This window comes from Streptomyces sp. CG 926 (genome assembly GCF_003148825.1).
Classification (GTDB): Bacteria; Actinomycetota; Actinomycetes; order Streptomycetales; family Streptomycetaceae; genus Streptomyces.
On sequence record NZ_QGGZ01000005.1, the window covers coordinates 389,542 to 502,486 of the forward strand.

The 112,945-nt window shown below is 72.2% G+C and carries 103 protein-coding genes and 1 tRNA gene (2 of these 104 running past the window's edge); 65 read left to right on the forward strand and 39 right to left on the reverse strand.

The window, feature by feature from the left end:
• Positions 1-309 carry the 5' end (the start) of a M6 family metalloprotease domain-containing protein gene (locus BCL76_RS16505; protein ID WP_109780336.1) on the reverse strand. Its footprint begins 969 nt before the window's first position, so 309 of the gene's 1,278 nt are visible here — the first part of the coding sequence; the start codon lies at positions 307-309; its stop codon lies beyond the left edge, outside the window.
• Between the two features lie 269 nt (positions 310-578).
• Here BCL76_RS16505 and BCL76_RS16510 point away from each other — a divergent pair, with 269 nt between their 5' ends.
• The 3 genes from BCL76_RS16510 (at position 579) to BCL76_RS16520 (ending at position 3,851) form a co-directional block, all read left to right on the forward strand.
• Positions 579-1,373, forward strand: a complete 795-nt coding sequence (locus BCL76_RS16510; RefSeq protein WP_109780227.1) for a TetR/AcrR family transcriptional regulator — start codon at positions 579-581, stop codon at positions 1,371-1,373.
• Between the two features lie 62 nt (positions 1,374-1,435).
• The gene (locus tag BCL76_RS16515) at positions 1,436-2,968 is read left to right on the forward strand and encodes an MFS transporter (RefSeq protein ID WP_109780228.1); all 1,533 of its coding nucleotides are present in this window, start codon (positions 1,436-1,438) and stop codon (positions 2,966-2,968) included.
• Positions 2,969-3,089: 121 nt separating this feature from the next.
• On the forward strand, positions 3,090-3,851 hold the full coding sequence (locus BCL76_RS16520; protein WP_109780337.1) for a dioxygenase family protein: 762 nt from the start codon (positions 3,090-3,092) through the stop codon (positions 3,849-3,851).
• Here the strand turns inward: BCL76_RS16520 and BCL76_RS16525 are convergent.
• Positions 3,848-4,384, reverse strand: coding sequence for a GNAT family N-acetyltransferase (locus tag BCL76_RS16525; RefSeq protein ID WP_109780229.1), 537 nt, complete (start codon positions 4,382-4,384; stop codon positions 3,848-3,850). The genes BCL76_RS16520 and BCL76_RS16525 overlap by 4 nt on opposite strands.
• A gap of 204 nt (positions 4,385-4,588) precedes the next feature.
• Between BCL76_RS16525 and BCL76_RS16530 the strand changes: the two genes are divergently transcribed.
• A complete protein-coding gene (locus BCL76_RS16530) occupies positions 4,589-5,566 on the forward strand; it encodes a sigma-70 family RNA polymerase sigma factor (RefSeq protein WP_030761703.1) in 978 nt (325 codons plus the stop codon).
• Positions 5,567-5,665: 99 nt separating this feature from the next.
• Here BCL76_RS16530 and BCL76_RS16535 read toward each other — a convergent pair whose 3' ends face one another.
• Positions 5,666-6,631, reverse strand: coding sequence for a helix-turn-helix transcriptional regulator (locus BCL76_RS16535; protein ID WP_109780230.1), 966 nt, complete (start codon positions 6,629-6,631; stop codon positions 5,666-5,668).
• Positions 6,632-6,693: 62 nt separating this feature from the next.
• Between BCL76_RS16535 and BCL76_RS16540 the strand changes: the two genes are divergently transcribed.
• Complete coding sequence (locus tag BCL76_RS16540; protein ID WP_109780231.1) at positions 6,694-8,256, forward strand: MFS transporter; 1,563 nt, start codon at positions 6,694-6,696, stop codon at positions 8,254-8,256.
• A gap of 491 nt (positions 8,257-8,747) precedes the next feature.
• Positions 8,748-9,698, forward strand: coding sequence for a 1-phosphofructokinase (gene pfkB, locus BCL76_RS16545; protein ID WP_109780232.1), 951 nt, complete (start codon positions 8,748-8,750; stop codon positions 9,696-9,698).
• Between the two features lie 24 nt (positions 9,699-9,722).
• On the opposite strand, the gene BCL76_RS16550 is transcribed toward pfkB, so the two are convergent.
• A complete protein-coding gene (locus tag BCL76_RS16550) occupies positions 9,723-10,493 on the reverse strand; it encodes a DUF6227 family protein (protein ID WP_109780233.1) in 771 nt (256 codons plus the stop codon).
• Positions 10,494-10,685: 192 nt separating this feature from the next.
• On the opposite strand from BCL76_RS16550, the gene BCL76_RS16555 reads away from it, so the two are divergent.
• Positions 10,686-11,327 (forward strand): vitamin K epoxide reductase family protein, encoded by a 642-nt coding sequence (locus tag BCL76_RS16555; RefSeq protein WP_109780234.1) that lies wholly within the window; start codon positions 10,686-10,688, stop codon positions 11,325-11,327.
• Between the two features lie 115 nt (positions 11,328-11,442).
• Here the strand turns inward: BCL76_RS16555 and BCL76_RS16560 are convergent, their stop codons facing one another.
• On the reverse strand, positions 11,443-11,853 hold the full coding sequence (locus BCL76_RS16560; RefSeq protein ID WP_030717249.1) for a rodlin: 411 nt from the start codon (positions 11,851-11,853) through the stop codon (positions 11,443-11,445).
• 271 nt (positions 11,854-12,124) lie between these two features.
• Here BCL76_RS16560 and BCL76_RS16565 point away from each other — a divergent pair, with 271 nt between their 5' ends.
• Together BCL76_RS16565 and BCL76_RS16570 are read left to right on the forward strand one after the other, a co-directional pair.
• On the forward strand, positions 12,125-12,592 hold the full coding sequence (locus BCL76_RS16565) for a hypothetical protein (protein WP_109780235.1): 468 nt from the start codon (positions 12,125-12,127) through the stop codon (positions 12,590-12,592).
• Positions 12,593-12,746: 154 nt separating this feature from the next.
• Complete coding sequence (locus tag BCL76_RS16570; protein ID WP_109780236.1) at positions 12,747-12,986, forward strand: chaplin; 240 nt, start codon at positions 12,747-12,749, stop codon at positions 12,984-12,986.
• Between the two features lie 84 nt (positions 12,987-13,070).
• On the opposite strand, the gene BCL76_RS16575 is transcribed toward BCL76_RS16570, so the two are convergent.
• The 5 genes from BCL76_RS16575 to BCL76_RS16595 form a co-directional block, all read right to left on the reverse strand.
• Entirely contained in the window at positions 13,071-13,415 is a 345-nt protein-coding gene (locus tag BCL76_RS16575; protein WP_109780237.1) for a hypothetical protein, read from the reverse strand.
• Between the two features lie 190 nt (positions 13,416-13,605).
• The gene (locus BCL76_RS40340; protein ID WP_181382581.1) at positions 13,606-14,739 is read right to left on the reverse strand and encodes a chaplin; all 1,134 of its coding nucleotides are present in this window, start codon (positions 14,737-14,739) and stop codon (positions 13,606-13,608) included.
• A 121-nt stretch (positions 14,740-14,860) separates the two neighbouring features.
• Positions 14,861-15,094: a chaplin gene (locus BCL76_RS16585; RefSeq protein WP_109780239.1), complete on the reverse strand. Its 234-nt coding sequence runs from the start codon at positions 15,092-15,094 to the stop codon at positions 14,861-14,863.
• 262 nt (positions 15,095-15,356) lie between these two features.
• Positions 15,357-15,767 carry a rodlin gene (locus BCL76_RS16590; protein ID WP_030761735.1) on the reverse strand — a complete coding sequence of 137 codons (411 nt, stop codon included), beginning with the start codon at positions 15,765-15,767 and terminating at the stop codon, positions 15,357-15,359.
• Positions 15,768-15,885: 118 nt separating this feature from the next.
• Positions 15,886-16,140 (reverse strand): chaplin, encoded by a 255-nt coding sequence (locus tag BCL76_RS16595; RefSeq protein ID WP_030761738.1) that lies wholly within the window; start codon positions 16,138-16,140, stop codon positions 15,886-15,888.
• 174 nt (positions 16,141-16,314) lie between these two features.
• Between BCL76_RS16595 and BCL76_RS16600 the strand changes: the two genes are divergently transcribed.
• From BCL76_RS16600 to BCL76_RS16640, 9 genes are all read left to right on the forward strand, one after another.
• Complete coding sequence (locus BCL76_RS16600) at positions 16,315-17,403, forward strand: DUF3344 domain-containing protein (protein WP_375137927.1); 1,089 nt, start codon at positions 16,315-16,317, stop codon at positions 17,401-17,403.
• A gap of 19 nt (positions 17,404-17,422) precedes the next feature.
• The gene (locus BCL76_RS16605) at positions 17,423-18,619 is read left to right on the forward strand and encodes a glycosyltransferase (RefSeq protein WP_109780241.1); all 1,197 of its coding nucleotides are present in this window, start codon (positions 17,423-17,425) and stop codon (positions 18,617-18,619) included.
• Positions 18,616-20,136, forward strand: a complete 1,521-nt coding sequence (locus BCL76_RS16610) for an exopolysaccharide biosynthesis polyprenyl glycosylphosphotransferase (RefSeq protein ID WP_375137928.1) — start codon at positions 18,616-18,618, stop codon at positions 20,134-20,136. The genes BCL76_RS16605 and BCL76_RS16610 overlap by 4 nt, the downstream gene beginning before the upstream one ends.
• Complete coding sequence (locus BCL76_RS16615; RefSeq protein ID WP_109780242.1) at positions 20,136-21,539, forward strand: O-antigen ligase family protein; 1,404 nt, start codon at positions 20,136-20,138, stop codon at positions 21,537-21,539. The genes BCL76_RS16610 and BCL76_RS16615 overlap by 1 nt, the downstream gene beginning before the upstream one ends.
• A 506-nt stretch (positions 21,540-22,045) precedes the next feature.
• Entirely contained in the window at positions 22,046-23,794 is a 1,749-nt protein-coding gene (gene murJ / locus BCL76_RS16620; RefSeq protein ID WP_375137932.1) for a murein biosynthesis integral membrane protein MurJ, read from the forward strand.
• Entirely contained in the window at positions 23,784-24,560 is a 777-nt protein-coding gene (locus BCL76_RS16625; RefSeq protein ID WP_109780243.1) for a polysaccharide deacetylase family protein, read from the forward strand. The genes murJ and BCL76_RS16625 overlap by 11 nt, the downstream gene beginning before the upstream one ends.
• The gene (locus tag BCL76_RS16630; protein WP_258309739.1) at positions 24,557-25,822 is read left to right on the forward strand and encodes a glycosyltransferase; all 1,266 of its coding nucleotides are present in this window, start codon (positions 24,557-24,559) and stop codon (positions 25,820-25,822) included. The genes BCL76_RS16625 and BCL76_RS16630 overlap by 4 nt, the downstream gene beginning before the upstream one ends.
• A 72-nt stretch (positions 25,823-25,894) precedes the next feature.
• Positions 25,895-26,698 (forward strand): lipopolysaccharide biosynthesis protein, encoded by an 804-nt coding sequence (locus tag BCL76_RS16635; RefSeq protein WP_109780244.1) that lies wholly within the window; start codon positions 25,895-25,897, stop codon positions 26,696-26,698.
• Positions 26,695-27,837: a GNAT family N-acetyltransferase gene (locus BCL76_RS16640; protein WP_109780245.1), complete on the forward strand. Its 1,143-nt coding sequence runs from the start codon at positions 26,695-26,697 to the stop codon at positions 27,835-27,837. Before BCL76_RS16635 ends, BCL76_RS16640 begins: the two co-directional genes overlap by 4 nt.
• Positions 27,838-27,842: 5 nt before the next feature.
• On the opposite strand, the gene BCL76_RS40345 is transcribed toward BCL76_RS16640, so the two are convergent.
• Entirely contained in the window at positions 27,843-29,513 is a 1,671-nt protein-coding gene (locus BCL76_RS40345) for a glycoside hydrolase family 26 protein (protein WP_109780246.1), read from the reverse strand.
• 293 nt (positions 29,514-29,806) lie between these two features.
• Between BCL76_RS40345 and BCL76_RS16650 the strand changes: the two genes are divergently transcribed.
• The 5 genes from BCL76_RS16650 to BCL76_RS38990 all read left to right on the forward strand — a co-directional run bounded on the left by BCL76_RS16650 (position 29,807) and on the right by BCL76_RS38990 (position 35,136).
• Complete coding sequence (locus BCL76_RS16650) at positions 29,807-31,132, forward strand: carboxylate--amine ligase (RefSeq protein ID WP_309136839.1); 1,326 nt, start codon at positions 29,807-29,809, stop codon at positions 31,130-31,132.
• Between the two features lie 66 nt (positions 31,133-31,198).
• Complete coding sequence (locus BCL76_RS16655; RefSeq protein ID WP_109780341.1) at positions 31,199-32,500, forward strand: NAD(P)-binding domain-containing protein; 1,302 nt, start codon at positions 31,199-31,201, stop codon at positions 32,498-32,500.
• Between the two features lie 24 nt (positions 32,501-32,524).
• Positions 32,525-32,797 carry a hypothetical protein gene (locus tag BCL76_RS16660; protein WP_181382583.1) on the forward strand — a complete coding sequence of 91 codons (273 nt, stop codon included), beginning with the start codon at positions 32,525-32,527 and terminating at the stop codon, positions 32,795-32,797.
• Between the two features lie 12 nt (positions 32,798-32,809).
• A complete protein-coding gene (locus BCL76_RS16665; protein WP_258309740.1) occupies positions 32,810-34,897 on the forward strand; it encodes a SpoIIE family protein phosphatase in 2,088 nt (695 codons plus the stop codon).
• A gap of 71 nt (positions 34,898-34,968) precedes the next feature.
• Entirely contained in the window at positions 34,969-35,136 is a 168-nt protein-coding gene (locus BCL76_RS38990) for a hypothetical protein (RefSeq protein WP_158820822.1), read from the forward strand.
• Between the two features lie 64 nt (positions 35,137-35,200).
• On the opposite strand, the gene BCL76_RS16670 is transcribed toward BCL76_RS38990, so the two are convergent.
• A complete protein-coding gene (locus tag BCL76_RS16670) occupies positions 35,201-35,638 on the reverse strand; it encodes a DUF6299 family protein (RefSeq protein WP_109780249.1) in 438 nt (145 codons plus the stop codon).
• Positions 35,639-35,793: 155 nt separating this feature from the next.
• Here BCL76_RS16670 and BCL76_RS16675 point away from each other — a divergent pair, with 155 nt between their 5' ends.
• A complete protein-coding gene (locus BCL76_RS16675) occupies positions 35,794-36,384 on the forward strand; it encodes a hypothetical protein (RefSeq protein WP_109780250.1) in 591 nt (196 codons plus the stop codon).
• A gap of 56 nt (positions 36,385-36,440) precedes the next feature.
• Positions 36,441-36,935, forward strand: a complete 495-nt coding sequence (locus tag BCL76_RS16680; protein ID WP_030761784.1) for a DUF5949 family protein — start codon at positions 36,441-36,443, stop codon at positions 36,933-36,935.
• Between the two features lie 87 nt (positions 36,936-37,022).
• On the opposite strand, the gene BCL76_RS16685 is transcribed toward BCL76_RS16680, so the two are convergent.
• Positions 37,023-38,276: a cytochrome P450 gene (locus BCL76_RS16685; RefSeq protein WP_109780251.1), complete on the reverse strand. Its 1,254-nt coding sequence runs from the start codon at positions 38,274-38,276 to the stop codon at positions 37,023-37,025.
• A 144-nt stretch (positions 38,277-38,420) separates the two neighbouring features.
• A complete protein-coding gene (locus BCL76_RS16690; RefSeq protein ID WP_309136840.1) occupies positions 38,421-39,572 on the reverse strand; it encodes a low temperature requirement protein A in 1,152 nt (383 codons plus the stop codon).
• Between the two features lie 299 nt (positions 39,573-39,871).
• On the opposite strand from BCL76_RS16690, the gene BCL76_RS16695 reads away from it, so the two are divergent.
• A complete protein-coding gene (locus tag BCL76_RS16695) occupies positions 39,872-40,084 on the forward strand; it encodes a hypothetical protein (RefSeq protein ID WP_109780253.1) in 213 nt (70 codons plus the stop codon).
• A 22-nt stretch (positions 40,085-40,106) separates the two neighbouring features.
• On the opposite strand, the gene mscL is transcribed toward BCL76_RS16695, so the two are convergent.
• The 9 genes from mscL to BCL76_RS16735 form a co-directional block, all read right to left on the reverse strand.
• Positions 40,107-40,592 (reverse strand): large conductance mechanosensitive channel protein MscL, encoded by a 486-nt coding sequence (gene mscL, locus BCL76_RS16700; RefSeq protein ID WP_181382584.1) that lies wholly within the window; start codon positions 40,590-40,592, stop codon positions 40,107-40,109.
• Positions 40,593-40,715: 123 nt separating this feature from the next.
• Positions 40,716-41,159 carry a hypothetical protein gene (locus BCL76_RS38995; protein ID WP_309136841.1) on the reverse strand — a complete coding sequence of 148 codons (444 nt, stop codon included), beginning with the start codon at positions 41,157-41,159 and terminating at the stop codon, positions 40,716-40,718.
• 386 nt (positions 41,160-41,545) lie between these two features.
• Positions 41,546-42,103, reverse strand: coding sequence for a carboxymuconolactone decarboxylase family protein (locus BCL76_RS16710; protein ID WP_109780343.1), 558 nt, complete (start codon positions 42,101-42,103; stop codon positions 41,546-41,548).
• A gap of 106 nt (positions 42,104-42,209) precedes the next feature.
• A complete protein-coding gene (locus tag BCL76_RS16715; protein WP_146228390.1) occupies positions 42,210-42,497 on the reverse strand; it encodes a hypothetical protein in 288 nt (95 codons plus the stop codon).
• Positions 42,478-42,696: a hypothetical protein gene (locus tag BCL76_RS38565; protein WP_146228391.1), complete on the reverse strand. Its 219-nt coding sequence runs from the start codon at positions 42,694-42,696 to the stop codon at positions 42,478-42,480. The genes BCL76_RS16715 and BCL76_RS38565 overlap by 20 nt, the downstream gene beginning before the upstream one ends.
• Before the next feature lie 65 nt (positions 42,697-42,761).
• A complete protein-coding gene (locus BCL76_RS16720; RefSeq protein WP_109780257.1) occupies positions 42,762-43,595 on the reverse strand; it encodes an S-methyl-5'-thioadenosine phosphorylase in 834 nt (277 codons plus the stop codon).
• A gap of 81 nt (positions 43,596-43,676) precedes the next feature.
• The gene (locus BCL76_RS16725; protein ID WP_030761807.1) at positions 43,677-44,000 is read right to left on the reverse strand and encodes an FmdB family zinc ribbon protein; all 324 of its coding nucleotides are present in this window, start codon (positions 43,998-44,000) and stop codon (positions 43,677-43,679) included.
• Between the two features lie 67 nt (positions 44,001-44,067).
• The gene (locus BCL76_RS16730) at positions 44,068-45,492 is read right to left on the reverse strand and encodes an MFS transporter (RefSeq protein ID WP_109780258.1); all 1,425 of its coding nucleotides are present in this window, start codon (positions 45,490-45,492) and stop codon (positions 44,068-44,070) included.
• A gap of 409 nt (positions 45,493-45,901) precedes the next feature.
• Positions 45,902-47,425 carry a potassium/proton antiporter gene (locus tag BCL76_RS16735; RefSeq protein WP_375137933.1) on the reverse strand — a complete coding sequence of 508 codons (1,524 nt, stop codon included), beginning with the start codon at positions 47,423-47,425 and terminating at the stop codon, positions 45,902-45,904.
• Between the two features lie 215 nt (positions 47,426-47,640).
• On the opposite strand from BCL76_RS16735, the gene BCL76_RS16740 reads away from it, so the two are divergent.
• A complete protein-coding gene (locus BCL76_RS16740; protein WP_109780260.1) occupies positions 47,641-50,520 on the forward strand; it encodes a penicillin acylase family protein in 2,880 nt (959 codons plus the stop codon).
• Here BCL76_RS16740 and BCL76_RS16745 read toward each other — a convergent pair.
• Positions 50,517-51,134 carry a 5-formyltetrahydrofolate cyclo-ligase gene (locus BCL76_RS16745; protein ID WP_258309741.1) on the reverse strand — a complete coding sequence of 206 codons (618 nt, stop codon included), beginning with the start codon at positions 51,132-51,134 and terminating at the stop codon, positions 50,517-50,519. The genes BCL76_RS16740 and BCL76_RS16745 overlap by 4 nt on opposite strands.
• A 95-nt stretch (positions 51,135-51,229) precedes the next feature.
• Here BCL76_RS16745 and galU point away from each other — a divergent pair, with 95 nt between their 5' ends.
• The 7 genes from galU (at position 51,230) to BCL76_RS16780 (ending at position 56,727) form a co-directional block, all read left to right on the forward strand.
• Entirely contained in the window at positions 51,230-52,132 is a 903-nt protein-coding gene (galU, locus tag BCL76_RS16750) for a UTP--glucose-1-phosphate uridylyltransferase GalU (protein WP_109780262.1), read from the forward strand.
• Positions 52,133-52,136: 4 nt separating this feature from the next.
• Positions 52,137-53,510 (forward strand): molybdotransferase-like divisome protein Glp, encoded by a 1,374-nt coding sequence (gene glp / locus BCL76_RS16755; RefSeq protein ID WP_181382585.1) that lies wholly within the window; start codon positions 52,137-52,139, stop codon positions 53,508-53,510.
• Between the two features lie 73 nt (positions 53,511-53,583).
• A complete protein-coding gene (gene moaC, locus BCL76_RS16760; protein ID WP_030012065.1) occupies positions 53,584-54,063 on the forward strand; it encodes a cyclic pyranopterin monophosphate synthase MoaC in 480 nt (159 codons plus the stop codon).
• A gap of 104 nt (positions 54,064-54,167) precedes the next feature.
• Positions 54,168-54,689, forward strand: coding sequence for a MogA/MoaB family molybdenum cofactor biosynthesis protein (locus BCL76_RS16765; protein ID WP_309136846.1), 522 nt, complete (start codon positions 54,168-54,170; stop codon positions 54,687-54,689).
• Positions 54,690-54,706: 17 nt separating this feature from the next.
• Positions 54,707-55,351, forward strand: a complete 645-nt coding sequence (locus BCL76_RS16770; protein ID WP_109780263.1) for a GNAT family N-acetyltransferase — start codon at positions 54,707-54,709, stop codon at positions 55,349-55,351.
• Between the two features lie 180 nt (positions 55,352-55,531).
• A complete protein-coding gene (gene sepX / locus BCL76_RS16775) occupies positions 55,532-56,575 on the forward strand; it encodes a divisome protein SepX/GlpR (protein WP_109780264.1) in 1,044 nt (347 codons plus the stop codon).
• A 78-nt stretch (positions 56,576-56,653) separates the two neighbouring features.
• A tRNA-Ala gene (locus BCL76_RS16780) sits at positions 56,654-56,727 on the forward strand.
• 667 nt (positions 56,728-57,394) lie between these two features.
• Here BCL76_RS16780 and BCL76_RS16790 read toward each other — a convergent pair.
• The gene (locus BCL76_RS16790; protein WP_109780265.1) at positions 57,395-58,381 is read right to left on the reverse strand and encodes an aldo/keto reductase; all 987 of its coding nucleotides are present in this window, start codon (positions 58,379-58,381) and stop codon (positions 57,395-57,397) included.
• Positions 58,382-58,510: 129 nt separating this feature from the next.
• Between BCL76_RS16790 and BCL76_RS16795 the strand changes: the two genes are divergently transcribed.
• Positions 58,511-59,860, forward strand: coding sequence for a CoA transferase (locus tag BCL76_RS16795; protein WP_109780266.1), 1,350 nt, complete (start codon positions 58,511-58,513; stop codon positions 59,858-59,860).
• A gap of 150 nt (positions 59,861-60,010) precedes the next feature.
• Here BCL76_RS16795 and BCL76_RS16800 read toward each other — a convergent pair whose 3' ends face one another.
• Entirely contained in the window at positions 60,011-60,508 is a 498-nt protein-coding gene (locus tag BCL76_RS16800) for a GNAT family N-acetyltransferase (protein ID WP_181382586.1), read from the reverse strand.
• Positions 60,509-60,546: 38 nt separating this feature from the next.
• Here BCL76_RS16800 and BCL76_RS16805 point away from each other — a divergent pair, with 38 nt between their 5' ends.
• Positions 60,547-61,350, forward strand: coding sequence for an exodeoxyribonuclease III (locus BCL76_RS16805; protein ID WP_109780267.1), 804 nt, complete (start codon positions 60,547-60,549; stop codon positions 61,348-61,350).
• On the opposite strand, the gene BCL76_RS16810 is transcribed toward BCL76_RS16805, so the two are convergent.
• Positions 61,332-62,033: a MerR family transcriptional regulator gene (locus BCL76_RS16810; protein WP_109780268.1), complete on the reverse strand. Its 702-nt coding sequence runs from the start codon at positions 62,031-62,033 to the stop codon at positions 61,332-61,334. The two genes, BCL76_RS16805 and BCL76_RS16810, sit on opposite strands and share 19 nt — an antisense overlap.
• Before the next feature lie 176 nt (positions 62,034-62,209).
• Between BCL76_RS16810 and BCL76_RS16815 the strand changes: the two genes are divergently transcribed.
• Genes BCL76_RS16815 through BCL76_RS16825 form a run of 3 tightly spaced genes read left to right on the forward strand, consistent with a single transcriptional unit; the run spans position 62,210 to position 65,867 of the window.
• Positions 62,210-64,018 carry a flavin-containing monooxygenase gene (locus BCL76_RS16815; protein WP_258309744.1) on the forward strand — a complete coding sequence of 603 codons (1,809 nt, stop codon included), beginning with the start codon at positions 62,210-62,212 and terminating at the stop codon, positions 64,016-64,018.
• Positions 64,015-64,986: an alpha/beta fold hydrolase gene (locus BCL76_RS16820; protein ID WP_109780269.1), complete on the forward strand. Its 972-nt coding sequence runs from the start codon at positions 64,015-64,017 to the stop codon at positions 64,984-64,986. The genes BCL76_RS16815 and BCL76_RS16820 overlap by 4 nt, the downstream gene beginning before the upstream one ends.
• Positions 64,983-65,867, forward strand: coding sequence for an SDR family oxidoreductase (locus BCL76_RS16825; RefSeq protein WP_109780270.1), 885 nt, complete (start codon positions 64,983-64,985; stop codon positions 65,865-65,867). The genes BCL76_RS16820 and BCL76_RS16825 overlap by 4 nt, the downstream gene beginning before the upstream one ends.
• Positions 65,868-66,070: 203 nt before the next feature.
• Here the strand turns inward: BCL76_RS16825 and BCL76_RS16830 are convergent, their stop codons facing one another.
• Complete coding sequence (locus BCL76_RS16830; protein ID WP_109780271.1) at positions 66,071-69,352, reverse strand: S41 family peptidase; 3,282 nt, start codon at positions 69,350-69,352, stop codon at positions 66,071-66,073.
• Positions 69,353-69,504: 152 nt separating this feature from the next.
• Here BCL76_RS16830 and BCL76_RS16835 point away from each other — a divergent pair, with 152 nt between their 5' ends.
• Both BCL76_RS16835 and BCL76_RS16840 read left to right on the forward strand, forming a co-directional pair.
• Positions 69,505-70,095, forward strand: coding sequence for a TetR/AcrR family transcriptional regulator (locus BCL76_RS16835; protein ID WP_258309745.1), 591 nt, complete (start codon positions 69,505-69,507; stop codon positions 70,093-70,095).
• A gap of 130 nt (positions 70,096-70,225) precedes the next feature.
• Complete coding sequence (locus BCL76_RS16840; protein ID WP_109780272.1) at positions 70,226-72,427, forward strand: MMPL family transporter; 2,202 nt, start codon at positions 70,226-70,228, stop codon at positions 72,425-72,427.
• An 85-nt stretch (positions 72,428-72,512) separates the two neighbouring features.
• Here the strand turns inward: BCL76_RS16840 and BCL76_RS16845 are convergent, their stop codons facing one another.
• On the reverse strand, positions 72,513-72,923 hold the full coding sequence (locus BCL76_RS16845; protein ID WP_109780273.1) for an SsgA family sporulation/cell division regulator: 411 nt from the start codon (positions 72,921-72,923) through the stop codon (positions 72,513-72,515).
• 170 nt (positions 72,924-73,093) lie between these two features.
• On the opposite strand from BCL76_RS16845, the gene BCL76_RS16850 reads away from it, so the two are divergent.
• Genes BCL76_RS16850 through BCL76_RS16865 form a run of 4 tightly spaced genes read left to right on the forward strand, consistent with a single transcriptional unit; the run spans position 73,094 to position 76,883 of the window.
• A complete protein-coding gene (locus BCL76_RS16850; RefSeq protein WP_109780274.1) occupies positions 73,094-74,170 on the forward strand; it encodes an energy-coupling factor ABC transporter permease in 1,077 nt (358 codons plus the stop codon).
• A 1-nt stretch (position 74,171) separates the two neighbouring features.
• A complete protein-coding gene (gene cbiQ, locus BCL76_RS16855) occupies positions 74,172-74,933 on the forward strand; it encodes a cobalt ECF transporter T component CbiQ (protein WP_109780275.1) in 762 nt (253 codons plus the stop codon).
• Positions 74,921-75,682, forward strand: a complete 762-nt coding sequence (locus tag BCL76_RS16860) for an energy-coupling factor ABC transporter ATP-binding protein (RefSeq protein ID WP_181382587.1) — start codon at positions 74,921-74,923, stop codon at positions 75,680-75,682. Before cbiQ ends, BCL76_RS16860 begins: the two co-directional genes overlap by 13 nt.
• Positions 75,683-75,716: 34 nt before the next feature.
• Positions 75,717-76,883, forward strand: a complete 1,167-nt coding sequence (locus BCL76_RS16865; RefSeq protein ID WP_109780277.1) for a serine hydrolase domain-containing protein — start codon at positions 75,717-75,719, stop codon at positions 76,881-76,883.
• A 76-nt stretch (positions 76,884-76,959) separates the two neighbouring features.
• Here the strand turns inward: BCL76_RS16865 and BCL76_RS16870 are convergent, their stop codons facing one another.
• Positions 76,960-78,600: a penicillin-binding transpeptidase domain-containing protein gene (locus tag BCL76_RS16870; protein ID WP_109780278.1), complete on the reverse strand. Its 1,641-nt coding sequence runs from the start codon at positions 78,598-78,600 to the stop codon at positions 76,960-76,962.
• A gap of 151 nt (positions 78,601-78,751) precedes the next feature.
• Between BCL76_RS16870 and BCL76_RS16875 the strand changes: the two genes are divergently transcribed.
• From BCL76_RS16875 to BCL76_RS16885, 3 genes are all read left to right on the forward strand, one after another.
• Complete coding sequence (locus tag BCL76_RS16875) at positions 78,752-79,504, forward strand: DUF6193 family natural product biosynthesis protein (RefSeq protein WP_109780279.1); 753 nt, start codon at positions 78,752-78,754, stop codon at positions 79,502-79,504.
• Positions 79,505-79,681: 177 nt separating this feature from the next.
• Positions 79,682-79,945: a hypothetical protein gene (locus BCL76_RS16880; protein WP_109780280.1), complete on the forward strand. Its 264-nt coding sequence runs from the start codon at positions 79,682-79,684 to the stop codon at positions 79,943-79,945.
• A gap of 69 nt (positions 79,946-80,014) precedes the next feature.
• Positions 80,015-80,518 (forward strand): hypothetical protein, encoded by a 504-nt coding sequence (locus tag BCL76_RS16885; RefSeq protein WP_109780281.1) that lies wholly within the window; start codon positions 80,015-80,017, stop codon positions 80,516-80,518.
• Positions 80,519-80,565: 47 nt separating this feature from the next.
• Here BCL76_RS16885 and BCL76_RS16890 read toward each other — a convergent pair whose 3' ends face one another.
• Positions 80,566-82,335: a dolichyl-phosphate-mannose--protein mannosyltransferase gene (locus BCL76_RS16890; protein WP_109780348.1), complete on the reverse strand. Its 1,770-nt coding sequence runs from the start codon at positions 82,333-82,335 to the stop codon at positions 80,566-80,568.
• Positions 82,336-82,474: 139 nt separating this feature from the next.
• Here BCL76_RS16890 and rsmI point away from each other — a divergent pair, with 139 nt between their 5' ends.
• The 14 genes from rsmI to BCL76_RS16965 all read left to right on the forward strand — a co-directional run bounded on the left by rsmI (position 82,475) and on the right by BCL76_RS16965 (position 100,493).
• Positions 82,475-83,332 (forward strand): 16S rRNA (cytidine(1402)-2'-O)-methyltransferase, encoded by an 858-nt coding sequence (rsmI, locus tag BCL76_RS16895; protein ID WP_109780349.1) that lies wholly within the window; start codon positions 82,475-82,477, stop codon positions 83,330-83,332.
• A 160-nt stretch (positions 83,333-83,492) separates the two neighbouring features.
• Entirely contained in the window at positions 83,493-83,987 is a 495-nt protein-coding gene (locus tag BCL76_RS16900) for a hypothetical protein (RefSeq protein ID WP_181382588.1), read from the forward strand.
• A 10-nt stretch (positions 83,988-83,997) separates the two neighbouring features.
• Entirely contained in the window at positions 83,998-84,888 is an 891-nt protein-coding gene (locus tag BCL76_RS16905; RefSeq protein ID WP_109780282.1) for a TatD family hydrolase, read from the forward strand.
• 343 nt (positions 84,889-85,231) lie between these two features.
• Positions 85,232-86,560, forward strand: coding sequence for a ubiquitin-like domain-containing protein (locus tag BCL76_RS16910; RefSeq protein WP_109780351.1), 1,329 nt, complete (start codon positions 85,232-85,234; stop codon positions 86,558-86,560).
• Positions 86,561-86,589: 29 nt separating this feature from the next.
• Entirely contained in the window at positions 86,590-87,519 is a 930-nt protein-coding gene (rsmA, locus tag BCL76_RS16915; protein ID WP_109780283.1) for a 16S rRNA (adenine(1518)-N(6)/adenine(1519)-N(6))-dimethyltransferase RsmA, read from the forward strand.
• Complete coding sequence (locus BCL76_RS16920; protein ID WP_109780284.1) at positions 87,516-88,433, forward strand: 4-(cytidine 5'-diphospho)-2-C-methyl-D-erythritol kinase; 918 nt, start codon at positions 87,516-87,518, stop codon at positions 88,431-88,433. The genes rsmA and BCL76_RS16920 overlap by 4 nt, the downstream gene beginning before the upstream one ends.
• A gap of 195 nt (positions 88,434-88,628) precedes the next feature.
• On the forward strand, positions 88,629-89,990 hold the full coding sequence (locus tag BCL76_RS16925; protein WP_109780285.1) for an acyltransferase family protein: 1,362 nt from the start codon (positions 88,629-88,631) through the stop codon (positions 89,988-89,990).
• A 157-nt stretch (positions 89,991-90,147) separates the two neighbouring features.
• A complete protein-coding gene (locus BCL76_RS16930) occupies positions 90,148-91,950 on the forward strand; it encodes an ABC-F family ATP-binding cassette domain-containing protein (protein WP_109780286.1) in 1,803 nt (600 codons plus the stop codon).
• 116 nt (positions 91,951-92,066) lie between these two features.
• Entirely contained in the window at positions 92,067-93,677 is a 1,611-nt protein-coding gene (locus tag BCL76_RS16940; protein WP_181382589.1) for an outer membrane protein assembly factor BamB family protein, read from the forward strand.
• 252 nt (positions 93,678-93,929) lie between these two features.
• Entirely contained in the window at positions 93,930-95,552 is a 1,623-nt protein-coding gene (locus tag BCL76_RS16945; RefSeq protein WP_109780289.1) for an outer membrane protein assembly factor BamB family protein, read from the forward strand.
• Positions 95,553-95,595: 43 nt separating this feature from the next.
• The gene (locus tag BCL76_RS16950) at positions 95,596-97,317 is read left to right on the forward strand and encodes an outer membrane protein assembly factor BamB family protein (RefSeq protein WP_109780290.1); all 1,722 of its coding nucleotides are present in this window, start codon (positions 95,596-95,598) and stop codon (positions 97,315-97,317) included.
• 142 nt (positions 97,318-97,459) lie between these two features.
• Positions 97,460-98,152 carry a response regulator transcription factor gene (locus BCL76_RS16955; protein WP_109780291.1) on the forward strand — a complete coding sequence of 231 codons (693 nt, stop codon included), beginning with the start codon at positions 97,460-97,462 and terminating at the stop codon, positions 98,150-98,152.
• A 113-nt stretch (positions 98,153-98,265) separates the two neighbouring features.
• A complete protein-coding gene (gene galE, locus BCL76_RS16960; RefSeq protein ID WP_109780292.1) occupies positions 98,266-99,225 on the forward strand; it encodes a UDP-glucose 4-epimerase GalE in 960 nt (319 codons plus the stop codon).
• 500 nt (positions 99,226-99,725) lie between these two features.
• A complete protein-coding gene (locus tag BCL76_RS16965; protein WP_030761923.1) occupies positions 99,726-100,493 on the forward strand; it encodes a response regulator transcription factor in 768 nt (255 codons plus the stop codon).
• Here the strand turns inward: BCL76_RS16965 and BCL76_RS16970 are convergent.
• Positions 100,452-100,949, reverse strand: coding sequence for a MarR family winged helix-turn-helix transcriptional regulator (locus BCL76_RS16970; protein ID WP_073919162.1), 498 nt, complete (start codon positions 100,947-100,949; stop codon positions 100,452-100,454). The genes BCL76_RS16965 and BCL76_RS16970 overlap by 42 nt on opposite strands.
• A 161-nt stretch (positions 100,950-101,110) precedes the next feature.
• Between BCL76_RS16970 and BCL76_RS16975 the strand changes: the two genes are divergently transcribed.
• Both BCL76_RS16975 and BCL76_RS16980 read left to right on the forward strand, forming a co-directional pair.
• Positions 101,111-101,968: a trans-aconitate 2-methyltransferase gene (locus tag BCL76_RS16975; RefSeq protein WP_030761926.1), complete on the forward strand. Its 858-nt coding sequence runs from the start codon at positions 101,111-101,113 to the stop codon at positions 101,966-101,968.
• Positions 101,969-101,970: 2 nt separating this feature from the next.
• Positions 101,971-102,363, forward strand: coding sequence for a VOC family protein (locus BCL76_RS16980; protein ID WP_109780352.1), 393 nt, complete (start codon positions 101,971-101,973; stop codon positions 102,361-102,363).
• Between the two features lie 81 nt (positions 102,364-102,444).
• On the opposite strand, the gene BCL76_RS16985 is transcribed toward BCL76_RS16980, so the two are convergent.
• The 3 genes from BCL76_RS16985 to BCL76_RS17000 form a co-directional block, all read right to left on the reverse strand.
• A complete protein-coding gene (locus tag BCL76_RS16985) occupies positions 102,445-104,232 on the reverse strand; it encodes an FG-GAP repeat domain-containing protein (protein ID WP_181382590.1) in 1,788 nt (595 codons plus the stop codon).
• Positions 104,233-104,426: 194 nt separating this feature from the next.
• On the reverse strand, positions 104,427-105,098 hold the full coding sequence (locus BCL76_RS16995) for a TetR family transcriptional regulator (RefSeq protein WP_375137934.1): 672 nt from the start codon (positions 105,096-105,098) through the stop codon (positions 104,427-104,429).
• Positions 105,098-106,078: an acyl-CoA desaturase gene (locus tag BCL76_RS17000; RefSeq protein ID WP_109780296.1), complete on the reverse strand. Its 981-nt coding sequence runs from the start codon at positions 106,076-106,078 to the stop codon at positions 105,098-105,100. Before BCL76_RS17000 ends, BCL76_RS16995 begins: the two co-directional genes overlap by 1 nt.
• Before the next feature lie 353 nt (positions 106,079-106,431).
• On the opposite strand from BCL76_RS17000, the gene ppc reads away from it, so the two are divergent.
• Positions 106,432-109,194, forward strand: coding sequence for a phosphoenolpyruvate carboxylase (gene ppc, locus BCL76_RS17005; RefSeq protein ID WP_375137929.1), 2,763 nt, complete (start codon positions 106,432-106,434; stop codon positions 109,192-109,194).
• Between the two features lie 86 nt (positions 109,195-109,280).
• Here the strand turns inward: ppc and pth are convergent, their stop codons facing one another.
• From pth to glmU, 4 genes are all read right to left on the reverse strand, one after another.
• Positions 109,281-109,871 carry an aminoacyl-tRNA hydrolase gene (gene pth / locus BCL76_RS17010; protein WP_109780297.1) on the reverse strand — a complete coding sequence of 197 codons (591 nt, stop codon included), beginning with the start codon at positions 109,869-109,871 and terminating at the stop codon, positions 109,281-109,283.
• Positions 109,872-109,969: 98 nt separating this feature from the next.
• On the reverse strand, positions 109,970-110,554 hold the full coding sequence (locus tag BCL76_RS17015) for a 50S ribosomal protein L25/general stress protein Ctc (RefSeq protein ID WP_030761943.1): 585 nt from the start codon (positions 110,552-110,554) through the stop codon (positions 109,970-109,972).
• Positions 110,555-110,747: 193 nt separating this feature from the next.
• Positions 110,748-111,725 carry a ribose-phosphate diphosphokinase gene (locus BCL76_RS17020; protein ID WP_030008898.1) on the reverse strand — a complete coding sequence of 326 codons (978 nt, stop codon included), beginning with the start codon at positions 111,723-111,725 and terminating at the stop codon, positions 110,748-110,750.
• Between the two features lie 132 nt (positions 111,726-111,857).
• A protein-coding gene (gene glmU / locus BCL76_RS17025) for a bifunctional UDP-N-acetylglucosamine diphosphorylase/glucosamine-1-phosphate N-acetyltransferase GlmU (RefSeq protein ID WP_109780298.1) crosses the window boundary here: on the reverse strand, positions 111,858-112,945 show its 3' portion. Its footprint extends 358 nt past the window's final position; only the last 1,088 of its 1,446 coding nucleotides appear in the window; the start codon falls outside the window, past its right edge; its stop codon occupies positions 111,858-111,860.

Below are 112,945 nucleotides of genomic sequence, written 5' to 3' on the forward strand. Positions count from 1 at the left end.
CGCCGCCGTGCCCTCGCCCTTGGCGTCGGGGAAATCGATCATCAGGTTCAGGGCCCGGATCTCGCCGGTGGAGCGCGAGTACCCGGGCGGGGTCGGCATGCCCTCGGACATCTGCACACCCATGGTGCCCGCGATCCGGCAGGGCGCGAGAGCCGATTCGACGGTCGTGGCCACCGCTCCGGCCGCCGAGTTGCCGCGACTGGATATGCCCGTGCTCGCCGTAGCCGTGACGCCGAGGGCCAGCGCGGTCAGGCCGATGTACGCGCTGGTGCGACGTGGTCTGCGTATCCGGTGGCGGGTCTGCGGCATGGAGATCGCCTTCGGGTCCGCGGCAGCCGGCCCTGCCCGGTCTGCGCTCTGTTCGATCACCCTCCGCCGGGCGCGGCGCGCCCGCGCGTCGAGAGAGGCCGAACGTGGACACGCCGGTGACTCAGGTCACACGAGGGAGTGAAATAACCGGGGACCGGATCCCCGTTTGTACGTGAGTCCCGCTAAGCGGGGAGCGGCTCCCCGTTTGGGCGGGGTGGTCGCGCAGTCCGCACCACGAGCCCGCGAGTCCGCGCCAGGGAGGCCCCGGAATGAAGAGCTCCACCACGACCGCTCCGGCACCCCGGCGCACTTCGGATCTGGCGCAGGCGCAGGACGGGTCCCCGGCGCAGGACGGGCCCGAGGCGCAGGGTGGCGCCCCGGCCCCGGCCCCGGCTCAGGCCCCGGCTCAGGCCTCCGTCCAGGTGCAGGAGTCCGCGGCCGGAGTCCCGCGTCCGCGCGCCGACGCCGTACGCAACCGCGAGCGGATCCTGGCGGCGGCCCGCGAGTCCTTCGTCGAATCCGGCTCCGGAGCCCCCTTCGACGAGGTGGCCCGCCGGGCCGGCATCGGCAATGCCACGCTCTACCGGCACTTCCCCGACCGCGCCACCCTCGTCCACCACGTCGTGCTCTTCACGATGGGTCGGGTGACGGCCTCGGCCGAGGCCTCCCTCGCCGAGGAGCCCGACGCCTTCGCCGCCCTGTGCCGGTTCACGCACGCCGCCGCCGACGAGCGGATCGGCGCCCTGTGCCCGATGCTCGCCGACGGGTTCGACGGCGAACACCCCGAACTCCTGGCGGCGCGCAACGCGTTGGAGGAGGCCGTCGTCACCCTGCTGGCGGCGGGCCAGGACTCCGGGCTGGTCCGTACGGACATCGGGGTCGGTGACCTGATGGTCGCGCTGTCCCAGCTCAGCCGCCCGCTGCCGGGTACGGCGTGCCTCGACACCGACCGCTTCGCCCATCGCCATCTCCAGCTCTTCCTCGACGGGTTGCGGGCCCCGGCCCGCTCCGAACTCCCTGGTTCGGCAACGACCTTGGACGATCTGCGGCAGAAAACCATGTGACACGCACAACGCTTACGAACTAGCCTTTTTCAGTCATTCCGCACAGTGAAGTGGGTATCCCCATGTCAAAAACAGCCGCGAGCCTCGCGCCGGCTGCCGATCCCAGCCGCTGGAAGGCACTCGTCTTCATAGCCCTGGCCCAGCTGATGGTCGTCCTCGACGCGACCATCGTGAACATCGCCCTTCCCTCCGCCCAGACCGACCTCGGCATCTCGGACGGCAACCGCCAGTGGGTCATCACCGCGTACGCGCTGGCCTTTGGTGGACTGCTCCTCTTCGGCGGCCGCATCGCCGACAAGTGGGGCCGTAAGAACGCCTTCGTCGTCGGCCTCATCGGCTTCGCCCTGGCCTCCGCGCTCGGCGGCGCCGCGAACGGCGAGGCCATGATGCTCGGCGCCCGAGCGCTCCAGGGTGCCTTCGGCGCGCTGCTCGCACCCGCGGCCCTGTCGCTGCTGGCCGTCATGTTCACCGACGCCAAGGAGCGGGCCAAGGCCTTCGGCATCTACGGAGCCATCGCGGGTGGCGGCGGCGCCGTCGGCCTGATCCTCGGCGGCTTCCTGACCGAGTACCTGAACTGGCGCTGGACCTTCTTCGTCAACATCCCCTTCGCGATCGTCGCGGCCGTGGGTGCCTGGATGGTCATCCGTGAGCCCGCCGGGTCCCGCAACCGCGCGCCCCTCGACATCCCGGGCGTGATCCTTTCCACCACCGGTCTCGTCGCCCTCGTGTACGGCTTCACCCGCGCCGAGTCCGCCGGCTGGTCGGACGCCCTGACGGTCACCATGTTCGTCGCCTCCGCGCTGCTGCTGGCGGCCTTCGTCCTGGTCGAGTCCAAGGTGAAGTCCCCGCTGCTGCCGCTGCGCGTCCTGCTGGAGCGCAACCGCGGCGGGGTCTACCTCTCGCTCGGCCTCGCCGTCATCTCGATGTTCGGCCTTTTCCTCTTCCTCACCTACTACCTGCAGGTCGTGAAGGGCTTCTCGCCCGTCAAGACCGGCTTCGCCTTCCTGCCGATGATCGCGGGCATGATCACGGGCTCCACCCAGATCGGCGCCCGCCTGATGACCCGCGTCCCGCCGCGCCTGCTGATGGGCCCGGGCTTCCTGGTCGCCGGCCTGGGCATGCTGCTGCTGACGCAGCTGGAGGTCGGCTCCTCCTACCCGGCGCTGATCCTGCCGGCGCAGCTGCTGCTGGGCCTCGGCATGGGTACGGCGTTCATGCCGGCGATGTCCCTGGCCACGCACGGGGTGAACCCGGCCGACGCCGGCGTCGCCTCCGCCATGGTCAACACCTCGCAGCAGGTCGGCGGCGCCATCGGCACCGCGCTGCTGAACACCATCGCCGCCTCGGCGACCACCGCCTACCTGACCGACCACGCGGCCGAGGCCGCGGCGGGCGGCCCGGCGGCGCAGCTGATCCAGGCGCAGGCCATGGTCGAGGGCTACTCCTCCGCCATCTGGTGGGCGGTCGGCATCCTGGCCGCCAGCTCGGCCATCGCCCTGACCCTGATCAACACCGGCCGTCCCGGCGCGGGCGGCCCGGTGGCCTCCGGCTCGGCGGCGGACGCCGAGATCAAGGTCCCGGTGATCGCCCACTGATCGGGGCCGAGCGCCCACGGGAATGACTGATGACCCCGTCTCGTTCAAATTTGAACGAGACGGGGTTAGTCTGTTTCGGTACGCATTTCAACTACGCGGAGGAGCGCCCGCTGTGACCCGCATACCGGCCCTGTACCTGAGCCACGGCGCACCCCCGCTGGCCGACGACCCGATCTGGCCCGGCGAGCTCGCCGCCTGGTCCGCCGACCTCCCGCGCCCCCGGGCGATCCTGATGGTCTCCGCCCACTGGGAGGAGGCCCCGCTCGCCCTCGGCGCCACGGAGCGACTCCCGCTCGTGTACGACTTCTGGGGCTTCCCGGAGCACTACTACCAGGTCCGCTACGACGCCCCCGGCGCCCCGGAGCTGGCCGCCTCGGTCCGCAAGCTGCTGCGCGCCCCCGGCACCCCCGTCCAGGACATCCCCGACCGCGGCCTGGATCACGGGGCGTACGTGCCCCTGGTGGAGATGTACCCGGAGGCCGACATCCCGGTCCTGCAGATCTCCCTGCCCACGCTGGACCCGGCCGCCCTGATGGACATCGGTCGCAAGCTCGCCCCGCTCCGTGACGAGGGCGTGCTGATCGTGGGCAGCGGCTTCTTCACCCACAACCTGGCGGCCCTGCGTCACACGGGCCCGGGCGTTCCCGCCTGGTCGGCGGAGTTCGACGCGTGGGGCCGCGAGGCCCTGGCGGCGTCCGACGTGGACGCCCTGCTGGACTTCGAGCACAAGTCCCCGGCCGGCCGCCTGGCCCACCCCCGCACGGAACACTTCGCCCCGCTCTTCGTCACCCTCGGCGCGGCCGAATCCGACCTGAGCTCCGCCCGCACCCCGGTGGACGGCTTCTGGATGGGCCTCTCGAAGCGCTCCCTCCAGTTCGGCTAGCCCGTTCGCCCGGGTCCCGTGTCCAATCGCTTTTCGTACCAGCGGACGTCCCAATAGCGGTCGAACTTCCAGCCGGCCTCCGTGAACTCTCCGATCCGGCGGAAGCCGAGGCGTTCGTGAAGCCGCACCGAGGGGTCGTTCGGCAGGGCGATCCCGGCGAACACGCGGTGCACGGGCTCCTCCGCCAAGGCTGCGAAGAGGGCCTCGTAGAGGAGGGTGCCGATGCCCTGTCCGACCGCGTGCGGGGCGAGGTGGACGCTCGCCTCCACCGATGTGGCGTACGCCGGTTTGGGGCGGAATGGGCTGCTCGTGGCGTATCCGGCCATTCGATCACCTGTCCAGGCAACCAGAAGCCGGTGCGGCCCGTCTTCAGGGTGGGAGTGCAGCCAAGGGCGGCGCTGTTCCGGAGAGAAGACGGCTGTGTCGAATGTGACGGCAGTCTCACGGACGTAGTGGTTGTAGATGTCCGTGAGGAGTGGCAGATCGGCCTCCGTTCCGGGCCTGACCTGCACCTCTCCGCGCTCTTGCGGCATTCGCCCCCCTCTCGTGGCGGGGCAGGATACTGCAAGATCTCGGAAATGAGGGAGCGCCGTGGGAATTCTGTCCCGATTCCAGTCGTTGTTTCCTTCGGAAGCGGGCACTCGGGAGAGTGTCCGTGACGCACCGGACCGGTCGGCAGCCGCTTCGGCGGCGTCCTCCAGCCGCACCGCGACCGAACACTTCGCAAGGGAGCACGCATGGCAACCCGCGCCGTCGCCCGTCGTCAGTCCACGAGCAGCGCCCGCGCTGTGGGCGGGGAGATCGCAGACCGCGACCTGGTCGGCATGTACCTGGACGAGATCGCGCGCACCCCGCTGCTCGACGCCGCCAAAGAGGTGGAGCTCTCCCAGATCATCGAAGCGGGCGTCTACGCCCAGCAGATCCTCGACGGCGCGATAGAACGCGACGGGGACACCCCGGCCCGCGAGGAGCTGGAGACGCTGGCCGCCGAGGGCGAGCGGGCCAAGGAAGTCTTCATCCGCTCGAACCTCCGCCTCGTCGTGGCCGTCGCCCGCCGCTATCCGCGCAGCGGCCTGCCCCTCCTCGACCTGATCCAGGAGGGCAACGCGGGCCTGGTCCGCGCGGTCGAGAAGTTCGACTACGCCAAGGGCTTCAAGTTCTCCACGTACGCCACGTGGTGGATCCGGCAGGCGATCACCCGGTCCATCGCGGACCAGTCCCGCACCATCCGCCTCCCCGTCCACCTCGTCGAGGAGCTCGGGCGGATCCGCCGCGTCCAGCGCGAGTTCAACCGCGAGAACGGCCGCGAGCCGGAGCACGCCGAGATCGCCGCCGAGCTGGACACGACGGAGAAGCGCGTGGGGGACGTACTGGACTGGGCACGCGACCCGGTCAGCCTCAACATGTCGGTCGACGACGACGGCGACACCCAGTTCGGTGACCTCCTTGAGGACACCTCGGCGATCTCGCCCGAGCAGTCCGTGCTCTCCCTGCTGCGCAGCGAGGAGCTGGAGGACCTGCTGGGCAAGCTCGACCAGCGCACGGCGTCGATCATCAAGATGCGGTACGGCATCGACGACGGCCGCGAGCGGACGCTGACGGAGGTCGGCAAGCAGCACGGCCTGACCCGTGAGCGGATCCGCCAGATCGAGAAGCACGCGCTGCTGGAGCTCAAGCGGATGGCGCGCGACACCGGCTTCGACGCGGTGGCCTGACCCGGTGGCCTGACGCGGTGGCCTGATGTGGCCCCGCCCCCGGACGAGCCCCGGTGCCTATCCCCCCAGGCGCCGGGGCTCCCCCCTGCCCGCCCCGGGTCAGCCCGGTTCCCCCACGGCCGCCGCCCCCGTGAGTCGCGCGGCCAGCGCCCCGGCCGCCGCACGTAGCTGCGCCGGCTCCCGGACGGTGAACGCCAGCCCCGTCAGGGCCAGCCGCGCCACCGTCCACTCCGGCGCGTCCGCGCTCTCGAAGCTCACCGAGGTCCGCGTCCCGTCACCCGGCAGGGCCGCGGCCCGCAGCCAGGCCGGCAGCTCCGCCGGACCGGCCGCGAAGTCGATCTCCACCCGGTACGGCTGCTTCTCCCCGCCCCGCAGCCCCCGCCGGACGAACTCCTCCGCCTCCATCGGCAGGTCCCGCCGCGCGAACCGGGCGCCCGTCGCGAAGGCCTCGTCGACCCGGTCCACCCGGAAGGTCCGCCAGTCCTCCCGCTCCAGGTCGTAGGCGACCAGGTACCACCGGCTCCCGGTACTCACCAGGCGGTACGGCTCCACCAGCCGCCGCGACTCGGCCCCGTCCCGCGCCCGGTAGGCGAACCGCAGCCGCTCCGGCCCCGCCACCGCCGACGCCATCGTGGTCAGGGTCCGCGGGTCGACGCTCGCCCCGTCGCCGCGCGACAGCGCGATCGTGGCCGACTGGAGCGCGCTCACCCGGTGGCGCAGCCGCGAGGGCAGGACCTGCTCCAGCTTCGCCAGGGCCCGTACGGAGGCCTCCTCGACCCCCTCGATCGCATGCCCGGCGCCCGCCCGCAGCCCCACCGCGATCGCCACGGCCTCCTCGTCGTCCAGCAGCAGCGGGGGCATCGCCGCCCCCGCCACCAGCCGGTATCCGCCCTCGGCGCCCAAGGTGGCCTCCACCGGGTAGCCGAGGTCCCGCAGCCGCTCGATGTCGCGCCGGATGGTGCGCGGGCTCACGTGCAGCCGCAGTGCCAGCTCGCTGCCGGGCCATTCCCGCGGGGTCTGCAGGAGGGACAGCAGGGACAACAGTCGTCCGGGTGTGTCGGTCATGAATCCAGGCTGCCGGCGAAATAGGACACCGACTGACCTAGACGCCGTCTAAGTTTCTCCTCATGAGCACCGAGACGTCCAAGACAGCGCCCGAAAGAGAGAACGGGCCCGTACAAGAAGAGCGGAACGACGTAGCCCACGACGCACCCAGCTCGCCCGCCGACCGCCGCCGCTGGCTGGCGCTCGCCATCGTGATGACCGCGGCCTTCATGGACCTGGTCGACGTCACGATCGTCAACATAGCCATCCGCACCATGCGTGAGGACTTCGGCGCCTCCACCAGCGCGATCCAGTGGATCACCGCGGGCTATGCCCTCGCCTTCGCCGCAGGTCTGATCACCGGCGGCCGTCTCGGTGACATCTACGGCCGCAAGCGCGTCTTCCTCATCGGCATCGCCGGGTTCACCGCGGCCTCGCTGCTCTGCGGCGTCGCCGCGAATCCGGACATCCTCGTGGTGGCCCGCCTCCTCCAGGGCGCTCTGGCCGCCCTGATGGTGCCGCAGGTCCTGGCGATCATCCACGTCACCTTCCCGCCCCAGGAGCGTGGCAAGGTCTTCGGCATGTTCGGCGCGATCGTGGGCCTCGCCGCCGTCTCGGGTCCGCTGCTCGGCGCGCTGCTCATCGAGTGGGACCTCTTCGGTCTCGGCTGGCGCCCGATCTTCCTGATCAACCTGCCCGTCGGCATCATGGGCGTGATCCTGGGCCGTAAGTTCATCGCCGAGTCCAAGGCACCCAAGGCGCTGCGGCTGGACCTGGTCGGCGTCGTCCTCGCCACCCTCGCCCTGGTCCTGCTGATCTTCCCGCTGACCCATGGCCACGAGAACGACTGGCCGACGTGGGGCTTCGTCTGCATGGGCGCGGCGCCGCTCGTCTTCGCCGCCTTCATCGCGTACGAGAAGTACAAGATCAAGAAGGATGGCTCCCCCCTCGTCGAGCTCTCCCTCTTCAAGGTCAAGAGCTTCGCCGGCGGTATCGCCGTCCAGCTGACCTTCGGCATCGCGACCGGCATCTTCTTCCTGGTCTGGACGATGTACATGCAGATGGGCCTCGGTTGGAGCGTCCTGCGCGCGGGCCTGACCGGCATCCCGTTCTCCATCGCGGTCTCGGTCGCCGCCGGCCTCTCGGTCGAGAAGCTCGTCCCCCGCTTCGGCCGCAAGGTGCTCCAGGCCGGCGCGCTGGTCATGGCCGCCGGTCTGCTCCTCTACATCTGGGAGTCGCAGCACTACGGGATGGAGATCGCCTCCTGGCAGATGGCCGCCCCGCTGATCGTCATGGGCGTCGGCATGGGCCTGATCGTGGCCCCGCTGAACGACACCGTGCTCTCCGAGGTGCCCCGCGAGCACGCCGGTTCGGCCTCGGGTCTGATCAACACCACCGGCCAGATGGGCAACGCGCTGGGTCTCGCGCTCACCTCCGTCGTCTTCTTCGGGCTGATCGGCGACGACATGGTCTTCGGCCCGCAGTACGTGGACGCCTTCCGGGGCGCGCTGTGGTGGGTCGTGGCCGTACTGATCGTGATCTTCGCGGTGATGTTCGTGCTGCCGCGCAGGGCGCTTGCGATGGAGGAGCGCGAGGGCGCGGCCGAGCACGCCGGCCGCACGCCCGAGAAGGTCCCGGCCGTCTGAGACTGCCCCCCCCCGCGTATCACCGAACGGACGTGTCCGCCCTCCGGGGCGGCACGTCCGTTCTTTTTTGTCTCCGCCCACACCCCTGCGTACAGTGGTGCAAATCCATCGATTAGTGAACGAAACGGACGTGTATCCAGATGTGCGCACCGGAGCGACGCCCCGAGATCCCGCGTCCCGCCTTCGAGGCGGGCGGCGTCGCCCCGGACACCGGCACCGCCATCGCCCGACGACCGGCCGGTTCCCGGCCGAAGACGGCCTGACCGCGCCCGACCTCGACGCCGCGGCCCGTCGAACGCGCCGCGCCGCCGCGGCGCCGTAGCCGCGCCCGCCGCCCGCCACGTCGTCCTCCTCGCCGCCCCCGCCACGGCCGGACCGGAGCCCCGCGCGCTTCGGCTCCTTCAGCGGCATCGACCCGCTCGTCACGGACACGGGGCCCGCCCCGCCGACAAGGCCTTGATCCAGGCCGCCGGTACGGAAGTTGTGCTCGCATGATCCTCACCGTCACCCCCGACCCCTCCCTCGACCGGGCCTACGAGGTCCCCCCGCCGGCCCGCGGCCGGGTGCTGCGCGCCGACGGTGAGCGGGTCGACCCCGGGGGCAAGGGCGTCAACGTCTCCCGCGCCGTGGCCGCCGTGGGTGGCCGTACGACGGCGGTCCTCCCGCTCGGCGGCGCCCGTGGCGTCCTGCTCGCCCAACTCCTCGGCGCGCAGGGCGTGGACGTCACCGCCGTCTCGATCGCCGGCCGGACCCGCTCGAACATCGCGCTGACCGAGCCCGACGGCACCCTCACCCGAATCGACTCGCCCGGTCCGACCCTCTCCCCGCGGGAGTCCGCCCTCCTCCTGGACACCGTCCGCTCCGCCGCCACCGAAGCCACCTGGGTCGCCTGCTGCGGCAGCCTCCCGCGCGGAGTCGGACCCGACTGGTACGCCGACCTGGTCGCCCGGGCGCACGCGGCGGGCGCCCGTATCGCCCTGGACCCCTCGGGCCCCGCCCTGCCGGAGGTGACGGCGGCCCGGCCGGAGGTGATCACGCCCGACGCGTCCGAGCTGGCGGCCGCGGTGGGACGCCCGCTGCCCACCCTCGGGGACGTGGTCAAGGCCGCCGAGGAGCTCCGCGATCGGGGCGCGGGGGCCGTCCTGGCCTCTCTCGGCGGGGACGGCGGGCTCCTGGTCTCCGCCGAGGGCACCTACTACGGCACCGCCCCGACCCCGGTCGTGCGCAGCACCGTAGGGGCGGGCGACGCCTCGCTGGCCGGCTTCCTGGTCGCGGGCGGCGCCGGCCCGGGCGCCCTCGCCTCGGCCCTGGCCCACGGCGCGGCCGCCGTCCAACTGCCGGGCAGCGCCATGCCGACCCCGGCGCACCTGCGCCCCGACCGGGTCCGCGTCACCGAGGACCCACCCCTGGACCTCCAGCTCACCGACCCCGGCACGCCCTAGGGTCACCGTGCCGATCGGGCCGGATCACCGTACGCGGGCGCGCAGTTCCATCGCTCCGCGGGCGGCCGACTCGCTCTCGTACACCTCGCACATGTGCCGGCCGTCGGGCGTCGCGGTGTGCTCGACCTCCCACAGGCTGACCTCGGTCCCGTCCAGCAGCACGAAGGCGTGCTCGTACAGGCTGAAACCCGCGCCCCGCCCGTCCGCGAGGCAGTGCCGCGCGCCGAACGCCTGCGTGATCTGGTGCGCGTACGCCGACCGCAGCAGCGTCACCACCGGTTCACCCGGCCGGTCGACGTTCTCCGCGCGGCGCAGCACCCGGCGGGCATGGTCGGCGGAGTCCTCCACCGCGTACTCCCGGTGCCGGCGCACCGGGGTCCGGGCCGCGTACAGCGCACTCAGCAGCGCCACACCGCCCTCCGGCTCGTCCTCGCCCGGCACCGACACCGGATCCGGGGACGCCCCGGCGGACCCCTCGCCGAACAGTCGGGTCACGGCCAGGCAGGTCTCCGCCTTGCTCGCGAAGACCTCGTGCCGGACGGACCGGTCGCCCGCCTGCCGGTAGGTCAGCTCCCACAGCGAGACCGAACCGCCGTCGGTCAACAGATAGGTGTGCCGGTGGGTCTCCCGCCAGATGCCCGCCTCCGGGCTGTGGTGGGTGGTGTGGAGCGAAGAGCTGTGGGCGAGCGCCGTACCGAGGCGCTCGACCAGCCTGTCGGGCAGGTCGAAGGAGTTCAGGGCGCGGCCGAGGAGTCGTTCGAGGTGCGCCTCGGTTGTCTCGTACGGATCGCTCAAGGTGGGTCTCCAGGCCGTCGCAGCTTGTCACTTCACGGAAGCACAACGTAACCCCTGGTTCTGACATCACGTCCGGGGTTCGGTAAAACGTCCGGGAAGCATCGGAGGTTCCCGCCACACCTTCAGGTCAACTTGCGTACGGATGAGCACGGTTGGGCCCGATCTGAGGTGAAGCGCGGGAGTATGGGCCACATGGCAACGAATACAGTGGGCCTCCCGCGTCAGCAGGTACGGCCCCGCAGCGGACACGAGGGCGAACAGAACGCCGTGCCGAAGGGGTTGGCCTGGCTGCTGGCCGTCACCGGGGCGGCCGGGCTGCTGGCCTCGTGGGTGATCACCCTCGACAAGTTCCTCCTGCTGGAGGACCCGGACTTCAAGCCCGCGTGCAGTCTCAACCCGGTCGTCTCCTGCGGCAGCGTGATGACGAGCGAGCAGGCGGCGGCCTTCGGCTTCCCCAATCCGATGCTGGGGCTCGTCGCGTACGCCGTCGTGGTCTGCGTCGGCGTGGGACTGCTGGCGGGCGCCCGCTATCGCGGCTGGTTCTGGCTCGGACTGAACGCCGGCACGGTTTTCGGTGTCGGCTTCTGCAGCTGGCTGATGGTCCAGTCGCTCTACGAGATCAACGCGCTCTGCCTGTGGTGCTGTCTGGCGTGGGTCGCGACCCTGCTGATGTTCTGGGCGGTCACCGCGCACAACGTCCGTACGCGCGTCCTGCCCGCCCCCGCCCCGCTGCGCGGCTTCTTCACCGAATTCGGCTGGGCCCCGCCCGCCCTGCACATCGGAGTGATCGGCATGCTGATCCTCACCCGCTGGTGGGACTTCTGGACCGGCTGACCGCCGGGGGCGGAACGCGAAGAGGGCCCCGGCGGCTGGACGCCGCCGGGGCCCTCGTCATTCACTCCACAGGCTCAGCGGCCCGCGATCACCCGAAGGGCGGAGGGACCGGAGATCAGCTGCCGGCCGAGAGGTTGCCGGAGAGGACCGGGATGTTGTCCAGGATGTGCGAGAGCGGCTCGTCGCCCTTGGCCTGGGTGGAGTTCTCGGTGCACTGCTGGTTCTGCGGGTTGGACAGGACGTTGATGTCCTGGACGCCGATGTTGAGGGCGGCGATCAGCGACTGGGCGTTGACCTTCGCCGGCAGGCCGATGCAGGGCTTGTTGAGGGTGCCCTGGACCAGGCTGAGCTGCGGGCTCATGTCGCCGTGGGTCTTCTGGTTGCCGTAGATCTGCTGGGCACCGTTGCCGTTGACGGTGTTGACCCCGTTGTCGTTACCGATGGCCATGGCCGGGGCCGCGGCGGCAGCGCCCGCGCCGATCGCAACGGCGGAGACCGCGGCGGCGGTCATGAACTTCTTGAACATCTTGATCCTTCTGTCGCACGAGTGCCCGCTGATGGAGCGCCCTGGTCAACTGCCCGACCTGGGGCTTGGTTCCGCTGCTTCACTCAAACGGCCTGCGTGCGTCGAGGTTTTCCCCACCCCGGGTGAGTGGGCTCCGGACGCCTGCGCGAAGCCCGTACGCCGCCGGCATCGATCGGGGTTCCGGTTGCGCTCCGTGAAAGGTGTTCGCACGGTGGGTGAGGAAGCGGATCGCTCGGGTCCGCTCTCGTGTCCCCACCGCGAAGGAACATCCATGCACCGCACGAAGCCGTCCCGCGCCGCCCGCCTCCTCGTCCCGTCGGCCCTCGCCGTCGTCATACTGTCCGGCGCGGCCGCCCCCGCGGGCGCCGCGGAGGGTGACGGCTCCGCGGCCCTCGCCGATCGCGTGGCCTCCGTCAACAAGCAGGTCGAGAAGATCGAGCAGCGTGCGGCGGCCGCCGGTCCCATCGACGACCTGCTGGCGGGCCTCACCAAGACCCTCCAGGGCCTTCTCGCGACGGTCGGAGGTCTGCTGCCCGCCGGGGTGGCGCTGCCGCCGATCGAGCTGCCGAAGCTGCCGGACATCAAGCTCCCCGAGCTTCCCGACCTGTCCGGCCTCATCCCGCAGCTGCCCCCGGTGGAGCTCCCGCCGGTGGACGCCCTGCCCGAGGTGCCGGCCACCCCGACGATCCCGGACATCCCCGTGATTCCCACGGTTCCGGACATTCCGGCCGTTCCGTAAGGTCGGTACGGACCGGTAACCCGTCGGACGGTTACGACGATTGAGCCGAACAGGTCACATCGTGCGCGTGACCGTGTCGTCCGGGAAGCTGGACCGTTTCGCTCGGTGTGAGCCCCGGTTCGGGGCAGAACATCGAACAGAAGGTGCACTTCCCATGAACTCTGCCAAGAAGGCCGCCCTGGTCCTGGCCACCGCTGGTCTCGCTGCGGCCGGTGCCGCCGGCTCCGCCGCCGCCGACTCGTCGGCCGAGGGCGCGGCCGTGGGCTCCCCCGGCGTCCTGTCCGGCAACCTGCTGCAGGTGCCGGTGCACGTTCCGGTCAACGTCTGCGGCAACACCGTGAACGTCGTCGGCCTGCTGAACCCCGCGTTCGGCAACGTCTGCGTCAACAACTGACGCCTGCCGCACAACCGACTGTGGGCGCCCCGGCCTTGCCGGTGGCGCCCACAGTCGTGTCGGCGGGTGATCAGCCGGGACGACTCACCGGCCGCCGTTGAGCTTCACGCCGCCGAGCATCGGGGACGCCTGGGTGGCGCCGTTCGCGAGGCCGAGCACGGTGCCGGGCACGTCGTTGCGGACCTTGTTGACCTTCTGGGCGGTCCCCACGACCTTGTTGACGGTGTCGCCCTGCTCGGCCAGGCCGTTGCCGACGGTCTGCGGAAGGGACTCGGAGACGGGCCCGACGGCGTTCAGCGTCTCGGTCACCCCACCGGTCAGGCTCATGGGGGGCATCGCGGCCGCGGGCTCGGCGGCGAAAGCGGTGGCGGAGGCGCCGAGGGCGGCGACGGAGCCGACGACGACAGCGGCGACCTTCGTGAGCTTCATTATCGAAATCCTCTTCTTTCGTGGACAGAGGCGTCAGTGGCGACCGTCGCGCCACTTTCACCCTGGGTAACGATTCCCCGCTCCTACGGAAACGCGAACGCGCGCGGTCAATGGTGCGGGCATGACAGCGGCCGGAGAATCCGACGGGGATTCTCCGGCCGATATTTATTCCGATTACCGGTATTGCCCGTCAGGAGACGCGCGACCGCCGGTACAGAATGGCGCCGCCCAGGATCAGGGCGGTGGCGAGGGCCGCCGCGGCCGCGGGCTGCCCCGCGCCGGTCTCGGCCAGCATCGGCCCGGTCACGTGCGCCGGAGCGGGGGCCGACGGCCGTACGGGAGCGGGCGCCGGCGCGGGGCCGGGCGCCGGGGCCGGGGCGGGGACCGGCGCCGGGGGGAGGGTGACCGGGGTGTCACCGCCGGGGGCGGCCGGCGGCTGGTCCGCGGGGGGTACGACCTCGGGCGCGGGCACCGGGACCGGAGCCGGCTGCTCCACCGGCATGCTGCCGTGCGGCGGGCCGGGGGCGGGCCCCTCCTCCACCACGGGAGCCGGGCCGGGCGCGGGAGCCGGCAGCGGGTGCGGAGCCTCCTGGACCGGTGCCGGAGCGGGCTCCGGGGCGGGCAGCGTGTGCGGCGGCTCCTCGACCGGCGGCGCGGGCGCCTCCGGGACCGGTTCCGGGACGGGCAGCGGGGCCGGGTGCTCCTCCACCGGTTGCGGCATCGGGTGCGGCCGCTCGGGCGCGGGGGGAGCGTGGTGCGCCGGCGGGGGCGGCGGTGACGACGCGGGGTGGTCGTCGCACTCCTCCTCGCCCTGCTGCCGACCGGGGCCGCCGTAGCCACCCTCGTGGCGCGGCTCCTCCTGGCGCGGCTTCGCGTGCCGCGGCCCGTCCTGCCGGGGCTGCTCGTGCCGGGGCTGCTCGGGCCCGCCCGCGTGGCGCGGCGATCCGTGGCGCTGCTCCGGCACCACGTGCCGGGCCTCACGCTCGTCGAGGTAGCGCTCGAGGGCCTCGGCGTTCTCGGGGCTGAGGTAGCGCCCGTAGTCGTGGCCGCCGTCCGTGTGCGAACCGGTGTCGGTGACGCACGTGTTCCCCATCGCGGGGTTGAGCGCCGCACCGCCGTCCACGCTGTTGCCACACACGTTCGGTGCGAAGGTGATCGGTACCGAGACGCTGTTGCCGGCCAGCACGCCCGGCGAATGCGAGGCCTCGGCGCTCGCTCCGGGGTACGCGTAGGCCGCGCCGGTCGCGATCGACAGCAGACTCGACGCGGCTGCCGCCGTGAGCATCCCCTTGCCCAGTACCTGTCGGCTCAGTACCTGTCGCATGGGTCCTTCCCTGTCTACCGGCGCCATGGCCGGTGTGGAATCGAAGGTGGCCTCGGAGTGCACCGCCGTGCACTCCGAGGCCACCCCGAGGAGGCTTGCCCTCGCGGGCAGAAGCGCTTCGTCAGGCGTTGACGCAGGTGTTGCCGAACGCCGGGTTGAGCAGCGCGATGACGTTCACGGTGTTGCCGCAGACGTTGACCGGGACGTGGACGGGCACCTGGGCCAGGTTGCCGGACAGCACGCCGGGCGAACCGACGGCCTGGCCGGCCGCGTTCGAGTCGGCCATGGCGGGGGAGGCGGCACCGGCGAGCATGAGAGCGCCGGCGGCCAGCACCACTGCCTTCTTGTACGTCATTTTGATTTCTTTCCTTCCCGCAGAGGCGTGTCCACTGCAGAATTAACAACGAGCGGTCCGGGAAAAAGAAACCGCGTATTCTCGGCGGTCCGTCGGTAATTCACTCCGATGCCCGGTCCGATACCTGGTCCCAGGTTCGGACCGAATTTCGAGGGCCGACGGATTTATATCGACAATTCCGGGGCCGGGGAGTTTCCGGCCCTGCATGCGGCGAGGCCGCCGCGACCCGGTGGGTGCGACGGCCTCGCGGGCGGGGCCTCGGTCAGCTGCCGTTCGAGACGTTGCCGGAGAGGACCGGGATGTTGTCCAGGATGTGCGAGAGGGCCTCGTCGCCCTTGGCCTGGGTGGAGTTCTCGGTGCACTGCTGGTTCTGCGGGCTGGACAGGACCGGGATGTCCTGGACGCCGACGTTGACGAGCGCCAGCACGGACTGGACGTTGGCCTTCGCGGGGAGGGCGATGCAGGGCTTGTTGAAGGAGCCCTGGATCAGCGCCATCTGCGGGCTCATGTTGCCGTAGGTGGCCTGGTTGCCGTAGATCTGCGCGGCGCCGTTGCCCTGGACGGTGTTGACGCCGTTGTCGTTGCCGATCGCCATCGCCTGCGGCGCCATGGCGGCACCGATGCCCACGACCGAGGCGGCAACCGCGGCCGAGGCCATCATCTTCTTGATCATTGTCGTCCCTTTTTTGCAGGATTGCCCGGTAGCGGAGCACCTGGATCAACGCCGCCGCCCCGGTTCGGGTTGCGTGGCTTCACCCGGATGCGGGCGTTTCGGGCAGCACGGTTGACGGTCAGGCGTTGATGCAGGTGTTGCCGAACGAGGGGTTCAGCAGGGCGATCACGTTCACCGTGAGGCCGCAGGCGTTCACCGGGACGTCGACGGGCACCTGGAGCAGGTTGCCGCTCAGGACGCCGGGGGACCCCGCGGTGACGCCGTGAGCCGTCGCGCCGTCCCCGCCGTGCGCGGAGGCGAGGCCCGCGCCGCCGATCAGCGCGGCGACGCCCGCGACGGCGATGGTGGTGCCGCGCACCAGCCTCTTCTTCATCTCCGTATTTCCTTTCGGTTCGAACAATGGTGCAACCCATAACGACCCGCCCGTTGTGAGGGTGCGTGCTATCGCCCAAAAGGCCGTACGAGCGAGTCCGACGTGATTTCCGGCCGGAGTTCTGACAAAGTTCACTCCTGTTTTGTCCCCTTGATCGAAAATGGAGACGGGGTCATGGGTTCCTCCCGCAGAATCCTCGGCACGCTCGGTCTGCTGTCCTGCCTCGCCCTTTCCGTGAACTCCCAGGCCGCGGGCGCGGCTCCCGCTCCCAAGGAGCTGCCCCGGGTCCCCTTCACCCAGCGTTACCAGGCCGTGCAGCACGGCGGGCTGGTGCGCGCCTCCAACTCCGGCATCAGCTGCCGTAAGGAGCAGTCCCCGCAGGCCGAGCCGTGCGCCGAGGTCAAGAAGGGCGCGGCCGGCGTCAACAGCGACTTCGAGATGTTCTACAGCGAGGTCGACAAGGATCCGGACACCTACAACTCCACCCGGGCCGAGCTCAAGATCCCGCAGGGCGCGAAGGTCTCGTACGCCCGTCTCTACTGGGGCGGGAACCTGCGGGTGGGCGAGCAGAAGCCGCCGCAGGACGACGGCCGGGTGCTGGTCGCCGAGCCCGGCGGCGCGTACAAGGAGGTCCTCGCCGACACGGTGATGGGCCACCGCACGGACGCGGGCAGCGATGCCTACCAGGCTTCCGCGGACGTGACCCCGCTGGTCCGCAAGGGCGGCGCCGGTCTGTGGACGGTGGCCCAGCTCAACATCGCGATGGGCCACTCCGCGGTGGGGGCCTGGGGTGGCTGGACGCTGGTCGTGGCCTACGAGCACCCGCAGGAGCCGGTACGTCGGATCTCGCTGTGGGACGGCTTCGAGTCGCTCGCCGCCCGCGCCGGTGACGCAGTCGTCGAGATCGAGGGCCTGGACGCACCGGCCGGCTCCGCGGGGCGGGTCGGGGTCGTCGGGTACGACGGGGACCGCGGCATCCTCGGGGACTCACTCACCGTGACGGCAGACAGCGGCCGCCGGGTGAACCTCAGTGATGGAGAAAATCCTTTTAATGATGTTATGAATTCCACGATCACGGAATTCGGAGATCAATCGTTCGTGCGACAGCCCGAACATATGAATAATCTCGGATATGACGCAGACGTGTTCGATTTGAGCCCCGCGCTGTCCGATGGTGCCCGCAGTCTGAACTTCAGGTTCACGGGTGAAAGTCAGGGTCATTTCCTCGGTGTGCTCTTCGTTCAGACAGACGCGCGCCGCTGAACGTAGGAGACCACTCCACGTGCCCAGTCAATCCCGGGCCGCACAGCCCACGACCGTCCTCCACCTCGTACAACCCGTCGACGGCGGTGTGGCCAGGGTCGTCACCGACCTCGTCCGCGCGCAGACCGCCGAAGGGCTGCGCACCGTCGTCGGGTGCCCGCCCGGCGGCACGCTCGGCGACGCCGCCCGCGCCGCCGGCGCCGAAGTGCTCACCTGGCGCGCCGGGCGGGCCCCCGGGCCCGGCCTGCCCGCCGAGATCATCGGCGCCCGGCAGGTGCTCCACCGGGTACGCCCCGACCTCCTGCACGCCCACAGCGCCAAGGCCGGCCTCGCCGGCCGGCTCGCCGCACGCGGGAGCCTGCCCACCGTCTTCCAGCCCCATGCCTGGTCCTTCGACGCGGTCGGCGGGGCCACTGGCGCACTCGCGCTGCGCTGGGAGCGGTACGGGGCCCGCTGGGCCGACCGGGTGCTCTGCGTCAGCGAGGCCGAACGCCGCGCGGGCGAGACCGAGGGGATCACCGCCCGCTGGTCGGTGATCCGCAACGGCGTGGACCTGGACCACTTCCGCCCCGGCGGACCGGACCCCGACCGGGACCGGGAACGGGCCCGCGCCGAACTGCCCCTGCCCGCGGGCTTCGTCGCCGACGGGCCGCTCGCCGTCTGCGTGGGCCGGATCTGCCACCAGAAGGGTCAGGACGTCCTGCTGCGGGCCTGGCCCGAGCTGCTCGCCACCGTCCCCGGAGCCCGCCTCGCCCTCGTCGGGGACGGCCCCGACACCGAACGGCTGCGTCGCGTCGCCGCGCTGTCCGGCACCGGCGTGCACTTCGCGGGAGCCGCCGCCGACATCCGACCGTGGCTTCGGGCCGCCGATCTCGTTGTACTGCCGTCGCGGTGGGAAGGCATGGCGCTCGCCCCGCTGGAAGCCATGGCCTGCGGTCGCCCGGTCCTGGTCTCCGACGTCAGCGGTGCCAGGGAGAGCCTGCCGCCGGGCCAGGGACGCCTGTGCCTGGTGCCGCCGGAGGACCCGACGGCCCTGGCCGAGGCCCTGGGACGGCTGCTCGCCGAGCCGCGGCTCCTCGCCGAACTGGGGGAGCAGGCCCGGCAGCACGCCCGGACCGACTTCGACGTCCGGCGGACCACGGACGCGGTCACCGGCCTGTACCACGAACTGCTGGGCAGGCCCCGGCCCTTGAACCAGGAGCGCATCAGCCGATGACGATGGACAGCGCACCCGCCCGGCACACCGGGCAGGGCGGCACGGGGCCCACCGGCGCAGGCGCTTTCGCGCCCGCGCACCCCGTCGCGACCCGCCGGTCAGCGACCGCCATCCACCCCCCGCGCCGGCCCAGGGCCGAGCAGGCCCGCTCCGCCGTACGCCCCCGTCGCGTCCGCCGCCGCGGCCGCGTGCTCCCGCTGCTCACCGCCGACGCGCTGGCCGCCGTACTCACCGCGACGACCCTGCCCGCGACGGCGCCGCCCGTCCTGTACGCGGCGCCCGTCCTGCTCGCCGCGCTGCACGCGCAGGCCGGGCTCTACCGGCCGCGGCTCGCCCCCTCCGCACTCCTCGAACTGCCCGTGCTGGCCGCGCGGTCCGCCGTCCTGTGGTGCTCGGTCGCCGCCGTCACGGCCGCCGTCGCCCCGGCCCGGGCCATGGGCTGGAGCGCCCTGCTCACCGCCGTCTGCCTGCAGGCCGTACTGGCGTGCGCGGGCCGCGGCCTCGTCAACCAGCTGCACCGCCGCTCGGCCGTGCGCCGCCCCGCCTCCGCCCTCGTCGTCGGCCCCGGGGCCGGGGCGAGCGCGGTGGCCGCCGCCCTCCACGGCCGCCCCGAGTTCGGGCTGCGCCCGGTCGGACTCGCCGACACCCAGGCGCCCGCCGAAGGTGCCGGTGGCGCCCTGCCGCTGCTCGCCACCCACGAGGACATCCGGCGCGCGGTCATCCAGAACTCCGTCGGGCATGCGGTGTTCACCCGTCCCCCGGAGGCCGACGAGCGCACCGCCTCCCTGGTCCGCCTCTTCCACGACCACGGCTGCCGGCTGTGGCTCGCCGACCCGGCCGGCACCGCCAAGATCACCGGCATGCGGGTGGCGCACCCCACCGACCAGCTGTGGGGGTACGCCGTGCAGCCGCTGCTGCCGCGCCCGGCCCGGCCGCTGGAGCGTTGGGCCAAGCGGGGCATCGACACCGTGCTCGCCCTGATCGCCCTGCTCGCCGCCGCACCCGTGATGGGAGCGTGCGCGCTGGCCGTACGGGTCTGGGACGGGCCGGGGGTGATCTTCCGGCAGGAGCGGGTCGGCCTCTACGGGCGCCCCTTCACCCTGCTGAAGTTCCGTACCCTGCGCGCCGACGCGCACGAGGCCGCCACCCGATGGACCGTCGCGGGCGACCGCGGGATGAGCCCGGTCGGCTCCTTCCTGCGCAAGTCCTCGCTGGACGAGCTCCCGCAGCTGTGGAACGTCGTACGCGGAGACATGGCCCTGGTCGGCCCTCGCCCCGAACGGCCCTTCTTCGTCGCCAAGTTCTCCACCGTCCACCCCGGCTACGAGGCCCGGCACCGGATGCCCGTCGGCATCACCGGCCTCGCCCAGATCAACGGCCTGCGCGGGGACACCTCCATCGAGGACCGGGCCCGCTTCGACAACCACTACATCGACACCTGGTCGTTGTGGCAGGACCTGTGGATCCTCGCCCGCACCGCGGCCTCCTTCTTCCGCTTCCGGCTGGGGGGCAGCTGATGAGTCTCGCCGTAGCGGGCCGGTGGGTCCGGCCCGACGTGCCGGGTCTGCTGCGCCGGCACTGGCCGCTGCTGCCGCTCGCCGCGACCGTGCTGTTCCTGCTCGCCCCGCTCCCGGCGGGGGACGCCACCGCCTCCGGGAAGGTCGGCCCGGCCGACGCCGCCTCGCTGCTGTTGGTCCTCGTCTGCGCGGTGCAGGCGCTGCGCGGCCGGGTACGCGAGCTGACCCCGCTCGGCGTGCTCGTGCTCGGGGCGCCCGCCGTGGGCCTCGCGGTCGCCACGATGACCGCCGGGGACCCGTACGCCGCCCTGCCCGGCTTCGTGCGCTACCTACAGGTCTTCGTGCTGGTCCCGGCGGCCGTGGTGCTGCTGGTGCGTGACGCGGCGGAATTCCGGCTGGCCGCCGGGTGCTTCGTGGTCCTGGCGCTGGTGCAGGGCGCGGTGGGGGTCGTGCAGTACGCCACCCACACCGGGGCCTCGTACCAGGGCGAGGACGTCCGGGCCGTCGGCACCTTCGGCCCCGGCGACGTCATGGGCATGGCCACCGTCGTGGCGTACGGGCTGATCGTGGCGACCGCCGCCGGGCTCGCCCCGGGCCTGCCGCGCCGCCTGCGACGGATCGCCGGCGGCTGCGCGCTCGTGCTGGTGCTCCCGCTGGTGCTGTCCTTCAGCCGGGGCGCGTGGATCGCCACCTTCGGCGCGGCGGTCCTGGTGATGGCCCTGGCCGGGATCCGCCGGGCCCTGAAGGTGGTCGCCGCGCTGGCGGCCGCCGGGGTGGTCCTGGTCGGCGGGTTCGGGGTCGGCTCGGAGATGGTCGCCGAACGGCTCACCTCCATCACCCAGGTCTCCAGCGCCCCCGACCAGTCGGTGACCGACCGCTACACGATGTGGGCCGCCGCCGAGTCGATGTGGCGCGAGCGGCCGGCGGTCGGCGTGGGCCTCAAGGGCTTCCCGGCCAACCGGGACGGGCACGCCTCGCTGGGCCTGTCCTCCGGCAGCGACACCGCGGGCGCGGGCCAGGCGTACCTGCGCCAGCCGCTGCTCTCCCCGCACAACATGTACCTGCTGATCCTGAGCGAGCAGGGCCTGATCGGGCTGATCGCACTGGTGGGCGGCTGGGCGGCCCTGCTGGTGGCGGGGCTGCGCCGGCTCGCCTCCGGCGGGGGAGTCAGGGACTGCGGCCTGATCGCGATCGGGCTGTTCGTGTGGCAGCTGACCGACTTCCTCTACGCGGACATCGGGGGGCCGTCCACGGTGCTGACCGGAGTGATCATCGGCCTGGCGGCGTGGTGGGCGCTCCCCTCCCGGGCCGCCGGTCCGCTGCGCGGGGCCGTCGCCGACAAGGAGGCTTCCGCCGGTGCGGGTTCACGGGGTAGGGCCCCCGGGGTTGCGGCTCGCCCGTGACGGACACGACGCCTTGGCGGCCCGCCTCCGGCCCCCCGGCCGGGGCGGGCCACGCCCGTGTCCCGGGCGCCCCGACCCCCGGGCCCACGGGCCCCGCCACCCCCGGCGGTTCCGGTGCGGCGGGCCCGGCGGATCCCGGGTTCGTCGCCGGCGGGATCCCGGGCGGTGAACCGGAGGCACGTAGGGCCGTGTTCGGTTCCGCCGGGTATCCCGGTGGCGCCTCGGGCCGGCGCAGCGTGCCGGTGGCCGCGAGCGGCTTCGACGATACCTCCGGGGCCCGGGCGAGCCAGGCCCGCCGCGCGGTCGCGGTTTCCGCCACCCCCGGCAGCAGCCCGACACCCGAGCCGGCCGCCCCGGTGGGCGGGCTCCCTGGCGCTCCCGGCGGGAGTGAGGCGGCGGGCGGGCTCACCCCCGGCGGGGGCCGAGCGCCTGAGTCCGCGGTTCCCGGCGGGAGCCGAGCCCCGGGCGAGCCGTTCGCTCCGGCTGCTCCCGGCGGCAGGGGGCGGCTGCGCCCGGCCCGCCGCGCGGGCAGGCTCCCCGGCGCTCCGGGCGGGGGCAAGGTGCCCGAGTCCGCCACGCCGAGCGGGAGCGGCCCTGGCGGCAGCCACGTGTCCGAGTCCGCCACCCCGAGCGGGAGCGGTCCCGGTGGGAGCCAGCCGCTCGGCAGGTTCCTGGCCAAGGCCGCCGCCGTCACCGCCGGACTGACCGCCGCCGGGGCGCTGTTCGGGCTGGTCCGCGACCAGACCATCGCGCACCTCTTCGGCGCCGGGCACGAGAGCGACGCCTTCCTGATCGCCTGGACCGTGCCCGAGATGGCCTCGACGCTGCTGATCGAGGACGCCATGGCGCTGCTGATGGTGCCCGCCTTCAGCCACGCCCTGGCCCGGCGGGCCGCCCGCCGGGCCGGGCTCACCCGCCGGGAGGCCCGCGCGCAGGACCCCGTACGACTCCTGGTGGGGGCGACCCTGCCGCGTCTGGTCGTGCTCCTGGCCGCCGTCGCCACCGTGCTCGTGATCGCCGCCCCGGCCGTCGTCGCCGTACTGGCCCCCGGCCTGCCCGACCCGGCACTGGCCGTCGAGTGCACCCGGCTGACCGCGCTCACGGTGCTCTCCTTCGGCATCGCCGGCTACTTCAGTGCCGCGCTGCGGGCGCACCGGTCCTTCCTGTCACCCGCCGCGATCTACGTCTCGTACAACGTCGGCATCATCGGCACGATGGTGGCCCTGCACGCCGTGTGGGGCGTCCGGGCCGCCGCCGCGGGCGTCGCGGTCGGCGGGCTCCTGATGGCGCTCGTCCAACTGCCGGCCTTCGTACGGAACGTGGGCTTCGGCCCGCCCCGCGCGAAGAAGGCCGCCCCGCGCAGCCAGCGCGACCGGGACCGCCCGACCCTCATCGCCTTCGGGGTCATCGCCCCCGTGATCTTCTTCGCGGTCTTCCGGCAGTCGCAGGTCCTCGTCGAGAGGTTCCTCGCCGCCTCGCTCCCGTCCGGTGCGATCTCCCATCTCAACTACGCGCAGAAGGTCGCGCAGATGCCGATGGTGCTCTCGCTGATGATCTGCACCGTCACCTTCCCCGTCGTCGCCCAGGCCATGGCCGGGGGAGAGCGGGAGAAGGCCCGGCGGCGGGTGGAGCAGGACCTCTCGCTGGCCTCGCTGGCCGTCCTGATGGGCACCGCGCTCGTCGTCGGCTACGCGCCCCAGATCATCCAGGTCCTCTTCGAACGCGGCGCCTTCACCCACCAGGACACCCTCGCCACCGCCTCCGTCATGCGGGTCTACGCCCTCGGACTCCTCGGCCACTGCCTCGTCGGCGCTCTCTCCCGGCCCTTCTTCTCGACCGCCCGGCCCATCTGGTTCCCGGCGCTCGCGATGGGTGCCGGGCTGCTCGTCAACGTCGTGGCCGGCGCCTTCGCCGTCGGCTGGTGGGGCACCTACGGCATCGCCGCCGCCAACGCGGCCGGCATCTCCACCACCGCCGCCCTGCTGCTCACCGGCCTCGGCTCGCGGATCATCGCGATCCAGGTCCGCCGGGTCGCGGGCAGCATCGGCCGGCTCGCCGTCGCCGCCGTCGCCGCGGGATCCACCGGCTGGATCGCCGGCCCCATGATCCCCGACCCGATGCTCAGCGCGGCCCTCGGCTGCCTGTTGGTCCCGGCCATGTTCGGAGCCACCGGCATGACCATGCACGCCCTCGAAGTCACCGCCCTGCCCGGTCAGATCTCCCAGCTCACGCAGAGGTTCCGCAATGTCCGCTGACACCGACACGGCTCCCGCCGCCGTGGTGGTCCCCACCCGCCGGGCCGCTTCGCCGTGGGTCCTGATGTACCACTCGGTCGCCGAGTTCACCGACCCCGCCGAGGACCCGTACGGGATCACCGTCACCCCGCTCGCCCTGGAGGCCCAGCTGCGGTGGCTGCGCTCCCGCGGCCTGCGCGGGGTGTCCGTCGGCGAACTGCTGCGGGCCCGCGCGGCCGGTCGTGGAGCCGGTCTGGTCGGGCTGACCTTCGACGACGGCTACACCGACTTCCTGACCCACGCCCTCCCGCTGCTGAGCCGCTACGACTGCACCTCCACCCTCTTCGTCCTGCCCGGGCGGCTCGGCGTGGACAACGTGTGGGACCCGCTGGGCCCGCGCAAATCCCTGCTCACCGCCGAAGGCATCCGTGAAGTGGCCGACGCCGGACAGGAGATCGGCTCGCACGGGCTGCTCCACCAGGACCTCACCGCGACCGCCGACGACGTGCTCCAACAGGAACTGCGGGGCAGCCGCGACCTGCTCCGGGAGCTGACCGGCACCCTGCCCGAGGGGTTCTGCTACCCGTACGGCCACCTCGACGCGAGGGTCGTCGACGCCACCCGGGCCGCCGGTTACGGCTACGCCTGCGCCATCGACCCCGGCCGGCTCGCGGGACCGCACGCACTGCCGCGCACGCACGTCAGCCAGGCCGACGGCGGCGCCCGGCTGCGGATCAAGCAGCTCCGCCACCAGGTGCGCGAGCTGCGGCGCGGGGTGCAGCGGTGAAGGAGATCGGGTCGCTCAAGGCACTGCACATCATCACCGGGCTCGGCGTCGGCGGTGCGGAACAGCAACTGCGGCTGCTGCTGAGGCACATGCCGATGCAGTGCGACGTACTGACGCTGACCAACCCGGGGCCGGTGGCCGAGGGGCTGCGCGCCGACGGGGTGCGGGTCGTCCACCTCGGCATGCGGGGCAACCGGGACCTGGGGGCGCTGCCCCGGATGGTGAAGTTCATCCGGCGCGGCCGGTACGACCTCGTGCACACGCACCTGTACCGCGCCTGCGTCTACGGGCGCCTCGCGGCCCGGCTCGCGGGCACCGCGGCGACCGTGGCCACCGAACACTCGCTCGGCGAGGGCGAGATCGAGGGCAGGCCGCTGTCCGGCGGTGTGCGCAGGCTGTACCTGGCCAGTGAACGCCTGGGCGCGGCCACGGTGGCCGTCTCCGACACCGTGGCCGCCCGGCTGGAGGGGTGGGGGGTGCCGGCCGCGCGGGTGCACGTCGTACCGAACGGGATCGAGGCCGTCCGCTTCCGCTTCGACGAGGGCGTCCGGCGGGCCACCCGGGCCCGCACCGGACTGCCCGAGCGGGCCTTCGTGGTCGGCGGGGTCGGCCGGCTGGTCCCCGGCAAGCGGTTCGACGTCCTGGTGCGGGCCGTGGCCGCGCTGCCGGGGGCGCACCTCCTGCTGGCCGGGGACGGACCGGAGCGGGCGGGACTGCGCCGGCTGGCCGCCGAGCTCGGCGCGCAGAGCCGGATCCACCTGCTGGGCGAGCGGGACCCGCTGGGGGACAGCGCGGACGGCCGCACCCCGGGCATCCCGGCGCTGCTGGCCGCCATGGACGTCTTCGTCTCCCCGTCGCGGGAGGAGGCCTTCGGCCTCGCCGTCGTCGAGGCCCTGGCCGCCGGACTGCCCGTCCTGCACGTGACCTGCCCGGCCATCGACGACCTGCCCGCCGCGCAGGCCCCCGGGGCCCGGCGGATCGGCACCGGCACGGAGGAACTGGTCGCGGCGCTGCGGGGCCACATGGAGGCGGGGGCGCGCCGGTTGCCCCCGCCGCCGGTGGTCCGTCGCTACGACATCGCCCGCAGCGCGCGGCAGCTGCTGGACGTGTACGACCTCGCCCGCCGCGCCGCGCCGGGCGCCGCCGGGGCGGCCCAGGGCCGCGCCGACGCCGACCCGGTGCCCGGCGCCGGCAGGACCGTCGTCGGGGCCCGGCGCGAGCCGGTCGGGCCGGGACCGGCGGAGCCGACCGGCACCGGCTGATCCCTCCCCAGCCCGCAGGGGTCCCGACGGGACCCGAAGGAACTCCCCTCCACCCAGGAAGCGAGCACGTCCATGGCCGACACCGAGAAGAACTCCGAGAAGAAGCCCGAGAAGAAGGCGGAGAGCAGGCCGGAGAGCAGGTCCGAGCGGAAGCCGGACCACCGCTCCGAGCGGAGGCCGCGTCGCCGCAAGCTGTCGGCGCCCCTGTGGTGGCCGCTGCCCGCCTGCGCCCTGCTGGGGCTGGCCGCGGGCGGGGCGTACGGGGTGCTCAAGGCTCCCGAGTACGCCGCCACCAGCTATGTCGTCGCCGTACCCGACGACACCACCGAGCCGGCCACCGCCCTCGGCTTCGCGCAGGCCTACGCCCGTATCGCGACCAGCAGTTCCACCCTCGCCTACGCCCAGCCGCGGGCCGGCATCAGCGCCGCGAAGCTGCGGACCCAGGTACGGGCGGAGACCTCCCCCGAGTCCCCGATGATCGCGGTCACGGGTACCTCGAAGAGCCCCGCCGAGGCCGCCGACATCGCGAACGCGGTCGCCGACGCCCTGTCCCTGAGCAGCAATCAGGCCGCCAAGAACACCGGCGTCCAGCTGCTCCTGTTCAACCAGGCGGTCGCCCCGTCCGAGCCCGCCTCCCCCTCCGCCGCCATCAGCGGCGCCGTCGGCATGTGCGCCGGTGGGCTGCTGGGCGGACTGTGGCTGCTCGCCCGGCCGGGCCGCGCCCGGCGTTCCGAGGACGGCGCGACCGGGTCCCGGGTGCCTTCCTCGGTCGGGTCCTCCGTGGAGGCCGCCGTCGAGACCCCCGTCGAGGAGTACGCCTCGCTGCCCGCGCAGGGTGAGCCGGCCTCGGCCAAGGAGAAGGAGTCCGTTCGATGAGTTCGGGCTGCGCCGGGGGCCTGTCGGTGACGCTGTGCCGTGACCCCCGGCAGTTCGCCGCGCTGGAGGAGTCCTGGAACAGGCTCTTCCGCGGCTGCCCCACCGCCACCCCCTTCCAGAGCCACGCCTGGCTGCACTCCTGGTGGCTGTCGTACGGCAAGGACGGCCGGCTGCGGATCGTCCTCGTCCGGCGCGGCGAGGAGCTGGTCGGCGTGGCCGCCCTGATGCTCGCGCACCGGCCGATGCCGCTGCTGGTGCCGCTCGGCGGATCCATCTCCGACTACTTCGACGTGCTCGTCGCGGCGGAGTACGCCGACCAGGTCCTCCCGGCGCTGGCCCGCGGGCTGCACCGGGCCGCCCGCGGGGCCGTCGTGGACCTGCGGGAGGTACGTCCCGGGGCCGCCGCCGAGCAGCTCGTCCGGCAGTGGCCGGGGGTCTCCAGCGTGCTCGCCGACTCCACCTGCATGGAGCTGCCCACGCTGCCGTTCGACGAACTGGTCAAGCGGATGCCGGCCTCCGGCGCCCAGCGGGTACGGGCCAAACTGCGCAAGACCGACGCGGCCGGCATCGAGGAGCACGAGGTCGCCGAGCAGGAGGTGCCCCGGGCCGTACGGACCCTGCTGCGGCTGCACGAGAAGCAGTGGCGCGGCCGTGGGGTGACGCCCGAGCACCTGCGGCCCCGCTTCGCCGAGCACCTGACCCGGGCCACCCGGCGGATGGTGCGGACCGGGGAGAGCCGGCTGACGGAGTTCCGGCTGGACGGCAAGGTGGTGGCGGCCAACGTCACGCTGCTGTCCTCCGGGCTCAGCGGCGGCTACCTCTACGGGGCCGACCCGGACCTGCGGACCCGCAAGGTGGACGTGGCGACGCTGCTGCTGCGCTACGAGGCCGGGCGGGCCCTCGCCGAGGGCCGCCCGGTGGTGAGCTTCCTGCGCGGCAACGAGCCGTACAAGAACCACTGGCGGCCCGAGACGGTCGTCAACCGGCGGATCCTGCTCGCCACGGCGGCGCTCGCGCCCCTGCTGCGCGTACACGAGTCGCAGGTGACGGGGCGCGAGCGGGCGGTGGACGTACTGCGGGAGACGCTGCCGGCCGCCAGGGACTGGCGGGCGCGGCTCAACGAACTGCGGGTGCGATGACCCGTCTAGAAGGGCCAGAGGCCGGAGTCCTTGCCGAAGTCCAGCTTGATGCAGACCGACTGGGTGCCGACCAGCTTGGAGAGCCACTCGCCGAAGTTGAGCGGCACGCACCAGTGCGTGCTGTTGACCGGCGGCGGTGTGGGCTGCGGCAGGGGCTTCGGCGGCGTGGGCTCGGGCTTCGGCGTGAGCGGGCTCGGGCTGACCGGCGAGGGCGCCGGGACCTGCGGAGTGGGGACCGCCGGCGAGGGCGTGGGGACGGGCTCGTCCTCGGGGTCGGTGTCGGGCTCGGTGTCGGGGACCGCGGGTGTCGGGAAGGGCGGGCGGGGTGTGACCGGCAGCGGGACCTGCGGGCTCGGGGCGACCGGGCTCGGGCTGACCGGCGCCGGGGTGACCGGTGTCGGGACGAGCGGGCTCGGGCTGACCGGCAGCGGACTCTGCGTGCCCGGGACCACCGGCGTGGGCACCGGGACCACGGGCGTCGGGACCGCAGGTGTGGGGACCAGGGGCGTGGGGACCACGGGCGTCGGCGTGGGGACCTGCGGGGTCGGGACCTGAGGTGTGGGCACCTGGGGCGTCGGGACCTGCGGGGTCGGGACCTGCGGGGTCGGCACGACCGGCGTGGGCACCACGGGGGTCGGCACCACCGGGGTCGGCACCACGGGCGTGGGCACGACAGGGGTCGGGACCACCGGGCCCGGGCGCTCGGGCATCAGCGCGTCGCGGAAGGCCTTCGCGGAGTCCGGGTTGTCCTTGCACTGCCACACGCCGTGCGGGCAGTAGTCGGTGATGGTGTGGTAGAGCGGCTTGTGCTGCGCGATCCACTTCAGCATGCGCCGCACGTACTCCGGGTTGTCCCCGCGCCGGAACAGGCCCCACTCCGGGTAGGAGATCGGCTTGCCGTGTGCTTTCGCGAAGTCGACCTGCTGCTGGAGTCCGTACGGCTGGGTGATCTGGTCGTCGAAGGTCTGGCCGGGACCCTGGTCGTACGAGTCCATCCCGATGACGTCGACCACGTCGTCGCCGGGGTAGCACTTCGTCCAGCCGATCGCGTCCGTACCCCTGTTCGGGGCGAAGTCGAACCTGAACTTCTGCCCCGGGACGGCGCGCATCGTGTTGACGATGCGCTTCCAGTACACCTTCCAGTTCTCCGGGTCCGGTGCGCACCGGTGGGTGTAGGTGACGCCGTTCATCTCCCAGCCGAGCACGATCACCGTGTCCGGGACGCCCAGCTCCACCAGCCGCTCGGCGAGCCGCTGGAAGTGCCGGTCGAACCGGCCCGCCGCGCCCGCCCTGATCAGCCGGGCCACCTGGTGGTCGGACACCCGGTCCTCGTTCCGTTCCTGCATGGGCACGTTGAGGACGAACAGCCGGTCGTCCTCGGCCCGGCGCCAGTCGGCCCAGTCCTCCAGGAACGAGACGCCGCCCTCGATGCCGGCCCACTTGTCGCCGGGGAGGTAGGTGTGTCCGACCCGGATCTCCTTGCCGCCCAGCCAGCTCGACAGATGCGGGATCCGGGCCACCCCGGGCGGCCCGTAGTCGAGATAGGCACCCATGGCGATGTCCGAGCCCTCGGGCCGGTCGTTCTCGGGGGCCGCGAGTGCGGCTCCGGTGGCCAGCAGTCCGGCCGTGACCGTACCGATGCAGGTGCTCGCCAGTCGGCGGCGTGGTCTGGGCATGGCGTCTCCCGAGCTTTCCTGAATCGGTGTGCTTACCAAAGACGTTAGGCATCAGATCTGACGAACGGCCTGTCCGGTGACTGCCGCGTAGGCCATTCGCAGGTGCGCACCACCCCCGCTTGGTCCGACTAGGTGAAAGACCCGCTGCCATGCACGCGTATCTCAACCATGTGCCCGCCGTTGTGCTCAGACTCGATCGCAATCCGTTCCACCACGGAACCCTCGGCGCCGTCAGATCCCTTGGTCGCAAGGGCGTGGAGGTCCATGCCGTCGTCGAGGCCGGGGGAGGTCCCATGGGGCGTTCGCGCTATCTGCGCGCCGTGCACGCGGGGCCCGCGGGCGGGTTGGACCCCGAGGCGCCCGAGGCGCTGCTGGAGTGCCTGACCGAGGTCTCGGAGCGGATCGGCCGCCCGGCCGTGCTCATCGCCATGGACGACCTGAGCGCGATCGCCGTGTCCCGGGTCGCGCCGACGCTGCGCGAGCGTTTCCGGATTCCCCATCAGCCCGACAACCTGCCCGCCCGGGTGGCCGACAAGGCCGAGCTGTCGCGGCTCTGCGCGCGGTGGGACGTCCCGCACCCGGAGACCGTGATTCCGGCGAGCGGGGCCGAGGCGGCCGAGGCGGCTTGGCGGCTCGGTCTGCCGGTGATCGCCAAATGGAGCCGGCCCTGGCTGCTGCCCTCCGGGGCCGACGGGCTGCGCAGCACCATGCTCGTGCACACCACCGCCGAGGCGCGCCGGCTGTACGAGCGCTCCGCCGAGGCCGGGAGCCGGCTGCTGCTCCAGCGGTTCCTGCCGGCCGGAGCGGACACCGACTGGTTCTTCCACGGTGCCTTCGCGCGGGGCGGGCGTCCGCTGCTGGCGGGTTCGGGCCGCAAGGAGCTGTCCTGGCCGGTGCGGACGGGGCTGACGGCCGTGGGGCGCTGGCTGCCGGATCCGGCGGTGGAGGAGGCGGGGCTACGGCTCGCCGAACGCCTCGGCTACCAGGGGATCCTGGACCTGGACTTCCGCCGCGACGAGCGGGGCTGCTTCCGGCTGGTGGACTTCAACCCGCGGCCGGGCGCGCAGTTCCGGCTGTTCGCGGACTCGGCCGGGCTGGACGTCGTACAGGCCATGTACCTGGACCTGACGGGCCAGCAGGTGCCGCAGCCCTCGGGCGGACCGGGCCGGGTGTTCGTCGCCGAGAACTACGCGCTGCTGGCGCGGATCCGGGGCGGTTCGATGCCGCGCCGCCCGGCGGCGCTCCCCGCGAATCCGGCCGGGTCGGCGGGGGCGTCCGCGTCCTCGGCGCCGGGTGCGGACCGGGGGACGGAGGCGAAGCGGGCCCCGAAGCGGCCGGCCGAACGGGGGCGCGTCGAGACGGCCTGGTTCGCCGCCGACGACCTGCTGCCGTTCCTGGCGATGCTGGGCGCCCTGCTGGGGCGGGGCGCGGGCAAGGGGGTCCGGGCGCTGCGCGGGGTTCCGGAGCAGGGCCGTCGTACGGCGCTCGCGGTCGTGCGCGCACCCCGGCAGCGCGGCCGGAACCAGTCGGAGGCCGGTTCCACCGGATCCGTGGGATCGGCCTCCCGGCCCGTTCCGCCCGGGGCCTCGGCCGAGCCGGACGAGCTGGTGACCCGTTGACCCGGACCGTCACGGCGAACGCGCCGGGCCGGTGACCATCGAGCTGGAGGAGCGGCGTTGACGCGGATCGACGATCTCGTGGTGATCGGCGCGGGCCCGTACGGGCTGTCGATCGCCGCCCATGCGGCCGCCGCGGGGCTCGACGTACGGCTGCTGGGGCGGCCGATGGCCTCGTGGCGCGACCACATGCCCGACGGCATGTACCTGAAGTCGGAGCCCTGGTCGTCCAACCTGTCCGCGCCGGACGGGCGGCACACCCTGGCCGACTACTGCGCCACGCTCGGCATGACCGCGGAACACGGCACTCCGCTGCCGATCGGCACGTTCAGCGCGTACGGGATGTGGTTCGCCCGGCAGGCCGCGCCGGAGGTGGAGGAGGTGACCGTCGTGGAGGTGACCCCGCAGGGCGAGGGCTTCCGCGTCCGCACCGCCGAGGGACCGCCCCTCCTCGCCCGTACGGTGGCCCTCGCGGTCGGGGTGATGCCCTTCGTCCGCCACCCCGAGGCACTGCGCGAGCTGCCGCCCACGCACTACTCGCACAGCAGCGGCCACCGGGACCTGAGCGGCTTCGCGGGCCGTGAGGTCGCCGTGCTCGGAGCCGGGCAGGCGGCCCTGGAGACCGCTGCCCTGCTGGCGGAACAGGGCGCCCGGCCCTGTCTGGTCGCCCGGCGCGCCCGGCTGAACTGGAACACCGTCCCGCAGCCGCTGGACCGGCCCCCGCTGCGGGCCCTGCGCGATCCGCACAGCGGCCTCGGCACCGGCTGGCGCAGCTGGGTCTGGTCGGAGTTGCCCGGGGCGGTGCGCCGGCTTCCCGCGCCCACCCGGGAGCGGATCGCCGCCACGGCGCTGGGTCCGGCCGGAGCCTGGTGGCTGCGGGACCGCTTCGAGCGGCGCGTCCCCGCCCTGCTCGGGCACCGGCTGCACCGGGCGGTGGCGGTGGGCGAGCGGATCCGGCTCGGGCTGACCACCGCGGCGGGGGAATCGGTGGTGCTGGACACCGCCCACGTCATCGCGGCCACCGGCTTCGACCCGGAGCTGGCCCGGTTGGAGCTGCTCGACGCGGGGCTGCGGGCGGCGCTGGAGACCGTGGGGGAGAGCGGGGCGCCGGAGCTGAGCCGCGGGTTCGAGTCCTCGTGGCCCGGGCTGTTCTTCGCGGGGCTGCTGACGGCTCCCTCATTCGGCCCTTCCATGCGATTCGTGCACGGCGCGGGCTTCACGGCGGGGAGACTGGTGAGAGGAGTCCGCAAGCGCCTCGGTGCCCGGGGTCCGCGGCCGGGTTCCCCCGATGTCGCCCGGCCGGGCCGGGCTGCGACCCCCGGGCACCATCCGGGGGTACCTCCAGGGCATCCGAAGACGTATCTGCGGTGAGATCCGCGGAGAGAGGGGTCCGTGATGAGCTCGGAGCGAGGGCAGGGCCGCGGCTGGGTACGCATTCCCGCCAGCCGCGGGGAACAGGGCGCCGGTCGGCCCAGGGCCTCCGGGTACGAGCGCACCGCCTACGCGGGGCCGTATGCGGGCCCGTACACGACGGCCTCGCCTGCCGACCAGCCCACGATCTACCTCTCCATGGTCAAGCGCTGGCGGGAGGCCGGTCGCACCCTGCCGGGGCATCCTGACGAGGAGTGGGAGCGGCTGATCTCCCAGCCTTGCTGGCCCGGCCGTTAGGTGGTGGGGAACGTGGCAGCGGCGGAACGGGACGGACCCGAGCCGGCCCGGCGGTCCCCCGGGACCGGGCCCGGGGAGCGGTTCGCGCTCAACGGCATGGGCAGTCTCGAATGGGACCTGGTCGCCGGGACGGTGGTGCTGGACGAGGCCGCTCTGGAGGTCTTCGACCTCGGGCCGGAGGAGTTCGACGGCACCGTGCCCGGTATCGGGCTGCGGGTCCCGCCCGAGGACGGGCGCCGGCTCACCGAGATCATCGAGGGGGTCCTGGCCGGCAGCGCGGACACGTACGGCGCGTACTTCATGGTGCGGCGGCGCGACGGCCGCGACCAGTGGACGCACACCGCGGGCCGCGTGCTCCGGGACGGCTCGGGGCAGCCGGAGCGGATCGTGGGCATCGTCCGGGACGCGACCGCGGAGCTGGCCCAGGCCACGCTGCTGCGCAAGCTGGAGGCGGCGCGCGCCCAGCAGACCACGATCGTGCAGCGGACCACGGAGGCCCTGTCGCGGGCGGTGACGGTCGACGACGTCACGGCGGCGCTGACCGGGGCGGGGGCGCTTGAACGGCTCGGTGCGGACGGGCTGGCCCTGGGGCTGGTCGAGGGCGGCAGCATCAAGATCATCGCGCTGAGCGGCGAGTCCCTGGAGATCCTCAGCGAACGCCGGTTCACCCGGCTCGACGGGTCGCTGCCGCTCTCGCACGCGGTGCTCACCCGGCAGGCACGTTTCGTCACCTCGCTCGCCGAGCTCGGCGACGAGTTCCCGCTCCTCGCGGACTACCTGAACCGGATCCGGTACGACGCCGCCGCCTACCTGCCGCTGATCGCGCAGGCCAAGGCCATCGGCGGGCTGGTCCTGTTCTACCGGCGGCGCACCGAGTTCAGCCCGGAGGAGCGCAACCTGTGCCTGGGTCTGGCGGGCATCGTCGCGCAATCACTCCAACGGGCGCTCCTGTTCGACCAGGAGCGGGAGTTCGCGACCGGCCTGCAGGCGGCCATGCTGCCGCGCCGGATCCCCGAGATCAGCGGCGGGGAGATTGCGGTCCGCTACCACGCGGCCTGGAGCGGGCGGGAGGTCGGCGGGGACTGGTACGACGTGATCTCGCTGCCCCGCGACCGGGTCGGCGTGGTGGTGGGCGACGTCCAGGGCCACGACACGCACGCGGCGGCCATCATGGGCCAGCTGCGGATCGCGCTGCGGGCGTACGCCGGGGAGGGCCATCCGCCGTCCACCGTGCTGGCCCGGGCCTCGCGCTTCCTCGCCGAGCTGGACACCGAGCGCTTCGCCACCTGCATGTACGCGCAGGTGGACCTGGAGACCGGAGGCGTACGGGCGGTCCGCGCGGGTCACCTCGGACCACTGATCCGGCACACGGACGGGCGTACGGGCTGGCCGAAGGTGCGCGGCGGTCTGCCGCTCGGGCTGGCCTCGCTCTTCGAGTACGAGGAGTTCCCCGAGACCCGGCTCGACCTGGTCCCCGGGGAGACCTTGGTGCTGTGCACGGACGGCCTGGTGGAGGAACCGGGCACCACCATCACCGCCGGGATGGACGCGCTCGCCCAGGCGGTGCGCAGCGGCCCCCAGGGCGCCGGGGCGCTCGCCGACCACCTCTCCGACCGGCTCTGGGAGCGCTGGGGCTCCGGGGACGACGTGGCCCTGCTGGTGCTGCGCCGGGCCCCCGACCCGGGCACCCACCGGGCGCCGCGCATCCACCAGTACGTCCACCAGGCCGACCCGGAAGGCCTCTCGGAGGCCCGCTACGCCCTGCGTCAGGCCCTGCGCGACTGGGGCATGCCGGAGCTCGCCGACGACGTGGAGGTCGCGGCGGGGGAGCTGCTGGTCAACGCCCTGCTGCACACCGACGGCGGGGCGGTGCTGACGATGGAGGTGCTGCCGGAGCCGGTCCGGCGGATCCGGTTGTGGGTCAAGGACCGCTCCAGCGTGTGGCCGCGCCGGCGCACCCCGGGCGAGGCGGCCACCACGGGACGCGGGCTGCTGCTGGTGGACGCGCTGGCCACGCACTGGGGTGTGGAGTCCCGGGGCGACGGCAAGGCGGTGTGGTGCGAGTTCGACGCCGCGGGCAGGACCCGGAGCGCGGGGTGATCGGACGATCACCCCGAGTTGTGGGCGGCCGCGGGCGGGGTGATGATGCGAGCCATGGAACGGATCGTGTTGTGCGCGGGCTGACCAAGGCCGCCGTGACGGGCGGCCTGGCCGTACTCCTGCTGGTGGCCGGGGTGCCGGCGGTCGTGGACTGGGCCACGGGGCGACCGCACGCGGACCCCGCGTGCCAGTCGGTGGCCTTCATGTCGATGACGGACGTCGCCCCCGACTGCCGGTAGCGGCGGCTACCGGCTCCGGGGCGCGTGCCGCGGGCGCCGGTCGCGAGTCGCGGGCCCGCACCGCTCAGTGCTCGCGGACCTCGACGCCGCGCGCGTCCTGGGCGACGGTGGTGACCGACCTCGGCATCAGGCCCGAGAAGCGGACCTCCTGGAGCTCCGCGGTGACCGTCGCGCGGCCCGGGTGCACGTTCGCGTAGGCGCCCGGAGCGTTCGCCACCCAGCGACGCTCCTGACCGTCGCAGACGACCTGCTCCGCGCCGATGCTCAACCGGCCGCCGCCCTCCTGCGCGACGGACGCCTTGATCTGCATCGCCCCCATGGGTGACGCCTGCTCGCAGTGGTACGTCCCGGAAAGGGTGACGGCGCCGTCGTGGGCGACGTACGCGTCCCGGACGGAAATCCCGTGCTCGAAAACGGTGGCGCCGGCCGGAGCCGTGAAAAGCGTGGTGGCGGCCAGTGCGGAGAAGGCCGCGAGCGACATTCGGCGGGCGGAGATGCGCATTCATTCCTCCAGGTACGTCGGACGGCGGGATTCCGCCGGAACGCATTGTGCTGGCAGCTGGGCGTACGCGCGTGATCCGTGTGCTCGTGTCGTTGTGGGCAATTACCTGCCCGGGCGCGTGAAACTGGCCGCAATCGCGCCCGAAGGGATCTTGCATGCGCCAGCCCGCCCTCCCGCTGCCCGTCCTCGTCCTGCTCCCGCTGTTGCTGTTCGGTGCCACCGCCTGCCAGAGCGCCCCCGAGTCGGACGCGCTCGCGCCCGGCGCCGCGCCGACGGTCCTGGTGGACGACGGGGCGCCGGGCGCGGCGGAGGCCCCCGCACGGCCCGCGGTGAAGGACGCCCATGTGGGTGGCACCGCACGGGTGCACGGCAAGCAGGTCGGCCGGCACCTCCAGGTCGAGCTCGGGGCGTTCGTCGACCCGGCGATCAGCGTCGACAAGAACTTCGCCCCGCCCGCGGGGAAGCGCTGGGTGGCCGCCTCGATGTCCTTCGTCAACGTGGGCGGGGCCTCGTACGGGGCGCTCGGACGCATGTGGGCGCACGACAGCGCGGGGCAGCGTCACCCGGTGGTGAAGACCGGCGAGCTGACCACCGGCAAATCGATCGTCTTCGATTCCCTGGAGGTCGGTGAGCGGGCCGAGGGGTGGGTGGTGTTCGAAATTCCGGAAAGCGCGCGCATTGTGCGGCTCCAGTACCAGGACGCGAACACGCAGGCGAATTCCGGAGAGGGATTCTGGGTCGTCTAGCCCGCCCGGGTGAAGGGCCGTGAAAGGCTCGGTGGAGAGACCACTAGGGTGCGCGCATGACTTCTACTCAAGCCGAAATCGACCGGTCCCAGCTCGGCACCCTTTCGGTGCTCGCCTGGATCGGCGACCCCGAAGAGGCGCACGACATCCCGTACCTCCTCGCCTACACCCTCGGTGACGGACCGAAGGGCCGGGAGGCGGGCGAGGCGGCCGCCCGCGGGCTGCTGGAGGAGATCGGCCTGCCGATCGGCGACGTGGTCATGGACGGCACCCTGAAGGCGGCCACCTTCCCGGTGCAGATCCTGCTGGAGGGCAACCAGATCGCGCTCACCCTGCCCGGGATGAACGCGCGCTGCACCGCCCCCGACGAGTGGGTCGCCGCGGCGGACGAGAGCGGCCAGGCGTACTTCCTCTTCGCCACCCGCGCCTGGCCGGAGGCGATCCCGGGGCAGCCGGTCGCGCCGGAGACCCTTCAGGCCTTCGCGGGCGACGAGTCCGTGCTCACCAGCAGCGCCCACTGCGTGCTCGCCGTGCGGCGCGTGCAGCGGTAGCCACCGACCGGGTGCCGCCACCACCCGCTCCGGCCGCCGGGCTCCCAGCCCGCCCGGTGGCCGGTTCCGCTTTTCCGCGGGCCGTGGTCAGGGCCGCTCGAAGGCGAACTTGAGCGACCGGACCCGGTTGTCGAAGTTCGACCCGGCCAGGTCCGGCAGCCCCACCGCCCGCAGCCCCACCGGCCGGGTCAGCAGCTCGCGGAAGAGGGCCTTCATCTCCACCCGGGCCAGGTGCGCGCCCAGGCAGAAGTGCGGCCCGCCGCCGCCGAACCCCAGGTGCGGATTGGGCGAGCGGGTGATGACGAAGGCGTCCGGGTCGGGGAAGACCGCCTCGTCGCGGTTGGCGGAGGCGTAGTAGAGGACCACCTTGTCGCCCGGCCGGAACACGTGCCCGTCCATGGTGTGCTCGGCGGCCACGGTCCGGCGGAACTGGATGATGGGCGTCGAGTGCCGGATCATCTCGTCCACCGCGCCGTCCGCGTACGTCTCGAAGTCCGAGAGCAGCAGGTCCCGCTGGTCGGGGTGGTCCGTCAACAGGGACAGCCCATGGGTGATCGCGTTCCGGGTGGTCTCCACCCCGGCGACCATCAACAGGGAGAAGAAGGCGCCGAGCTGGCGGGCCCCGAGGGCCTGGCCGTCGACGTTCGCGCGGACCAGCGCGGAGATCAGGTCGTCGGTGGGGTGCTTGCGCCGCTCCCGTCCGATGCCCGCCACCATCCGCTGCATCCGGGCGAGCGCGCGCAGCCCGCGTCCCGGCATCCGCAGCCGGGAGGCCAGGCCCCGCTCCACACCGATGTTCTCGGAGGCGTGGTTGACCCGGTCGGCGATCTCGGCCCGGTAGTGCTCCGGGATGCCCATCATGTTGCAGATGACCTCCAGCGGCAGTCGGGAGGCCACGGCCGATACGAACTCGTCGGGCCGCTCGGCCAGTACGTCGTCCACGATGCGGGCGGCCACGGCGTGGATGTCGGCCTCGGCGGCCGCCAGCAGGCGGGGCGTGAAGGCACGCTGCACGATCTTGCGCAGCTGGGCGTGGTCGGGGCCGTCCAGATTGACCATCGAGTCCCCGAACAGGGCCCGCACCCAGCGGGCCGGCTCGGGGGTGGTCACGCCGGGGGCGCTGGCGAAGACCTTGGGGAGGCGGCTGGCCTCCTGCACCTGGGCGTGGCGGACGAGCGCCCAGTGGCCGGGCCCGGACCCTTCGGGGACGAACACCGGGCCCTCGGCGGCGCGCAGCCGGGCGAAGGCGGCGAGGCGGTGGGCGGGGGGCTGCTGCCAGAAGCCTGGCTCGGCCAGCTCCCTGCCGGGGTCGGTGCCGTGGCGTTGTGCCGGGAGTGTCAAGGCAGGGCCTCCAGTCGGTGCGCGTCGTTCTGCGCTCTAGAACGGCGGCGGGGGCACGGGGGTGACGGTTCGCCGGGGCGCGTGCCCGGGCCGGGTCCCGGGCACGCGCCGGGGTACGGGTGGCGGGTGCGGGCGGTCCCGGGCTCAGACGGCGGTGCCGGTGGTCGCGCCGGCCCGCGTGGAGAGGGCCAGGCCGACGGCCACCGTCAGCACCCCGACGAGGCCCGCCCACAGGACCGCGTACGTACCCGACCAGGTGCAGGCGAGCGTCACGAGGGCGGACACCGGCAGGACCAACTGCTGGGCGAGGCCGCGCTTGAAGTGGCGGGAGTGCAGCAGCCACACCATCAGCAGGAACAGCGCGCTCGGGACCATCACGGCGGCGTTCGCGGCGACCTGGGAGATGTGCGCCTTGCCGACCGCGTGCTCGACCGCGACCTCGATGCCGGCGCCGATCGCCGCACCCGAGAGGAAGATCAACAGATGTCCGTAACCCCACGGGATGGCCTCGCGGTTGGACGTCAGGTGCTGGTGCATCGGCACGGCGAAGTAGATCCACCACGCGGCGAAGACGATCAGCAGCCCGCCCGCCGCGATCGGCAGCAGCTGGTCCAGCGCCTCGTGCTCGTCGATCGCGGACTTCACGGCCACCGTGGCCGCCGCGATCGTCTCGCCGAGCACGATGATGGTGAACAGGCCGTACCGCTCCACGATGTGGTGCGCGTGCCAGGGCGTCTGGTGCCCGCGTTCCGCGATCACCGGAACCGCCAGTTCGGCGACGAGCAGGACGAGGAACGTCCAGCGCTTCAGGTCGTCGGGGACGAACAGCAGGCCGATCCAGCCCAGCTGGCAGATCACCAGTCCGGCCGCGTACTTCAGCGCCGCCGCCCGGGCCTCGCCCTGCTCCCCGGAGGCGGCCCGCAGCCACTGCGCGGTCAGGGCGACGCGCATGATGATGTAGCCGGTGACCGCGACCGTCCAGTCGTTGTCGTCGAAGGCCCGGCTCACCCCGGCCGCGTACACGAGCACACCCGCGATCTGCACGAGCGTCGCGATCCGGTACGGGACGTCGTCCACGTCGTACGCAGAGGCGAACCAGGTGAAGTTCATCCAGGCCCACCACACGCCGAAGAACACGAAGAAGTAGCCGACCACCCCGGCACCCGGATGGCCCTCCGCGAGCGAGTGCACCAGTCGGGCGCCGGCCTGGGCGATGGCGACGACGAAGCAGAGGTCGAAGAACAGCTCCAGCGGCGTGGAGGCTCGGTGGAGCTCGTCGGGGCTGCGAGCGGTCATGGGGGAGTAGGCCATACCGGCCAGGAGACCAGAGGCAGCAGCCCGGGGCAGGGCGGACGCGCGGCCCGCGCGGCCGGTGTGCCCCGGGCGGAGGCGAGGCGCGGGTCCGCGGCCCTGAGGAGGCCGCGGCCGCAGGCGGGCGCCGCCACGGGACCTCCATCGGCATCAGGACCACGTGCCCGGCGGCCGGAAGGGGCGAGGGGGTCGGAGAGGGCGAGGGGGGCGGAGGGGGCGAGGGGGTCGCGGGGATGGACCCCGGGGTTGCCGGGGCGGCGCGGGGGCGGCCGTACCCTGGAGGCATGAGCAGCACCCCCGCACCCGACCCGCGGCCCTCGCGTACGGCCCCCGGAGCCGACCAGCCCCGGCCGAAGCCCCGGCTGATCTTCGACGACCCGCTGGACCAGCAGTCCTCGGACGACACCGACCGAGGCTGGGGCGAGCGGCCGCCCGCCGGCGGAAGCGCGGCCGACCTGGCCCGCTTCCTCGACGAGAAGCCCCCGCACCACGTCTGACCGCCCGAGGCGGCCGAACAGGTCAGAACCCGTCGCGTGAACCGGTGGGGGCCGTCCCGCCGCGCTGTGCGACCAGCTCGTCCCGGATCTCCTTCAAGACCTCCAGCTCGGTGATCTCGACAAGCTCCTGGACGCCCTCGCGGGCCTTGCGACGGGCCTCCTGTCGCGCGAGGTACTTCGCCATCGGCAGCACCATCAGGAAGTACACGACCGCCGCGGTGATGACGAAGGTCAGCGTCGCGTTCAGCACCGAGCCCCAGAGGATCTCGACGCCCGTCGGCTGGCCGTTCGCGCCGATGCCGCAAGGGGCCTTGAGACAGGACTTGTAGCCGTCCAGGCTCTGCGTGCCGACCGCGCCGACCACCGGGCTGATGATCCCCTTGACCACCGAGTTCACGATGTTCGTGAACGCGGCGCCGATGACCACGGCCACCGCCAGGTCGACCACGTTGCCGCGCATCAGGAAGGCCTTGAAGCCTGCCAGCACGCTCTCCTTCTTCTTGCTCACCACTGAGCCTCTCTTCACATCTGCCGAACATGGAGCCAACGGTTCCGAAAGCTACGGCAGTCCGGCGGCGATGTGTCCAATCGGGCCTCATCCCGAGGTGAATTGACTGGCCGTGTGTGCGAATCAGCACAACGTCACCGCCAGTCGGGTCGTGGCGCCTGCGCCCACGAGAACCCGCGCGGTGTCCCGTGGCACGGACAGCACCACCAACGCCCCACCGTCCGCAACACCCTTGTCCGGATCGGGTACTTCGCCGACCAGCGCCCCTGCGGCCACCACCTCGGGTGGTCCGCTGCGCTCCGCCGCGACCACGTCCACCCGGTCGCCGGGCCGTAGCAACCGCACCGTCGCGGCGTCCGCGATACGCACGGGAGCCGACACCATCCTGGCCGCGGCGGGTGGCGCCGCACGCTGAGAGGCCCGCACCTCGGGCCGGGCGGCGCCCCGCGAGGCCTGCGCCTCCGCCCCGCCGACCGCCACGGCCGCCGCCACGACGGCCAGTGCGGCCGAGGCGGCCCGCCGCCTCCGGCCCACGGCCCGGCGCAGCCGGTCCCCGCCCCGCCCCACGCGAAGCGGCGCGAACGCCGGGACCGGGCGCCCCGGCGGGCACGCGGACGCCGTCGCGCACGCGGCAGGAGCCCGGGAGCCCTGGGAAGCGGAGGAAGCGGCAGAGGCGGCAGAGGCGCAGGAGACGGCGGAAGTGGAGGAAGCGGAGGAAGCGGAAGGAGCGGAGCAGACCGAAGGGGCCGCGGACGTACGGGACATGACGAACACCACCAGACCGAGTGAGTTGCTGTGCCCGGACCCGGCGCCCGGACACCTCTCACGATCCGGCCTCACAAGGAATCCCGTCGGGGCCTGTGGACGATCCCCAGGTTGTGGACAACGCCGTCACGCTGCTGTCTCCGTGGTCGGCGTGGGGGAGGTCGGTGTTCGCGCCGTCATTGTCGAGGTCACCGGTCGGCCGGGACCTGGCAGGCCTCCGCGAAGCCCTGACCGGTCAGGCCGAAGGCGCTGTTGACGCGCGAGCGCCAGTTCTCCAGCGCGACCATCGCGGTGAGCTCGACGAACGCCTCCTCGCCGAGCCGCGCGATCAGATCCCGCGCGAGCTCGTCCGTGACCGTCGGCTCGGTCTCCGTCATGGCCTCGGCGTACTCCATGACGAGCAGCTCCAGCTCGGTGAACACCTCAGGGGCCTCCCGCCACCGCGGCACCCGCTCGATCTTCTCCGTCGGCACGCCCAGCTCGTGGCCCTCCCAGTAGCCGAAGTCCATGCACCACGAGCAGTTGATGCGGGCCGCCGCCGCCATGACGGCGAGGTGCTTCAGCCCGGCGTCGAGCGCATGCCACTTCGCCACGCTCCGCTCCAGCCGGAGGTACGAGAGGAGCACGCGCGAGTGGTGCCCGTAGGCCTGCCCGGGGTCGAGCACCTTGCCGTACCTACGGCGCGAGTACCAGCCTCCGAGCCGCAGCAGCAGGGTGCGGGGCGGGGTGAGCGAGATACGGGGCATGACAGTCATCTCCCGGGCCGGGGCGGTCTTCGTTTCCGCCTTCACCAGGGAGGACCGGACAGCCGGTCGGGATGTGACAGTCCGCGGCGGGTTTCCGGGCGCCTGCTCAGCCTTGCGCCGCGGGAGCGATCCCGAGCGCGCCGACGAGCCGGTCGGTGAGCTCCTCCGCGCAGGGCGCGGAGCCGGTGAGAACGGCCCGGATCCCGTCCGGGTCGGCGGTCAGACCGCCCGCGGCGGCCCGGTCGAGCGCGCCCGCCAGGGCCGCCTCCACCGGGAACCGGTCGACGGGTATCTCGTAGTGCTCGGCCGTGTCCCGGTTCAGCAGTGCCTTCCAGCGGCCCCCGGCGAAGGTGGCGGCCTCGACGAAGCCGACGTCACTGTCCAGGTAGGCCACCGTGAGCACCGGCGCCCCGGTCCGCCGCGCCAGCAGCGCCGCCGCCGTCGCCGCGCCGTCCGGCCGGTCGGGGCACCGCCGACCAGCCACCGCCCAGGTCCTCGTCGCCGTCGACGCCCGCGTACCCGGCCTCCGCCGCGAACTCACGCAGCTCCGCCACCGTGGCGTGCGCCACGGCCGTCCCGCCCCAGTTGCCCATGCGCGCAGGCTAGGTGAGGCCACTGACAACGGCGCCCGCGCGCCCTCCGCCCTCGGGGCAGGCGGCTACGGCAGCTCGATGCCCAGGTCCCAGCCGTCGTGCGCGTGCGTGCACAGGCAGGCCCGGGTCTCCGAGGCCGGCAGGGCCGCGACCGCGTCGAAGAGGACCTCGCGCAGCCGCCCGACGTTCTCGCCGAACACCTTCAGAACCTCCGTGTGGGACACGCCCTCACCGGTCTCCGCGCCCGCGTCCAGGTCCGTGACCAGGGCCATCGAGGTGTAGCAGAGCCCCAGCTCGCGGGCGAGGACCGCCTCCGGGTGACCGGTCATGCCGACCACCGACCAGCCCGCCGCCGCGTGCCACCGGGATTCGGCCCGCGTGGAGAAGCGCGGTCCCTCGATGACGACCATGGTGCCGCCGTCCACCGGTTCCCAGTCCCGCCCGCGGGCCGCCGCCAGCGCCACGGACCGGCCCACCGGGCAGTACGGGTCGGCGAAGGTGGTGTGCACGACGTTCGGTACCGAACCGTCCGGCAGCGGCTCACCGTCGAAGAAGGTCTGGGCGCGGGCCTTCGTCCGGTCGACCAGCTGGTCGGGGACGAGCAGCGTGCCCGGCCCGTACTCGGCCCGCAGACCGCCGACCGCGCAAGGGCCCAGTACCTGGCGGACGCCGACCGAGCGCATGGCCCACAGGTTGGCCCGGTAGTTGATCTTGTGCGGCGGGACGGTGTGGCTGCGCCCGTGCCGGGGCAGGAAGGCCACCTGGCGCCCGGCCAGCTCACCCATGTAAAGGGAGTCGCTCGGGGGTCCGTAAGGGGTCTCCACCTGGATCTCGGAGACGTCCTCCAGGAAGGAGTAGAAGCCCGAGCCGCCGATGACACCGATCTCTGCGTTCACCATGCGGTCCACCCTAAGGCCCTGCCGTGGGCATGCCGAAGGCCCCACTGCCGGTAGGGGCGGCGGGGCCTCGGGGAGAAGCGATCAGGCGGCCGACGTGGAGCTGCTGCTGCTCGACGAGCTCGACGACGTCGAGGAGGACGAGGCGGCGGGAGCGGCGGCAGCGGTCGACGTCGAGGACGACGAGGAGCTGGACGACGGCTTCGAGGCAGGGGTGCTGCTCGACGACGCGCCACGGCTGTCGTTCCGGTAGAAACCGGAGCCCTTGAAGACGATGCCGACCGCGGAGAACACCTTCTTCAGGCGTCCGTCGCAGCTCGGGCACACGGTCAGTGCGTCATCGGTGAACTTCTGCACGGCCTCAAGGCCCTCACCGCACTCGGTGCACTGGTACTGGTAGGTCGGCACGAATTTCCTCCTGGCACTCTCACTCAATGAGTGCTAACGACGCTCCATGGTGACGTATTCCGGCGGATCAGTCCACCGTCACCGGCACGCGGTGACCGATCCCACGCTCGTTCACCCGGTTACGGGATCCCGGTACGTCGGTGGTCCGGGTGGTCGTCCGGCCCTCGGCCGGGATCGTCACCCGCTCCGTGACCTGCGACTTCGCGGGAGCCGCGGGCGCGGTCCCCGACGCGGGCGCGGCCTCCTGCGCGGACGCGTTCACGATCCGGCTCGGGGCCTTCGGGGCGAGCTTCGCGCGCAGCGCCAGCAGGGCGGCCAGCGCGAGCGCGGTGGCACCCAGGGGTACCAGGAAGCCGAACGAGGATCCGTGCGCGTCCGTCAGTCGGCCGGCCAGGATGACGGCGACGGCCTGACCGAAGGCGATCGAGCCGGTCAGCCAGGTGAAGGCCTCGGTCCGGGCGTTCGCGGGGACCAGCTGCTCGACCATCGTGTAGCCGGTGATCAGCGCCGGGGCGATGCACAGACCGACGACCAGGCCGAGCGCGCCCAGCAGGATCATCGAGTTCGCCGCCCACAGGACGGAGGCGGCGGCGGTGAGGCCGATGTAGCCCAGGATCAGCCGGCGACGCGGGCCGATCTTCCAGGCGATGGCGCCCATGGCGATACCGGAGATCATGTTGCCCGCGGCGAAGACGCCGTAGAGCAGGCCGTTGGCGCCGGGGTTGCCGATCTCTTCGGAGAAGGCGGCGAGCGAGACCTGCATGCCGCCGAAGACGGCGCCGATCCCGAGGAAGGCGAAGATCAGGACGCGCAGGCCCGGGAAGGACAGCGCGAAGGCGCGCTTCTCGCCGGTCGCCGACGGGGCGTGCGTCTTGGGCTGGGTGGCCCGCTGGGCAGCGAACAGCAGGCCGCCGAGCAGGGTCAGCGTGGCCTCGGTGACCAGGCCGGCCGCCGGGTGGACGCCGGTGCACAGCGCGGTCGCGAGGACGGGGCCGACGACGAAGGTGAACTCGTCGGTGACGGACTCGAAGGCGGCGGCCGTCGGCAGCAGCGGCGAGCCCTCCAGCTTGGCGGCCCAGCGCGCCCGGACCATCGGTCCGACCTGCGGCACCGAGGCGCCGGCGGGTACTGCGGCCAGCGCCAGCGCCCAGAGCGGAGCGTCCAGCAGCGCGAGCGCGGCCAGGCCGGTGACGGCGGCGGAGTGCGCGAGGACCACGGGCAGCAGGACGGCGGTCTGGCCGAAGCGGTCGGTGAAGATGCCCATCAGCGGAGCGGACAGGGCCATGGAGATACCGGTGACGGCGGCGACGATGCCGGCGCTGCCGTAGGAACCGGTGGTGTGCTGGACCAGCAGCAGGATGCTGATCGTCAGCATGCCGAAGGGGAGTCGTGCTGCGAAGCCGGGGAGTACGAAGCCGAGGGCGCCGGGAGTGCGCAGCAGCTGCCCGTAGCCGGGGCGGGCGGACGTGTCGGACGTGACCGCGGATGTCACGGCCTTGCCTTTCCGCTGCCTGGTAGAGCGTCCCCGTCTGCGGACGGTGCTTCGCCTTGTGAGCGGCCGCACCCGTACATGTGGGAGCCCCGAGAGCTGTCCTCTTGCGCAGAACCGAGTGATACCTGGGCGCCCACTACGGGGTGGTGCCACGGCCGCTTTGCGGTCGCGCCAGCTCTGCGTCAGGCAGAGTTGGTTCGATCTGGTGTGCCTTCATCATACAGGGAAACCCACTACCACGCCCTGTGAATTCGGTGACAAGGGGTGTCTTCACCTGGGATTAACGGCTGCTTCGCATGTAAAGAGCCCGGAAAAGCAGTCAAAAACGGGCATATCTCAGCGAATTCGGCTGAATTAGAGCGTTGCTCTAACTTGTTCGAGCGTCGCTCGAACCAACGGGAGCGTTGCTCTAACGGGAAACGGGTCCGCCCGTGCCCAGCCATCCCGCGAGCTTGCCGCCCCGGGCCACCGCCCGCAGTCGCGCCTCCGCCGCGTCCCGCACCGGGTCCGTGGCCACCACCAGCAGCTCGTCCCCGCGCCGCAGCACGGTCGACGGCGCCGGTACGAAACTCTTCGCGTCCCGGACGACGAGCGTGACCGAGGCCCCCGGCGGCAGCCGCAGCTCGCTGACCTCCACGCCGTGCATCCGCGAGCCCGACGGGATGGAGAAGGACAGCAGGTGTCCGCGGAGCTTCTCCAGCGGCGCCGACTCGATCCCGAGGTCGAGGGCGGCCTCCTCCTCGTCGCCGAGGTTCAGCTTGCGCGCGAGCCAGGGCAGGGTCGGCCCCTGCACCAGGGTGTAGACGACGACCAGCACGAAGACGATGTTGAAGACCCGGTCGCTGCCCTCGATCCCGGACACCATCGGGATGGTCGCCAGGATGATGGGCACGGCCCCGCGCAGGCCCGCCCACGACATCAGCACCTGTTCCTGCCAGGAGAGCCGGAAGGGCAGCAGGCTGATGAACACCTCCAGGGGCCGCGCCACCATCGTCAGCACCAGCCCGATGATCACGGCGGGCCAGAAGTCGCGGACCAGCTCGTGGGGGGTGACCAGCAGGCCCAGCAGCACGAACATGCCGATCTGGGCGATCCAGCCGAGTCCGTCGGCGAAGCCCCGGGTGGCCGGCCAGTGCGGCAGCTTGGCGTTGCCGAGCACCATCGCCGCCAGATACACCGCGAGGAAGCCGGAGCCGTGCGCGATGGCGCCGGCCGCGTACGCCACGATCGCGATGGCCATCACGGCGATCGGGTAGAGGCCGGAGGCGGGCAGGGCGACGTGCCGCAGACCGTACGCCCCCAGGAAGCCCACGGTCAGGCCGATCGCGGCGCCGATCGCCAGCTCCAGGGCGATCTTGCCGATCAGGAGGTACCACTCGTCCACCGGGCCGACGGTCGAGAAGGCCACCACCAGGATCACGACGGGTGCGTCGTTGAAACCGGACTCGGCCTCCAGGACGCCGGTGATCCGCGCGGGCAGCGGGACCTTGCGCAGCACGGAGAAGACGGCCGCCGCGTCCGTCGAGGAGACCACCGCGCCGATCAGCAGGGCCTGGCGCCATTCCAGTCCGACCAGGTAGTGCGCCCCCGCCGCCGTCACGCCCACGCTCACCGCGACGCCCACCAGTGACAGCATGACCGCGGCCGGCAGGGCCGGCTTGATCTCTTTCCACTTGGTGCCCAGACCACCCTCGGCGAGGATCACGACGAGCGCGGCATAACCGATGACCTGGGTCAGCTCGGCGTTGTCGAAGACGACGTTGCCGATGCCGTCCTGGCCTATCGCGATGCCTATGCCGAGGTAGATGAGCAGGCTGGGAAGACCGCTGCGTGAAGAGATGCGTACCGCCGCCACGGCGACGAGCAGCACGAGCGAGCAGACCAGCAGAAGCTCATTGAGCGTGTGGACAGTCAGCGGGCGGCCCTCCTCAATGCGCCCGGTGGATCGATCCTCCCGGCGACAAGTTCGGCAAGTAGTTCGTTACCTTACCTAATCTTTGACGCGCCCTTTACGCGATAACCACATTGTGAAACGCCTGTTCGCCCCTGTCCTCGTCAGCTCCACCCCTGGCGGATCAACGAAGTCGGTCCTGCGCCTATGGTTGCTCCCAGCACTCCCAGGACCACCCTGCCCCTCTAAGGACAGCGATGCCCGCCAACGAAACCGCTCCTCCCGTCAAGAAGAAGGGACGACGCGCCCGTCTGATCGTGCTCGTCCTGGTCCTGGCTCTCGTCGCGGGCCTCGGCTACGGGGCGTACTGGAGCGTGGACGGCGTGCGCGCCTCCTTCCCCCAGACGACCGGCTCCCTCAAGGTGCCGGGCCTGACCGGGACCGTCGACGTCAAGCGCGACGCCCACGGCATTCCCCAGCTCTACGCAGACAACGACGACGACCTCTTCCGCGCGCAGGGCTTCGTGCACGCGCAGGACCGGTTCTGGGAGATGGACGTACGGCGTCACATGACGTCCGGCCGGCTCTCCGAGATGTTCGGTTCCGGCCAGGTCGAGACCGACGCCTTCCTGCGCACGCTGGGCTGGCGCCAGGTCGCTCAGGCCGAGTTCGACACCAAGCTGTCGCCCGAGACCAAGAAGTATCTCCAGGCCTACGCCGACGGGGTCAACGCGTACCTGAAGGGGAAGTCCGGCAAGGACCTCTCCGTCGAGCACGCGGCGCTGAAGCTCAGCGACGACTACCAGCCCGAGCAGTGGTCGCCGGTGGACTCGGTGGCCTGGCTCAAGGCGATGGCGTGGGACCTGCGCGGCAACATGCAGGACGAGATCGACCGCGCGCTGATGGCGACCAAGCTCTCCCAGGCGCAGATCGACGAGCTCTACCCGCCGTACCCCTACGACCGGAACAAGCCGATCGTCGAGGGCGGCAAGCTCGACGGCGGCAAGTACACCCCGCAGGGCGTCACGGGCAGCGGCTCCGGCACCGGAACCGGCTCGGGCAGCGGCTCCGGCGGCAACACCGTCGGCGGCCAGACCTCGACCGTCACGGGTCCGATCGGCGCCCCGGCCGACGCACCGGCCAACGGGTTGGCCGACAACGTCGCCGCCCAGGGCGCGACCGTGGGCCTGCGCACCCAGCTGGGCTCCCTCGCCGACACCCTGGACAAGATCCCCGCGATCCTCGGCCCCAACGGCAGCGGCATCGGCTCGAACTCCTGGGTCGTCTCCGGCAAGTACACGACCACCGGCAAGCCGCTGCTCGCGAACGACCCGCACCTGTCCCCGCAGCTGCCCTCGGTCTGGTACCAGATGGGCCTGCACTGCCGCGCGGTCTCGGCCCAGTGCCAGTACGACGTGGCCGGCTACACCTTCTCGGGCATGCCCGGCGTGGTCATCGGCCACAACGCCGACATCGCCTGGGGCATGACCAACCTCGGCGCCGACGTCACCGACCTCTACCTGGAGCAGGTCAAGCCCGAGGGCTACGTCTACGACAACAAGGTGCTCCCCTTCACCACCCGCGAAGAGGTCATCAAGGTCGCGGGCGGCGACAGCAAGAAGATCACCGTCCGCACCACCAACAACGGCCCGCTCGTCTCGGACCGCAGCGAGGAGCTCGGTACGGTCGGCAGCCGCGCCCCCGTCGCCAGCTCCGCCCCCGACCGCGGTGACGGCTACGCCGTCGCCCTGCGCTGGACGGCGCTGGACCCGGGCAAGTCCATGGACGCGGTCTTCAAGCTCGACCGGGCCAAGACCTTCGACGACTTCCGCAAGGCGGCCGCCGACTTCGAGGTCCCGTCCCAGAACCTGATCTACGCCGACAACAAGGGCCCCAACGGCAACATCGGCTACCAGGCCCCCGGCCGCATCCCGGTGCGCGGCCAGGGCGACGGTCGGATGCCCGCCCCGGGCTGGGACTCCAAGTACGCCTGGAAGGGCGCCAAGGACGGCAACGCCGGCTACATCCCGCAGAACGAGATGCCCTGGGACCAGAACCCGTCCCGCGGCTACATCGTCACCGCCAACCAGGCGGTCGTGGAGCCCGGCACCGGCGCCGGCAAGTACCCGAACCTGCTGACCACCGACTGGGGCTACGGCGCCCGCAGCCAGCGGATCAACGACCTCATCGAGGCGAAGATCAAGGACGGCGGTCGGATCTCGACCGACGACATGCGCACCATGCAGATGGACAACAGCAGCGAGATCGCAGCGCTGCTGACCCCGATGCTGGCGAAGATAGAGGTCTCGGACCCGGGCGTGCGGGCCGCGCAGAAGCTGCTCGACGGCTGGAACTACACGCAGGAGTCCGACTCGGCGGCCGCGGCCTACTTCAACGCGGTCTGGCGCAACATCCTCAAGCTGTCCTTCGGCGACAAGATGCCCAAGGAGCTGCGGATCGAGGGCAGCTGCATGAGCGTCGTCGGCAACGGCACCGGCCCGGCCGACGACCTCGCCAAGACGGTCCGCGAATGCGGCACCCGCGGCTCGGACTCGGCGCAGCCCGACGGCGGCGACCGCTGGTTCGAGGTGGTCCGCCGCCTGGTCAAGGACGAGAAGTCGCCGTGGTGGACCTCGCCGAGGACCGTCACCCTGCCGGCCGCCACCAACCGTGACGAGCTCTTCGCCCGGGCCATGCGCGACGCCCGCTGGGAGCTGACCGCCAAGCTCGGCAAGGACCAGTCCACCTGGAGCTGGGGCCGCCTGCACCAGCTGACGCTGAAGAACCAGACGATCGGCACCGAGGGCCCCGGCTTCATGCAGTGGCTCCTCAACCGCGGCCCGTGGGACGTGGGCGGCGGCGAGGCCACGGTCAACGCGACCGGCTGGAACGCCTCCAGCGGGTACGGGGTCACGTGGGTGCCGTCGATGCGGATGGTCGTGAACCTCAACGACCTCGACAAGTCGCGCTGGATCAACCTCACGGGTGCCTCGGGGCACGCGTACAACGCGCACTACACGGACCAGACGACGATGTGGGCCAAGGGCGAGCTGCTGGAGTGGCCCTTCGGCAAGGACGCCGTCGACAAGGCCACGGTCGACACCCTCACCCTCAAGCCCGAGGGTGCCGGTTCCTAAGGACGGCTGAAGCGGCGCACCCCTGACGGGGTCGCCACCGCTCGTACGGGGTGGTCGTGCGGTTCCTCCGGGACCCGCGCGACCACCTCTTCGTCGTAGAGGAGCACCACCAGCGCGGGATGCGCCCCGGCGCGCTCCAGCCGCTCCAGCACCCGGTCGTACGAGCCTCCGCCGCGGCCGAGGCGCATCCCGCGCCCGTCCACCGCGAGCCCGGGCAGCAGGACGGCGTCGGCCCCGGTGACCGCGTCCGGTCCGAGCGCGGGGCCGGACGGCTCCAGCAGCCGCATCTTGCCCGGGTGGGCGGCCTCGGCGAGCGAGGCCGGGCCTTCGTACGCGGCCCAGTCGAGGTCGTTGTCGGGCAGCAGCAGCGGGAGCAGCACCCGCTTGCCGGCCGCGCGCAGGGCGTCGAGGAGATCCCGGGTGCCGGGTTCGGTGCCGATCGAGACGTACGCCGCCACCGTGCGGGCGTCGGCCAGTTCGGGCAGTTCGAATGCCCTGACGGCGAGTGCGGTGGCCGCCGTACGGCACTGTTCGGGGGACAAGGCGCGGCGCGCGGAGAGCAGCTCTCGGCGCAGTTCGGCCTTGGCGGAAGCGGTGTGCGGGTTCTGTGCCACGAGGAAATCAAATATCCTTCCGAATCGGGGCATATCTGTATCTACCTGCTGCGATCTCGTCCGGTGTTCGACGGAAGGCCACTATCGTTCGGGGCATGACTATGTTGCACCCCGTGATCAAGAAGGCCGTGATTCCGGCTGCTGGCCTCGGTACCCGCTTCCTCCCGGCGACCAAGGCGACCCCGAAGGAAATGCTCCCGGTGGTGGACAAGCCGGCCATCCAGTACGTGGTCGAGGAGGCCGTCGGGGCCGGGCTCGATGACGTTCTCATGATCACTGGGCGTAACAAGCGTGCCCTGGAAGACCACTTCGACCGGAACTACGAGCTGGAGTCGGCGCTCATCGCCAAGGGCGACGACGACCGCCTGAAGAAGGTCCAGGAGTCCAGCGACCTGGCCACCATGCACTACGTCCGCCAGGGCGACCCGCGGGGCCTGGGCCACGCGGTGCTGTGCGCCGAGCCGCACGTCGGCCGCGAGCCCTTCGCCGTCCTGCTCGGTGACGACCTCATCGACCCGCGTGACCCGCTGCTGCGCCAGATGGCCGACATCTACGCCCGCACCGGCGGCACCGTCATCGCGCTCATGGAGGTCGACCCGGCCAACGTCCACCTCTACGGCTGCGCCGCCGTCGAGGCCACGGACGAGGAGGACGTGGTCCGCATCACCGGCCTCGTCGAGAAGCCGGATCCCGAGGACGCCCCCAGCAACTACGCCGTTATTGGACGCTACGTCCTCAACCCCGCGATCTTCGACATACTGCGGGAGACCGAGCCGGGCCGCGGTGGGGAGATCCAGCTCACCGACGCTCTGCAGAAGCTGGCCGCCGACGAGACCGTCGGCGGTCCGGTGCACGGCGTGGTCTTCCGGGGCCGTCGCTACGACACCGGGGACCGCGGCGACTACCTGCGGGCCATCGTCCGCCTCGCGTGCGAGCGCGACGACCTGGGCCCCGAGTTCCGCACCTGGCTTCACCGTTACGTCACGGAGGAGATGTAGCACCTTGAGCAGTTCCGCACCGCAGCATCCACGCCTGGCGGGCGGCCACCGTCTGTGGTCCGTGGACGAGCACCTCGCGGACGTCCTCTCGGCCGTCCGGCCGCTGGAGCCCATCGAGCTCCAACTGCTGGACGCCCAGGGCTGTGTCCTGGTCGAGGACGTGACCGTGCCCGTCGCCCTCCCGCCCTTCGACAACAGCTCCATGGACGGCTACGCCGTCCGAACGGCCGATGTCCAGGGTGCGAGCGAGGAGTTCCCCGCGGTGCTGACGGTCGTCGGGGACGTCGCGGCGGGCAGCGGTGAGCTGCCCACCGTGGGCCCCGGCGAGGCTGCCCGGATCATGACCGGCGCCCCGCTGCCGCCCGGCGCGGAAGCCGTCGTACCGGTCGAGTGGACCGACGGCGGCACGGGGGGTGGCGCGGCCGCCGGGATGACCCCCGCCAGCGCCGCCCCCGAGCAGGCGAGCGGCGAGGTCCGGGTGCACCGCGCCGCCGAGGCGCGGGCGCACGTCCGCGCGCGCGGCAGCGACGTACAGGCCGGTGACCTGGCCCTCGCCGCCGGCACCGTCCTGGGGCCGCCGCAGATCGCCCTGCTCGCCGCCATCGGCCGCGGCACCGTACGGGTGCGGCCCCGCCCCCGCGTGGTGGTCATGTCCACCGGCAGCGAGCTGGTCCAGCCGGGCGAGGCGCTCGCGGCGGGCACCATCTACGACTCCAACAGCTTCGCGCTCGCCGCGGCCGCGCGGGACGCCGGCGCCATCGCCTACCGGGTCGGCGCCGTCGCGGACGACGCCGACACCCTGCGCGCCACCATCGAGGACCAGCTGATCCGGGCCGACCTGCTGGTCACCACGGGCGGGGTCAGCGTCGGCGCGTACGACGTCGTCAAGGAGGCGCTGTCCTGCGTCGGGCAGTCCGACGCGGGCGAGAGCGAGGGCGAGGGCCAGGACGTCGACGGCGGCCGGATGGACTTCCGCAAGCTCGCCATGCAGCCCGGCAAGCCGCAGGGCTTCGGCACGATCGGCCCCGACCACACCCCGCTGCTGGCGCTGCCCGGCAACCCGGTGTCCTCGTACGTCTCCTTCGAGCTGTTCGTGCGGCCCGCGATCCGCGTCCTCATGGGGCTGCCGGAGTCCGAGGTCCACAGGCCGAGCGTGCGCGCGGTGCTGAGCGCCGACAAGGCACTCGGCTCCCCGGCCGGCCGCCGCCAGTTCCTGCGCGGCAAGTACGACGCCGAGAGCGGCACGGTCGCCCCGGTCGGCGGATCGGGCTCCCACCTGATCGCCGCGCTGGCCCACGCGGACTCCCTGATGGTCGTACCGGAGGACGTCACCTCGGTGGAGCCGGGGACCGATCTGGAAGTGATCCTGCTCGGCTGAAGTCGGGCCGGTGCGGGTAGCGTGTGTCGCACCACACAGGCTCCCCGGGAGCCCAGAGCGGAGCGGCGCAGCAATGAGTACCGAAAGCAGGCTCACCCACATCGACGAGGCCGGCGCGGCCCGGATGGTCGACGTGTCCGGGAAGGACGTCACCACCCGGACGGCACGGGCCAGCGGACGCGTCCTCGTCGCCCCGCGGGTGATCGAGCTGCTGCGCGGCGAGGGCGTCCCCAAGGGCGACGCCCTCGCCACCGCGCGCATCGCCGGGATCATGGGGGCGAAGAAGACCCCCGACCTGATCCCGCTGTGCCACCCGCTGGCCGTCTCGGGCGTCAAGGTCGACCTGCGGGTCGCCGACGACGCGGTCGAGATCCTCGCCACCGTGAAGACGACCGACCGCACGGGCGTCGAGATGGAGGCGCTGACCGCCGTCGCGGTCGCCGGCCTCACCGTGATCGACATGGTGAAGGCGGTCGACAAGGGCGCGGTCATCACGGACGTCCGGGTGGAGGAGAAGACCGGCGGCAAGTCCGGCGACTGGGCCCGCTCGTGAACGCCCCGCGCGGCGGCGACGTGCACAGCCACAGCCACAGCCACAGCCACAGCCACAGCCAGAGTCCCGGCCACGGTCCCGGCCGCCACACCTCGGCCGAACCGGTGGGGGCCCCACAGGCACTGGGCCGGGCGCTGGTCGTCACGGCCTCGAACCGCGCCTCGCAGGGCGTGTACGCGGACAAGGGCGGCCCGCTGCTGGCCGAGGCCCTGGAGGGGCTCGGCTTCACCGTGGACGGCCCGCGGGTCGTCCCGGACGGCGATCCCGTGGAGCAGGCGCTGCGCGAGGGCGTGGCCGCCGGGTACGAGGTCATCCTGACCACCGGCGGGACCGGGATCTCGCCGACCGACCGCACCCCGGACGCCACCGCGCGCGTGCTGGACTACGAGATCCCCGGCATCCCGCAGGCCATCCGCGCCGAAGGCCTGGCGAAGGTGCCGACCGCGGCCCTGTCCCGGGGCCTGGCGGGCGTCGCCGGGCGCACCCTGATCGTCAACCTCCCCGGCTCGACGGGCGGGGTGCGCGACGGCCTCGCCGTCCTGGCCCGCGTCCTGCCGCACGCGGTGGACCAGATGCGCGGCGGCGACCACCCCCGACCGGCGGCATCCTCCGGGAGCCCGAGCTGAACGGCCCGACCTGGCCGGTGGTCCTGTCGGACGGCGATGTCACGCTCCGACCGATAAAGCTGCGGGACCAGAAGGCCTGGCGCGAGGTCAACCGGCGCAACCGTGACTGGCTGCGACCGTGGGAGGCCACGGTTCCGCCGCCCGCGCCGTGGGGGCCGGTGGTCCAGCGGCCCACGTACCGCCAGATGGTCCGCCATCTGCGGGCGGAGGCGAACGCGGGTCGGATGCTGCCCTTCGTCATCGAGTACCAGGGCCGGCTGGTGGGCCAGCTGACGGTCGCCGGGATCACCTGGGGCTCGATGTGCGCGGGCCACATCGGCTACTGGGTGGACCGAGAGGTGGCGGGTCGCGGTGTGATGCCGACGGCGGTCGCGCTGGCCGTGGACCACTGCTTCGGGAAGGTCGGCCTGCACCGGATCGAGGTGTGCATCCGCCCCGAGAACATCCCGAGCCGACGGGTCGTGGAGAAGCTGGGCCTGCGCGAGGAGGGGCTGCGGCCGCGCTATCTGCACATCGACGGGGCCTGGCGCGACCACCTCGTCTACGCGGTGACGGTCGAGGAGGTCCCGGAGGGGCTGCTGCGCCGTTGGCATCGGGCGCGCCGCTCGTCGTCCCCGCCACCCTCACCTTCCTCGCCGTCCTCGCCTTCCTCGCCGAAATAGCGAGGACCGTCCCGAACGCCGATAAACGAATATCTGTTCGAATTAATCGCCTCGGGTAACCGATTCGCCCATAACCTGATCCGAAGAATCACAAAAAAAGTCCGTGATATCAGCGAGATCGCGCGACACACCGGCCCAATTGGCCGATCCCCTCGGCCGCGCCCCTCTACGGTGTGAGGTGTGAGCAGCAGCGGCCTCATCTACGCAGTCATTGTCGGGGCCTGGGCCGCCTACTTGGTGCCCATGTGGCTCCGGAGGCAGGACGAGCTGAACGAAGCCCGTCCGACGGAACGCTTCTCCACCGCCATTCGGCTGCTTTCCGGCCGGGCGGGCATGGAGCGCCGTTACGCCAAGGGGCTGCGTGAGCGCGGTGACGAGCAGGCGGAGCCCCAGCCCCACGCGGACCCGGACGCCGCGACGGAGACGGTCGATTCCGTCGACGCCGACGCCCGGGCCTTCGCCGTGCCCGCGACCAGGGCGGAGCCGAGGCCGGCCACCGTCGAACGCGAGCAGCGCGCGGAGCGGGCCCGGCGCGAACAGCGCCTTCAGGTCCTCGCGCGCCGCCGGCGCACCACCGCGCTCCTCTTCCTGGTCTTCACCCTCGGCGCGGTCGTCGCCGCGGTCGGCGGCCTGCACTACCTGTGGGCGCCCGCCGTGCCCGCCCTGCTGCTGAGCACGTACATCGTGCATCTGCGGGTCCAGGAGCGACGGCGCTACGAGTTCACCATGGACCGGCGGCGCGCCGAGGCGGCCGCGCGGCAGCTGCGGGAGAACCGCCCGAGCCGCCGCGAGCCCGAGGCCGCGTCGGGCAGCAGCGAACCGGACCCGGCGCCACCGGTTTCCCCGCAGGAGGCCGGCCGGCGCGCACTGGTCGAGCAGACCGACCACGCCGAGTGGGTGGACCAGCAGCGCGAGCGCGAACGCGGCCCCGCCCGCGGTGAGAGCTGGGAGCCCGTCCCGGTCCCGCTCCCGACGTACGTGACCGCCCCGGTGGCCCCCCGCGCCACGGGCCCGGCGGCCCCGGACGCCTGGAGCGCTACCCGCTCCAGCACGGCCGAGCCGACGGAACCCCGCCTGCGCGCCCAGCCCGCGGCCCCCAAGTCCGAGCTCAAGTCGGACCCGAAGCCCCAGACCACGCCGCGCCCGCGCGGCCAGGGCCGGGGGCGCACCCCGCTGTTCGACCAGTACGAGGGCGAGGACCGCCCGCGCGCCGCGAACGAGTGATCGATGACCTGCGCGGACGCTCCGGGATATCGGTTTTGGAGCACCCGCGCGGGGATGCTAATGTTTCACACGTCGCAAGGGCCTGTGGCGCAGTCTGGTAGCGCACCTCGTTCGCATCGAGGGGGTCTGGGGTTCAAATCCCCACAGGTCCACAAACGACAGTTCGCGAGTAGCTCTCGGGAACGTCATGAGATCCCGTCCGGTCGAAAGACCGGGCGGGATCTCGGCGTTTGTGGGGGCGGCCCCCCCGGGTCGGTCACCGGCTGTGTTCCCGGACGAGGCGGTGGAGTTCGGCGGCCGAGTCGGTGGCGAGGCGGTAGATGCCCTGGACGCTGACGGAGCGGAGCAGTTCGCCGTCCACGACGTACTTGAGGGTGCGGTCACCTCGGCGGGAGGTGTACGAGAGCCGTCCCAGCAGATCGGCCGGGACGGCCGTGCCGAAGTCGAGCGCGGACCGGGCGGTCCGAGCACCACCTCGGTGACGCAGCCCGCCTTCAGCGCCCGCCAGTCCAGCAGCTTCGGGTAGTCGTCGTCGTGGAGCTCCGCCCCGGCGTCCTCGTACGGGATGATCCGCGACACCTCCATGGCCCCCAGCACATGGAGCCGCTTGCGGAACGCCCGGACGGGGAAGACCGTGTCGCCCGGCCGGACGCCCGCCCGGGCGAAGCTCGGCAGCGACTGGTGCGGGCCGCCGAACAGCATCGTGAGGCGCTGCCCGGCGTGGCCCGCGCGTTCCAGCTCGCGGCACAGGTCGTTGGTCCACAAGGTCGTGTAGGAGTTCGGCACGGGAGAACGGTAGGGGCACCCTCCGACAAGAGGTCAGCCGGCCGCGTCGAGCCTCGTGCGCTGGTCCGGGGTGAGGTCGAGGTCGACCGCGGCCAGGCTCTCCTCCAACTGGGCCACCGAGGAGGCGCCGACCAGAGGCAGGACCGGTATGTCGCCGCCCATCAGCCAGGCCAGCACCACCTGGTTGACGGTGGCTCCGGTCTCGGCGGCCACCGCGCGGACCGCGCGCAGCCGCGGTTCGGTGCCCGCGTGGTCGAAGCCAGGGCCCAGCGGCTTGTCCTCGCGGACGTAGGCGCCGGCGATCAGTGGGGAGTACGCGACCTGCGTCAGCGACGGGTCGTCCCGGAGATAGCTGAGCAGATCGCCACCGACCAGACCCTGGTTGCCGTCCGGCGAGCGCAGGCTGGGGAGATCGGTGCGCTGGCGCAGGTAGCTGTGGTGGTGCTGGAGCACCTCGTAGCCGGGGACGCCGGCCGCCGCGGCCAGCGTACGGGCGCGCTCCACCCGCCAGGCCCAGTGGTTGCTCGCGCCCAGGAGGCCCGCCGTGCCGTCCGCGACGACCTCCGCGAAGCCGCGGACGGTCTCCTCCAGCGGGGTGTTCTCGTCCATGATGTGCGCGTACAGCAGGTGGATGCGTTCGATGCCGAGCCGCTCCCGGCTGCGCTCCGCGGACTCCCGGATCACCTTCGCGGACAGACCCTCCACGTCGAGGCTGAAGCCGCTCGTGGGCCGGTTGGGGCGGGCGCCCAGCTTGGTGGCGACGGTGATCTCGTCGCCGACGCCGCGGCTGCGCAGCCAGCGCCCGACCAGCTCCTCGCTCTCGCCGCCCTGGGTGCCGTTGACCCAGAACGCGTAGTTGTTGGACGTGTCGACGAAGGTGCCGCCCGCTTCCACGAAACGGTCGAGGATCGCGTACGAGGTGGCCTCGTCGACGGTGGTGCCGAAGGTCATCGTGCCGAGGCTCAGCACGCTGACTTCGCGGCGGGTCTCGGCGGCGGTGCCGATGACGCGGTACTTCACGGTGATGCCTTTCCGTTCAGGGATGCCCGGCCCGCAGGCCGGCCGCACAACGTACCCGACGCCCTCGGCGCGGTGAAGTGGTTGTCGCCGCAGCCGTGTTGGGGGCGGCGGGTGGGTGAAGATGCGGTCATGACGATCGGTGAGGAACGGGACGACACGACGGCTGCGGCCTGGGAGGCGCTCGGCGGGGCGCCCGAACTCGTCGGGCGGGTCCGCTACCGCGGGGTCGGCGACCTGGGAGAAGGTCCGCTGCCGGTGGCCGAGTTGGCGCGCGCCACCGTCGCGGTCTGCGAACTGGCCGCCGGAGAGCTCGCCGCGGTGCGGGCCGGAGGCGGGGTGGAGGACGTGGCCCCGGTGGTGGTGGACGAGGGCGCGGTGGCCACGGCGTTCGTCAGCGAGCGGCACCTGCGGGTCGAGGGGCGCGCACCGGTGACCTTCGCGCCGTTGTCCGGCTTCTGGCGGACGGCGGACGGCTGGGTCCGCACCCACGCCAACTACCCGCACCACGAAGCCGCCTTGGTGCGGGCCCTGGGGCTGCCGTCGGCGACGCCGGAGGCGGTGCGCGCCGCGGTCGCCGGGCGGACGGCCGTCGAGGTGCAGGAGCTCGCGTACGGGGAGGGCGGACTCGCCGTCGCCGTGGCCCGGGAGTACGGGGACCCGCAGCCGCTGCTGGAACCCGTACGGGAAACAGGGGCGCGGGGCCGCCCGCTCGGCCCGGCTCCGGCCGGCCGGCCCGCTGCGGGGGTGCGGGTACTGGACCTGACCCGGGTCATCGCCGGGCCCGTCGCGACGCGCCCGCTCGGGCTGCTGGGGGCGGACGTGCTGCGGATCGACCCGCCGGGGCTGCCGGAGGCGGACGACGCGTACGCGGACACCGGCTTCGGGAAGCGGTCGGCGCTGCTGGACCTTGCGGAGGCGGGGGACCGGGCCGTCTTCGAGGGGCTGCTCGCCGAGGCGGACGTGGTGGTGACGGGCTACCGGCCGGGGGCGCTGGAACGGTACGGGTTCGGGTCTCGGGAGCTGCTGGAGCGGTGGCCGGGGCTGGTGGTGGCCGAGCTGTGCGCGTGGGGGTGGCGGGCGCGGGGGCCCTGGGCGGGGCGGCGGGGGTTCGACTCGCTCGTGCAGGCGGGGTACGGGATCGCTGCCCGGTGCGGGGGGCCCGACGGGGTGCCCGGGGTGCTGCCGGCGCAGGCGCTGGACCACGGGACGGGGTATCTGGTGGCGGCCGGGGTGCTGCGGGCGCTGGCGGAGGGGGGTGGGCGGGGGCTGCGGTTCTCCCTCGCCGGGACGGGGTCATGGCTTGCACGGGGGGTCGCGCCTGTGGGCGGCGGTGCGGGTGACGCGTACGCGGCGGAGCCGTGGCTGCGGGTGACTCCGTCGGGGTACGGGGTGCTGCGGCACGCCGCCAGTCCCTTCGGGGAGTGGGGGGCGGGGCCGTCCCGGTGGGGGACGGACCCGGCGGTCTGGCTTCCGCGGTAGGGCGGGTGGGCGGGTGCGGCGCCGTTGCCGGGGGCGCCGCCCCGGACCCCCGCGCCTCAAACGCCGGCGGGGCTGAAAGATCGCCTCAAACGCCGGCGGGGCTGGATGGGGCCGGTGGGGGTGGATGGGGCCGGTGGGGGTGGGTGGGGATCAGGCTTCGGTCAGGGGCTTTGTCATGCAGCGGCTGGAGTCGTGGAAGCGGTAGTGGCCGAACTTCGCGGACAGGGTGTAGCCCGAGGAGAGGTAGAGGGCTATCGCCTCCGGCTGCTGGTCGCCCGTCTCCAGGACCATGCGGCTGCGGCCCGCCCCGCGGGCGTCCGTCTCCAGGATCGCCAGGATGCGGCGGGCGAGGCCCAGGCCGCGGGCCTCCGGGACGACGTACATGCGCTTGAGCTCCGCGTCGCCGTCCGCGTAGCCCTCGTCGTTCTCGTCCTGGGTGCGCCAGCCGCCGCTCGCCACCGGGGTGCCCGTGGCGTCGTACGCCAGCAGGTACAGGCCGTACGGCGGCGCGAACATCGCCGGGTCCAGGAAGGTGGCGTCGCCCTCACCGTCGTACCGCTCCTGGTACTCCAGCTGGACCTGGTCGTTGAGTTTGACCGCGTCCGGGTGGTCGTACGGCACGGTGCGGAGGTCTATCCGGTGAGACATTCGAATATCGTACGGAACCCTCCCGCTATGGTGCTGGGATGCTCACTGTGACCTCCGTGAATGTGAATGGGATCCGCGCCGCCGCCAAGAAGGGCTTCGGGGCGTGGCTCGACGGGACCGACGCCGATGTCATCTGCCTGCAGGAGGTACGGGCCGAGGAGGGGCAGATCCCGGACGACGTCCGGTCCCCCGCGGGCTGGCACACCGTCTTCGCGCCGGCCGCCGCCAAGGGGCGGGCCGGGGTCGCGCTCTACACGCGGCGGGAGCCCGAGCGCGTGCAGGTCGGATTCGGGAGTGACGAGTTCGACACCGGCGGGCGGTACATCGAGATCGATCTGCCCGGTGTGACCGTGGCCAGCCTCTACCTGCCCTCGGGCGAGGCCGGGACGGAGAAGCAGGACGAGAAGTACCGGTTCATGGACGAGTTCCTGACGTACCTGGCGGCGCTCAAGGTGCGGGCCGCCGCCGACGGTCGCGAGGTCGTGGTGTGCGGTGACTGGAACATCTGTCACCAGGAGGCCGACCTCAAGAACTGGAAGACGAACCGGAAGAACGCGGGCTTCCTTCCCGAGGAGCGCGAGTGGCTCGGCAAGGTGTACGCGGAGGCGGGCTACGTCGACGTGGTGCGGGAACTGCACCCGGACACCGAGGGGCCGTACTCCTGGTGGTCCTACCGCGGGCGGGCCTTCGACAACGACGCCGGCTGGCGGATCGACCTCCAGGTGGCGACCCCCGGGCTGGCGGCGAAGGCCGTGAAGGCCTTCGTGGAGCGGGCCGAGACGCACCCCGAGCGCTGGTCCGACCACGCGCCCGTGACCGTCGTCTACGAGCTGGGCGCCTGACCCGGAGCTTCCGGGCCGCCCGAAGCCAGTAGGCGGTCCATCGCCATCGTCAGCTCGGCCTCGACCACGCTCTTCGCCAGCGGGCGCAGGCGGGTGAGCGCCTCGGGTGAGATGTGGTCGGATATGAGCTCGGTGAAGAGCAGGGCCATCGCGTCCGCGTGCTCGCGGACGCGGCGGCCGGTCTCCAGGACGGCCGCCAGCGGGACGCCCTCGCGGACCAGGGCGGAGGAGACGTCCAGCAGGCGACGGCTGACGTGCACGATCACGTCGCCGTCGACGGCGACGTAACCGAGGTCCAGCGAGGCCGCCAGGTTCTCCGGGGTGACCTCGCCCTCGAAGTAGTCGGCGAGGGCCTCCGGGGTGAGCCGGACCGGGGTCTCCTCGGATCCGCCGATGCCGAGCAGCTCGCCGAGCTGGCCGACGTCACGGCCGCTCTCGAAGGCGGCGGTCAGCTCGGCGATGCCGCCGAGGGTGTGGCCGCGTTCCAGCAGGGCGGCGATGGTGCGCAGCCGGGCCAGGTGGTGGTCGTCGTACCAGGCGATGCGTCCCTCGCGGCGGGGCGGCGGCAGCAGTTTGCGCTCGCGGTAGAAGCGCAGGGTGCGGACCGGGATGCCGGCCGCTTCGGCCAGTTCCTCGGTGCGGTACTCGCGCACCGTCTTCGCTTGCGTCTCTTCCTTCGCCACAGACGCACCTTATGGCGTACCGGCAGTAACTTTCCGGTCCCGCCCCCTACCCATGAGTACGGAGCTGCTCTACCCTCCCGATTGTGCCAGTGATTGCTGGCAGTGTTTCGATGGTGCGGTGCGGCGTTGCGGTGCGGTGCGTGGCTGGGACTGCGGATGAGCGGAAGGCGGCGGGCATGAGTGGCACAAGCGGCAGGGGCGGACGCGAGCACGTACGGGTGGCGGTGATCGGGTCCGGCTTCGGCGGGCTCGGCGCGGCCGTACGGCTGCGGCGCGAAGGAATCACGGACTTCGTCGTACTGGAGCGGGCCGACTCGGTCGGCGGTACCTGGCGCGACAACAGCTACCCCGGGTGCGCGTGCGACGTGCCCTCGCACCTCTATTCGTTCTCGTTCGCCCCCAATCCCGACTGGCCGCGGACCTTCTCCGGGCAGCCGGCCATCCGCGCCTACCTGGAGCACGTCGCCGACACCTTCGGACTGCGCCGGCACATCCGGCTCGACACCGAGGTGCGGATGATGCGCTGGGACGCGGACGAACTGCGCTGGGAGATCGAGACCTCGGCCGGCGAGCTGACCGCCGACGTCGTCGTCTCCGCGACCGGGCCGCTGTCCGACCCGAAGATGCCGGAGATCCCCGGGCTCGCCGAGTTCCCCGGCAAGGTCTTCCACTCCGCCCGCTGGGACCACGACTACGACCTGCGCGGCAAGCGCGTCGCCATGATCGGTACCGGCGCCTCGGCCATCCAGATCGTCCCCGCCATCGCCCCCGAGGTGGAGCGGCTCACCCTCTTCCAGCGGACCCCGCCGTGGGTCATGCCGCGCACCGACCGGGCCATCACGGCGGTCGAGCGCTGGCTGCACCGTCAGCTGCCCTTCACCCGGGCGGCGCGGCGCGGGCTGCTGTGGGGGATCCGGGAGCTCCAGGTCAGCGCCTTCACCAAGCGTCCGAACCAGCTCGGCCTCATCGAGTCCCTGGCCAAGGCCAACATGGCGCGCTCGATCAAGGATCCGGCGCTGCGCGCGAAGCTGACGCCGTCCTACCGGATCGGCTGCAAGCGGATCCTGCTCTCCAGCGAGTACTACCCGGCCCTCGCCCGGCCCGATGTGGACCTGGTCGCCTCCGGGCTCAAGGAGATCCGGGGCTCGGTGCTGGTCGCCGCCGACGGGACCGAGACCGAGGTCGACGCGATCATCTTCGGCACCGGTTTCCACGTCACGGACATGCCGATCGCCGACCGGGTGGTGGGCGCGGACGGCCGGACCCTCGCGGACACCTGGAAGGACGGGATGCAGGCGCTGCGCGGCGCCACCGCGGCCGGGTTCCCCAACTGGATGACGATCATCGGGCCGAACACCGGGCTCGGGAACAGCTCGATGATCCTGATGATCGAGTCGCAGCTCAACTACATGGCCGATTACCTGCGGCAGCTCGCCCTCCTCGATGGAAGCAGCCTGGGCGGGAAGGTCGCGCTCGGGGCCCGGCCGTCCGCCGTCAACCGGTGGAACCGGCAGGTGCAGGCCCGTATGGAGCGGACCGTGTGGAACACCGGCGGCTGCACGAGCTGGTACCTGGACGCGCAGGGCCGCAACACGACGGTCTGGCCGGGGACGACGGGCGAGTTCCGCCGGGAGACGCGGGGCGTCGATCTGGCGGAGTACGAGGTCGTGCGGGTGGCGGAGCGCGAGCGGGTCCCGGCGGTGGTGGCTTCCGCCGTGCCGGATGTCGGGGTGGCTCCCGCCGAGGCGAAGGTGCGTCGCTCCCGCGGGGGCTCCGGGGAGTCCGGCGCGGCGCCGTTGCCGGGGGCGCTGCCCCCGGACCCCCGCGCCTCAAACGCCGGCGAGGCTGGAATGACCCCCGGTGGAGCCTCGAACGCCGGCGAGGCTGGAATGACCCCCGGTGGAGCCTCGAACGCCGGCGAGGCTGGGATGGCCCCCGGTGGAGCCTCGAACGCCGGCGGGGCTGGAAACGAGGGGGCCGCGTGAGTCGGTTGATGCATGTCACCTCCGGGCCCTACGCCCCGCCCGTCGCGCGGCGTGAGCTCGTCGCCGTCTCCGTCGACGGGGCCCGCCTGCACGTCGAGGTGCACGGGGAGGAGGACGCGCCGGCCGTGGTGCTGGCTCATGGCTGGACCTGTTCCACCGCCTTCTGGGCCGCACAGATCCGGGCCCTGGCCGCCACCCACCGGGTCATCGCCTACGACCAGCGCGGGCACGGGCGCAGCCCCGCCGGCCGGGCGCACAGCACCACCGCCCTCGCGGACGACCTGGTGGCCGTGCTGGAGGCCGTCCTCGTCCCCGGAGAGCGGGCGGTCGTCGCCGGGCACTCCATGGGCGGGATGACGATCATGGCGGCCGCGGGCCGGCCGGAGTTCGCCGAGCGGGCCGCGGCGGTGCTGCTGTGCAGCACCGGCAGCTCCCGCCTGGTCGCCGAGGCGCTGGTCCTGCCGGTGCGCGCCGGGCGCCTGCGCAGCCGTGTCACCGGCGCGGTCCTCGGGTCGCGCGCTCCCCTCGGGCCGGTCACGCCGGTCGCCCGGAAGGTCCTCAAGTACGCCACCATGGGCCCCGGTTCCGCGCCCGACAAGGTCGAGGCGTGCGCCCGTATCGTCCACGCCTGCCCGACCGGGGCGCGGCACGCGTGGTCCCAGGTGCTGGCCGGCCTGGACCTCGACGCCGACGTGGCCCGGCTCACGGCGCCCACCGCCGTGATCGGCGGCACCGCCGACCGACTCACCCCGATCGTGCACGCCCGCGGGCTCGCCGCCGCGCTGCCGAACTGCGTGGGCCTGACCGAGCTCACGGGCATGGGGCACATGACCCCGGTCGAGGCCCCGGGGGCCGTCACCGGCGTTCTGCGCGAGCTCGCCGAGCTGTACCTGGGTCCTACCCGTCCCGACACCACCGATCAGGGCATCACCGATCTGGGCATCACCGAGAAGGAGAAGACGCCGTGAGCGCTCGCAGGAGTCTGGAAGGCCAGGTCGCCGTCGTCACCGGCGCCGCCCGGGGGGTCGGCGAGCTGCTGGCGCGCAAGCTGTCGGCCCGCGGCGCGAAGATCGCCCTCGTCGGCCTGGAGCCGGAGGCCCTCAAGGAGGTCTCCGAGCGGCTGCACACCGACAGCGACCACTGGTACGCCGACGTCACCGACCACGAGGCCATGGCCCGCGTCGCCGAGGAGGTCAAGCAGCGCTTCGGGAAGGTGGACATCGTCGTCGCCAACGCGGGCGTGGCCGCCGGCGGGCCGTTCGTCGACTCCGACCCGGACGCCTGGCGCCGGGTGATCGAGGTCAACCTGATCGGTGGGGCCGTCACCGCCCGCGCCTTCCTGCCCGTACTGATGGAGAGCCGCGGCTACTTCCTCCAGATCGCCTCGCTCGCCGCGATCACCCCGGCGCCGATGATGACCGCTTACTGCGCCTCCAAGTCCGGGGTCGAGGCCTTCGCGCACTGCCTGCGCGCCGAGGTCGGGTACAAGGGGGTCAAGGTCGGCGTCGGCTACCTCTCCTGGACCGACACCGACATGGTGCGCGGCGCCGATCAGGACGAGGTCATGCGGGAGTTGCGCGGGCGGCTGCCCTGGCCGTCCAACCGCACGTACCCGCTGGGGCCGGCCGTCGACCGGATCGTCGCGGGCATCGAACGGCGCTCGCCGCACGTGTACGCGCAGTGGTGGCTGCGCGGCATGCAGGGGATGCGCGGCTACCTGCCGGGCATGATCGCGACGGTCGGGCAGCGCGAGATGAAGCGCTTCGAGCCGCGTCTGCGGGGTGTGTCCAAGGGGCTCGTCGGGGCCGGCGGGGCGGCGGACGAGAAGGAGCGCACGCAGCGTCGCTGATCGAAATGCAAGCTCTGTCCGCCCGTGCCATCTGGTCGAGGCCCCACCCCCCACCCCTCATGGAGTGAACAGCACGGGCATCACGGCCCAGCCGGCCCGGACGTAGCCGGCCGGCCCCGGCAGCAGTTGGGCCGGCACGTAGCACCGAGGGGCGCGATCCCCGCTGTTCCCGGGGATCGCGCCCCTTGCGCGTGCGGGAGGGCTCACTCCCTCGGCGGCAGCTTCGGACGGCGCCGGTCCGGTACGTCGGTGTAGCCGGGCGGCACCGCGGCCGGGTCCTGTTCGAGCAGTTCCAGCGCCAGGTGCACGGCGTCGTCCAGTTGGGCGTGCCGCCCCTCCGCCCAGTCGAGCGGGGTGCGCTGGATCTCCAGGTCCGGCTCCACGCCGTGGTTCTCCACCGACCAGCCGTACTCCGGGAACCAGGCGGCGTTCATCGGCACCGTGATCACCGTGCCGTCCCCCAGCGTGTGGCGTCCGGTCATGCCGACCACTCCGCCCCAGGTCCGCAGTCCCACCACCGGGCCCAGGCCCAGCAGTTTGAAGGCCGCGGTGATCATGTCGCCGTCCGAGGAGGTCGCCTCGTCGGCCAGGGCCACGATCGGACCCCGGGGCGCGTTGGAGGCGTAACTGACCGGCTGGGCGTTGCGCGTCAGGTCCCAGCCGAGGATGGAGCGGGTCAGTTTCTCCACCACCAGCTCGCTGATGTGCCCGCCGGCGTTGCCGCGTACGTCCACGATCAGCGCGGGCCGGGACATCTCCATCCGCAGGTCGCGGTTGAACTGGGCCCAGCCCGAGCCGCCCATGTCGGGGATGTGGAGGTAGCCGCACCGGCCGCCGCTGATCTCGCGGACCGCCTCGCGCCGCTTGGACACCCAGTCCTGGTAGCGCAGCGGCCGTTCGTCGATCAGCGGCACGATGGCGACCCGGCGGGCCCGGCCCTCGCCCGCCGCGGGCTGGAAGGTCAGCTCCACGGTGGTTCCGCCGGCGGCCGCCAGCAGCGGGTAGGGCCCGGCGACCGGGTCCACCGGACGGCCGTCCACGTGGGTGAGCACCGCGCCCTCCCGGATGCCGGTGCCGGCCAGCGGGGAGCGGGCCTTGGAGTCCGAGGACTCGCCGGGCAGGATCCGGCTGACCACCCATTCCCCGTCCCGGGGGAAGAGGTTGGCGCCGAGCAGGCCGATGGCCCGCTGGTAGTGCGGGGGGCCTTCGTTGCGGCGCGCGGGCGAGACGTAGGCGTGCGAGGTGCCGAGCTCGCCGAGGACTTCCCGCATCAGGTCGGCGAACTCGTCGGGTGAGGAGACCCGTTCGACCAGGGAGCGGTACTGGGCCAGCACCCCGTCCCAGTCGATGCCGCACATCTTCGGCTCCCAGAAGTACGCGCGGATGATCCGTCCGGCCTCCTCGTAGGCCTGGCGCCACTCGGCCGCCGGGTCCACCTCGTGCAGGATGCGCCGCAGGTCCAGGTAGACGGTCGAGTCGCTGTCGCCCGACTCGGCCGCCGGGACCGCGCGCAGGTCGCCGTCGTCGTTGATCACGAGCCGGGTGCCGTCGCCGCTGACCGCGAACCAGTCCAGCCCCGAGGCCAGTTCGGTCTTGCGGGCCTTGGTGAGGTCGAAGTGCTCCAGCGTCGGCTTGCCGCTGATGTCGGCCGGGTTGGCGAAGGTCTCGCCGAGCGCGCCCGAGATCGGCCAGCGCAGCCACACCAGCCCGCCGCCGTGCACCGGGTAGAGGGCCGAGTACTTGGACGCGGTCACCGGGAACGGGGTGACGCGGCTCTCCAGCCCCTCCACCTCCACGGTGACGGCGCCGTCGGCCTCGCCCGAGTCGCCGTCCGCCACGTCGAGACCGCCGGCCGCGGGCCGGCCCTCGGCGGAGAGCGCGAAGGGGGAGGGGGTCGCGGAGTTCAGCGGCACCAGGTACGGGCGGCAGCCCAGCGGGAAGGACAGGTCGCCGGTGTGCACGTCGTAGACCGGGTCGAAACCGCGCCAGGACAGGAAGGCCAGGTAGCGCCCGTCCCGGGTGAAGACCGGATTCTCGTCCTCGAAGCGGCCGTTGGTGACGTCCACGACGACGCGGGCGCCGGGGCCGGAGATCCGGGCCATCTTGATCTGCCGCAGCGAGCGCCCGATGCCCGGATGCGACCAGGTCAGCCAGGCGCCGTCGGGGGAGAAGGCGAGGTCGGTGACGGGGCCGTTGATGGACCGGATCAGCTCGGTGACCTCGCCGTTGGACTCCTCGGTGGCGTCGAGGAGCAGCAGCCGGCCGTCGTTGGAGGCGATGGCGAGCCGCTCGCCGTCCGGGTCGGAGAGCAGCTCGGTGACCCGCCCCAGCTCGCCCGAGGCCAGCCGGCGCGGCTCCCGTTCCCCGGAGGCCCTCGGCAGGTAGGCGATCTCGATCGCGTCCTCGCCCTCGGCGTCGGTGACGTAGGCGACCTGCCCGCCGCTGCCGAGCATCTCCGGCAGCCGTACGCGCACGCCCGGGGTGTCGGCGATGGTGCGGGCCGGGCCGTCGCGGTGGGTCAACCAGTAGAGGCTGCCGCGCACCACGACCGCGCTGGCGCGCCCGGTGGCGTCCACGGAGAGCGAGTCGACGTGACTGGCGGCCGGTACCTGGTAGGTACGCCGGCCCGCGCGCGGGCCGCCGAGGCGGACGTCGAGCTTGCGCGGGACGGCGTCCCGGTCCAGGGACTCGACGAGCCAGAGGTCCCCGGCGCACTGGTAGACGACGCGGGAGCCGTCGCTGGAGGCGTGCCGGGCGTAGAACTCCTCGTGGTCGGTGTGCCGGCGCAGATCGGTGCCGTCGGGCAGGCAGGAGTACAGGTTGCCGATGCCCTCGTGGTCGGAGAGGAAGGCGATCCGGCCGCCGACGAACATCGGGGAGTCGAGGTGGCCCTCGACGTCCTCCAGCAGCCGCTGTCCGTGCAGCCACAGCCGGCCCGTGGCGCCGCCGCGGTAGCGCTTCCAGGCGGCGGGCTCGTGCGGGGGCTTGCCGGTGAGCAGCAGGGAGTGCCGCTCGCCCTCGTCGGTGCAGCGCACCTGGATGTCGGAGACGGGCCCCCAGGGCAGGCGTCCGCCGGGGCTGCCGTCGGTGGGCAGGCTGTAGGCCCAGGCGAAGTAGGAGAAGGGCTGGCTGTGCGAGGACACGGCCAGGATGTCGCTGCGGCCGTCCTCGTCGGGCGGGGTCCAGCCGCAGACGCGGGTGTCGAGGGCGCCCCAGTAGCTGAGTTGGCGGGCGGGGCCGCCGTCGACGGGGGCGAGGTGGATCTCGGGGTCGAGGCTGCGCCAGCTGGTGAAGGCGATGTGCTTGCCGTCGGGGGAGAAGCGCGGGTGGCCGACACGGGTCCGGTCGACGGTGATGCGCCAGGCCCGCCCCGGGGTCCGGCCGTCGGGGACCAGCGGGGCGACCCAGAGATCGTCCTCGGTGGCGAAGCAGAGAAGGTCGTCGTGCAGGTGCGGGAACCGGAGGTACGCGACGTCGTGACTCACCCCCCAATGCTTTCCGCGTAGGGGGGCCCTGGCAACTCGTACAGGTGATCCATGACACTCCCCCGAGCGAAACGGAACGGTTTCGTTTCGCTTGCGGTGGGGGTATCGTCTTAAGCGTACGGAACAGTTTCGCTTCGACGGGAGGCACGGAGATGACCGAGGCGATGGTGGCCCGGCGTAGCCGGATCACCCCTGAGCGGCAGGCCGAACTGCACGAGGCGGTCCTCGACCTCCTGCGTGACGTCGGCTACGAGGCGCTGACCATGGACGCGGTCGCCGCCCGTACGAAGTCCAGCAAGGCCACCCTCTACCGCCAGTGGGGGAGCAAGCCGGAGCTGGTCGCCAAAGCCCTGCGTTGCACGCAGCCGGTCTCGCTGCGCGAGATCGACACGGGCAGCCTGCGCGGGGACTTCGCACGCATGGTCGAGCACTCCGACGATGCGCAGATGGCCAAGGACACCGCACTGATGCGGGGTCTGGCCCACGCCGTCCACGAGAGCCCGGAGCTGCACAAGGCCCTGCGCGACCTGTTGGTCGACCCGGAGCTCAACGGTCTCCAGGCGATGCTTCGGCGTGCGGTGGACCGGGGCGAGATCCGCCCGGACTGTCCCGCGCTCGACTTCGTACCGCACATGCTCATCGGGGCGTTCATCGCGCTCCCGTTGATCGAGGACCGCCCGGTGGACCGGGCCTTCCTCGGTGACTTCATCGACGCCGTGGTCTTCCCCGCCCTCGGCGTCTGATCCTCGATCCTCCCCGTCCCCAGCTCGGCTCTTCGCTGTTCCTGACACGCCGCTCTCGTCGTCGGGCCGGCTCCTCATGCCCTGATCCGATCCGGATCCATCCCACGACCTGAACGGGAGAACCACCGACGTGGCTACCTTCCTCTACCGACTCGGCAGGGGTGCCTTCCGGCGCCGCGGCCTCGTCGCCCTCCTCTGGGTGGCGCTGTTGTTCGCCGCCGGCTTCGGCGCCGCCTCGGCGAGCGCGCCCACCTCCGGCTCCTTCTCGATACCCGGCACGGAGGCCCAGAAGGCCTTCGACCTGCTGGACCAGCGCTTCCCGGGGATGGCCGCCGACGGCGCCACCGCCCGGATCGTCATCAAGGCCCCCGAGGGTGCCAAGGTCACCGACGCCGGCCCCAAGGCCGAGGTGCAGAAGATCGTCACCGGGCTGAAGACCGGCCCGGGAGCCGCGGAGATCTCCTCCGTCGCCGACCCGTACGAGGCCCAGGCCGTGAGCCAGGACGGCTCCACCGCCTACATCAGCGCCAAGTACAAAGTCAGCGGCATGGAGCTGAAGGACGACACCCGCGAGGCCCTCAAGGTCTCCGGTGACGGCGCCAAGGCCGCCGGCCTGAACGTCCAGATCGGCGGCGACGCGCTGATGGCGGCCCCCGAGACGGGCTCCGGCGAGATCATCGGCATCGCGGTCGCCGCGATCGTCCTGGTCATCACCTTCGGTTCGCTGGTCGCCGCCGGTCTGCCGCTGCTGACGGCGATCATCGGCGTGGGCATCGGTGTCTCCTCCATCACCGCGCTCGCCAACGTGCTGGACCTCGGCAACACCACCGCCACCCTCGCGACGATGATCGGCCTCGCGGTCGGCATCGACTACGCCCTCTTCATCGTCTCCCGCTACCGCGCGGAGCTCGCCGAGGGCCGTGAGCGGGACGAGGCCGCGGGCCGCGCCGTCGGAACCGCCGGCTCCGCCGTCGTCTTCGCCGGTCTGACCGTGGTCATCGCCCTGGTCGGCCTGGCCGTCGTCAACATCCCGATGCTGACCAAGATGGGCTTCGCGGCCGCGGGCACCGTGGTCATCGCCGTGCTCGTCGCGCTGACCCTGGTCCCGGCCATCCTCGCCTTCGCGGGCAAGAAGGTGCTGCCGGCGGGCAAGAAGAGCCGCCTGTTCGGCAAGGGCAAGCCGGAGGGCGCCGAGAAGAAGGCCAACGGCGGCACCCGCTGGGCCCGCTTCGTCCTGCGCCGCCCCGTCATGGTGCTGCTGGCCGGTGTGATCGGCCTCGGCGTCATCGCCATCCCGGCGAGCAAGCTGGAGATGGGCCTGCCGGACGACGGCGCCCAGCCGGTCTCCACCACCCAGCGCCAGGCGTACGACCTGCTGTCCGACGGCTTCGGCCCGGGCTTCAACGGCCCGCTGATGGTGGTCGTCGACGGCGACAAGGCGCTCGCCGACTCCACCGCCGACCGGATCAAGGGCCTGGACGGGGTCGTCGCGGTCACCCCGCCCACCCTCAACGAGGCCGGCGACGCCGCGGTCATCACGGTCATCCCGAAGGACCGCCCGTCCTCCACGCACACCGAGGAACTGGTCCACGAGATCCGTGACGGCAGCGGGGAAGACGTCCTCGTCACCGGCGCCACCGCGATGAACATCGACTTCTCGCAGAAGATGAACGACGCGCTGCTGCCCTACCTGGCGCTCGTCGTGGGTCTCGCCTTCCTGCTGCTGATGCTCGTCTTCCGCTCGATCCTGGTCCCGCTCAAGGCGGCCCTCGGCTTCCTGCTCTCGGTCGTCGCCGCCCTCGGCGCCGTCGTCGCGGTCTTCCAGTGGGGCTGGCTCGGCTCGGTCTTCGGGGTGGAGCAGACCGGTCCGATCATGTCGATGATGCCGATCTTCATGGTGGGTGTCGTCTTCGGTCTGGCCATGGACTACGAGGTCTTCCTCGTCACCCGGATGCGCGAGGCGTACGTCCACGGCGAGCGCCCGGGCCAGGCCGTGGTCACCGGCTTCCAGTACAGCGCGCGGGTCGTCGTGGCCGCCGCCGTCATCATGATCGCGGTGTTCTCGGGCTTCATGGGAGCCAGTGACCAGATGGTCAAGATGATCGGTTTCGGTCTGGCCGTCGCCGTCTTCTTCGACGCCTTCGTGGTCCGCATGGCCATCGTCCCGGCGGTGCTCGCCCTGCTCGGGCACAAGGCCTGGTGGCTGCCGAAGTGGCTGGACCGGCTGCTGCCGAACGTGGACGTGGAGGGCGAGAGCCTGCGCAAGCACCTGGAGAAGTCCGCGGACTCCCCGGAGGGCCCGGACAAGGACCGCGAGCTGGTCAACGCCTGAAGCTGACGGCCCGTACGGGCCGACAGCGCGACCCGGCCCCGTACCGCCCGATCATCGGGTGGTGCGGGGCCGGGCTCGTTCGGACCTAACGGGTGGTGGAGACGGCGGAGGCGACCGCGGGGGCGTACGTGCGGCGGAGGAAGCGGCGCAACGCGGCGATGTCGAACTGGACGACGGCGACGCCCTCGGGGGAGTGGAACTCGACGACCGCCTGGACGCGGCCGCAGGGCCAGACGCGTACGTCCCCGGTCCCGGTCGGAGCCTGGAGGCCGGCCTCCAGAAGGGCCCGGGGGAAGACCCACTCGTTGTCGGTGCCCTCGGGGGACAGGCCTGCCGGGAAGACGATCCGTACGGCCAGCGGCTCGGCGGCGGCGAAGCGCAGGGCCACCGGGATCGTCCGGTAGAGGGGATCGTCCGTGATCACACGGGCGCGTACCCGCTCCTCGACGGCGCTTGCGGTGGCGGTCGCTGGTGGATTCTCGGCGGTGGCTGACATCGACAAGACTCCTCGAAATCGGAACATTTGCGTCCGTTTGTCCCGTCCAGCCTCGCACATTCCCACGAAACCGCGCGCTTCTATTTGTGATGCCGACGCTCTTGCCAACGATTTGCAACTGGGCACTATGGTTGAACAGCTAAAGACTGAGTAAGAAGCGGAGCCACTCCATGCATGTGCCCGACGGATTCATCAACGCACCCGTGTCGGTGGCCGCCGGAGCGGTGGCCGCCGCCGCGGTGGCCGTCAGCCTCCGCGGTGCCCGCCGCGAACTCGACGAGCGCACCGCGCCGCTCGCCGGTCTCGTCGCCGCCTTCATCTTCGCCGTCCAGATGCTGAACTTCCCGGTCGCCGCCGGTACCAGCGGCCATCTGCTCGGCGGAGCGCTCGCCGCGATACTCGTCGGCCCCTACACCGGTGTGCTGTGCGTGTCCGTCGTCCTGCTCATGCAGGGCATCCTCTTCGCCGACGGCGGCCTGACCGCCCTCGGCGTGAACATCACCGTCATGGGCGTCGTCACCGTCGTCGTCTCGTACGCGATCTTCCGCGGGCTGCTCGGGATCCTGCCGGCCACCCGGCGCTCGGTGACCGTGGCCGCCTTCACCGGCGCCCTGCTCTCCGTGCCGGCCGCGGCCGCCTTCTTCACCCTCGTCTACGCCATCGGTGGCACCACCGACGTCCCGATCGCCAAGGTGTTCACCGCCATGGTCGGTGTGCACGTGCTCATCGGCATCGGTGAGGCCGCCATCACCGCGGCGACCGTGGGCGCCGTGATCGCCGTACGCCCCGACCTGGTGCACGGGGCCCGCGGGCTGACCACGCGCCTGAAGCTGCGCGTCGACGGCGCGCTCGTCGACGCGCCGGCCGCCGCACCCGCACCCACGGCCACCGGCGCCGGCGCCGGTTCGACCCGCAAGGTGTGGGTCACCGGCCTGGTCACCGCGCTCGTGCTCGCCGGGTTCGTCTCCTTCTACGCCTCCGCCAGCCCCGACGGCCTGGAGAAGGTCGCCGCGGACAAGGGGATCGACGAGAAGGTCGAGGAGCACGCGTCGGCGAACTCCCCGCTCGCCGACTACGGCGTCAAGGACGTCGACGACGCCCGCCTGTCCGGCGGCCTCGCCGGGGTCATCGGCGTCGGCGTGACCGTCGTCGCCGGCACCGGGATCTTCTGGGCCGTGCGCCGCCGCCGGACGGAAGACCTGACCGCCACCTCCACCGCCCCTTCCACCTCCGCCTCGGCAGGCTGACATGGGGGCCGGCCACGCCCACAAGCTCTACCGCCACGGCCACTCGCCGGTCCACGACCTGCCCCCGCACTGCAAACTCGCCGCGACCCTGGCCTTCGTCGTGGTCGTCGTGTCCACACCGCGCGAGGCGGTGTGGGCCTTCGGCCTGTACGCCGTCCTCATCGCGACGGTGGCCGCCGTCGCCCGGATCCCGGCCGGCTTCCTGCTCCGACGGCTGCTGATCGAGGTCCCCTTCGTCGCCTTCGCCGTGCTCATGCCCTTCGTGGCCGAGGGCGAGCAGGTGCAGGTGCTCGGCATGTCCCTCAGCGTCTCGGGCCTCTGGGGCGCCTGGAACGTCCTCGCCAAGGGAACCCTCGGCGTGGCCGCCTCCGTCCTGCTCGCCTCCACGACCGAGCTACGCGCCCTGCTGCTGGGCCTGCAACGGCTGAAGCTGCCACCCCTGCTCGTCCAGATCGCCTCCTTCATGATCCGCTACGGCGATGTGATCAGCGACGAGCTGCGCCGGATGTCCGTCGCCCGCCGCTCCCGCGGCTTCGAGGCCAGTGGCATCCGGCACTGGGGGGTGCTGGCCAAGACCGCCGGCGCGCTGTTCATCCGCTCCTACGAGCGCGGCGAGCGCGTCTACCTCGCGATGGTCAGCCGCGGCTACGCCGGCTCGATGCCGGTGATCGACGAGGTCGCCGCCACCCGCGCCCAGTGGGCGTACGCGGCCGCACTCCCGGTGACGGCGCTCGCCGTCTGTCTGATGGGATGGACCCTGTGACCCGTACTCCCTCCCTCGAAGTCGCCGGCCTCGCCTACGCCTACCCGGACGGCCACCAGGCCCTCTTCGGCGTCGACCTCACGGTCGGCCAGGGCGAGCGGGTCGCCCTGCTCGGACCCAACGGCGCGGGCAAGACCACGCTGGTGCTGCACCTCAACGGCATCCTCGCCGGCGGCGTCGGCTCGGTGACCGTGGCCGGGCTGCCGGTGGAGAAGCGCAACCTCGCCGAGATCCGTCGCCGGGTCGGCATCGTCTTCCAGGACCCCGACGACCAGCTGTTCATGCCGACCGTGCGCGAGGACGTGGCCTTCGGCCCGGCGGCCGCCGGCATGCGCGGCGCCGAGCTGGAGGAGCGGGTCCGGGCGGCCCTGGACCAGGTCGGGATGGCGGACTTCGCCGACCGGCCGCCGCACCACCTGTCCTTCGGCCAGCGCCGCCGCGTCGCGGTGGCGACCGTACTGGCCATGCGACCCGAGATCCTGGTCCTGGACGAGCCCTCGTCCAATCTGGACCCCGCCTCGCGCCGCGAGCTCGCGGACATCCTGCGCTCGCTCGACGTGACCGTGCTGATGGTCACGCACGACCTGCCGTACGCCCTCGAACTGTGCCCGCGCTCGGTGATCCTCAGCGAGGGGGTCATCGCGGCCGACGGCCGCACGCAGGACCTTCTGTGCGACGACAAGCTGATGCGGGCCCACCGGCTGGAGCTCCCGTTCGGCTTCGACCCGCGCTCGGTATCGGTGGCATAAGCACCGGCCGTCGGTTGTTGGCGTGGATGTGGACATGAACATCCAGGGTGCGGTGGCGGAGGGCTTCGAGCCCGCCAAAGACGCGTTCCTACGCAACTTCCAGGTGCTCGGGGACCGGGGCGCGGCCGTGGCCGTGTACCGCGACGGCCGCAAGGTCGTCGACCTGTGGGCCGGCACGAAGGACGCGGACGGCACCGAGCCCTGGACCGAGGACACCGCGCAGATCGTCCGCTCCGCGACCAAGGGCGTGGCCGCCGCCGTGCCGCTGCTGCTGCACCAGCGCGGACTGATGGACCTGGACGCGCCCGTGGGCTCGTACTGGCCGGAGTTCAAGGCGGGCGGTAAGGAGCGGATCCTGGTCCGCGACGTGCTCGCGCACCGCGCGGGCATACCGGCGCTGGACCGGGGGCTGAGCGCCGCCGAGGCCGCCGACGGGGTGTCCGGGCCGCGCGCGGTCGCCGCGCAGCAGCCCTTCTGGGAGCCGGGCACCGAGCACGGCTACCACGCCCAGACCTACAGCTGGCTGCTGTCCGAGCTGGTGCTGCGGGCGACCGGCCGCACGCTGGGCTCCGTCCTGGCGGAGGAGATCGCCGAACCGCTGGGGCTGGAGTTCTGGGTGGGCCTGCCGGCGACCGAGACCCACCGGGTGGGCCGGGTCGCGCCGGTGGAGCCGCCCGAGAGCGCGGGCATGCTGCGGACCCGGCCGCGGCGCAACGTCTCCGAGGCCTACGCCGACCCGGAATCCCTGACCCGCCGCGCCTTCGCCGCCATCGACCCGCTGCCCGACGAAAACGACCCCGGCTACCGGGCCGCAGAGCTCCCCGCCTCGAACGGCATCGGGACGGCCCGCGCCCTGGCCCGGTTCTACGGGGCCACCATCGGCGTGGTCGAGGACGGCGCGCGGATCTTCACCCCGGCCGGCACGGCGCTCGCCGCCCAGGAGCACTCCGCCGGGCCGGACCGGGTGCTCGTGGTGAACACCCGCTTCGGCGCCGGCTACATGCTGCACGGCCCGGCCTCCCCGCTGCTCTCGCCGGCCTCCTTCGGGCACCCCGGCCGCGGTGGATCCCTGGGCTTCGCGGACCCGGAGGCGGGCATCGGCTTCGGCTACGTCACCAACGCCCTGGCCAAGTCGGTCACCGCGGACCCCCGGGCACAGGCCCTGGTCCGGGCCCTGAAGTCGGCCCTGTCAGCCCTCTGAGGCCCGTTCGTCGCGCTCGTGCACGTCGGCGGTGAGGCCCGGGCCCGGCCCGGCGCGGGCCTCGGTCGGCCCGCCGTCAGCCCGCGTTCAGCACCTGGGCGACGATCGGGCCCGCCGCCTCGCCGCCGTGGCCGCCGCCCTCGACCATCGCGGCCGCGGCCACGTCGTCGCTGAAGCCGGTGAACCAGCTGTCCGGGCTCGCGTCGGCGCCGCCGACCTCCGCCGAGCCGGTCTTCGCGCCCTTGTCGGAACCGCCGACCGAGGCCATGGCCCCGCTCGCCGTGCCACTGGTGGCGGTCAGCTTCATCATGCCGACGAGCTGCTGCCGCACCGAGGCCTTCATCCGGCGCTCGGCCGTCGCGATCTTCCGGCCGTCGAGCTCCGGGGAGACCAGCAGCGGCTGGTGGAAGACGCCGGTGCGGGCGGTCGCGGTGATGGACGCGACGTTCAGCGGGTTCATGGTGATCTGGCCCTGCCCGATGTACTCGGCGGCCGCCGCCGCGCCCGTGGCCGGCGGGACCTTGCCGTCGGTGGACTGGATACCGGTCTTCCAGTCCAGGCCGATGCCGAAGACCTCCGTGGCCTCCTTGGGCAGCGCGGAGTCGTCGTCGACGGGCTTGATCTGCTTGATGAAGGCGGTGTTGCAGGACCGGGCGAACGAGGTCGCGAAGCTGGAGCCGGGCGGCAGATCGAAGTTCTTCAGGTTGTGGAACTCCCGACCCCAGGTCACCGCCTTCGGACACTCCGCCGGCTTGTCCGCCGCGACCAGGCCGCGGTCCATCAGCATCGCCGCCGTCACGATCTTCATCGTGGACCCCGGGGCCCGGTTGCCCCGCATCGCCGCGTTGAAGCCGTCCTTGCGGTTGTTCGCGACGGCCAGGATGTGTCCGGTGCTCGGCTGGACGGCGACCACCGAGGCCTCCGGGAACTTGGCGACCGCCTGCTCGGCGGCGGCCTGGACCTTCGCGTCCAGGTACGTCTTGAGGGTGCTCGGCTCGCCCTCGACGAGGGTCAGCAAGGTCCGCTTGGGAGCGTCCTTGGCGGCCGGCTCGATCCACAGCTCGGCACCCGCCTTGCCGCCCGTCCTGCTGCCGTAGTTCTGGCGCAGCTCGTCCAGGACCTGGCGCAGCGAGGGGTACTTCTCCGCGGTCAGCTCCTCGCCGTTGCGGTCCACGGCCTTGACCGGCGGGTTCGCCGGAGCGCCCGCGCGCAGCTTCTCGTCCTTCCGGAGCTGCGGGTGGATCACCGAGGGCTGCCAGTCGACCAGCGGCTTTCCGCTGGTCACCCCCCGCACCACGGTCAGCTGGGAGTCGTAGGCCAGCGGCTTCGTCGTGCCCTCGTACGTGATCTCCGCCTCGACCTTGAACGGCACGACGGTGCCGTTCGGCGTGCCGGGAGTGATCACGGCCTTGGACACGTACGACTTGGTCTTGAAATCCCCGACCGCGGCCTGTGCGGCCGCGGCGTTGTTCGTCAGGTCGGCGGCCACCCGCTCGTCCCCGGCCGCCCAGGCGGCCAGGAAGGCCTTGGCGGTCTTCGCGGCGTCCTTCTCGCTGACCGGACCGCTGCCCTTCTCGGCCTGGACGGAGGTCTCGCCGTCCTTGCCTTCCCCGTCTCCGTCGGCGTCGCCGACCAGCGCGTACACCCCGTACCCGGCGCCGCCGACCAGGGCGAGGAACACCCCGCCGATGACGGCACCCTTCGCTGCCCCGTTCACTTGGATCCTTCCCCCATGACCACGGCTCCTGAACATGTTCAAGAACCCTTGGTGCGGACTTTACTCTGTGCAGCGGTTCGGTACGCCGTTGTTACCGGACCGGAACATCCCGCGGGGATGCCGCTCCGTGGGCCGGGCACAATCGGGAGCTGTGTCCACACCTCCTGATCCCGCCGTCCTGTATCCCGACGTCGCGGCCTGCGGCGGTCTCGCCGCGGCGCTCCGAGCCGCGGCGGACGGCCGCCTCGACTCCGTTCTCGCGGCCTCGCCCGACTCCGCTTCGATGACGTACGCGGTCGTCGCGAGCACGCTGCCGCACCGCGAGCCGCTGCGGATCAGCGCAGGGACATACGAGCGGCGCTGGTCGATCCGTGGCGAGGAGGCGTTCCAGGGTCTGTGCCTCATCGACGGTGACACGGACGACCTGGCCCAGGTCGCCAGGGCCGCGCGGGCCTGGCACGACGGCGACGCCCTCGACGACATCCGGCGGGCGGCCCCCTTCGCGCACCCGACGGGCCGCTTCGAGGTGCCCGACCTCGATCCCGTCCGTCTGGTGGAAGCGGAGTGGCAGGGCATGCTCCTGGAGGCGGGCGAGCTGGAGTACTCCTGGCGGGAGCAGTACCAGGCCCTGGTCGAGGCGGCGTACGCCGAGCCGGCCCTGCGCGCCCTCTACCCGTTCACGAGCCACTGGGCGCTGCGCTTCTCGTCCACCACCCGCCCGAGCCTGACGTTCGGCAGCCCGTGCCTGAGCGCGGGCGGCGACGGCACCTACGGGGTGGGCACCGGCTTCATCACCCCGAACCTCGGTGTGTTCACCACGGCCGCCGAGGCCGCGGCGCTGGCCGTGCGCCACCTACCGACCGGCTTCGGGCCGGTCACCCTCGGCCGGCCGCTCGAACCGTAGCCGGCGCGCCGCCCGAACGTGCGTGCTCCCGCGCCGTGTTCTAGCGTCGGAAGGGCGAGGGTGACCGTTGCGCCGTGCCGGTCGCCCCCCGGAGCGCCCGCTCCGCGCCGCCGCCCCCGCCCGCGGTCCGGCGCGTCGGCGGACCGCGTGCCCCACCGAGAGAGCAGGTGCATCCGCATGCGTCCGTCGGCTCGTATCCCCAGCATCCTGGCAGGCCTGGCCCTCGCCGTCGGCGGCGCCGTCGTCGTCGCCCCGTCCGCCCACGCGGACGTGACGGCGTGCGAGCAGTACGTCGCCAAGCACGACTCGAAGGTCAAGGACGGCGTCGCGGAGGCCTGCTACCAGGGCGCGATCGGCAACCAGACCAGCTGCGACTCCAGTCTCGTCGCGGCCGGCGCGAGCAAGGACGTCGCGCAATCGGCCTGCGAGGCGTCCCGGTAGGGCGCCCGCTCCCGCTCCGATCGAAAACAGGGATGCGAAGCGCTGCTGCGCACGGCTACAACAGGACCCATGACGGTCTTCCACTGCTCCGCATGCGGCCACGCACTCACGCCGGACCTGACGGCGCTTCCTGCCGTGCCGACCGTCCCGGACCTCGACCTCGCCCGGCCCGAGGGCGCACGAAAGGCCCCACCGACGGTTCCTCGGGGCTCGTACGCGATCGAAACCGAGCCGTGGGGAGCACCGTTCGTCCCGCAGGAGGACCAGGACGACCCGGTACCGTCCCAGCCCCGCGGGCTCTGCAGGGCCGTCGGCGACCACGGCTTCGTCATCTCGGCGGGCCCCCGCGACACGATCGTCGTCCACCCCGAGGACGCGTCCGTCCTGCAGCCGCTGCCCGGCTGGGCGAACAGCACGGGATGCTGCGGCCCGGAGGGCACCGAAGGGCCGAACCGAGCCTGTCCCTGCGGAGCCCGGATCGCCACGCTCGCCGCGGACTGCACCGGGCCCTACGAACTGCACCTCGACCCGCTCCGGACCCGCGCGTCCACCCGGCCGGACACGGCCGGCTGACACGACGGGCCCGGCACCAGAAGGTGCCGGGCCCGTCGTTTCGCCTGCTAGACCCAGGTGTCCAGCCACATGCGGCTGCGCCAGGAGTCCATCGGGATGGACTGGCCCGTGTAGATCGGCCAGAAGTAGATGAAGTTCCACGCGATCAGCAGGACCAGGACGCCCGCGCCGATCGCGCCCAGCGCGCGGCGGCGTTCGCTCGACCCGGCCGGGCCCAGCAGGGCGCCGATCATCATCGCCACCGCCAGACACAGGTACGGGACGAAGACCACCGCGTAGAAGTAGAAGATCGTCCGCTCCTGGTAGTTGAACCAGGGCAGCAGACCGGCCCCGATCGCGCACGCGATCGCGCCCGCCCGCCAGTCACGGCGGAAGAACCACCGCCACAGCACGTACAGCAGCGCGAAGCAGCCCGCCCACCACAGCAGCGGCGTGCCCAGGGCCAGGACCTCGCGGGCGCACTTGCCCGCCGCGGTCGCCGGGCAGCCGTCGGCGCCGGCCTCGGGGGACTCGTAGAAGTAGGAGACGGGCCGGCCCAGGACCAGCCAGCTCCACGGGTTGGACTCGTAGGTGTGCCCCGAGGTCAGACCGACGTGGAACTTGTAGACCTCGGTCTCGTAGTGCCACAGGCTGCGCAGCCACTCCGGCAGGAACCCCAGCGAACTGCCCTGGTCGTACTTGGCCGCCCAGTCGCGCAGATAGCCGCCCTTGCCGTTGTCCGGGCTGAGGATCCAGCCCGACCACGAGGCCAGGTACGTGGCGATCGCCACCGGGACGGTGGAGACGAAGGCCGGCAGCGCGTCGCGCCGCAGCATCGAGACGTACGGGGCCCCCGCGCCCGCGGTGCGCCGCGCGGCGGCGTCCCACAGCACGGTGAGGACGCCGAAGAACGCGAGGATCACGAAGCCGTTCCACTTCGTCCCCGCGGCCAGACCCAGGCAGACACCGGCCAGGATCCGGTACGGCCGCCGGCCCAGCCGCAGCGTCTCGGCGATCTTCGCGTCGGGCCGGGTCCGGCCCTCCTCGTCCACCGGCAACGCGTCCGCGAGCCGGGCTCTGGACCGGTCGCGGTCGATGAGCAGGGCCCCGAAGGCGGCCAGCACGAAGAACATCAGCACCAGGTCCAGCAGCGCGGTGCGGCTCATCACCAGGTGCAGGCCGTCCACCGCGAGCAGCGCGCCCGCCAGGCAGCCCAGGAAGGTCGAGCGGAAGAGGCGGCGCCCGATCCGGCACAGCATCAGCACCGACAGGGTGCCGAGCACGGCGGTCATGAACCGCCAGCCGAAGGGCGTGAACCCGAACATCCACTCGCCGAGCCCGATCACCCATTTGCCGACCGGCGGGTGCACGACGTAGCCCGGATCGGCCGGGAGGGCGACCCCGTCCGGGTTGGCGAGGATCGAGGCGTCGATGTCCTTGGGCCAGCTCGCCTCGTAGCCCTGCTTGATCGTGGCCCAGGCGTCCTTGGCGTAGTACGTCTCATCGAATATCACCGCCTTCGGGCTGCCCAGGTGCACGAACCGCAGCACCCCGGCGACCAGTGCCACCAGCAGCGGCCCCACCCACGAGACGATCAGCTGCCAGGTCCCCCACACCTGCGGTGGCAGGCCGAAGGTCATCCACAGCTGCTCGGACGGCTTGGCGTACGGGGGCACCAGGCGGGTGCGGACGTCCGCGCGCGCCGAAGCGGCGGCGGACGGCACGTATCCGAAGCCGCGCAGTCGGCGCAGCCAGGTGGGCGGCTCGTCCTCGCGTCCCACCGTCGAGGCGGGCGGTGCCCCCGCGGGGCTGGGCGGTGGCGTCGCGGTACTGGTCACCGGCACATCGTAGGGAAGAGATCTGTGTGCGCCACCAGTGGCGGGGGGCGGCGGGGCACGGGGCTGAGAGGATGGGCGGGTGACGACTGACCAGCCCCGCGGTACCGAGCCCACCACCACTGCCGCCACGGCCGAGGACCTGACGGGCACGCTCGTGCTCGCCGGCACCCCCATCGGCGACCTCGCGGACGCCCCACCGCGGCTGGCCACCGAGCTGGAGCGGGCCGATGTGATCGCCGCCGAGGACACCCGGCGGCTACGCCGGCTGACCCAGGGGCTCGGCGTGCACACCACCGGGCGCGTCCTGTCGTACTTCGAGGGCAATGAATCGGCGCGCACGCCGGAACTGGTCGAGGCCCTGGCCGGCGGCGCGCGCGTCCTGCTGGTGACCGACGCGGGCATGCCCTCGGTCTCCGACCCCGGCTACCGACTGGTCGCCGCCGCCGTGGAGAAGGACATCAAGGTCACCGCGGTCCCCGGACCGTCCGCGGTACTCACCGCGCTCGCCATGTCCGGGCTGCCGGTGGACCGGTTCTGCTTCGAGGGCTTCCTGCCGCGCAAGGCGGGGGAGCGCCTGAGCCGGCTGCGCGAGGTCGAGGGCGAGCGGCGCACGCTCGTCTACTTCGAGGCCCCGCACCGGCTCGACGACACCCTGGCCGCCATGGCCGAGGTCTTCGGGGCACAGCGGCGGGCCGCCGTCTGCCGCGAGCTGACGAAGACCTACGAGGAGGTCAAGCGCGGCGGGCTCGGCGAGCTCGCCGCCTGGGCCGCCGAAGGCGTGCGCGGGGAGATCACCGTCGTGGTCGAGGGCGCCCCGGCGGCCGCGCCCGGCGATGTGGACGACGAGGAGCTGGTGCGCCGGGTGCGGGTGCGCGAGGAGGCGGGTGAGCGCCGCAAGGAGGCCATCGCGGCGGTCGCGGCCGAGGCAGGCGTACCCAAGCGCGAGGTGTTCGACGCGGTCGTCGCGGCAAAGAACGCGGCACAAAAGATGCCGTGAGCAGGTAAAGGGCTAGCCTGAAAAGCAAAGCTCAGACCGCGCACCGGGCACTTTCGGAATGAGTCGCCCAAGGACCGCCCAACACTGCACAGGGCCTGATGCGCTCCCGCCCGTCGAGGCGTCCACTGGCAATGGCACCAGTGGAACAAGAGGAGCTGGCATGAGTGAGATCGCAGACACCCCGGTACCCGTCCCCACCGCAGTCCCTGTCGCTGTGACCGCTACCGACGTGCACGTCGTGCACGAGGCCTACTCCTTCGCGTGCATGAGGTGCGGGTACGGCTGGGAGCAGGCGTACGCGATCGAGCACCACGTCGACGGCAGGGGCGAGCCGTTCATCATGTACAAGGTCGACGGCGAGCGGGTGCCCTCCCCCCTGTCCAACCCGACCTGCCTGAACTGCGGCGGACACGTCGTACGGATCATGCGGGCCGGACAGGTCTCCACGGTGAGGGACATGATCGACCCCCTCTACCACGACGACATCGCGCCCGGGATCGCCCGACCCGTGCGGGCCGGTGAGAACGTCCCCCGGCAGCCGAAGCCGCGCCGGTCCGCCCGGCCGCACCCCTCCCCGGGGCCGGTGGCCGTCGAGGCGTCCGAGGAGCGCCGTGGCCTGCTCTCCCGTCTGAAGGGGCTCTTCCGCCGGTCATAAGATCGGCCGTATGAGCACACGCGTGGAGAAGACGCAGCCCAAGGACGCACCGCCGCCGCTGCCCGAACCCCTCCGGGTGGCGGTCGCGGACTCGCACACCCACCTCGACATGCAGGCGGGGACCGTCGAGGAGGGCCTCGCGAAGGCCGCCTCGGTGGGCGTGACCACCGTCGTCCAGGTGGGCTGCGACGTGAAGGGCTCCCGGTGGGCCGCCGAGACCGCGGCCGCGTACGCGAACGTCCACGCGGCCGTCGCCCTCCACCCGAACGAAGCCCCGCGCATCGTGCACGGGGATCCCGACGGGTGGTCGCGCCAGGGCGCCCGGGCCGGCGGCGGGGAGGCCGCGCTGGACGAGGCGTTGGCCGAGATCGAGGCGCTGGCCGCGCTGGACCACGTGAAGGCGGTCGGCGAGACCGGCCTCGACCACTTCCGCACCGGCCCCGAGGGCATGGCCGCGCAGGAGCGTTCCTTCCGCGCGCACATCGAGATCGCCAAGCGGCAGGGCAAGGCGCTGGTCATCCACGACCGGGACGCCCACGCGGACGTCCTGCGCGTCCTGCGCGAGGAGGGCGCCCCGGAGCGGACGATCTTCCACTGTTACTCCGGGGACGCCGACATGGCCCGCGAGTGCGCCGCCGCCGGGTACTACATGTCCTTCGCCGGGACCGTCACCTTCAAGAACGCCCAGCCGCTGCGCGAGGCGCTCGCCGTGGCCCCGGCGGAACTGGTGCTCGTCGAGACGGACGCGCCCTACCTCACCCCGGCGCCGTACCGAGGACGGCCCAACGCGCCGTACCTCATTCCGCTGACGGTCCGGGCGATGGCCGCGGTCCGCGGTATCGACGAGGACGCGATGGCCACGGCGCTGGCGGCCAACACGGCCCGCGCCTTCGGCTACTGACACCCCGCCCGCTCCGCCACGCTGCGTAGTCGATCCGCTTTGGAGCGTGACGATTCCTCCGCTAGGGTGCCGTGCCCGCACCAGAGGGTGCCGGATCACCAGTGGAGCGAGCGTCGTGAGCGATACGCAGGGCAGTCACCGCCGTGGCGGTCCCCTCCCCGAGGCGTACGAGGCCCAGCCCTCGGCCCCGTCCTCGGTCCGGCCGGCCGGTCCGGACGATCCCGGGCCCGCCGCGTGGGACCCGGAGCCGGCGCTCCGGGCCCCGGAGGCACCCGCCGCGGAGTTCCCGGTCCCGGAGTTCCCTGTCCCGGCACCGCGCGGCGGGCGCCGTCGCCGGCCCGGGATGTCGCCGGTCGAACTGGCCGAGGCCGACACCCTGGCCGCCGCGCCCGTGGCACCCGGTTCGGGCCGCCGCCGTGCCGTGGCCCCCGCGGCCGTGGCCGTCACACCGTCCGCACCCGCCGCACCCGCCGCACCCGCCACACCCACCCTCGCTCCCGTCCCCGCCCCCCACGCCCCCGCCCCGGCGGGGCCCGGCCGCCGCCGGGCCCGGGGCCGTGCCACCCCCGCCCCGACCTTCGGCGGGAACTGGCGGCGGATCGTGCCGCAGGCCCTCGTCGTCGCCTTCCTCGCGGGCGGCACCACGGCGTTCGTCGCCGCCGACAAGGCCGTTCGACTCACCGTGGACGGGGTCCCGCGCAACCTCCACACCTTCGCCGACGACATCGGCGAACTGCTCGCCGCCGAAGGCCTCGGCGTCGGCCCCCACGACCTCGTCGCCCCCGCCGCCGGCGAACCCCTCGCCGACGGCGAGGAGATCGTCGTCCGCTACGGCCGCCCCCTGCGCCTGACCCTCGACGGACAGCAGCGCCAGGTGTGGACCACCGCCCGCACCGTCGAGGGCGCCCTGCACCAGTTCGGCATCCGCGCCGAGGGCGCCTACCTCTCCGCGCCCCGCACCGCCCCCGTGCCCCGCGCCGGCCTGGCCCTCAGCGTCCGCACCGAACGCAGCGTCACCTTCATGGCCGACGGCCGCGAACGCACCATCCGCACCAACGCCGCCACCGTCCAGGAAGCCCTCGACCAGGCCGGCATCACCCTCCAGGGCCAGGACACCACCTCCGTACCGCCCACCGACTTCCCGCGCGACGGCCAGACCGTCACCGTGCTGCGCATCACCGGCACCCGCGAGGTCCGCGAGGAACGCATCCCGTACGTGACCGAGAAGGTCGAGGACCCCGACCTGTTCGCCGGCACCGAGGTCGTCGAGCGCGCCGGCCGCCCCGGGGCGCGCCGGGTCACGTACAGCCTGCGCACCGTCAACGGGGTCCGGCAGAAGCCCCGGCCCATCGCCGACGAGGTCGTCCGCGAGCCCGTCACCCAGCTGGTCAAGGTCGGCACCAAGGCGCTGCCCAGCTCCGTCGCCGGCGCCGACGGCCTCAACTGGGCGGCGCTCGCCCAGTGCGAGTCCGGCGGCCGCCCCGCCGCCACCGACGCCTCCGGGACCTACGGCGGGCTGTACCAGTTCGACGTCCGCACCTGGCAGGGCCTCGGCGGCAGCGGCCGCCCGCAGGACGCCTCCGGCACGGAACAGACGTACCGGGCGAAGAAGCTCTACGTCCAGCGGGGGGCGAGTCCGTGGCCGCACTGCGGCCGCAGGCTCACGTCGTAGCGGGCCCGTCGATCTGAGACGCTTTACCGGTGAGCACCGCAGAGCAGCAGCCCGAGAACACCGAGAACCCCGAGAACGCCTCCCCCGCCGCGCCCGACGCCCTCCTCGGCCCGGCCGACATCAGGGAGCTGGCCGCCGCCCTCGGCGTACGCCCGACGAAGCAGAAGGGGCAGAACTTCGTCATCGACGCCAACACGGTGCGCCGGATCGTGCGCACCGCCGAGGTCCGCCCGGACGACGTGGTCGTCGAGGTCGGCCCGGGGCTCGGCTCGTTGACGCTCGCGCTGCTGGAGGCCGCGGACCGGGTCGTCGCCGTCGAGATCGACGACATCCTGGCCGCCGCCCTGCCCGCCACCATCGAGGCCAGGATGCCCGCGAAGAAGGACCGCTTCGCGCTGGTCCACTCCGACGCGATGCTCGTGACCGAGCTGCCCGGCCCGGCGCCGACCGCGCTCGTCGCCAACCTGCCGTACAACGTGGCCGTACCCGTCCTGCTCACCATGCTCGACCGGTTCCCGACCATCGAGCGCACGCTGGTGATGGTGCAGGCCGAGGTCGCCGACCGGCTGGCCGCCGAGCCCGGCAACAAGGTCTACGGTGTGCCCTCCGTCAAGGCCAACTGGTACGCGCACGTCAAGCGGGCCGGCTCCATCGGCCGCAAGGTCTTCTGGCCCGCCCCGAACGTCGACTCCGGTCTCGTCTCGCTGGTGCGCCGCACCGAGCCCGTCAAGACCACCGCCACCAAGGCCGAGGTCTTCGCGGTCGTCGACGCCGCCTTCGCCCAGCGCCGCAAGACGCTGCGCGCCGCGCTGGCCGGCTGGGCCGGCTCGGCGGCGGGCGCGGAGGCCGCGCTGGTCGCCGCCGGTGTCTCGCCGCAGGCCCGCGGGGAGTCCCTGACGGTCGAGGAGTTCGCGGCGATCGCCGAGCACAAGCCCGCGGCGGAGAGGCCCGCCCTGTGAGCGCGCCCCGCACGCCCGTGACCGTACGGGTCCCCGCGAAGGTCAACGTCCAGCTGGCGGTGGGCGCGGCCCGCCCCGACGGCTTCCACGACCTGGCCAACGTCTTCCTCGCCGTGTCGCTGTTCGACGAGGTGACGGCCACCCCGGCCGACACCCTGACCGTCACCTGCGAGGGCCCGGACGCCGACAAGGTCCCGCTGGACCGCACCAACCTCGCGGCGCGCGCGGCCGAGATCCTCGCGGCCCGGGCCGGGATCGAAGCGGCCGTCCACCTGCACATCGCGAAGAACATCCCGGTCGCGGGCGGCATGGCGGGCGGCAGCGCGGACGGCGCGGCGGCCCTGCTGGCCTGCGACACGCTGTGGGGGCTGAACACCCCGCTCGCCGAACTCCTCGACATCTGCGCGGAGCTCGGCAGCGACGTCCCCTTCAGCCTCGTCGGCGGGGCCGCGCTCGGCACCGGCCGCGGTGAACTGCTGACGCCCGTAGGGGCGGGGGCGTTCCACTGGGTCTTCGCGGTGGCCGACGGCGGGCTGTCCACGCCGGCGGTGTTCCGCGAGTTCGACCGCCTCGCCGAGGTCGCGGGTACGGAGATCCCCGTGCCGGAGGCCTCCCCGGCGCTGCTGGCGGCGCTCGCCTCGGGCGACGCGCAGGCGCTGGCGGCGGTGCTGAGCAATGACCTCCAGGCGGCGGCGTTGTCGCTGCGGCCGTCGCTGGCCGCGACGCTGGCGGCGGGGGTCGAAGGCGGTGCGCTCACCGCGCTGGTCTCGGGCTCGGGCCCGACGACGGCGTTCCTCGTCGCGGACGAGGAGGCTGCCGCCAAGGTCGCGGCGGCGCTCGAAGCCTCCGGCACCTGCCGGGCCACGCGGGTGGCTTCCAGCCCGGCCGCGGGCGCGACGGTGCTGCCGTCCTGACCCCGCGGGTCCGCTGCTGGGGCTCCGCCCCAGACCCCGCGCCTCAAACGCCGGCGGGGCTGAAAGAGCGCCTCAAACGCCGGCGGGGCTGAAATCCCCAGCCTCGCCGGCGATTGAGCCCCGGGCCGGTACTCAGGGCCGAGTTGAGTATTCGCACCCTGTCGGGGGACACCCCGTACGGGACACCGTGGCCCCATGACAGCTAGCGCAAGCGCCATGGCCGAGGCCACCCCCGCCGACCGGGACCGGTACGTCGACCTGCTGCGCGTCGCCTCGCTCGGCACCGTCATCGCCGGACACTGGCTGATGGCCGCCGTCAGCGGCGACGGCATAGGGAATCTGCTCGCCCTCGTACCCGCCCTCCAGGCGCTCACCTGGGGGCTGCAGATCATGCCCGTCTTCTTCTTCGTCGGCGGGTTCTCGCACGCCCTGTCCTACCGCTCCCTGGCCCGCCGCACCGACGGGCCCGTCTACGCCGCCTTCCTGCGGGCCCGGCTCCAGCGGCTGCTGCGCCCCACCCTCGTCTTCGTCCTGGTGTGGGCCGCGGTCGCGCTCGCCGTGCAGCTCGCCGGGCACGGCGGCGGAACGCTGACCGCGGCCGCGCTGCGGCTCGTCACGCAGCCGTTGTGGTTCATCGGGATCTACCTCGCCATGGTCGCCTTCACCCCGCCGCTGCTGAAGCTGCACGAGCGCCACGGCTGGGCCGCCTTCGCCGCCCTGGCCGGGGCGGCCGCGCTGGTCGACGTACTGCGGTTCGCGTTCGGGGTCCCGTACGTGGAGTTCCTGAACTTCGCCCTCGTCTGGCTCGCCGTCCACCAGCTCGGCTTCCTGCGGGCCGACGGCCGTATCCGCCGGCCCGCCGTCCTCGCCGGCGCGGGACTCGCCTCGGCCGCCCTGCTGGTGGCGTACGGCCCGTACCCGCTGTCCATGGTCGGGATGCCCGGCGAGAAGGTCTCCAACATGGCCCCGCCCACCCTCGCCCTGCTCTGCCACGGCCTGTGGCTCGTCGGTGCCGTCCAGCTGGCGGCCGGGCCCGCCACCGCGTGGCTGCGCCGGCCGCGCGTCTGGCGGGCGGTGGTCGCGGCCAACGGCCTCGCCATGACCGCGTTCCTGTGGCACCTGACCGCGATGCTCGGTGTGTACGCGGCCCAGCTCGCCCTCGGCCTCGACCTGCCGGCCCCCGCCACGGCCGCCTGGTGGGCGCAGGTCCCGGTACGGATGCTCGCCGCGGCGGCGCTGACCGGGGTCCTCGTCGCGCTGTTCCGCCGCTTCGAGACGCCCCGGTCGAGCGCGCCCGCCCCCGCCCGCCGCACCGGCGGCCCCGTCGCCGCCCTCGGGATCACCCTGTGCCTGCTCGGCATCCTGGGCCTGTCCATGACCGGGCTCGGCGGCCTGCTCGACGGGCACAGCGCCACCCTGGTCGCCCTGCCCGTCACCGCGCCGGCGGCGATCGCGATGGCTCTGGGCGGCTGGTATCTCGTAGAACGGTCCGCCCCGGCCCGGAGGGTTAGGCCATGTCTTCCGGATCAGGCCGGATCAGTCCGCGGCGTCCGGTGACGTGCGTCGCAAGGCGGACGAGGGAGTCGACGCGGAGCGTCGGCGACCGAGGACAACGCCGCGAGGTGCGGTGCCGGGCGCCGAGGGCCCGGCTTGATCCGGAAGACATGGCCTACGCTGAGGGGCTGATCCACACCCTTTCCCTGGAGCGCGTCTGATGGCCGTCAATCTGGTCAATGTCGAGGCAGTCAGCAAGGTGTACGGCACACGTACCCTGCTGGACGGCATCTCCCTCGGCGTGTCCGAGGGGGACCGGATCGGCGTGGTCGGCCGCAACGGCGACGGCAAGACCACCCTCATCCGGATGCTCGCCAAGCTGGAGGAGCCCGACACCGGTCGGGTCACCCAGTCCGGCGGCCTGCGCATGGGCGTCCTCACCCAGCACGACTCCCTCGACCCCCGGGCGACCATCCGCCACGAGATCATCCGGGACATGGCCGACCACGAGTGGGCCGGCAACGCCAAGATCCGTGACGTCCTCACCGGACTCTTCGGCGGCCTCGACCTGCCCGGCTTCGGCCAGGGCCTCGACACCGTCATCGGCCCGCTCTCCGGTGGCGAGCGCCGCCGGATCGCCCTCGCCAAGCTGCTCATCGCCGACCAGGACCTCCTGATCCTCGACGAGCCCACCAACCACCTCGACGTCGAAGGGATCTCCTGGCTGGCCAAGCACCTCCAGGAGCGCCGCTCCGCGCTCGTCTGCGTCACCCACGACCGTTGGTTCCTCGACCAGGTCTGCACCCGCATGTGGGACGTGCAGCGCGGTGACGTGCACGAGTACGAGGGCGGCTACAGCGACTACGTGTTCGCCCGCGCCGAGCGCGACCGCATCGCCGCGACCGAGGAGTCCAAGCGGCAGAACCTGATGCGCAAGGAGCTGGCCTGGCTGCGCCGCGGCGCCCCCGCCCGGACCTCCAAGCCGCGCTACCGCATCGAGGCCGCCAACGAGCTGATCGCCGACGTGCCGCCGCCGCGCGACACCTCCGAGCTGATGAAGTTCGCCAACGCCCGCCTCGGCAAGACGGTCTTCGACCTGGAGGGCGTCAGCGTCCACGCCGGGCCGAAGGAACTCCTCAAGCACCTCACCTGGCACCTGGGTCCCGGCGACCGCGTCGGGCTCGTCGGCGTCAACGGCGCCGGCAAGACCTCCCTGCTGCGCGCCCTCGCCGAGGCCGCCCGCACCCAGGGCGAGGTCCAGCCCGCCGCCGGCAAGATCATCGTCGGTAAGACCGTCAAGCTGGCCTACCTCTCCCAGGAGGTCGGCGAACTCGACCCGTCCCTGCGCGTCCTGGAGGCCGTCCAGCGCGTCCGTGACCGCGTCGACCTCGGCAAGGGCCGCGAGATGACGGCGGGCCAGCTCTGCGAGCAGTTCGGCTTCACCAAGGAGAAGCAGTGGACGCCGGTCGGCGACCTCTCCGGTGGTGAGCGCCGCCGCCTGCAGATCCTGCGCCTGCTGATGGACGAGCCCAACGTCCTGTTCCTCGACGAGCCCACCAACGACCTCGACATCGAGACCCTGACCCAGCTGGAGGACCTCCTCGACGGCTGGCCCGGGTCGATGATCGTGATCTCCCACGACCGCTTCTTCATCGAGCGCACCACCGACACGGTGATGGCGCTGCTCGGCGACGCGAGCCTGCGGATGCTGCCGCGTGGTCTGGACGAGTACCTGGAGCGCAGGCAGCGGATGATCGAGGCGGCCGCTCCGGCGCCCGTCCAGTCCACCGGCGCCGCGAAGTCCACCGCCTCGGGGGACTCGCGCGCCGCGAAGAAGGAACTCCAGAAGATCGAGCGGCAGCTGAACAAGCTGTCCGACCGCGAGGGCAACCTGCACGCCCAGATCGCCGAGAACTCCACCGACTACGACAAGGTGGCCAAGCTCGACGCGGAGCTGCGCGAACTCCTCTCGGACCGCGACGAGTTGGAGATGCGCTGGTTGGAACTGGCCGAAGAGGCCTGAGCGGGACCGGGCCGGTCACCCCTTACGCACAGGGGTGGACCGGCCCCGTTCATGCGGGCCGGCAGTGGTAGAAAGGTCATCCTCCCCGACCTTCCCGATGTCGAAAGCGTGCGCTGATGACCGAGCTGCCCCAGCCGCCGAACCAGCCGCCGAACCAGCCGTCGACGCCTTCCGGTTACGGGCACCTGCCGGGTCCGCCGCAGCAGGGTTACGGGTTCCCGCCGCAGGGCGCGAACCCGTACGCCCAGCAGCCCGCGTACCCGCCGCAGCCGCCCACCGTGCAGCAGCGCCCGGTCGGTCCGGGCGGCCCCGGCCCGACACCGAAGAAAAGGCTGACCGTGCTGGTCGCCGCGTCGGTGGCGGCCGTCCTCGTTCTCGGTGGCGTGGGCTACGTGGCCTTCTCCGGTGAGGACAAGGACCCGAAGCCGGTCGCGCAGGAGCCCACCGACGCCAAGCCCTCGGGCTCTCCCACCGTCGACAAGGGCGACGGCAACGGGAACGGCGGTGGTCAGCAGGCGGACCTGAACTCCGGCCGCAAGCAGGGCGAGGACAAGGTCCTGTGGCTGAAGACCGCCAAGATCGACGGCCCCGGCATGGGCGTCGACGCCGCCGGTCAGTGGGTCGTCGGCGACACCGTCGTCAAGAGTATCTGGAGGAACCTCACCGGCTACTCGGTTACCGACGGCAAGGAGAAGTGGACACTCCCCTTCCCCGCCCTGATCTGCTCCGTCGCCCGACAGACCACGGCCGAGGGCCGGACGGTCGTCATGTACCGCGACGGCGAGGGCGAGAACACCTCCTGCACCCAGCTGCGCGTGGTCGACCTCAGGACGGGCAAGGAGGTCTGGTCGAAGACGGTGCCCAGTGAGGGGGTCTTCGACATCTTCACCAGCCCCACCCTGTCGATGATCGGGGACACCGTCACCGTCAGTCGCGGCGGCACCGCCAGCGCCTTCAAGATCAGCAACGGCGACAAGCTCTTCGCGAACCCGCTGGGCGACGGCTGCAACCCGGACTCCTACGAGGCCGGCAACGGCAAGCTGATCGCCCTCGCCACCTGCTCGGACGAGGACTCCACCGCCGAGGTCCACGGGATCGACCCCGTCACCGGCGCGAAGGGCTGGGCCTACCGGCTCCCCGCGAAGTTCAAGGTCACCAGCATCTACTCGGTGAACCCCACCGTCGTCGACATCGGCGACGAGCGGACGAAGCAGCGCTCCATCGTGGTCCTGGGACCCGACGGGAAGCAGGCCGCCACCCTGGAGAGCGCGGACGGCCTCGCCGTCGGCTGCGGCGACACCGGCCTGTTCCGGTCCCTGGTGACCTGCCCCTCGGCGGTCGTCGACGCGAACACCCTCTATCTGCCCACCGCGGCGGGCACCGGCAAGAGCAACGAGATCGTCGCCTTCGACCTCGCCTCCGGCAAGCGCAAGTGGCGGGTCAAGGCCGGGGACAAGCGCACGCTCACCCCGCTCAAGGCCGTGGACGGTCGGCTCATCGCCTACCGGAAGGCCGAGGAGGAGCAGGGTGGAGAGGTCCTCTCCATCCCGGCGGACGGCGGCACCCCGACCGCGGTCCTGCGCCACCCCTCGGGCCCCGCCGCCCCGATCGAGAGGACCTTCACCCTCCCGAAGCTGGACTACGCGGACGGACGGTTCTTCATCTCCTCCACCCACCTGCGGGCCCAAGGCCAGGACGAGAAGCTGCTGATGGTCTTCGGCAAGTGAGGACGCTTCGGGCCCGGTGCGGGGAGGCCCGACGAACTCCTGTCGGGCCGCGCGGATTTGGTGGCGCGCCGAGGCCGGGCGGTCGGAGAGGCCTGGATTCCGCCGGTCTTCGGGGGCGACCGGCCGGATAACGGCGGCGTCACGGGCCGGTCCTCCCTTGGGAACAGCGGACGGACCGGCCCGATGTATGAGCGCTGTCAGTGATAGAAAGGTCATCCTCCCCGACCTTCCCGATGCCGAAAGCGTGCGCTGATGACCGAGCTGCCCCAGCCGCCGAACCAGCCGCCGAACCAGCCGTCGACGCCTTCCGGTTACGGGCACCTGCCGGGTCCGCCGCAGCAGGGTTACGGGTTCCCGCCCCAGGGTGCGAACCCGTACGCCCAGCAGCCCGCGTACCCGCCGCAGCCGCCCACGGTGACCCAGCAGCCGGTGGGCCCGGGTGGCCCCGGCCCAGGTCCGGGCCCGACATCGAAGAAGAAGTTGACCCTGCTGGTCGCCGCGTCGGTGGCGGCCGTCCTCGTGCTCGGTGGCGTGGGCTACGTGGCCTTCTCCGGTGAGGAGAAGGACCCGAAGCCGGTCGCGCAGGAGCCCGCCGACGCCAAGCCCTCGGGCTCTCCCACCGTCGACAAGGGCGACGGCAACGGGAACGGCAAGGGCAGCGACATCCCGACCGACCTCAACGAGGGCCGCAAGCCGGGTGAGGACAAGGCCCTCTGGCTGAAGACCGCCAAGATGGAGGGCCCGGGAGCCGGTATCCCGGCCAGGGGGCTGTGGGTCGCCGGCGACACCGTCGTCAAGACCGTCGACAAGTCTGTCATCGGCTACGGGGTGAGCGACGGCAAGGAGAAGTGGAAGATCGACTTCCAGGTGGAGATCTGCGGACTCACCGGGCAGGCCACCCCCGACGGCAGGACCGTCATGGTCGTCAAGAACGCCGACGGCTCCAGCTGCAACCAGATGAAGCTCATCGACCTCAAGGCCGGCAAGGAGGTGTGGACGAAGGAGCTCGTCATGGAAGGGCTGTTCAAAACCAGCTCCTCCGCCACCGTCACCCTCAGCGGCGACACCTTCGCCCTCGCCTGGATGGGCGGTCAGAGCGCCCACCGCCTGAGCACCGGCGACAAGCTCTTCTCCGACGCGGGCCCCGAGGGCTGCAAGCCCATGACCTACGCCGCCGGCAACAACAAGATGATCGCCGTGGCCCTCTGCCAGGACGCCGACAAGACCATCGAGATCCAGGACGCCGACCCGAGCACCGGCAAGAAGACCTGGAGCTACCGCCTGCCCAAGGGCTTCCAGGTCAACGCCGTCTACTCGGTCAGCCCCACCGTCATCGACGCCGGCAACCGCGACACCGGGCAGCATTCGATCCTCGTCCTCGACGAGAAGGGGCAGAAGCGCAACACCCTCGTCGGTGAAGGCAACTTCGTGGTCAACTGCGGTGGTTACGCAAGCAGCGAGGGCCTCCAGAACTGCGGGAACTCCGCGGTCGACGCGGACACCGTCTACCTCGCCGCCGGGGACAAGTCCACCGGCAGCGAGATCGTCGCCTTCGACCTCGGCACGGGCAAGACCAAGTGGCGCACCAAGGCCGGTGACAAGAAGGTCCTCATCCCGCTCGACGCCGCGAACGGCCGGCTGACCGCCTACCGAGCCGACCTGGTCGGCCGGCCCGGCGAGATCGTCTCGTTCCCGGCCGACGGAAGCGCGCCCACGACGCTGATGAAGCTCCCCTCGGGCACCTCCGCACGGATCGAGTCCTCCTTCCTGACCTCCCAGAGCGCCGCCTACGTGGACGGGCGGTTCTTCCTCTCCGTCACCCGGCTGGCGGGCGAGAACACGGACGAGAGGCTCCTGATGGCTTTCGGCAAGTGAAAACGCGTCCCACGACCCGCCCACCGAGAGGCAACAGCAACCGATGAGTATCCCGCCGCCCCCCAGCCAGCCGCCGTCCGGCGGCTTCGGCGCCCCGCAGGACCCGCCGCCGGGCGGATTCGGCGCGCCCGTGCCGCCGCCCGGAGCGGCCGCCCCGCAGGCCGGGCCCCCACAGCAGCCGCCGACCGGGCAGCCCGCGTACGGGTACCCGCAGACCGGGCCCGGCTACGGCTACCCGCAGCAGCCCGGCACCCCGCCGCCGTTCGGCGCCCCGGGTGCCCCCGGCGCGCCCGTGCCCGCCCCCCAGCCCCCGGCCCCGGGTTCCGGCAACGCCAAGCGCACCCAGCTGACGATCGTCGGCGCGGCCGTCCTGGCCTGCGTCCTCATCGTCGGCGGCGGCCTCTGGTACACCTCCGGCGACAGCGGCGGCGGGGACGACAAGGCCGACAGCAACCCGAGCGCCTCCCCGGGCAACGACAAGCCCACGGACTACGTGCCCGGCACCGAGAAGGCACCCGGCAACCCGAAGTCGAAGCCGCTCCTCAACCTGCCGAGCCCCGTTCCGGCCGATGTCGCCACTGTCGCGGGCTCCTGGGTGACCGACACCACCTACGTCAAGTCCGACCTGTCGAAGGTCGTCGGCTACAACCTCGTCGACGGCGGCAAGAAGTGGGAGCTGCCCCTTCCCGGCGAGCTCTGCGGCGCCACCAAGCACGTCAGCGAGAAGAAGGCCGCGGTCCTCTTCAAGGCCTCCCAGCCGACGCCCGAGAACAAGTACGTCCAGTGCACCGAGGTCGGCGTCATCGACCTGGAGAGCGGCAAGCTGGTCTGGTCCGGCAACGCCAAGAGCGCCACCGGCGGCGACAAGCCCGTCTCGTTCAACACCGTCACCCTCAGCGGCCAGACCGTCGCCGCGGCCGGTATCTCCGCGGGCGGCGCCGCCTGGAACCTGGCCGACGGCAAGTCCCTGTGGCTGCCCAAGGTCGACGGCGAGAGCTGCCGCGACGTGGGCTACGGCGGCGGCGAGGCCCTCGCCGCCATCCGCAAGTGCGGCCAGAGCCCCAACTACACGCTGTACGGGCAGCTCCTCGACCCGACCACGGGCGCGCCCACCGTCTCGTACAAGCTCTCCCCGGGCATCGAGGACGCGTACGTCGTCTCCACCAAGCCCCTGATCGTCGGGGCCGACGTCGGCAAGACCGCGAAGAACGCCACGGGCGTCAGCGACCTCTTCGTCATCGACCCCAAGGGCGAGCTGAAGGCCCGCATCCCGCTGGCCTCCGGAGACTTCGGCGCCCGGTGCAGCTCCGAGGTGGAGCGGTGCATGAACATGGTGGTCGGCAACGGCAGGATCTACCTGCCGTCCTACGAGCACCAGGGCCAGGCCTCCAGCTCCCGCACCAACGAGCTGCTCTCCTTCGACCTGGAGACCGGCAAGCAGACCACCGACCGTGCCGACGCGGGCGAGCGGTACACGCTCTTCCCGCTGCGCATGGACGGGTCGAACATCATCGCCTACAAGCGGCCCCCGTACGACAAGGGCGGTCAGATCGTCAGCATCGACAGCAGGACGATGAAGGAAACCCTCCTCATGGAGAACCCGGCGGACAAGGCGAGCCAGCGCGCCGAGACCGGGTTCTCGCCGGAGTACTCCGAGTACCGCTACCACAACGGGAAGTTCTTCATCTCCCGCACGACGGTCAGCAAGCCGTACTCGGACAAGGCCGACCCGGAGTACCTCTTCGTCTCCTTCTCCGCGAGCTGACGGGCACCACCCCGGTTCGCACCGAGTCGCCGAAAGCCCCCGAACGGTCCGTACCGATCGGGGGCTTCTGCGCGGTATCCCTCTCGCACCGTCGAACAAGCGTGTAGCTTGCCGGGTCAGAAGGGTGGGGGGTGGTTCCTCAATGGGCGTACGGGTCGTGGTGGTCGACGAGCACCGGCTGCTGGCCGAGGCGCTCGCCTCTGCCCTGAAGCTGCGCGGCCACCGGGTGCTGGCCGCCGCCGCTCCGGCGGCGGGCGCCGCCGAGCTGGTCATCGGCCGTGCGCCGGAGGTCTGCCTGTTCGGCACCGCCACCCCCGCCGAGCCCGGGGTCTTCGAGCCCGTCGTGCGCGTCAAGCGGGAGCGTCCGCAGATCGCCGTGGTCGTCCTCGGCCCGGTGCCGAGCCCTCGCGGGATCGCGGCCGCCTTCGCCGCCGGCGCCTCGGGTTACGTACGCCAGGACGAGCGCATCGAGGGTGTGGAGCGGGCCCTGGCCAAGGCCAGGGCGGGCGAGGTGGCGATCGCCCCGCAGCTGCTGCAGGGGGCCTTCGCGGAGCTCCTGAACCCCGCCGACCAGCCCGACGACGAGGGTAGCCGGCTGCTCCGGCTGCTCACCCCGCGCGAGGTGGAGGTGCTCGTACGGGTCGCCGAGGGCGAGGACACCCGGCTGATTGCCGCGGGCATGGAGATCGCCCCGAGCACCGCCCGTACGCACGTTCAGCGGGTGCTGATGAAGCTGGGCGTGGGATCGCGGCTGGAGGCGGCCGCGCTGGCCGCCCGCACCGGTCTGCTGGACCGGGCGCTGCCCACACTGCCGTCCGCCGCCGCGCGCGACTGACGTACCGGCCGGCTCCGGCCGCCCGATTTCCCCGTGGGCGCGGAATCGGGTAAGCCAGTGTCCACGCACGCGCACGTACCCGCGCGTGCTTCCCCGCGAGAGGCAGTAGGCGAGTGAGCAAGTACCTGGTAACCGGTGGGGCAGGATACGTCGGCAGCGTGGTCGCGGCCCACCTTCTGGAGGCCGGCCACGAGGTCACCGTCCTCGACGACCTGAGCACGGGCTTTCGCGTAGGGGTCCCGGAGGGCGCCACCTTCATCGAGGGCCGGATCCAGGACGCCGCCCGCCACCTGGACCCCTCCTACGAGGCGGTGCTGCACTTCGCGGCCTCCTCGCAGGTCGGCGAGTCCGTGGTGAACCCGGGCAAGTACTGGGAGAACAACGTCGGCGGGACGCTGGCCCTGCTGGCCGCGATGCGCGAGGCGGGTGTGCGCAAGCTGGTGTTCTCCTCCACCGCCGCGACCTACGGGGAGCCGACGGAGGGCCTGCTGACGGAGGCCTCGGTGACCGCGCCGACCAACCCGTACGGTGCCTCGAAGCTGGCCGTGGACCACATGATCGCGGGGGAGTGCGTGGCGCACGGCCTGGCCGCGGTGTCCCTGCGCTACTTCAACGTGGCCGGCGCCTACGGCGAGTTCGGCGAGCGGCACACCCCCGAGACGCACCTGATCCCGCTGGTCCTCCAGGTCGCCCTGGGCGAGCGGGAGTCGATCTCGGTGTTCGGCGAGGACTACCCGACGCCGGACGGCACCTGCGTCCGCGACTACATCCACGTCGCCGACCTGGCGGAGGCCCACCTGGCCGCCCTGCGGGCCGCCACCGGCGGGGAGCACCTGATCTGCAACCTGGGCAACGGCAACGGCTTCTCGGTCCGCGAGGTCGTCGAGACCGTCCGCAAGGTCACCGGCCGGGACATCCCCGAGGTGGTCGCCCCGCGCCGGGCCGGCGACCCGGCGATGCTCGTCGCCTCCGCGCGCACGGCCCACGAGCGCCTCGGCTGGACCCCGAGCCGCTCGGACCTCACCGGGATCATCACGGACGCGTGGAACTTCGCGCGTACGCACTCCTCCTGAACCACCCCGGAGCTGCCGGACCTCGGACGTCCGTCCGGACCTCCCGGCTTCCGCACGCCCCCCGCACCCCGACCGGTGCGGGGGGCGTGTGCGTGTGGGCCGTGCGCTGCGGACGGGCGCCGTGCGCGGGCGCCCGGCGTGCACACGCCGGGTGAAATGCCCCCCGTGCAACTGCCCGGGGCACACGCCGGTACCGAAGCCGCCATCAGGACCTTCGGGGCAGGCGATTTCAAGCCATCACAAAGCCGGTCCGTAGCCCCCCGCGTCGGAAAATCCCTGGGAAAACTTCTGCTATTCGGCCATCCGTCGGACGCCCCCGGCCCTACGCTGATGCGTGACACCGGTGGGGGCCGGTGTTGATTCAGGGGTCGAGACAAGTCGGGTACGTCGTCCGGTCCGGGGTAATGCAGAGATGTCACGGCGGCGGCCGGGGCAGCTGCGGATCACCCGGTCCGGGCGCCGTACCCGCCGTCGTCCGTTCCCCTACCCTTGGGGGTTTTGTGGTTCGTATCCGGGTTCTCGTCGTCGACGATCACCGCATTTTCGCCGAGTCGCTCGCAGCCGCGCTCGCGGCCGAGCCGGACGTGGACGTGTCCGCGGCCGGCAGCGGCCCCGCCGCGCTGCGTTGCCTCGAACGCGCGGCGGCCGAGGGCCGTCGCTTCGACGTCCTGCTGGTCGACGCCGATCTCGGCACGGTCCCGGGGGCCGTGCCCGCCCAGCGGGAGTCCGGCTCCGGGCCGCCGCCGCCCGGCTCCGACGGGATCGCGCTGGTCGCGGGGGTGCGGGTGTCCCACCCCGGGGTCCGCACCGTCGTGCTCGCCGAGCGCGACGACCCCCGCAGGGCCGCCCTCGCGCTCCAGGCGGGCGCCTCGGGCTGGGTGGCGAAGGACTGCTCGCTCTCCCGGCTGCTGGCCGTGATCCGCGGGGTCCTGCGCGAGGAGACGCATCTGCCGCCCGCGCTGCTCACCGGGGTGCTCCGGGAACTGACCGCGGCGCGCAAGCACCGTACGGACAGCGAGCGGCTGGTGGAGTCGCTGACCCCGCGTGAACACGAGGTGCTGCGCTGCATGGTGGCCGGGCTGGGCCGCAAGGACGTCGCGGCGCGCCTGTTCCTGTCCCCGCACACGGTCCGCACCCACATGCAGAACGTGCTGGGCAAGCTCGGGGTGCACTCCACGCTGGCCGCGGTGGCACTGGCCCGGCGGGCCGGCGTACGACCGGCCGACCTAGCCGGGGATGTTGTCGAACGGAGCGGTCAACTGGCGTAGCAGCCCGGCGAGATCGCCGCGCTGACCCTGCGAGAGCTGGGCCAGGATCGCCCGTTCCTGGGCCAGCAGCCCGGCGAGGGCCTGGTCGGCGCGGTCCCGGCCCTCGGGGGTGAGCCGCACCAGGACCCCCCGGCGGTCGCTGGGGTCCGGGAGCCGTTCGACGAGGCCCTTCTTGGCGAGCCGGTCGATGCGGTTGGTCATGGTGCCGGAGGTGACCAGGGTCTGGGTCAACAGCTGGCCGGGGGAGAGCTGGTAGGGCGCGCCCGCGCGGCGCAACGAGGTCAGGACGTCGAACTCCCACGGCTCCAGGCCGTGCTCGGAGAAGGCCAGCCTGCGGGCGCGGTCGAGATGGCGCGCGAGCCTGCTGACGCGGCTCAGTACCTCGAGTGGTTCCACGTCGAGGTCAGGGCGCTCCCGCCGCCATGCCGCCACCAGTCGGTCGACCTCGTCCTCCATGCCGATCAGTGTAAGGGGTCTGTCGATGTGAAGTCTCTTCATACCGAGCATCTTGATCACGAGTATCTTGACATCGAGATATAAATGGAGCGAGCATGGGGCATGGAGGGGGCCGGAACGGATTCCGCTTCCGATCGCCCCGCCAGCAGGGAGGCTCGAACATGTATTCCGATACCGCGCGCGCCGGGACCCCCACGTCCACCGCGCCATCCGCCCCCACCTGGGATCCCCAGCAGTACCTCCGGCACTCGGGCCACCGCACACGGCCCTTCCTCGACCTGCTCACCCGCATACCCGAGCTCCCCCACGGTCCCGCCCGTATCGCCGACCTCGGCTGCGGCCCCGGCAACGTCACCACGCTCCTCGCCGAGCGCTGGCCCGAGGCCCGCATCACCGGCTTCGACCTCTCCCCGGAGATGCTCCACCGCGCCACCGAGGAGTACGCCGGGCCCACCCCCGGCGGCGGCAGCCTCGACTTCCGCCACGGCGACCTCGGCACCTGGCTGCCCGAGGAGCCCTACGACCTGATCGTCTCCAACGCCGCCCTCCAATGGGTCCCCGGCCACCCCGGCTCCTTCGGCGCCTGGATCAACGGCCTACGCCCCGGCGGCACCTTCGCCTTCCAGATCCCCGGCAACTTCACGGCCCCCAGCCACGCCCTGCTCGCGCAGCAGTGCGACACCCCGCGCTGGCGGGCCCGGCTCGCCGGTCACGGCGCCCGCTACATCCATCTCCTCGAACCCGCCGAATACCTCGCCCGGTTCACCGAGCTCGGCTGCGACGCCGACATCTGGGAGACCACCTACCACCAGTTGCTCCAAGGCCCCGACCCCGTCCTCGACTGGGTCAAGGGCACCGCCCTGCGACCCGTCCTCACCGCCCTCGGCGAGGACCGTGACGCCGTGGACGCCTTCCTCACCGAATACCGTGACCGGCTCCGCGCCGCCTATCCCACCGGCCCGCGCGGCACCGTCTTCCCGTTCCGCCGCATCTTCGCCGTAGCCCGCAAGGAGGCATGACCGTGCTGACCGCAGTCGACCACGTGCAACTCGCCGCGCCGCCGGACTCGGAGGACCGGCTCCGCGCCTACTACACGGACGTCCTCGGCATGACCGAGATCCCCAAGCCGCCCGTCCTCGCCGCCCGCGGGGGCTGCTGGTTCGCCGCCGGGCCCGTCCAGCTGCACCTCGGCGTCGAGGAGGACTTCCGGCCCGCCCTCAAGGCCCATCCGGGGCTCAGGGTGAGCGACATCGAGGCGTACGCGAACAGACTGCGGGAGCGGGGGGCCACGGTGGTCTGGGACGACAACCTCCCGGGCCACCGCCGCTTCTACTCGCAGGACCCCGTCGGCAACCGGCTCGAATTCCTGGAACGGCACCACCCCGAACCCGCGGCTCCGGAACCTTGCGCATAGGACGCGGCGGGAGGCATGACACGACGGCGCCCCGTCACCGGATCTCCGGTGACGGGGCGCCGTCGTGCAGGTGTCGGGCGGTCAGCCGATGCTGCGGTAGTTCAGGCCGCCCTTGAAGAAGACGGGCCCGGTGAGGACCTCGCTGCCGAAGAGGCTCTTGCCTCCCTCGGAGCGGAAGACGTTGCCGTTGGCATCGGTCAGGACCAGGTCCGCCTTGCCGTCACCGGTCAGGTCGCCGGGGGACACGGCGTCCTTGAAGTTCTGGTAGCCGCCGCTGACCAGCCAGCGGGCGGCGAACGGCGCGTTCGCCTTGCCGGCGCCCGGGTGGAAGTACAGGTCGCCGCTGTTCGTGATGCCGACCGCGTCGGCGTAGCCGTCGCCGTTGAAGTCACCGGAGGCGACCAGCCTGTACTGATCCCAGCCGTTGCCGACGTTGACCGGGGCGGCGAAGGCGTTGCCGGTGCCGTTGCCCTGGTGGACGTAGAGGTTGCCCCAGATGTCACGGGTCAGCAGGTCGCCCTTGCCGTCGCCGGAGACGTCGCCGCCGCCGACGACCAGGTTCGTGACGCCCCACCAGTCACCGGCGATCGGCTGGTTCGTGCTGCGGTTGGTCAGACCCCACTGGTTGAACTGGAACTTGTGGCCCCAGTTCACCTTGTCCAGGCCGGAGGCCACGACCAGCTTCGACCCGTCGTCCGGCCAGACGAAGTCGCCGGCCTTGCGGGGATCGAAGAGCGAGCCGTCGCTCATGGCGTTGTGCGACCAGTACTGGCCGCCGGCGTCGAGGGTGCCGACGTTGTGCTTGCCGTAGACCGGCGTGACGCCCGAGCCGAGGAAGAGCTCGGTGCTCTTCCAGTTCGAGCCGCAGTCGTACTGAGAGGAGAACAGGCCGTTGCCCTCGGAGAAGTGGCAGAAGAGGTCACCGGTGACGGTCACGCCCATCATGTCGGCCTTGCCGTCGCCGTCGATGTCGTCGGCCGCGATGATCTGCGTGTAACCGGTCCAGCCGCTGGCGATCTGGTTCCGCCACTCCAGCGGGGCGGCACCGTTGCCGGTGCCCTTGTGGATGAACAGGTCGCCCGTGTACGTGCGGCCCATGACGTCGCCGTCGCCGTCGCCGTCGATGTCGCTGAGGCCGACGATCTGGTCGTACTGGTTCCAGCCGCCGCTGACCTTGACCCGGTCCCCGAACGGGTTGGAGAGGTTGCCGGTGCTCTTGTAGTAGTACAGGTCGCCGGCCTGCGTACGGGCGAGCAGGTCCGGACGGCCGTCCTTGTTCAGGTCGCCCGCGGCGATGACGCGGTTGTAGACCTGCCAACCGGTGCCGGTCCACTTCGGAGCGCCGGCCGTGCCGCCGGAGGTCTCGCGGAGCTGGAGCTTGCCGTCGAAGGTGAGCGTGAGGATCTCGGGGTTCCAGCCGCCGCCGACGTTGCCGAGGGCAATGATGTCCTTGACCGTCTCGGTCTCGTCGCCCTCGATGCGGAAGTCGGTGGACGGATTGCCCTCGGGGGCGCCGGTCGCGAAGACACCGGCGTAGCCGAGCGTCGAGCGGAAGACCAGGTCGCTGAAACCGTCGCCGTCGAGGTCCAGACGCGGCTGCGCCACGCTGCCCGCGGCCGCGACGCCCTGCGGAGCCGCGGCGCGCGCGCCCTTGTCCTTGGCGGTCGCCTTCGGCGCAAGGACGCCCGGAGCCGGGGTGGCGGCGTGCGGGACGGTGGACTTGGGGGCGGTCGAGGCCTTGGCCGCGGCGGGCGCCGGGCGGTCCGAGGTCTTGCCGGCGGCGGTCGCCTGACCGACGGAGAGCAGGGTGCCGGCAGAGAGGGCGAGTGCGGTGCAGGCCGCGATGCGGCCGAGGCGCGAAGAGCGCAAGAGGGTTCCCCCGTGATCGCAGGTAGAACCGAGTGGCCGTCACGAGGACGACCGGCGCACGCGGAAAGCGGCGCTGCGGATCGTCTGGACGTCCCCCCCGGGAAGTGATCACACAGTACCGCTGCATTTCCCGAGGTAGAAGTGGTTTTCCGTACAACCTTTCGACTTCGGGGTGGCGTGGCGCCGCCGCCCGCTCAGCTCTTGCGCCGGCCCACCAGCTGCGGCTTCGACTCCAGCCCGTCCAGCCCGTGCCAGGCCAGATTCACCAGATGCGCCGCCACCTCCGCCTTCTTGGGCCTGCGCACGTCCAGCCACCACTGCCCGGTCAGCGCCACCATCCCCACCAGCGCCTGCGCGTACAGCGGGGCCAGCTTGGGATCGAAGCCCCGCGCCTTGAACTCCAGGCCCAGGATGTCCTCGACCTGCGTGGCGATGTCGCTGATCAGCGAGGCGAAGGTGCCGGTCGACTGGGCGACCGGGGAATCGCGGACGAGGATCCGGAAGCCGTCCGTGTACGACTCGATGTAGTCCAGCAGCGCGAACGCCGCCTGCTCCAGCAGCTCCCGCGGGTGCCCGGCCGTCAGCGCGCCCGTCACCCCGTCCAGCAGCTGGCGCATCTCCCGGTCCACGACGACCGCGTAGAGGCCCTCCTTGCCGCCGAAGTGCTCGTACACCACCGGCTTGGACACCCCGGCCTTCGCCGCGATCTCCTCCACCGAGGTGCCTTCGAAGCCCTTCTCGGCGAACAGCGTCCGGCCGATGTCCAGCAGTTGCTGGCGCCGCTCCGCGCCCGTCATTCGAACCCGGCGGCCGCGCCTGGGCTTGTCGCTGCTGGTATTACCGCCGTCGATCGCCACGTCCCCCATCATGCCGCGTTCGACTCGATTTCCTTGAGCCGGGCGTCGATGCGGGCCGCCGACGGCCAACGGACGTCCGTCGCCCAGCCCAGCTGCTCGAACCAGCGGATCAGCCGCGCGCTGGAGTCGACCTGGCCGCGCAACACACCGTGGCGCGCCGAGGTCGGGTCGGCGTGGTGCAGGTTGTGCCAGGACTCGCCGCAGGACAGCACCGCCAGCCACCACACGTTCCCACTGCGGTCCCGGGACTTGAACGGCCGCTTGCCCACCGCGTGGCAGATCGAGTTGATCGACCAGGTCACGTGGTGCAGCAGCGCGACCCGCACCAGGGAGCCCCAGAAGAACGCCGTGAACGCGCCCCACCAGGACATCGTCACCAGACCGCCCACCAGCGGCGGGATCGCGAGCGAGAACATCGTCCAGAAGATGAAGTCCCGCGAGATCCGGCGGATCGCCGGGTCCTTGATCAGGTCGGGGGCGTACTTCTGCTGATCGGTCTGCTCCTCGTCGAACAGCCAACCGATGTGCGCCCACCACAGCCCCTTCATCAGGGCCGGCAGCGTCTCCCCGAACCGCCACGGCGAATGCGGGTCACCCTCGTGGTCCGAGAACTTGTGGTGCTTGCGGTGGTCCGCCACCCAGCGCACGAGCGGCCCCTCCACCGCCATCGACCCCATCACCGCGAGCACGATCCGCAGCGGCCGCTTCGCCTTGAAGGATCCGTGCGTGAAGTAGCGGTGGAAGCCGATGGTGATCCCGTGGCACGCCAGGAAGTACATGAAGACCATCAGGCCCAGGTCCAGCAGGCTCACCCCCCAGCCCCAGGTCAGCGGCACGGCCGCCAGCAGGGCAAGGAAGGGCACGGTGATGAACAGCAGCAGAGCGATCTGCTCGATGGACCGCTTGTTCTCGCCGCCGAGTGTCGCGGACGGCTCGGATGTGTCGGAGGGCGCGGCGCCGCCCTCGATCAGATCGGGACTGGTGGTCATGGGTGTCCCCTGGGGGGTGAGAGAAGTGGCAGGCTCCCCGGTTACGAAACCCTACGGACCCGTAACCTACGGCATCGTAAGTATGGCAAAACCGGGTACGCAGGCAAGAGGGGCAGCGCCGGGAGGGGGAGCGCGCGCGAGGTGTTCACGCGCCGCCTGATGAGACGTTTGTCCAGGCACACGCATCGGACACCTATCCTGGGTCCCGTCGGACAGCGCGGTCCGCACGGGCAGCCCGAGCTGCGCATCAGGAGCGGAGATCCCGCCCCGGACCGATTCCGGGGACGGCATCACCGCACGTGGCCGGGAGCCCACCGCCCAGTAGCGCTCGAACACTGCAAGGAGCCGCACCTGTGAGCAGTGCTGACCAGGCCCCCCAGGGCCAGGCCCCCGTCACCCAGGCCGAAACCGCCAACGCGGAACTGCGCGCGGACATCCGCCGCCTCGGCGACCTTCTCGGGGAGACCCTCGTACGCCAGGAGGGCCAGGACCTCCTCGACCTCGTCGAGCGCGTCCGCGCCCTCACCCGCACCGACGGCGAGGCCGCCGCCGCCCTGCTCGGCGACACCGACCTGGAGACCGCCGCCAAGCTCGTACGGGCCTTCTCCACCTACTTCCACCTCGCCAACGTCACCGAGCAGGTGCACCGCGGCAAGGAACTGCGCGCCCACCGTGCCGCCGAGGGCGGGCTCCTCGCCCGCACCGCGGACATGCTGAAGGACGCCGACCCCGAACACCTGCGCGAGACGGTCAAGAACCTCAACGTCCGCCCCGTCTTCACCGCGCACCCCACCGAGGCGGCCCGCCGCAGCGTCCTCAACAAGCTGCGCCGCATCGCCACGCTGCTGGAGGAGCCCGTCACCGGCGCCGGCGACCGCCGCCGCCACGACCTGCGCCTCGCCGAGAACATCGACCTCGTCTGGCAGACCGACGAGCTCCGTGTCGTACGCCCCGAGCCCGCCGACGAGGCCCGCAACGCCATCTACTACCTCGACGAGCTGCACGCCGGCGCCGTCGGCGACGTCCTCGAAGACCTCGCCGCCGAGCTCCAGCGCGTCGGCGTCGAGATCCCCGCCGGCACCCGCCCGCTGACCTTCGGCACCTGGATCGGCGGTGACCGCGACGGCAACCCCAACGTCACCCCCGAGGTCACCCGCGACGTGCTGATCCTCCAGCACGAGCACGGCATCACCGACGCCCTCGACCTCATCGACTACCTGCGCGGACTCCTCTCCAACTCCATCCGCTACACCGGAGCCACCGAGGAACTCCTCGCCTCCCTCCAGGCCGACCTGGAACGCCTCCCCGAGATCAGCCCGCGCTACAAGCGGCTGAACGCCGAGGAGCCGTACCGCCTCAAGGCCACCTGCATCCGGCAGAAGCTCCTCAACACCCGCGAGCGCCTCGCCAAGGGCATCCCGCACGAGGAAGGCCGCGACTACCTCGGCACCGCCGAGCTCCTCACCGACCTCACCCTCATCCAGACCTCCCTGCGCGAGCACCGCGGCGCGCTCTTCGCCGACGGCCGCATGGACCGCACCATCCGCACGCTGGCCGCCTTCGGCCTCCAGCTCGCCACGATGGACGTGCGCGAGCACGCCGACGCCCACCACCACGCGCTGGGCCAGCTCTTCGACCGGCTCGGCGAGGAGTCCTGGCGCTACGCCGACATGCCGCGCGACTACCGGCAGAAGCTCCTCGCCAAGGAACTGCGCTCCCGCCGCCCGCTCGCGCCGACCCCGGCCCCGCTCGACGCCGCCGGAGCCAAGACCCTCGGCGTCTTCGGCGCCATCAAGGACGCCTTCGAGAAGTTCGGCCCCGAGGTCATCGAGTCGTACATCATCTCGATGTGCCAGGGCGCCGACGACGTGTTCGCCGCGGCCGTCCTGGCCCGGGAGGCCGGTCTCATCGACCTCCACACCGGCTGGGCGAAGATCGGTATCGTCCCGCTCCTGGAGACCACCGACGAGCTGCGCGCCGCCGACGTCATCCTCGACGAGATGCTCGCCGACCCCTCCTACCGGCGCCTGGTCTCCCTGCGCGGCGACGTCCAGGAGGTCATGCTCGGCTACTCCGACTCCTCCAAGTTCGGCGGCATCACCACCTCCCAGTGGGAGATCCACCGCGCCCAGCGCCGACTGCGCGACGTCGCCCACCGCTACGGGGTGCGCCTGCGCCTCTTCCACGGCCGCGGCGGCACCGTCGGCCGTGGCGGCGGCCCCTCCCACGACGCGATCCTCGCCCAGCCCTGGGGCACCCTCGAAGGCGAGATCAAGGTCACCGAGCAGGGCGAGGTCATCTCCGACAAGTACCTCGTCCCCTCCCTCGCCCGCGAGAACCTCGAACTGACCGTCGCGGCCACCCTGCAGGCCTCCGCCCTGCACACCGCCCCCCGCCAGTCCGACGAGGCCCTCACCCGCTGGGACGCGGCCATGGACGTCGTCTCCGACGCCGCGCACGCCGCGTACCGGGCGCTCGTCGAGGACCCCGACCTGCCCTCGTACTTCTTCGCCGCGACCCCCGTCGACCAGCTCGCCGACCTGCACCTCGGTTCGCGCCCCTCCCGCCGCCCCGACTCCGGCGCCGGCCTCGACGGCCTGCGCGCCATCCCGTGGGTCTTCGGCTGGACCCAGTCCCGCCAGATCGTCCCCGGCTGGTACGGCGTCGGCTCCGGCCTCAAGGCCCTGCGCGAGGCCGGCCAGGAGGACGTCCTCACCGAGATGGGCAGCCGCTGGCACTTCTTCCGCAACTTCCTCTCCAACGTCGAGATGACGCTGGCCAAGACGGACCTGCGGATCGCCCGCCACTACGTCGACACCCTCGTGCCCGAGAACCTCAAGCACGTCTTCGCGCGCATCGAGGCCGAGCACGAGCTCACCGTCCGCGAGGTCCTGCGCATCACCGGCGCCGAAGAGCTCCTCGGCTCGAACCCGGTGCTCCAGCAGACCTTCTCCGTACGCGACGCCTACCTGGACCCGATCTCCTACCTCCAGGTCTCCCTGCTGGCCCGCCAGCGCGCGGCCGCCGCCCGGGGCGAGGAGGCGGACCCGCTGCTCGCCCGCGCCCTGCTGCTCACGGTCAACGGCGTCGCCGCGGGCCTGCGCAACACCGGCTGACCGCCCGCCGGGCCGCCAGGGCCCGCGCCCGGGTACGACGAAGCCCCCGCACCGTCCGGTGCGGGGGCTTCCGTGCGTCCTGCCGGTCAGGAGTTGTACGTCGACTGCGCGCGCTCCAGGCCCTCGGCGATCAGGCACTCCACGGAGTCGGCGGCCCGGTCCACGAACCAGTCCAGCTCCTTGCGCTCCGTGGAGGAGAAGTCCTTCAGCACGAAGTCCGCGACCTGCATCCGGCCCGGCGGACGTCCGATGCCGCAGCGCACCCGGTGGTAGTCGGGGCCCATCGACTTGGTCATCGACTTCAGGCCGTTGTGGCCGTTGTCCCCGCCGCCCAGCTTCAGGCGCAGCGTCGGGTAGTCGATGTCCAGCTCGTCGTGGACCGCGACGATCCGCTCCAGCGGCACCTTGTAGAAGTCGCGCAACGCCGTCACCGGTCCGCCGGACAGGTTCATGTACGTCATCGGCTTGGCCAGCACCACGCGGCGGTTGGCCGGTCCCGGCGGGCCCATGCGGCCTTCGACCACCTGGGCACGGGCCTTGTGCGCCTTGAACTTCCCGCCGATCCGCTCCGCCAGCAGGTCGGCCACCATGAAGCCGATGTTGTGGCGGTTTCCCGCGTACTCCGGTCCCGGGTTCCCCAGGCCCACGATCAGCCAGGGCGCCGCGTCGTCCGACATCAAAAGCTCCTCGGTTCCTCTACGAAGACGACCGCCGTCCCGCTCCAGTGGAGCCGGACGGCGGTCGGTCAGCAACTGCTGAGGGGGTGGGGTGAGGCTCAGGCCTCTTCGCCCTCGGCGGCCTCGGCGGCCGGCTCCTCGGCCTGCGGGGCCACGACCTGCAGAACGGCGATGTCGCCGTCGACGGCCAGGGTGGTGCCCTTCGGGAGGACCAGGTCCGACGCGTGGATGGTGGCGCCGGCCTCGAGGCCCGCGATGGAGACGGTGACCTCGGTCGGGATGTGCGTGGCCTCGGCCTCGACGGAGATGGTGTTCTGGAGGGTCTCCAGCATGTTGCCGCCGGCGGCCAGCTCGCCCTCGGTGACGATCGCGACGTCGACGGTGACCTTCTCGCCCTTCTTGACGATCAGGAAGTCGACGTGGGAGATCGAGCGCTTCAGCGGGTGCTTCTGCACGGCCTTCGGGATGACCAGCTCGGAGCCGGCGTCGCCGAGGTCCAGGGAGATCAGGACGTTCGGGGTACGCAGCGCCAGCTGAAGGGCGTGGGCGTCGACGTTGACGTGCTTCGGGTCGGTGCCGTGGCCGTAGATGACGGCGGGGGTCAGGGCGTCGCGACGGGCCTGACGGGCAGAGCCCTTGCCGAAGGTGTCACGGATCTTGGCGGAAAGCTTGACCTCGGACATGCTCACTCCTCGTGGGGTGACGGAAGTTGGACGGAAGTCACCCGGCCGGAACGGCCTGCTACGAAGAGCGCGTCGATAACGGAGCATCCGCACCACGAACGGGTACGGCCTCCCTCGCCGAGCAACTCATGGAGTGTACCCGGCGGGGGAGGCCGCACCAAAAGGATCTACCGCGGAGCGGTCACCTCAGGCTCTACTGCTGCTCCTCGAAGAGGCTGGTGACCGAGCCGTCCTCGAAGACCTCGCGCACGGCGCGCGCGATCATCGGGGCGATCGACAGCACCGTGATCTTGTCGAGCTCCAGGTCGGACGGGTCCGGCAGGGTGTTCGTGAAGACGAACTCGCTGACCTTGGAGTTCTTCAGACGGTCGGCCGCCGGACCCGACAGGATGCCGTGCGTGGCCGTCACGATGACGTCCTCCGCGCCGTGCGCGAACAGCGCGTCGGCCGCGGCGCAGATGGTGCCACCGGTGTCGATCATGTCGTCGACCAGGACGCAGACGCGGCCCTTGACCTCACCGACGACCTCGTGGACGGTCACCTGGTTGGCGACGTCCTTGTCACGGCGCTTGTGCACGATCGCCAGCGGCGCGTCCAGACGGTCGCACCAGCGGTCGGCCACGCGCACGCGGCCGGCGTCCGGGGAGACGATCGTGAGCTTCGTACGGTCCACCTTGGCGCCGACGTAGTCCGCGAGGACGTTCAGGGCCGAGAGGTGGTCCACCGGGCCGTCGAAGAAGCCCTGGATCTGGTCCGTGTGCAGGTCGACCGTGAGGATGCGGTCCGCACCCGCGGTCTTCAGCAGGTCGGCGACCAGGCGGGCCGAGATCGGCTCGCGGCCCTTGTGCTTCTTGTCCTGGCGGGCGTACCCGTAGGACGGGACGATCACGGTGATGGAGCGTGCCGACGCGCGCTTCAGCGCGTCGATCATGATCAGCTGCTCCATGATCCACTTGTTGATCGGAGCCGTGTGGCTCTGGATCAGGAAGCAGTCCGCGCCGCGGGCCGACTCCTGGAAGCGGACGTAGATCTCACCGTTCGCGAAGTCGAAAGCCTTGGTCGGCACGAGGGCGACGCCCAGCTGGTGCGCAACCTCCTCGGCCAGCTCGGGGTGGGCGCGGCCGGAGAAGAGCATCAGCTTCTTCTCGCCGGTCGTCTTGATCCCGGTCACAGCACAGTCTCCTCAGACGTGTTGAAGCTGCTCGCCCCCATGTGCGTCCGTCCCGCACACGGTGAGCCAGCCGAATTGCGTGCACTATCACGGTACGCCGTCGCGGGCGTACGTGTTTCCGGTCAGTTCACCTCAGGGGCGCCCGGCGTCCTCCGTGGCCGCCGACTGCGCCGCCGTGGCAGCGGCACTGCCCGGACGCTTACGGGCCACCCAACCCTCGATATTCCGCTGCTGGCCACGGGCCACGGCCAGCGCGCCGGGCGGCACATCCTTGGTGATCACCGAGCCGGCCGCCGTGTAGGCGCCGTCCCCGATGGTGACGGGAGCCACAAACATGTTGTCCGAGCCCGTCTTGCAATGTGAACCGACGGTGGTGTGGTGCTTGTGCTCACCGTCGTAGTTCACGAAGACACTCGCGGCGCCGATGTTCGTGTACTCGCCGATCGTCGCGTCGCCCACGTAGGACAGATGGGGGACCTTGGTGCCCTCACCGATCGTCGCGTTCTTCATCTCGACGTACGTACCGGCCTTGGCCTTGGCGCCGAGGTTCGTGCCCGGGCGCAGGTAGGCGAAGGGGCCCACGCTCGCCTGCGGGCCCACGACCGCGCTCTCGGCCACCGTGTTGTCCACCCGGGCGCCCGCGCCCACGTGGGTGTCCTTGAGCCGGGTGTTGGGGCCGACCTCCGCGCCCTCGGCGATGTGCGTGGCGCCGAGCAGCTGGGTGCCGGGGTGCACGATCGCGTCCTGCCCGAAGGTGACGGTCACGTCGACGAAGGTGCCGACCGGGTCGACGATCGTGACGCCCGCGAGCATGGCCTGCTCCAGCAGGCGCGCGTTCAGCAGCGCACGGGCCTCGGCGAGCTGGACGCGGTTGTTGATCCCGAGGATCTGCCGGTGGTCGCTGCCGACGGCCGCGCCGACGCGGTGACCCGCCTCGCGCAGGATGCCGAGGACGTCGGTGAGGTACTCCTCGCCCTGGCTGTTGTCGGTACGGACCTTGCCGAGCGCGTCGGCGAGCAGGGCGCCGTCGAAGGCGAAGACGCCCGAGTTGATCTCACGGATCGCACGCTGGGCGTCGGAGGCGTCCTTGTGCTCGACGATGGCCGTCACGGCGCCGCCGGCGTCGCGGACGATGCGTCCGTAGCCGGTGGAGTCGGGGACCTCGGCGGTCAGCACGGTGACGGCGTTGCCGTCGGCCTCGTGCGTCCGCGCGAGTCGGG

What these genes read in the sequence shown, in the direction of transcription:
- BCL76_RS16510 (WP_109780227.1), top strand. Translation starts at nt 579, where the DNA reads ATGAAGAGCTCCACCACGACCGCTCCGGCACCCCGGCGCACTTCGGAT.
- BCL76_RS16515 (WP_109780228.1), top strand. Translation starts at nt 1,436, where the DNA reads ATGTCAAAAACAGCCGCGAGCCTCGCGCCGGCTGCCGATCCCAGCCGC.
- BCL76_RS16525 (WP_109780229.1), bottom strand. Translation starts at nt 4,384, where the DNA reads ATGCCGCAAGAGCGCGGAGAGGTGCAGGTCAGGCCCGGAACGGAGGCC.
- BCL76_RS16530 (WP_030761703.1), top strand. Translation starts at nt 4,589, where the DNA reads ATGGCAACCCGCGCCGTCGCCCGTCGTCAGTCCACGAGCAGCGCCCGC.
- BCL76_RS16535 (WP_109780230.1), bottom strand. Translation starts at nt 6,631, where the DNA reads ATGACCGACACACCCGGACGACTGTTGTCCCTGCTGTCCCTCCTGCAG.
- BCL76_RS16540 (WP_109780231.1), top strand. Translation starts at nt 6,694, where the DNA reads ATGAGCACCGAGACGTCCAAGACAGCGCCCGAAAGAGAGAACGGGCCC.
- pfkB (WP_109780232.1), top strand. Translation starts at nt 8,748, where the DNA reads ATGATCCTCACCGTCACCCCCGACCCCTCCCTCGACCGGGCCTACGAG.
- BCL76_RS16555 (WP_109780234.1), top strand. Translation starts at nt 10,686, where the DNA reads ATGGCAACGAATACAGTGGGCCTCCCGCGTCAGCAGGTACGGCCCCGC.
- BCL76_RS16560 (WP_030717249.1), bottom strand. Translation starts at nt 11,853, where the DNA reads ATGTTCAAGAAGTTCATGACCGCCGCCGCGGTCTCCGCCGTTGCGATC.
- BCL76_RS16565 (WP_109780235.1), top strand. Translation starts at nt 12,125, where the DNA reads ATGCACCGCACGAAGCCGTCCCGCGCCGCCCGCCTCCTCGTCCCGTCG.
- BCL76_RS16570 (WP_109780236.1), top strand. Translation starts at nt 12,747, where the DNA reads ATGAACTCTGCCAAGAAGGCCGCCCTGGTCCTGGCCACCGCTGGTCTC.
- BCL76_RS16575 (WP_109780237.1), bottom strand. Translation starts at nt 13,415, where the DNA reads ATGAAGCTCACGAAGGTCGCCGCTGTCGTCGTCGGCTCCGTCGCCGCC.
- BCL76_RS40340 (WP_181382581.1), bottom strand. Translation starts at nt 14,739, where the DNA reads ATGCGACAGGTACTGAGCCGACAGGTACTGGGCAAGGGGATGCTCACG.
- BCL76_RS16585 (WP_109780239.1), bottom strand. Translation starts at nt 15,094, where the DNA reads ATGACGTACAAGAAGGCAGTGGTGCTGGCCGCCGGCGCTCTCATGCTC.
- BCL76_RS16590 (WP_030761735.1), bottom strand. Translation starts at nt 15,767, where the DNA reads ATGATCAAGAAGATGATGGCCTCGGCCGCGGTTGCCGCCTCGGTCGTG.
- BCL76_RS16595 (WP_030761738.1), bottom strand. Translation starts at nt 16,140, where the DNA reads ATGAAGAAGAGGCTGGTGCGCGGCACCACCATCGCCGTCGCGGGCGTC.
- BCL76_RS16600 (WP_375137927.1), top strand. Translation starts at nt 16,315, where the DNA reads ATGGGTTCCTCCCGCAGAATCCTCGGCACGCTCGGTCTGCTGTCCTGC.
- BCL76_RS16610 (WP_375137928.1), top strand. Translation starts at nt 18,616, where the DNA reads ATGACGATGGACAGCGCACCCGCCCGGCACACCGGGCAGGGCGGCACG.
- BCL76_RS16615 (WP_109780242.1), top strand. Translation starts at nt 20,136, where the DNA reads ATGAGTCTCGCCGTAGCGGGCCGGTGGGTCCGGCCCGACGTGCCGGGT.
- BCL76_RS16625 (WP_109780243.1), top strand. Translation starts at nt 23,784, where the DNA reads ATGTCCGCTGACACCGACACGGCTCCCGCCGCCGTGGTGGTCCCCACC.
- BCL76_RS16635 (WP_109780244.1), top strand. Translation starts at nt 25,895, where the DNA reads ATGGCCGACACCGAGAAGAACTCCGAGAAGAAGCCCGAGAAGAAGGCG.
- BCL76_RS16640 (WP_109780245.1), top strand. Translation starts at nt 26,695, where the DNA reads ATGAGTTCGGGCTGCGCCGGGGGCCTGTCGGTGACGCTGTGCCGTGAC.
- BCL76_RS40345 (WP_109780246.1), bottom strand. Translation starts at nt 29,513, where the DNA reads ATGCCCAGACCACGCCGCCGACTGGCGAGCACCTGCATCGGTACGGTC.
- BCL76_RS16650 (WP_309136839.1), top strand. Translation starts at nt 29,807, where the DNA reads ATGGGGCGTTCGCGCTATCTGCGCGCCGTGCACGCGGGGCCCGCGGGC.
- BCL76_RS16660 (WP_181382583.1), top strand. Translation starts at nt 32,525, where the DNA reads ATGAGCTCGGAGCGAGGGCAGGGCCGCGGCTGGGTACGCATTCCCGCC.
- BCL76_RS16670 (WP_109780249.1), bottom strand. Translation starts at nt 35,638, where the DNA reads ATGCGCATCTCCGCCCGCCGAATGTCGCTCGCGGCCTTCTCCGCACTG.
- BCL76_RS16675 (WP_109780250.1), top strand. Translation starts at nt 35,794, where the DNA reads ATGCGCCAGCCCGCCCTCCCGCTGCCCGTCCTCGTCCTGCTCCCGCTG.
- BCL76_RS16680 (WP_030761784.1), top strand. Translation starts at nt 36,441, where the DNA reads ATGACTTCTACTCAAGCCGAAATCGACCGGTCCCAGCTCGGCACCCTT.
- BCL76_RS16690 (WP_309136840.1), bottom strand. Translation starts at nt 39,572, where the DNA reads ATGACCGCTCGCAGCCCCGACGAGCTCCACCGAGCCTCCACGCCGCTG.
- BCL76_RS16695 (WP_109780253.1), top strand. Translation starts at nt 39,872, where the DNA reads ATGAGCAGCACCCCCGCACCCGACCCGCGGCCCTCGCGTACGGCCCCC.
- BCL76_RS16710 (WP_109780343.1), bottom strand. Translation starts at nt 42,103, where the DNA reads ATGCCCCGTATCTCGCTCACCCCGCCCCGCACCCTGCTGCTGCGGCTC.
- BCL76_RS38565 (WP_146228391.1), bottom strand. Translation starts at nt 42,696, where the DNA reads ATGGGCAACTGGGGCGGGACGGCCGTGGCGCACGCCACGGTGGCGGAG.
- BCL76_RS16720 (WP_109780257.1), bottom strand. Translation starts at nt 43,595, where the DNA reads ATGGTGAACGCAGAGATCGGTGTCATCGGCGGCTCGGGCTTCTACTCC.
- BCL76_RS16740 (WP_109780260.1), top strand. Translation starts at nt 47,641, where the DNA reads ATGCCCGCCAACGAAACCGCTCCTCCCGTCAAGAAGAAGGGACGACGC.
- galU (WP_109780262.1), top strand. Translation starts at nt 51,230, where the DNA reads ATGACTATGTTGCACCCCGTGATCAAGAAGGCCGTGATTCCGGCTGCT.
- moaC (WP_030012065.1), top strand. Translation starts at nt 53,584, where the DNA reads ATGAGTACCGAAAGCAGGCTCACCCACATCGACGAGGCCGGCGCGGCC.
- BCL76_RS16795 (WP_109780266.1), top strand. Translation starts at nt 58,511, where the DNA reads ATGACGATCGGTGAGGAACGGGACGACACGACGGCTGCGGCCTGGGAG.
- BCL76_RS16800 (WP_181382586.1), bottom strand. Translation starts at nt 60,508, where the DNA reads ATGTCTCACCGGATAGACCTCCGCACCGTGCCGTACGACCACCCGGAC.
- BCL76_RS16805 (WP_109780267.1), top strand. Translation starts at nt 60,547, where the DNA reads ATGCTCACTGTGACCTCCGTGAATGTGAATGGGATCCGCGCCGCCGCC.
- BCL76_RS16815 (WP_258309744.1), top strand. Translation starts at nt 62,210, where the DNA reads ATGAGTGGCACAAGCGGCAGGGGCGGACGCGAGCACGTACGGGTGGCG.
- BCL76_RS16835 (WP_258309745.1), top strand. Translation starts at nt 69,505, where the DNA reads ATGACCGAGGCGATGGTGGCCCGGCGTAGCCGGATCACCCCTGAGCGG.
- BCL76_RS16845 (WP_109780273.1), bottom strand. Translation starts at nt 72,923, where the DNA reads ATGTCAGCCACCGCCGAGAATCCACCAGCGACCGCCACCGCAAGCGCC.
- BCL76_RS16850 (WP_109780274.1), top strand. Translation starts at nt 73,094, where the DNA reads ATGCATGTGCCCGACGGATTCATCAACGCACCCGTGTCGGTGGCCGCC.
- cbiQ (WP_109780275.1), top strand. Translation starts at nt 74,172, where the DNA reads ATGGGGGCCGGCCACGCCCACAAGCTCTACCGCCACGGCCACTCGCCG.
- BCL76_RS16860 (WP_181382587.1), top strand. Translation starts at nt 74,921, where the DNA reads ATGGACCCTGTGACCCGTACTCCCTCCCTCGAAGTCGCCGGCCTCGCC.
- BCL76_RS16865 (WP_109780277.1), top strand. Translation starts at nt 75,717, where the DNA reads ATGAACATCCAGGGTGCGGTGGCGGAGGGCTTCGAGCCCGCCAAAGAC.
- BCL76_RS16880 (WP_109780280.1), top strand. Translation starts at nt 79,682, where the DNA reads ATGCGTCCGTCGGCTCGTATCCCCAGCATCCTGGCAGGCCTGGCCCTC.
- BCL76_RS16885 (WP_109780281.1), top strand. Translation starts at nt 80,015, where the DNA reads ATGACGGTCTTCCACTGCTCCGCATGCGGCCACGCACTCACGCCGGAC.
- BCL76_RS16900 (WP_181382588.1), top strand. Translation starts at nt 83,493, where the DNA reads ATGAGTGAGATCGCAGACACCCCGGTACCCGTCCCCACCGCAGTCCCT.
- BCL76_RS16905 (WP_109780282.1), top strand. Translation starts at nt 83,998, where the DNA reads ATGAGCACACGCGTGGAGAAGACGCAGCCCAAGGACGCACCGCCGCCG.
- BCL76_RS16910 (WP_109780351.1), top strand. Translation starts at nt 85,232, where the DNA reads ATGTCGCCGGTCGAACTGGCCGAGGCCGACACCCTGGCCGCCGCGCCC.
- BCL76_RS16925 (WP_109780285.1), top strand. Translation starts at nt 88,629, where the DNA reads ATGACAGCTAGCGCAAGCGCCATGGCCGAGGCCACCCCCGCCGACCGG.
- BCL76_RS16930 (WP_109780286.1), top strand. Translation starts at nt 90,148, where the DNA reads ATGGCCGTCAATCTGGTCAATGTCGAGGCAGTCAGCAAGGTGTACGGC.
- BCL76_RS16940 (WP_181382589.1), top strand. Translation starts at nt 92,067, where the DNA reads ATGACCGAGCTGCCCCAGCCGCCGAACCAGCCGCCGAACCAGCCGTCG.
- BCL76_RS16945 (WP_109780289.1), top strand. Translation starts at nt 93,930, where the DNA reads ATGACCGAGCTGCCCCAGCCGCCGAACCAGCCGCCGAACCAGCCGTCG.
- BCL76_RS16950 (WP_109780290.1), top strand. Translation starts at nt 95,596, where the DNA reads ATGAGTATCCCGCCGCCCCCCAGCCAGCCGCCGTCCGGCGGCTTCGGC.
- BCL76_RS16955 (WP_109780291.1), top strand. Translation starts at nt 97,460, where the DNA reads ATGGGCGTACGGGTCGTGGTGGTCGACGAGCACCGGCTGCTGGCCGAG.
- BCL76_RS16970 (WP_073919162.1), bottom strand. Translation starts at nt 100,949, where the DNA reads ATGGAGGACGAGGTCGACCGACTGGTGGCGGCATGGCGGCGGGAGCGC.
- BCL76_RS16975 (WP_030761926.1), top strand. Translation starts at nt 101,111, where the DNA reads ATGTATTCCGATACCGCGCGCGCCGGGACCCCCACGTCCACCGCGCCA.
- BCL76_RS16995 (WP_375137934.1), bottom strand. Translation starts at nt 105,098, where the DNA reads ATGGGGGACGTGGCGATCGACGGCGGTAATACCAGCAGCGACAAGCCC.
- BCL76_RS17000 (WP_109780296.1), bottom strand. Translation starts at nt 106,078, where the DNA reads ATGACCACCAGTCCCGATCTGATCGAGGGCGGCGCCGCGCCCTCCGAC.
- pth (WP_109780297.1), bottom strand. Translation starts at nt 109,871, where the DNA reads ATGTCGGACGACGCGGCGCCCTGGCTGATCGTGGGCCTGGGGAACCCG.
- BCL76_RS17015 (WP_030761943.1), bottom strand. Translation starts at nt 110,554, where the DNA reads ATGTCCGAGGTCAAGCTTTCCGCCAAGATCCGTGACACCTTCGGCAAG.